At 61.1% G+C, this 91,442-nt stretch carries 94 protein-coding genes; 39 read left to right on the top strand and 55 right to left on the bottom strand.

Annotation, left to right across the window (positions count from 1 at the left end):
- Positions 1-225: 225 nt before the first annotated feature.
- On the bottom strand, positions 226-1,131 hold the full coding sequence (locus tag FIV09_RS19690; RefSeq protein ID WP_152453326.1) for a recombinase family protein: 906 nt from the start codon (positions 1,129-1,131) through the stop codon (positions 226-228).
- A gap of 226 nt (positions 1,132-1,357) precedes the next feature.
- On the opposite strand from FIV09_RS19690, the gene FIV09_RS19685 reads away from it, so the two are divergent.
- Positions 1,358-2,425, top strand: coding sequence for a hypothetical protein (locus FIV09_RS19685; RefSeq protein WP_050532597.1), 1,068 nt, complete (start codon positions 1,358-1,360; stop codon positions 2,423-2,425).
- 202 nt (positions 2,426-2,627) lie between these two features.
- Positions 2,628-3,293 carry a L,D-transpeptidase gene (locus FIV09_RS19680; protein ID WP_005613343.1) on the top strand — a complete coding sequence of 222 codons (666 nt, stop codon included), beginning with the start codon at positions 2,628-2,630 and terminating at the stop codon, positions 3,291-3,293.
- 39 nt (positions 3,294-3,332) lie between these two features.
- On the opposite strand, the gene FIV09_RS19675 is transcribed toward FIV09_RS19680, so the two are convergent.
- Positions 3,333-3,602 (bottom strand): hypothetical protein, encoded by a 270-nt coding sequence (locus FIV09_RS19675; RefSeq protein WP_005613342.1) that lies wholly within the window; start codon positions 3,600-3,602, stop codon positions 3,333-3,335.
- 379 nt (positions 3,603-3,981) lie between these two features.
- On the opposite strand from FIV09_RS19675, the gene FIV09_RS19670 reads away from it, so the two are divergent.
- Complete coding sequence (locus FIV09_RS19670; protein WP_050532596.1) at positions 3,982-6,168, top strand: cation-translocating P-type ATPase; 2,187 nt, start codon at positions 3,982-3,984, stop codon at positions 6,166-6,168.
- A 66-nt stretch (positions 6,169-6,234) separates the two neighbouring features.
- Positions 6,235-6,744 (top strand): murein L,D-transpeptidase family protein, encoded by a 510-nt coding sequence (locus tag FIV09_RS19665; protein ID WP_371417790.1) that lies wholly within the window; start codon positions 6,235-6,237, stop codon positions 6,742-6,744.
- 3 nt (positions 6,745-6,747) lie between these two features.
- Here FIV09_RS19665 and phnE read toward each other — a convergent pair whose 3' ends face one another.
- The 4 genes from phnE to FIV09_RS19645 are packed head-to-tail and all read right to left on the bottom strand — an operon-like array spanning position 6,748 to position 11,037.
- Positions 6,748-7,506, bottom strand: coding sequence for a phosphonate ABC transporter, permease protein PhnE (gene phnE / locus FIV09_RS19660; RefSeq protein WP_152453314.1), 759 nt, complete (start codon positions 7,504-7,506; stop codon positions 6,748-6,750).
- Positions 7,506-8,288, bottom strand: coding sequence for a phosphonate ABC transporter ATP-binding protein (locus FIV09_RS19655; protein WP_152453312.1), 783 nt, complete (start codon positions 8,286-8,288; stop codon positions 7,506-7,508). Before FIV09_RS19655 ends, phnE begins: the two co-directional genes overlap by 1 nt.
- A complete protein-coding gene (locus tag FIV09_RS19650) occupies positions 8,285-9,160 on the bottom strand; it encodes a phosphate/phosphite/phosphonate ABC transporter substrate-binding protein (RefSeq protein ID WP_152453310.1) in 876 nt (291 codons plus the stop codon). Before FIV09_RS19650 ends, FIV09_RS19655 begins: the two co-directional genes overlap by 4 nt.
- Entirely contained in the window at positions 9,160-11,037 is a 1,878-nt protein-coding gene (locus FIV09_RS19645) for a cytochrome c peroxidase (RefSeq protein WP_152453308.1), read from the bottom strand. Before FIV09_RS19645 ends, FIV09_RS19650 begins: the two co-directional genes overlap by 1 nt.
- Before the next feature lie 97 nt (positions 11,038-11,134).
- On the opposite strand from FIV09_RS19645, the gene mntR reads away from it, so the two are divergent.
- Positions 11,135-11,593, top strand: a complete 459-nt coding sequence (gene mntR, locus FIV09_RS19640; RefSeq protein WP_152453306.1) for a manganese-binding transcriptional regulator MntR — start codon at positions 11,135-11,137, stop codon at positions 11,591-11,593.
- A gap of 261 nt (positions 11,594-11,854) precedes the next feature.
- Here mntR and lnt read toward each other — a convergent pair whose 3' ends face one another.
- The 10 genes from lnt to FIV09_RS19590 are packed head-to-tail and all read right to left on the bottom strand — an operon-like array spanning position 11,855 to position 19,307.
- On the bottom strand, positions 11,855-13,426 hold the full coding sequence (lnt, locus tag FIV09_RS19635) for an apolipoprotein N-acyltransferase (RefSeq protein WP_152453304.1): 1,572 nt from the start codon (positions 13,424-13,426) through the stop codon (positions 11,855-11,857).
- Complete coding sequence (gene lspA / locus FIV09_RS19630; protein ID WP_048535494.1) at positions 13,423-13,896, bottom strand: signal peptidase II; 474 nt, start codon at positions 13,894-13,896, stop codon at positions 13,423-13,425. Before lspA ends, lnt begins: the two co-directional genes overlap by 4 nt.
- A 4-nt stretch (positions 13,897-13,900) precedes the next feature.
- Positions 13,901-14,683 (bottom strand): ZIP family metal transporter, encoded by a 783-nt coding sequence (locus FIV09_RS19625; RefSeq protein WP_152453302.1) that lies wholly within the window; start codon positions 14,681-14,683, stop codon positions 13,901-13,903.
- 22 nt (positions 14,684-14,705) lie between these two features.
- Positions 14,706-15,164 carry a DUF411 domain-containing protein gene (locus FIV09_RS19620; protein WP_050532589.1) on the bottom strand — a complete coding sequence of 153 codons (459 nt, stop codon included), beginning with the start codon at positions 15,162-15,164 and terminating at the stop codon, positions 14,706-14,708.
- Between the two features lie 3 nt (positions 15,165-15,167).
- The gene (locus tag FIV09_RS19615; RefSeq protein WP_152453299.1) at positions 15,168-16,541 is read right to left on the bottom strand and encodes a M23 family metallopeptidase; all 1,374 of its coding nucleotides are present in this window, start codon (positions 16,539-16,541) and stop codon (positions 15,168-15,170) included.
- Positions 16,538-17,164 carry an SCO family protein gene (locus FIV09_RS19610; protein ID WP_152453297.1) on the bottom strand — a complete coding sequence of 209 codons (627 nt, stop codon included), beginning with the start codon at positions 17,162-17,164 and terminating at the stop codon, positions 16,538-16,540. The genes FIV09_RS19615 and FIV09_RS19610 overlap by 4 nt, the downstream gene beginning before the upstream one ends.
- Positions 17,164-17,634: a copper chaperone PCu(A)C gene (locus tag FIV09_RS19605; RefSeq protein WP_005647556.1), complete on the bottom strand. Its 471-nt coding sequence runs from the start codon at positions 17,632-17,634 to the stop codon at positions 17,164-17,166. Before FIV09_RS19605 ends, FIV09_RS19610 begins: the two co-directional genes overlap by 1 nt.
- A gap of 22 nt (positions 17,635-17,656) precedes the next feature.
- Complete coding sequence (locus FIV09_RS19600; RefSeq protein ID WP_050532586.1) at positions 17,657-18,316, bottom strand: thioredoxin domain-containing protein; 660 nt, start codon at positions 18,314-18,316, stop codon at positions 17,657-17,659.
- Complete coding sequence (locus FIV09_RS19595) at positions 18,313-18,735, bottom strand: disulfide bond formation protein B (RefSeq protein ID WP_046002647.1); 423 nt, start codon at positions 18,733-18,735, stop codon at positions 18,313-18,315. The genes FIV09_RS19600 and FIV09_RS19595 overlap by 4 nt, the downstream gene beginning before the upstream one ends.
- A 5-nt stretch (positions 18,736-18,740) precedes the next feature.
- A complete protein-coding gene (locus tag FIV09_RS19590; RefSeq protein ID WP_040643209.1) occupies positions 18,741-19,307 on the bottom strand; it encodes an SCO family protein in 567 nt (188 codons plus the stop codon).
- Between the two features lie 213 nt (positions 19,308-19,520).
- Here FIV09_RS19590 and FIV09_RS19585 point away from each other — a divergent pair, with 213 nt between their 5' ends.
- The 6 genes from FIV09_RS19585 to FIV09_RS19560 all read left to right on the top strand — a co-directional run bounded on the left by FIV09_RS19585 (position 19,521) and on the right by FIV09_RS19560 (position 23,829).
- Positions 19,521-19,949, top strand: a complete 429-nt coding sequence (locus FIV09_RS19585) for a helix-turn-helix domain-containing protein (protein WP_007803476.1) — start codon at positions 19,521-19,523, stop codon at positions 19,947-19,949.
- A gap of 82 nt (positions 19,950-20,031) precedes the next feature.
- Positions 20,032-20,652: a cation transporter gene (locus FIV09_RS19580; RefSeq protein WP_152453295.1), complete on the top strand. Its 621-nt coding sequence runs from the start codon at positions 20,032-20,034 to the stop codon at positions 20,650-20,652.
- 69 nt (positions 20,653-20,721) lie between these two features.
- Entirely contained in the window at positions 20,722-21,492 is a 771-nt protein-coding gene (locus FIV09_RS19575; protein ID WP_005645237.1) for a transglutaminase family protein, read from the top strand.
- On the top strand, positions 21,482-22,447 hold the full coding sequence (locus FIV09_RS19570) for a cation diffusion facilitator family transporter (protein ID WP_007803480.1): 966 nt from the start codon (positions 21,482-21,484) through the stop codon (positions 22,445-22,447). Before FIV09_RS19575 ends, FIV09_RS19570 begins: the two co-directional genes overlap by 11 nt.
- On the top strand, positions 22,419-22,781 hold the full coding sequence (locus FIV09_RS19565) for an STAS/SEC14 domain-containing protein (RefSeq protein ID WP_152453293.1): 363 nt from the start codon (positions 22,419-22,421) through the stop codon (positions 22,779-22,781). The genes FIV09_RS19570 and FIV09_RS19565 overlap by 29 nt, the downstream gene beginning before the upstream one ends.
- A gap of 301 nt (positions 22,782-23,082) precedes the next feature.
- Positions 23,083-23,829 carry a hypothetical protein gene (locus FIV09_RS19560; RefSeq protein WP_254702478.1) on the top strand — a complete coding sequence of 249 codons (747 nt, stop codon included), beginning with the start codon at positions 23,083-23,085 and terminating at the stop codon, positions 23,827-23,829.
- A 118-nt stretch (positions 23,830-23,947) separates the two neighbouring features.
- Here FIV09_RS19560 and FIV09_RS19555 read toward each other — a convergent pair whose 3' ends face one another.
- From FIV09_RS19555 to FIV09_RS19545, 3 genes are all read right to left on the bottom strand, one after another.
- Complete coding sequence (locus tag FIV09_RS19555) at positions 23,948-24,175, bottom strand: hypothetical protein (protein WP_152453324.1); 228 nt, start codon at positions 24,173-24,175, stop codon at positions 23,948-23,950.
- Between the two features lie 164 nt (positions 24,176-24,339).
- Entirely contained in the window at positions 24,340-24,597 is a 258-nt protein-coding gene (locus FIV09_RS19550) for a helix-turn-helix domain-containing protein (protein WP_152453289.1), read from the bottom strand.
- A gap of 124 nt (positions 24,598-24,721) precedes the next feature.
- Positions 24,722-24,982, bottom strand: a complete 261-nt coding sequence (locus tag FIV09_RS19545) for a hypothetical protein (RefSeq protein ID WP_152453287.1) — start codon at positions 24,980-24,982, stop codon at positions 24,722-24,724.
- 203 nt (positions 24,983-25,185) lie between these two features.
- Here FIV09_RS19545 and FIV09_RS19540 point away from each other — a divergent pair, with 203 nt between their 5' ends.
- The 15 genes from FIV09_RS19540 (at position 25,186) to FIV09_RS19475 (ending at position 36,851) form a co-directional block, all read left to right on the top strand.
- Complete coding sequence (locus FIV09_RS19540; protein WP_152453285.1) at positions 25,186-25,539, top strand: hypothetical protein; 354 nt, start codon at positions 25,186-25,188, stop codon at positions 25,537-25,539.
- A gap of 43 nt (positions 25,540-25,582) precedes the next feature.
- Positions 25,583-26,197: a lytic transglycosylase domain-containing protein gene (locus FIV09_RS19535; protein WP_152453283.1), complete on the top strand. Its 615-nt coding sequence runs from the start codon at positions 25,583-25,585 to the stop codon at positions 26,195-26,197.
- Between the two features lie 107 nt (positions 26,198-26,304).
- Positions 26,305-26,589, top strand: coding sequence for a TrbC/VirB2 family protein (locus tag FIV09_RS19530; protein WP_027246639.1), 285 nt, complete (start codon positions 26,305-26,307; stop codon positions 26,587-26,589).
- Positions 26,582-26,860, top strand: a complete 279-nt coding sequence (locus FIV09_RS19525; RefSeq protein ID WP_152453281.1) for a type IV secretion system protein VirB3 — start codon at positions 26,582-26,584, stop codon at positions 26,858-26,860. Before FIV09_RS19530 ends, FIV09_RS19525 begins: the two co-directional genes overlap by 8 nt.
- Positions 26,850-29,213, top strand: a complete 2,364-nt coding sequence (locus FIV09_RS19520) for a type IV secretion system protein B4 (RefSeq protein ID WP_152453279.1) — start codon at positions 26,850-26,852, stop codon at positions 29,211-29,213. The genes FIV09_RS19525 and FIV09_RS19520 overlap by 11 nt, the downstream gene beginning before the upstream one ends.
- Positions 29,210-29,377 carry a hypothetical protein gene (locus tag FIV09_RS20505; RefSeq protein WP_172975806.1) on the top strand — a complete coding sequence of 56 codons (168 nt, stop codon included), beginning with the start codon at positions 29,210-29,212 and terminating at the stop codon, positions 29,375-29,377. The genes FIV09_RS19520 and FIV09_RS20505 overlap by 4 nt, the downstream gene beginning before the upstream one ends.
- Before the next feature lie 55 nt (positions 29,378-29,432).
- The gene (locus FIV09_RS19515; RefSeq protein WP_152453277.1) at positions 29,433-30,521 is read left to right on the top strand and encodes a lytic transglycosylase domain-containing protein; all 1,089 of its coding nucleotides are present in this window, start codon (positions 29,433-29,435) and stop codon (positions 30,519-30,521) included.
- Complete coding sequence (locus tag FIV09_RS19510) at positions 30,521-31,330, top strand: type IV secretion system protein (protein WP_152453322.1); 810 nt, start codon at positions 30,521-30,523, stop codon at positions 31,328-31,330. The genes FIV09_RS19515 and FIV09_RS19510 overlap by 1 nt, the downstream gene beginning before the upstream one ends.
- A gap of 16 nt (positions 31,331-31,346) precedes the next feature.
- Positions 31,347-32,000 carry a virB8 family protein gene (locus FIV09_RS19505; protein ID WP_152453275.1) on the top strand — a complete coding sequence of 218 codons (654 nt, stop codon included), beginning with the start codon at positions 31,347-31,349 and terminating at the stop codon, positions 31,998-32,000.
- A gap of 101 nt (positions 32,001-32,101) precedes the next feature.
- Positions 32,102-32,797 carry a TrbG/VirB9 family P-type conjugative transfer protein gene (locus FIV09_RS19500; protein WP_152453273.1) on the top strand — a complete coding sequence of 232 codons (696 nt, stop codon included), beginning with the start codon at positions 32,102-32,104 and terminating at the stop codon, positions 32,795-32,797.
- Complete coding sequence (locus FIV09_RS19495; protein WP_152453271.1) at positions 32,794-34,170, top strand: TrbI/VirB10 family protein; 1,377 nt, start codon at positions 32,794-32,796, stop codon at positions 34,168-34,170. The genes FIV09_RS19500 and FIV09_RS19495 overlap by 4 nt, the downstream gene beginning before the upstream one ends.
- Before the next feature lie 4 nt (positions 34,171-34,174).
- A complete protein-coding gene (locus tag FIV09_RS19490; protein WP_152453269.1) occupies positions 34,175-35,161 on the top strand; it encodes an ATPase, T2SS/T4P/T4SS family in 987 nt (328 codons plus the stop codon).
- Positions 35,158-35,352, top strand: coding sequence for a DUF4177 domain-containing protein (locus tag FIV09_RS19485; RefSeq protein WP_152453267.1), 195 nt, complete (start codon positions 35,158-35,160; stop codon positions 35,350-35,352). The genes FIV09_RS19490 and FIV09_RS19485 overlap by 4 nt, the downstream gene beginning before the upstream one ends.
- Complete coding sequence (locus FIV09_RS19480) at positions 35,349-35,762, top strand: hypothetical protein (protein ID WP_152453265.1); 414 nt, start codon at positions 35,349-35,351, stop codon at positions 35,760-35,762. Before FIV09_RS19485 ends, FIV09_RS19480 begins: the two co-directional genes overlap by 4 nt.
- A gap of 12 nt (positions 35,763-35,774) precedes the next feature.
- Positions 35,775-36,851, top strand: a complete 1,077-nt coding sequence (locus FIV09_RS19475; RefSeq protein WP_152453263.1) for a type IV secretion system protein — start codon at positions 35,775-35,777, stop codon at positions 36,849-36,851.
- A gap of 336 nt (positions 36,852-37,187) precedes the next feature.
- On the opposite strand, the gene pcaF is transcribed toward FIV09_RS19475, so the two are convergent.
- From pcaF to FIV09_RS19460, 3 genes are read right to left on the bottom strand one after another with little or no spacing between them, the layout of a single operon-like run.
- Complete coding sequence (gene pcaF, locus FIV09_RS19470) at positions 37,188-38,381, bottom strand: 3-oxoadipyl-CoA thiolase (RefSeq protein ID WP_152453261.1); 1,194 nt, start codon at positions 38,379-38,381, stop codon at positions 37,188-37,190.
- Entirely contained in the window at positions 38,378-39,067 is a 690-nt protein-coding gene (locus FIV09_RS19465; protein WP_152453259.1) for a 3-oxoacid CoA-transferase subunit B, read from the bottom strand. Before FIV09_RS19465 ends, pcaF begins: the two co-directional genes overlap by 4 nt.
- The gene (locus tag FIV09_RS19460) at positions 39,064-39,771 is read right to left on the bottom strand and encodes a 3-oxoacid CoA-transferase subunit A (protein WP_152453257.1); all 708 of its coding nucleotides are present in this window, start codon (positions 39,769-39,771) and stop codon (positions 39,064-39,066) included. Before FIV09_RS19460 ends, FIV09_RS19465 begins: the two co-directional genes overlap by 4 nt.
- A 103-nt stretch (positions 39,772-39,874) precedes the next feature.
- Between FIV09_RS19460 and FIV09_RS19455 the strand changes: the two genes are divergently transcribed.
- Positions 39,875-40,636, top strand: coding sequence for an IclR family transcriptional regulator (locus FIV09_RS19455; RefSeq protein ID WP_152453255.1), 762 nt, complete (start codon positions 39,875-39,877; stop codon positions 40,634-40,636).
- Between the two features lie 214 nt (positions 40,637-40,850).
- On the opposite strand, the gene FIV09_RS19450 is transcribed toward FIV09_RS19455, so the two are convergent.
- From FIV09_RS19450 to FIV09_RS19435, 4 genes are all read right to left on the bottom strand, one after another.
- Positions 40,851-42,098, bottom strand: a complete 1,248-nt coding sequence (locus tag FIV09_RS19450; protein ID WP_254702476.1) for a benzoate/H(+) symporter BenE family transporter — start codon at positions 42,096-42,098, stop codon at positions 40,851-40,853.
- Complete coding sequence (locus FIV09_RS19445) at positions 42,079-42,267, bottom strand: hypothetical protein (RefSeq protein WP_152453253.1); 189 nt, start codon at positions 42,265-42,267, stop codon at positions 42,079-42,081. Before FIV09_RS19445 ends, FIV09_RS19450 begins: the two co-directional genes overlap by 20 nt.
- 187 nt (positions 42,268-42,454) lie before the next feature.
- On the bottom strand, positions 42,455-43,294 hold the full coding sequence (locus FIV09_RS19440) for an alpha/beta fold hydrolase (protein WP_152453251.1): 840 nt from the start codon (positions 43,292-43,294) through the stop codon (positions 42,455-42,457).
- Positions 43,291-43,833, bottom strand: a complete 543-nt coding sequence (locus FIV09_RS19435; protein WP_371417788.1) for a hypothetical protein — start codon at positions 43,831-43,833, stop codon at positions 43,291-43,293. The genes FIV09_RS19440 and FIV09_RS19435 overlap by 4 nt, the downstream gene beginning before the upstream one ends.
- Positions 43,834-43,914: 81 nt before the next feature.
- Between FIV09_RS19435 and FIV09_RS19430 the strand changes: the two genes are divergently transcribed.
- Both FIV09_RS19430 and FIV09_RS19425 read left to right on the top strand, forming a co-directional pair.
- On the top strand, positions 43,915-44,790 hold the full coding sequence (locus tag FIV09_RS19430; RefSeq protein WP_152453250.1) for a dioxygenase: 876 nt from the start codon (positions 43,915-43,917) through the stop codon (positions 44,788-44,790).
- Between the two features lie 102 nt (positions 44,791-44,892).
- Positions 44,893-45,783 carry a LysR family transcriptional regulator gene (locus tag FIV09_RS19425; RefSeq protein WP_152453247.1) on the top strand — a complete coding sequence of 297 codons (891 nt, stop codon included), beginning with the start codon at positions 44,893-44,895 and terminating at the stop codon, positions 45,781-45,783.
- 38 nt (positions 45,784-45,821) lie between these two features.
- Here FIV09_RS19425 and FIV09_RS19420 read toward each other — a convergent pair whose 3' ends face one another.
- The 11 genes from FIV09_RS19420 to FIV09_RS19370 all read right to left on the bottom strand — a co-directional run bounded on the left by FIV09_RS19420 (position 45,822) and on the right by FIV09_RS19370 (position 56,160).
- Positions 45,822-46,514 (bottom strand): ABC transporter ATP-binding protein, encoded by a 693-nt coding sequence (locus tag FIV09_RS19420; RefSeq protein ID WP_152453245.1) that lies wholly within the window; start codon positions 46,512-46,514, stop codon positions 45,822-45,824.
- On the bottom strand, positions 46,507-47,250 hold the full coding sequence (locus FIV09_RS19415) for an ABC transporter ATP-binding protein (RefSeq protein ID WP_152453243.1): 744 nt from the start codon (positions 47,248-47,250) through the stop codon (positions 46,507-46,509). Before FIV09_RS19415 ends, FIV09_RS19420 begins: the two co-directional genes overlap by 8 nt.
- Positions 47,243-48,250: a branched-chain amino acid ABC transporter permease gene (locus FIV09_RS19410; protein ID WP_152453241.1), complete on the bottom strand. Its 1,008-nt coding sequence runs from the start codon at positions 48,248-48,250 to the stop codon at positions 47,243-47,245. The genes FIV09_RS19415 and FIV09_RS19410 overlap by 8 nt, the downstream gene beginning before the upstream one ends.
- A 3-nt stretch (positions 48,251-48,253) precedes the next feature.
- Positions 48,254-49,126: a branched-chain amino acid ABC transporter permease gene (locus FIV09_RS19405; RefSeq protein ID WP_152453239.1), complete on the bottom strand. Its 873-nt coding sequence runs from the start codon at positions 49,124-49,126 to the stop codon at positions 48,254-48,256.
- A gap of 65 nt (positions 49,127-49,191) precedes the next feature.
- Positions 49,192-50,379, bottom strand: coding sequence for an ABC transporter substrate-binding protein (locus tag FIV09_RS19400; RefSeq protein WP_152453237.1), 1,188 nt, complete (start codon positions 50,377-50,379; stop codon positions 49,192-49,194).
- Between the two features lie 37 nt (positions 50,380-50,416).
- Positions 50,417-51,190 carry a benzoate diol dehydrogenase BenD gene (gene benD / locus FIV09_RS19395; protein ID WP_152453235.1) on the bottom strand — a complete coding sequence of 258 codons (774 nt, stop codon included), beginning with the start codon at positions 51,188-51,190 and terminating at the stop codon, positions 50,417-50,419.
- A 1-nt stretch (position 51,191) separates the two neighbouring features.
- Entirely contained in the window at positions 51,192-52,214 is a 1,023-nt protein-coding gene (gene benC, locus FIV09_RS19390; protein ID WP_152453233.1) for a benzoate 1,2-dioxygenase electron transfer component BenC, read from the bottom strand.
- A 70-nt stretch (positions 52,215-52,284) separates the two neighbouring features.
- Positions 52,285-52,821, bottom strand: a complete 537-nt coding sequence (gene benB, locus FIV09_RS19385; RefSeq protein ID WP_152453231.1) for a benzoate 1,2-dioxygenase small subunit — start codon at positions 52,819-52,821, stop codon at positions 52,285-52,287.
- A 5-nt stretch (positions 52,822-52,826) separates the two neighbouring features.
- Entirely contained in the window at positions 52,827-54,212 is a 1,386-nt protein-coding gene (locus FIV09_RS19380; protein WP_152453229.1) for a Rieske 2Fe-2S domain-containing protein, read from the bottom strand.
- Between the two features lie 29 nt (positions 54,213-54,241).
- Entirely contained in the window at positions 54,242-55,393 is a 1,152-nt protein-coding gene (locus FIV09_RS19375; protein WP_152453227.1) for a muconate cycloisomerase family protein, read from the bottom strand.
- Between the two features lie 365 nt (positions 55,394-55,758).
- Positions 55,759-56,160, bottom strand: coding sequence for a helix-turn-helix domain-containing protein (locus FIV09_RS19370; protein WP_152453225.1), 402 nt, complete (start codon positions 56,158-56,160; stop codon positions 55,759-55,761).
- On the opposite strand from FIV09_RS19370, the gene FIV09_RS19365 reads away from it, so the two are divergent.
- The 3 genes from FIV09_RS19365 to FIV09_RS19355 all read left to right on the top strand — a co-directional run bounded on the left by FIV09_RS19365 (position 56,082) and on the right by FIV09_RS19355 (position 59,267).
- Positions 56,082-56,993 (top strand): NAD(P)/FAD-dependent oxidoreductase, encoded by a 912-nt coding sequence (locus FIV09_RS19365; protein WP_371417789.1) that lies wholly within the window; start codon positions 56,082-56,084, stop codon positions 56,991-56,993. The two genes, FIV09_RS19370 and FIV09_RS19365, sit on opposite strands and share 79 nt — an antisense overlap.
- Positions 56,994-57,173: 180 nt before the next feature.
- On the top strand, positions 57,174-58,061 hold the full coding sequence (locus FIV09_RS19360) for a site-specific integrase (RefSeq protein WP_152453221.1): 888 nt from the start codon (positions 57,174-57,176) through the stop codon (positions 58,059-58,061).
- 12 nt (positions 58,062-58,073) lie between these two features.
- Positions 58,074-59,267: an IS91 family transposase gene (locus FIV09_RS19355; RefSeq protein WP_152453219.1), complete on the top strand. Its 1,194-nt coding sequence runs from the start codon at positions 58,074-58,076 to the stop codon at positions 59,265-59,267.
- A 411-nt stretch (positions 59,268-59,678) separates the two neighbouring features.
- On the opposite strand, the gene FIV09_RS19350 is transcribed toward FIV09_RS19355, so the two are convergent.
- The 5 genes from FIV09_RS19350 to FIV09_RS19330 form a co-directional block, all read right to left on the bottom strand.
- Positions 59,679-61,679: a type IV secretory system conjugative DNA transfer family protein gene (locus tag FIV09_RS19350; protein ID WP_152453217.1), complete on the bottom strand. Its 2,001-nt coding sequence runs from the start codon at positions 61,677-61,679 to the stop codon at positions 59,679-59,681.
- An 8-nt stretch (positions 61,680-61,687) separates the two neighbouring features.
- Positions 61,688-64,021: a relaxase/mobilization nuclease domain-containing protein gene (locus FIV09_RS19345; protein WP_152453215.1), complete on the bottom strand. Its 2,334-nt coding sequence runs from the start codon at positions 64,019-64,021 to the stop codon at positions 61,688-61,690.
- The gene (locus tag FIV09_RS19340) at positions 64,008-64,601 is read right to left on the bottom strand and encodes a helix-turn-helix domain-containing protein (protein ID WP_152453213.1); all 594 of its coding nucleotides are present in this window, start codon (positions 64,599-64,601) and stop codon (positions 64,008-64,010) included. Before FIV09_RS19340 ends, FIV09_RS19345 begins: the two co-directional genes overlap by 14 nt.
- Positions 64,602-65,163: 562 nt before the next feature.
- Positions 65,164-65,370, bottom strand: coding sequence for a hypothetical protein (locus tag FIV09_RS19335; protein WP_007120662.1), 207 nt, complete (start codon positions 65,368-65,370; stop codon positions 65,164-65,166).
- Between the two features lie 530 nt (positions 65,371-65,900).
- The gene (locus tag FIV09_RS19330; RefSeq protein ID WP_152453211.1) at positions 65,901-66,830 is read right to left on the bottom strand and encodes a DUF2493 domain-containing protein; all 930 of its coding nucleotides are present in this window, start codon (positions 66,828-66,830) and stop codon (positions 65,901-65,903) included.
- A gap of 795 nt (positions 66,831-67,625) precedes the next feature.
- Between FIV09_RS19330 and FIV09_RS19325 the strand changes: the two genes are divergently transcribed.
- The 6 genes from FIV09_RS19325 to qatD all read left to right on the top strand — a co-directional run bounded on the left by FIV09_RS19325 (position 67,626) and on the right by qatD (position 74,772).
- The gene (locus FIV09_RS19325; RefSeq protein ID WP_152453209.1) at positions 67,626-68,852 is read left to right on the top strand and encodes an ATP-binding protein; all 1,227 of its coding nucleotides are present in this window, start codon (positions 67,626-67,628) and stop codon (positions 68,850-68,852) included.
- Complete coding sequence (locus FIV09_RS19320; protein ID WP_152453207.1) at positions 68,849-69,754, top strand: restriction endonuclease; 906 nt, start codon at positions 68,849-68,851, stop codon at positions 69,752-69,754. Before FIV09_RS19325 ends, FIV09_RS19320 begins: the two co-directional genes overlap by 4 nt.
- Positions 69,755-69,895: 141 nt before the next feature.
- Entirely contained in the window at positions 69,896-71,824 is a 1,929-nt protein-coding gene (gene qatA / locus FIV09_RS19315) for a Qat anti-phage system ATPase QatA (protein WP_172975805.1), read from the top strand.
- Positions 71,824-72,696, top strand: coding sequence for a Qat anti-phage system associated protein QatB (gene qatB, locus FIV09_RS19310; protein ID WP_152453203.1), 873 nt, complete (start codon positions 71,824-71,826; stop codon positions 72,694-72,696). The genes qatA and qatB overlap by 1 nt, the downstream gene beginning before the upstream one ends.
- A complete protein-coding gene (qatC, locus tag FIV09_RS19305; RefSeq protein ID WP_152453202.1) occupies positions 72,693-74,033 on the top strand; it encodes a Qat anti-phage system QueC-like protein QatC in 1,341 nt (446 codons plus the stop codon). Before qatB ends, qatC begins: the two co-directional genes overlap by 4 nt.
- Positions 74,026-74,772 carry a Qat anti-phage system TatD family nuclease QatD gene (qatD, locus tag FIV09_RS19300; protein WP_152453200.1) on the top strand — a complete coding sequence of 249 codons (747 nt, stop codon included), beginning with the start codon at positions 74,026-74,028 and terminating at the stop codon, positions 74,770-74,772. The genes qatC and qatD overlap by 8 nt, the downstream gene beginning before the upstream one ends.
- Positions 74,773-74,890: 118 nt before the next feature.
- On the opposite strand, the gene FIV09_RS19295 is transcribed toward qatD, so the two are convergent.
- The 10 genes from FIV09_RS19295 to FIV09_RS19250 all read right to left on the bottom strand — a co-directional run bounded on the left by FIV09_RS19295 (position 74,891) and on the right by FIV09_RS19250 (position 86,191).
- A complete protein-coding gene (locus FIV09_RS19295) occupies positions 74,891-75,619 on the bottom strand; it encodes a DUF736 family protein (protein ID WP_152453198.1) in 729 nt (242 codons plus the stop codon).
- Between the two features lie 125 nt (positions 75,620-75,744).
- The gene (locus FIV09_RS19290) at positions 75,745-76,050 is read right to left on the bottom strand and encodes a hypothetical protein (protein ID WP_152453196.1); all 306 of its coding nucleotides are present in this window, start codon (positions 76,048-76,050) and stop codon (positions 75,745-75,747) included.
- A gap of 17 nt (positions 76,051-76,067) precedes the next feature.
- Positions 76,068-80,342, bottom strand: coding sequence for a strawberry notch family protein (locus FIV09_RS19285; protein WP_152453194.1), 4,275 nt, complete (start codon positions 80,340-80,342; stop codon positions 76,068-76,070).
- A 112-nt stretch (positions 80,343-80,454) separates the two neighbouring features.
- Positions 80,455-81,111 (bottom strand): hypothetical protein, encoded by a 657-nt coding sequence (locus tag FIV09_RS19280; RefSeq protein ID WP_152453192.1) that lies wholly within the window; start codon positions 81,109-81,111, stop codon positions 80,455-80,457.
- Entirely contained in the window at positions 81,111-81,803 is a 693-nt protein-coding gene (locus FIV09_RS19275) for a regulator (RefSeq protein ID WP_152453190.1), read from the bottom strand. Before FIV09_RS19275 ends, FIV09_RS19280 begins: the two co-directional genes overlap by 1 nt.
- A 74-nt stretch (positions 81,804-81,877) precedes the next feature.
- A complete protein-coding gene (locus tag FIV09_RS19270) occupies positions 81,878-83,860 on the bottom strand; it encodes a ParB/RepB/Spo0J family partition protein (protein WP_152453188.1) in 1,983 nt (660 codons plus the stop codon).
- Positions 83,861-84,016: 156 nt separating this feature from the next.
- Entirely contained in the window at positions 84,017-84,406 is a 390-nt protein-coding gene (locus FIV09_RS19265) for a DUF3768 domain-containing protein (RefSeq protein ID WP_152453186.1), read from the bottom strand.
- 87 nt (positions 84,407-84,493) lie between these two features.
- Entirely contained in the window at positions 84,494-84,703 is a 210-nt protein-coding gene (locus FIV09_RS19260) for a DUF6330 family protein (protein WP_133358547.1), read from the bottom strand.
- A gap of 23 nt (positions 84,704-84,726) precedes the next feature.
- Positions 84,727-85,665 carry an ArdC family protein gene (locus FIV09_RS19255; protein ID WP_152453185.1) on the bottom strand — a complete coding sequence of 313 codons (939 nt, stop codon included), beginning with the start codon at positions 85,663-85,665 and terminating at the stop codon, positions 84,727-84,729.
- 40 nt (positions 85,666-85,705) lie between these two features.
- Entirely contained in the window at positions 85,706-86,191 is a 486-nt protein-coding gene (locus FIV09_RS19250; RefSeq protein ID WP_152453183.1) for a hypothetical protein, read from the bottom strand.
- Between the two features lie 301 nt (positions 86,192-86,492).
- Here FIV09_RS19250 and FIV09_RS19245 point away from each other — a divergent pair, with 301 nt between their 5' ends.
- Positions 86,493-87,695 carry a Fic family protein gene (locus FIV09_RS19245; RefSeq protein ID WP_152453181.1) on the top strand — a complete coding sequence of 401 codons (1,203 nt, stop codon included), beginning with the start codon at positions 86,493-86,495 and terminating at the stop codon, positions 87,693-87,695.
- Positions 87,696-87,828: 133 nt separating this feature from the next.
- Here the strand turns inward: FIV09_RS19245 and repC are convergent, their stop codons facing one another.
- From repC to repA, 3 genes are all read right to left on the bottom strand, one after another.
- Positions 87,829-89,064, bottom strand: coding sequence for a plasmid replication protein RepC (repC, locus tag FIV09_RS19240; RefSeq protein ID WP_152453179.1), 1,236 nt, complete (start codon positions 89,062-89,064; stop codon positions 87,829-87,831).
- Between the two features lie 177 nt (positions 89,065-89,241).
- Positions 89,242-90,258, bottom strand: coding sequence for a plasmid partitioning protein RepB (repB, locus tag FIV09_RS19235; protein WP_152453176.1), 1,017 nt, complete (start codon positions 90,256-90,258; stop codon positions 89,242-89,244).
- The gene (repA, locus tag FIV09_RS19230) at positions 90,255-91,442 is read right to left on the bottom strand and encodes a plasmid partitioning protein RepA (protein WP_036563057.1); all 1,188 of its coding nucleotides are present in this window, start codon (positions 91,440-91,442) and stop codon (positions 90,255-90,257) included. Before repA ends, repB begins: the two co-directional genes overlap by 4 nt.

The raw sequence follows: 91,442 nt of genomic DNA, 5'->3' as shown, positions 1-91,442 counted from the left end.
CTGCCCTCTCGCTTCCGAGACATCGCGTCTTTGGCGTGTTCACGGAAATTGACGTTTTTTGCCTCGTTTCCGTGACTATTGGCGCAAGAGTCGGATTCGCGCAAGGTTTTTCCACATCTAGTGGGCGAGCACAGCTGAAACACAAGTATGTTCGGCCTGTGGCCTTCGCGTACAATGCGGCAACGTACCGGATGAGAATCCGCTGCGGAGCGGCGATCACGTCAACTACTTGCTCATCGCATTGTCATTTTCTAGCAACGCAAGTTGTTCAGCCCGCTCCAGCAGCATCTTCACAGAGGACGGTTGCCATTTGGCCCGTCCACGCGGTGTGCGTTCGCGCATTGATTCCAGCCGGTCACAGATCGCCTGGAGCGTGATGTTGGGGTCCGCACCCTTAATGGCCGCCACGATGGCAGGCAGGCGGTCATCGGTTTCGCGACGTCCGGCGCGGCCAAGCACTGCATCTGGTAGAAACCCGTCTCTGACATAGGCCTTCACGGCACGGAGCAGTCGGCTTTGTGTCCAATGGCGATCTGGGGGCAGGGGGCCATTGATGATCCGCAGCACGTCTTCCCAAGCCATATCGGGGCGCAAACGGCGCACATGGGGCACCCAATCCTGTGCTGTCTCGTTCAAGCGCTCCATGTAGCCGTCCTGTCGCGCCAGCCGCACCTTGCGCAGCGCGGCGGGGTCTTTGACGCGAAGTCCAGGATTGCCGCCTACGCGCCCTTTGGCCCGCGCAGAAGCAAGCCCGGCCTTGGTGCGTTCGCGGATCAGAGCGCGTTCGAACTCGGCCGCGGCGCCCAGAACCTGCAGCGTAAACTTGCCCTGTGGTGAGGATGTGTCGATCGGGTCTTGGAGCGAGCGAAAGAAAGCCCCCTTGGCCTCGAGACGTTCGATCACCTCCAATAAGTGCGACAGAGACCGCGCAAGCCGGTCGATCCGCACAACGACCAGCGTGTCGCCGCTCTGGACACGTTCGAGCACGCGTGCCAGCACCGGGCGCGCGCGATTGCCGCCCGAGGCGTGCTCTTCAAAGATCTCGACGCAACCCGCAGTTTGCAGGGCCTCAGACTGGGGCAGGGGGGTCTGATCCTCTGTGGAAACACGGGCGTAGCCTATCAGGGGCATGAAATCGGGCCGTTTGCAATTTAAGATATCGCTACTAAACGACCGTTTGTAAACGGATGCAAGGATGCTCTCTGTGGCCTGGTTCAGCGGAAAGCCCTTGGTTTCCATAGGCTGAGCGCGATGTGAGAGCCCTCGCCGACCATCGCCCGCGCGTACCATATAAAGAGCGTGGTCGCACTCTGACAAAACCCTTTAGTAAAGTGCAAAATTCTAGTATTTTGCACATATGAAGCCTCAAGCGCCTACATTACATGATGATTTTGATGCTCTCTTCCTCGACGCTGAAGAGGTGGGACAGTCGTCAGAGGAGGATCTTTGGTTCCTGCCCGGTCCGATGGAAGAAGAGCCGGATTATCTGCCACCCGGACCACGGACCGAACCGCGTGAAACCGAGGTCCTTGATGACTGGCGGAAAGCAGAGGCGGGCCTCGCCGCGCGTCTTGCCAGTGTAGCTGGTCGCGTCGGCGCGCTGCACGACCGCCTGAAGCGCGGCCCCGAAGGATGGCGACACAGGCTTGCACTGATCGAGGCAGCTGACCTCAGCTGGTTTGTGGGTGATCGTATCGGCCCGGATCGCCTTGCTCTTTGGATATCCATGCGCCTATCAGGCGTTCAGGAGGACACCGCAGCACTCGCGCGTGTCGGATGGGCAGTTCGCCGTTTGAGCGGCGGGCCGGGGCCCGAGGTGGACCTTTCCGCCTTTCTCGACCGCCGCGACCCCGAGAACCTTGGTGATGATGCCGAACCTTTCATGAATCGTGCGAGCGGGTGGCTGGATCTGATGGCGAGAGCTGTCGATCTGCATCCGATCAGCCGCGCCTGCATGGGCTTCCACCTCTGGAACCTCGCGGGTCTCGGACAGCACGGAGACGGGATGGAGGCGGCAGTCACAGCCGCAAGGATTGCGGCCGGTGCGGGAAGGGGGGCGGTCTTTGTACCTCTGGCCATGGGCGGATCAGGGGGGCTGCGCGCTGGCGGCCCACCCGCTGACCGTCTGTCGCGTTGGCTCGATGGGATGATGATAGCATCCCTGAGCGCGATGCGGCACCTAGACGACATAGAGGCATGGGCTATGCGCGCAGACACCGAAATGGCGCCGCTCTCGGGCAAGACGCCACCTGCTCTTCGCGCTGTACTGATCGAGTGGCCACTCGTCTCTGCACCGATGACCGAGATCTTGACTGGCGCCAGCCGCGCCGCTGTTCAACGTAACCTTAGCTGGTTGGAAGCGCGGGGTCTGATCCGTGAGGTGACCGGGCAGGGGCGCTATCGGATGTGGCGCGCAACGATATAGTAGAGAAGCCTTTTCAGATTTAGCCCTTTGCTGACCCAGTTGGCGCGTGAACGTCTAGCATTGAAATCGCTATTCTATTCTCTGCTTCTCGCGGTTAAGTGAAAATTTAACCCTTGAACCTCTAGTGGCTAGACGTTTTAGCATGAAAGAAATTGATCTGACAGATCCAGCACCAAATTAGAAACTGCGCGGAGCACGATACATGCTGACAAGACGACACTTCATCCAGACGACTGCCGCATTGTTCTCGGCGTCTATCTCGAGTCCGCTCCTCGCTGACACCTGGCCCACTGAAGCGGAAAAGGCGGCTTGGGATGCACAGATTACACCGCCGGGCTATAACCCAGCCACATCAAACCCGTGGGGCCTGCACCCGCGCTTTCTGCCGCAGCGGGTTATAACTAAAGATGGTCTTGTGGCCGGTGACATCCATGTCGATGCTGTCGCGCGCTATCTTTACCATATCGAGGAAGGCGGCACGGCGATGCGCTATGGCGTAGCGATTGCTCGTGGCAAACTTTATGAGCCAGGCGTCTACACGATCAAGCGCAAGGTCAGGTGGCCGCATTGGCAGCCAACACAGAACATGATTGACCGCGACCCGGAGCTCTACGCCGACATCGCTGACGGTATGGAACCCGGACCTGAGAACGCGCTCGGGTCACGGGCGCTTTATCTCTATGTCGGGGACCGAGACACCTATCTGCGCATCCACGGTACACCACAGCCGCGAAGCATCGGCGGCCGAGCCAGTTCCGGTTGCGTCCGGATGGTCATGGCGCACATAAACGATCTGTATCCGAATGTGGAGATTGGCTCGACGGCGTTCCTATATTCGGCCGAGGACAGCGTGACTCCGCAGAGTTGACCCAAGCCGCGCCGTCAATCCGACGCTTGGACGCGTCAATCAGGATTGGCGCGCGACGCAGATGGGATTGCCGCCTGCCGATCGCAACGGGACCAAGGTCGTTTCCACCGGCCCACTATGGGCATACCAATAGCAATTATCTTCGGGACGTAGCCGTGCCGTGATGAGATCCTGGTCGGGTGCAGCGAGGGCTGCGACAGATTCTGGAACATTTCCGATCCTGAATGGATCGTTGTCTTCCTTAGAAGGCACCGCGCAGCCAGCCAGGGCCAATGTTGCAACCATGATCACCGCATATTTTTGAAGCATATCTATCTCACTCTTTGGCAGGTCAGCCGCGTCCTCAGACTTAGCGGCGCGTTTCAAGGTTCCGCAGGTCTGTGTCCTTATTTGACCAAGTTTCTGTTTTTGCTCTTGAAGCTCTAGTTACTGTAGGGGCTATCTCAATGTGGAATGAACGAATCCCGAGGTCAATCCCATGTCTTCCAATGGCCACCGCCACGACCACAAGCACAGCTCTGACTGCAGTCACGATCATGGTGATGATCACAAACATGCGAGCGTAGTTCCCCACTCTCATGGAAAAGGTGCTGCGTGCTGCGGTGCTGGAGCCAACACGGGACCGGCACAATCCATCCCCTCGAATGGGCGAAGTTTTCAAGTTTCCGGTCTAGATTGTGCCGAAGAGGTGGCAATCCTGAATAGGGTGGTCGGTCCAAAAGTCGGCGGGACTGAGCATCTGGCGTTCGATGTCATCAATGGTCGGATGACGATTCTGGATACCGCAGTCGGAATTTCGGACAACGAGGTTTCGCAACTGGTCGCGAGTACCGGCATGAGCACAAAACCGTGGGACGCCGACAACGCAGCAGAGGATCAGGCCGCGCATCTGGCACGTCAGAAGCGCTTTACCTCGTTGAGCGGCGGCTTCTGGGCGGCGGGATTCCTTTTTCACATTGTCGAGACCGGCATGGGCGGCGCGCTCGGGCTCTTTGCGGGGCATGGCGAGGTGCCTATGCCTATGGCGGAAGCAGGGATCTTCGCCGTCGCGATCCTCTTTGGGGTCTGGCTGGTTGCGCCCAAGGCATGGTCTTCGGCGCGGCGACTTTCGCCAGACATGAACCTACTGATGGTGGTGGCCGTTGCAGGAGCCATCGGGCTCGGCGAATTCTTCGAGGCCGCGACGGTCGCGTTTTTCTTCTCTTTGTCGCTCTATCTTGAGAGCTGGAGTGTCGGTCGCGCACGCAACGCGGTTTCATCTCTCCTCGACCTCGCGCCGCCTACGGCTCGGGTTCTTTACGACGACGGATCGGAAGCCGACGTTCCGGCCGCTGCCGTGGCAGTCAATGCAAGGTTTATCGTGCGCGGCGGCGACCGGATCCCTCTCGACGGTGAAGTCGTGGACGGGGCAGGGGCCGTCGATCAGGCTCCTATTACCGGCGAAAGCGCACTGGTGCCCAAGGAGCCCGGCGACGAGGTCTATGCCGGCACTATCAACGGCGAGGGCACACTGACGGTGCGGGCGACCAAAGCCGCCTCGGACACGGTGCTGGCGAAAATCATTCGCATGGTGGGCGATGCCCATGCCCGCCGCGCGCCGGTCGAACAGTGGGTGGCCAAGTTCGCGCGCATCTACACACCCATCGTGATGGCTTTGGCGATCGCCATCGCGCTGGTGCCGCCACTGCTGCTCGGCGGCGCCTGGGACTACTGGTTCTACAATGCTCTGGTCCTTCTGGTCATCGCATGTCCTTGCGCGCTGGTCATTTCTACGCCGGTCTCCATCGTGGCAGCGCTGACCGCGTCGGCACGGGCGGGGGTGCTCATCAAGGGCGGCGCCTATGTCGAGGCGCCGGGGCGGACCACGGCACTGGCGATGGACAAGACCGGGACGATCACCATGGGCGAGCCTGAGGTGGCGGCGGTTCACCCACTGGTCGGCGTTTCCGCACGCGATCTCATGGCGCTGGCAGCAAGCCTGGAGGCGCGGTCTTCACACCCGCTGGCACGCGCCATCCTCTCGCGCGCCGAAGCCGATGGTGTTTCCGTGTCTGCCGCAGAGGACACCCGTACCGTGCCCGGGCGCGGTCTGGAAGGACGCGCCGACGGGCGCGCTATCTGGCTCGGCTCGGATCGCTTCGCCGAAGAGAAGGGGTTCGGCAATGCCATTCCGGCGGATCTGCGGGATCGGATCGAAGGGGCAGGGAGCACCCTCGTTGCCGTGGGTGACGAGACCGGCGTGACCGGCGTACTGGAGCTTCGCGACCGCATCCGCCCAGATGCAAAGGGGATCGTTGCGCGTCTGCATGCGCAGGGTGTGAAGACCATCGTGATGTTGACGGGCGACAACGAACGCACCGCGCGCGCGGTGGCAGCCGAAGTCGGCATCGACGAGGTGCGCGCCGAACTTTTGCCAGAAGACAAGGTGACGGCCATTGAGGAACTCGTCGAAAGCCACGACATGGTGGCGATGATCGGCGACGGTGTGAATGACGCACCGGCCATGGCGCGGGCGCATTATGCCATCGCCATGGGCGCTGTCGGATCGGATGCCGCGATCGAGACGGCCGACATCGCGCTGATGACCGACGACATCGGCAAGGTACCCTGGCTTATCGGCCATTCGCGCCGTGCCATGACGATCATCCACCAGAATATCGGCATATCGCTGGCGACCAAGGCGCTGTTCGTCGGGCTGACCGCGTTCGGTATGGCCTCAATGTGGGGCGCCATTGCTGCGGATGTAGGCGTGTCTCTGCTGGTGGTCGCCAACGCACTTCGGCTCCTGAACGGCCATCAGGTTGAGGCCGGGCCTTCAGGCGGAGAACCGGTGGGCGAGCAGATGGCGAAAGGAGCACTGGCGCACGGTCATTGATCCGGCGGTTTCGGTAGAGTAACGTCTGACATCAACCAGACCTCGCAAAAGGGGCGTCGAGCAGTGATGAATACCAGAATTCCACGGCGGGTCTTGCTGTTGGGCGGATTGGCCACCTTCCTGTCTGGCTGTGCCAGCAAGTTCCGGTCCTACAACGGACCCGAAGTGACCCGGCTGCGTATATACAAGGCGCAGCGGCTGCTGGTTCTTGACGGAACGGATGATGTCTTGCGGACCTATCCCATCGGATTGGGCTTCGCGCCCGAAGGCCACAAGCAGTTCGAAGGAGACGGCCGCACGCCGGAGGGCTCCTATCTGATTGACCGGCGCAACCCGGACAGCCTCTTCCACCTCTCCATCGGCATTTCATATCCCAACGAAGCCGACATCGCGTTTGCGGAGGCGCAAGGAAAATCGCCGGGCGGCGACATCTTCATCCACGGGGGGCCGCGCAAGGGGATCGACCCGATGAACAAACGCGACTGGACCGCAGGCTGCATCTCCGTCACGGACCGGCAAATCGAGGATATCTACGCCATGGTCAGGGACGGAACCCCCATCGACATCTATGCCTGATAGTCAGGCAAAACGACGGCGCAGCGCAACGTTGATGGCTTCGATGGCGATGACCATGACGACGACGGCAATCGTGACGCTGGCCGCCTTATCATACTGGAAAGAGCGCACGTAGGTCTGGATGTAAAAGCCGATCCCGCCCGCGCCGACAATGCCGAGGATCAGCGACTCGCGCAGGTTCAACTCGAACCGGAAAATCGTGTCGCGGGCGACGACCGGCGCCATCTGCGGCCAGATCGCGTATCTGAGCCGCACGAGCGGCCCGGCGCCCGCGCTTTCCAGTGCGGCGATCGGCGCGCGGGACACGCCGTCGATCGCCTCGGCATAGAACTTGGCGAGCATCCCCGTTGCATGAAAGGCGACCGCGATGATGCCGGGCAGCGGCCCGAGCCCGACAGCGCCCACCATGAGCATGGCCACGAGGATAAGCGGAATCGCCCGGATGAAGGCAAGCAGCGTTCGGATCGGCCGAAACACCGCAGGCGATACCATCGTCTCAGACGCGAGAATGCCGAGGGGAACGGACAGGATCACAGCACCGAGGGTGCCGAGGATCGCGATCCTCAGCGTTTCCGCGCTGCCCTTCCTGATCTCGGCCATCACCGTCGGGTCAGGCGGAAACATCCGACCGAGGAAATCGGCAATGCGCGGGCCGGCCGACATGAGACGCGACAACTCGACATCGGTCGTGGCGAAGGACCACAGGATCGCGGCTGCGATCAGACCGCTCGTCGCAAAGCCGCCAAACCCGCGGAACGCCATCAGGACACCGCCCTGAGGCCGATACCGGGGATTGGCTCTACCTCCCGATAGAGCTCCGCCGTCGCATCATCGTTCAACTCGGAGGTCGGTACATCGAACACGATCCGCCCGTCCCGCATGCCGATGATGCGCTGCGCGAAACGCCGCGCCAGGTCGGGCTGGTGCGACGAAAACAGCGCCGTCGCGCCGCGCGCTTGCGCCGCCCCGGTCAACAGCGCCAGGATCTCACCTGCACGCGCGGGGTCGAGGTTGCTTACCGGTTCATCGGCCAGAATAAGCCGTGGTTCCTGCGCCAGACACCGCGCGATGGCGACGCGCTGCCGCTGCCCGCCGCTGAGGCTGTCGACCCTGCGTTCGGCAAGATCGGAAATGCCGCAATCGGCAAGTGCCGTGCGCGCAATCTCCAGATCGTGCTTGGTCGGTGACCCCATCAGGGCGCGCAGGGGAGACATGCGCCCCAGGCGGCCATTCAGGACGTTACGCAGAACCGTGGAGCGTTCGACCAATGCAAACTCCTGAAACACGAAACCGGTATCCGAACGGCGCGCGCTCGGCGGCGGACGGTCGGGATCGAGCGGCGCACCCAGAACCGATACCCGCCCGCTCCAGCCTTGGAGCCTGCCGTCGAGCAGTGCCAGCAGGGTCGTCTTGCCCGCCCCGGACGGGCCGAGCAAAGCGACGCTCTCGCCCGCCGAAACCCGAAACGAGACCCGCTCCAGCGCCGGGAGGTCCGCGCCCGTATGGGCAAAACTCAGGTCGTCTATTTCGATAGCTGTGCTCATCGCAACAACCCGTATCGCCTTGCCATATCGCGTACGCCGTCATAGGCGGCGGGGTCGGCCCTGACGTAGCCATCTGGTCCGTAAAGATAGCGCAGCTTGTTGCGGTGCTCCGGCTCGTTGAGCCGCAGCATTGCGTCGACAAAACGGTCCCGCAGAGCGGCATCGAGCCCCGGGCGAGCGATCACCAAATGGCTCGGGATCGGCGCGCTTTCCGCGATCCAGGTTACCTCTGCCTGTTGCTGCGGCGTCAGAAGCAGGTCGGCATACTGGCTGGCGCCTGCGGCATCGACCAAGCCTTCCGCCATCGCCTGCATCGCCTGCTGGTAGCCGCCCGCGAAGAAGACGCGGCCGAAGAATGCTTCCGCCTGTCCGGGGCCCTCGACCAGCCCGGCCTCAACGAATTCGGCGAGCGGGTAGAGATAGCCCGATTCCGAGATCGGATCCGCGAATGCGATGTCGCGTCCGCGCAGGTCTGCGAGCGCGCCGATGCCGCTGTCACGCCGCACGAAGATGCGGCCCGTATAACTCGGCGCGTCGCGGTAGACCTCGGACAGGAGCGGCACGGCACCGATCTCGGCCTCGGCCAGAACGAAGGGCAGGGCGCCCATGAAGGAGATATCCGCGTCACCATTGCGCAGTGCTTCGACCGCCGCTGCATGGTCGATGGTAACGAACCCCTCGACGGGGACGCCGATCTCACTGGCCAGCCAGCCGGTGATGGCCTCGATGTCCCCCAGAAGCTTGTCGGGGTTCTCCTGCGGGATGAAGGCAAGCCGCAGTGCATCGTCCTGCGCGGCGAGAGGTGTCGCCAGCGACACCGCGCCCGCGCCGACCAAGGTCAGTATCGTTCTACGGGTCAGATGGACCGGCATCAGAATGCCCTCTCTTCGATTGCGTCGGCTTCAGACTTGAACGCGGTCCAGCTTGCTTCGGCGGCCTTCCAGTCATCGGCACGGACGGCGGCGCCGACCGCGGCCAGACGTTCGGCCAGCGCATAGACCTCGGGCCGGGCGGGGAGGTTCGACATGGTACTGGCGTCCGCCGAGAGGTCCGCAGCCACGGTGTCGGTCAGCAGCAGGATATGCTCCGCGTCCCGCCGCGGCAGTAGCGTATCGATTGTCGAGGCGAAGGTCGTCAGTTCGGCGAATGCCAGCCGGAAAGCGGTGTTCTCGGTGTCGAAGGCTTCATAGGGCTCGTCTGCCGCGCCAACGGTCTCGAGATAGGCGGTCAGGTCGGCGCGGTCTTCCTCGGTAAGCCCAAGCGATTTCGTCTCGTCGAACCAGTCCACGACGGCGGCCAGCGTCGGCAATGAACCGTCGTGGAAATAGGGGGCGGTATAGGCCGTGCCGAGCAGCGTGGGCGTGTCCAGCGCACCGGCGCGGGCCCCCTCGTAGCCCGGCGCGACTGAGCCGATGTCGTGGGCCTGCCGGTCGAGGAAGTTCGCGTCTGGCACGTGGCAACTGGCGCAGGACCGATCGCCGAGCCCGGCGAAAGGCGTATTGAAGATCTCCTCGCCGCGCCGGGCGGCCTCTTGGGTCGTGTCGGTCAGACGGCCATCAGTCGTCAGCATGGAATTCGGCAGGAAGTCGAATTCGAGCATGTAGGCGACGAGAGCGTCCAGCATGAAGGGCGTCGGTTCCTTCCCGCCGAACTCGTTGACGACCACGTTGCGGGTAAAATCGCGCAAGGAGGCGAAGCGGCCATCGCGGCCGTAGGGACCGGTAAAACGCAAGCCGCGCAGGCTGGGAATGTCGAGCGGGTCGTCGCGCCTGTCATTGAAGATCGGGTTGAAAAAGGCGCCGTCCACGTCGATCGCGCCCGGTTGGTGGCTGGCGCCGGGGATGAAGAGCCGCTGGTTGACGTCCGAGCGGTTGTGACAGGTCGAGCAGGCGATCCCGAGATCCTGCGCCGGGCTTCCAAAGAGTTGCGCGCTGTCGAACAGCATGTCGCCGTAGGCAACAAGCGGCAGATCGGTCTCGTCGATGCCCTGTTCCTCGAAGTTGAGCACGAGCAGCGGCAGCGGGTCCTGATCGAAGATGTCGGACCCAGGCGGCAGGCTTGGCGGTACCTCGATGGCCTTTCCGCTGAGCACAGCTGTTTCCGGCAGGGCGCTCAGCGTCCGGCGCGGAGCGAAACTGTCCAGGAGGTAGTTCTCCGCAAGATAGCCGGAGATGACTGCACGGGCGGCTTCCATCGTGTCGCGATCCGCAGATGTGGCGCCAGCGCCGAGAACACCAGCGGAACCTGTGCTGCTGTTGAGTTCCAGCCAGGCGAGGCCGATGCGTCTTGCAGCTTCGGGATCGGCCGCCGCGATACCATCCTCAAACGCACGGTAGAGTTCGCGTGCCGTCTGCACCGCCAGCTGTGCTGTCGCCGATTCTTCGGCCGCGAGAGCACGGTCCAAATTCTCCTCAATCCTGAGCGCTACAAGCCGCGTCGCCTCGGCGAAGACCGCCTGCAGGTCTTCGCGCATTATAGCGTCCAGGAGACCGTCGGGCTCGATATCGCTTTTGCGGTCCAGCCACGCCAGCGCCCCGACAGAGAATTCCGAACCCCGGTAGGGTTCCGTCCAGGCGGTCTCGATGTCGTCCCAGGGCAGAGGCTCGAGATTTCCAAGAAAGAGCGTCAGACGGTAGGCCGCTGCCTCGGGAAGCCAAGGCGCCTCCTTGGCCGGCGTCGCGGCGACAGGTCCGGACAGGAGGAGCGCACTTGCGAGTGTGGCGAGCAGCACTCTCATAATATTTCGCATCACCACGGCCTCCAAAGTACAAAGTTAGACATGGCTAACTTATCTACCCGAAGCAAACAAGTTGTCAATCCCGCTGTTTCGCTGCAAAGTCCCGAGTATGACAAAGCTACAATCACAAGGGCGTGAGCCATTCGAAGCGGTCGACCGGGCTCCCGAGGCGCAGGCCGATGGCTTTGCGACCGTGCGTCAGGCACATGAAAGCGAGATGGCGGAGGATTACGTCGAACTGATCGCGGAACTGATCGAGACGCGCGGGGAGGCCAGACCGGTCGAGATCGCCGAGCGGCTTGGCGTGAAGCCGCCGACCGTGACCAAGAACATCTCGCGGCTCAAGGCTGCCGGTCTGGTCCGGCGGGAGCCATACCGCGCGATATTCCTCACCTATGCCGGGCAGGACCTCGCGGAGATCTGCCGACGCCGCCACAGGGTCGTCGTCGCCTTTCTTCTGAGCCTGGGAATCGACAAAGAGACCGCGGAACGCGATGCGGAAGGGATCGAGCATCACGTCAGCGGGACGACATTGGAGGCGTTCGAGCGACGGCTCAATCAGAAATGAGCTCGCCTAGATGCACATTCGCGCGATTCTCTATCGGGACCTCGAGCTATCGGGTCTTCAAGCCGCTGACACGTTTGCGCAATTTCGAAGCTCGCTAGCCGAGAACCCGCGACAGCACGATGGTTGCAAACAGGGCGACAAGTCCGAAGGCGATCGCAGACGCTACCGCATATTGGAGGATATCCAGGTGATTCCCCCTCCTCCGTCGTGCCAGATAGCCACCCCAGATCGCGCCTCCGATAGCGCTCACGATCACAAGCATCAGGATACCTCCGTTCCAAAATGCCGCGCATCGGGATCTCGTCCGAGCAAACTGGCCAGCCAGCCGAAGACCCAGCACCCAAAAACAAGAACCAACAAGGTCCAGTCGCCGAACCGCGCATAGGGCGTTGGAGTACGCGCGCCCGGCAGGCCGGCATCAATGGTGCCTGTTTCCCCGGTATCAAGACGCGCGACGACATTTCCATTGGCGTCGATGATCGCGGATATCCCGGTGTTGGCCGCCCGGACCACGGGAAGCCCCTCCTCGACCGCGCGCATCCGCGCGGAGGCGAGGTGCTGCTCGGGTCCGATGCTGGTTCCGAACCAGGCATCATTTGTGGCGTTGAATATCCAGTCGGGGCGGAAAAGGTCATCGACCACGTGGCCCGGAAAGATGATCTCGTAACAGATCGCCACCGTGACCAGAGGCGCGCCAGGGATCGCCAGCGTGCGCGGCCCTGGTCCCGGCGTGAAATCGCCCAACCCTTCCGTCAGTCGTTCGATGGGCAGCCAGCCTCTCAGCGGCACATATTCGCCAAACGGAACGAGATGATGTTTTGCATATCCCGTCAGAATCTCACTGGTGCCATCGTATGCCTGAACCGTGTTGAAATATCTGGTTCCCCCATCGCCCTCCACTCGGTCAGGCGCACCTGTCAGTAGGATCCTGCCGTCTGGCAAAGCTGCAGATATCCGCGCGCGTGCCGCAGCATCTTCGTCCAGAAAGCCGGGGAAGGCCGTTTCCGGCCAAAGCAGCACATCGAAACGTCCGGGTTGCGCGGACAAGCCCAGGTATTTTTCCAAGGTTCGCTGGCGGCTGCCCGGTACCCACTTCTCGACTTGTGGCACATTGCCTTGGACGATGCGCAAAGCAACGTCTGTCGGCGGCACGTCCTGCCCTGACCGAAGCGCACCGCCAATCCAGAAACCCGTCGCAGCAACGGCGAAGAGCACGAGAACAGGCGCGCGTCTCTTTGGCGCCGCCACAGTCAACACACCTGGCAATATGCCGATGAAGACCGTGAGAAAGCCCAAACCGTAGCTGCCGACCCAGGCGGCGGGTTGGCGCAGGGCGGCATAATCGACAAGGGCATAAGCGGCAAGGTTCCAGGGAAACCCCGTCAGGACATGACCCCGCAGCCATTCCGTGGCCACCCAGCAGGTTGCAAACAGAAGGCCCGCCGCAATGCCGCCGAAAGCTCGGCGCTGCATGATGGCGGCAAAAAGCATCGCCGCCATGCCCGGGAAGATGGCAAGTCCGGCGGACAGACCCGCGACCGCCGGAATCGCCAGTGCGCCGAAACGTTCGGCATCGACGTAAAAGCTCTCGGCGATCCAGGAAATTCCAATCCCGAATTGGCCCAGTCCGAAAGCCCAACCGACAAGGAAAGCGCGCGAGGTTGAGATGTTCCGGAGAACGATAAAGAGCACTGAGAAGGCGACAGGGACCGCCATGAGCCAAGAAAACGGCGGAAGGGTCAAAACCGTCAATCCGCCGGCAGCAAGGGCAAGACCCATGCGCTGGAACAGGTTCGGGTCCTCACTAACGATCTGCGGCAAACCCGGCTTCATGAATCGGTCTGAAGTCGAGCGCCAACCCACGGCGCAATGAGCAGCAGCATCACGCCGCCAACCACAAAAACATCGGCCATGTTGAAGGCAGGCCAGTGCGCCGTCCCGATGTAGAAATCGAGGAAATCCGTCACCGCACGATAGCGCAGGCGGTCCAGAATATTGCCGAGAGCACCGCCGATGATCGCACCATAGGCAATGGCCTCGACCCGGCTGCTGGAACGGATCAGCATAGCCGCCAACCAGACGCAGATGCCAAGTGCCAATACGACAAGGCTCCACCACGGCGCACCGCCGAGAAGCCCGAAGGTCACCCCGTCATTGCGCAGGTAGATGAGATTGAAGCCGGGAAAGACCGATACGCCGGAACTAAGAACAGTCGCATTGGAAACAACGATTGCCTTCGTTGCCTGATCGACAAGAAAGGCGATCAGAGCGGCAAGCAGACCGACGAAGAGGCAAGATCTCATCCGCTTATCCCAGCCAGACGTCGAGGAACAACATGATCACAAGACCAACCGCGAGGCCGAGCGTCGCCCTGTTCTGATGTCCGGACCGGTGGGTTTCCGGAATGATCTCGTGGCTGATGACATAGAGCATCGCCCCTGCTGCGAAGGCGAGACCCCAAGGCAGCAGCGGTTGCGAGATGCCGATGATACCCGCGCCGATGAGCCCGCCGACGGGCTCGACGAGACCGGTCAGGGCGGCGATGCCCCAGGCGCGAAACCTGGAATAGCCCTCGCCGAGCAACGAAACCGCCACCGCCAGACCTTCGGGGGCATTCTGTAATCCAATACCGATCGCAAGTGGCAACCCGCTCGACAAACCGTCAGCCCCGAACCCGACGCCGACGGCAAGCCCTTCGGGAAAATTGTGGATAGTGATCGCGATGATGAAAAGCCAGACGCGCCGCAGCGATGCGGCGTCGGGACCTTCCCGCCCCGTCTTGAAATGTTCATGCGGCAGCCGTTCGTTCATCAGAGCGACCGCGCCCATGCCAAGCAGGATCGCAACACATACGATGGCCGCCGGGAGAGCACCGTTGTCGAACTGTCCTTCAGCTGCGTCGAGAGCCGGGATGATCAGCGAGAAGAACGAAGCCGCGAGCATGACACCCGCCGCGAAGCCAAGCAGCAGATCGCGCGTGGCCCGGGACGGGATGCGCCCAAAAAGAACGGGGACCGCCCCGACCGCGGTCAGCGATCCGGCGGCCAGGCTTCCAAGAAAGCCAAGCGCTATGGGGGAGAGGGGTTCCAATTGTTAAGGTTCTGCCGCGAGTTCAGTCAGGAGCCGAGTAGCTGGTGTAGACCTCGGTCGATCCGTCTTCGTGGATCAGGAAGACATCGTAAGCCTCCCGGTCGTCCTCCGGTCCCATGCCGGGCGACCCGTAGGGCATTCCCGGCACCGCCAGGCCTACCGCGTCTGGCCGGTCCTCCAGCAGGCGTTGGATGTCAGCCGCCGGCACGTGGCCCTCGATCACATAGCCGTCGACCAGAGCAGTATGGCAGGACACCATGCGCTGCGGCACGCCATTGTCGAGTTTGAAGCGCACAAGAGATCCTCCGAACATGTCCTCGCCCATCGGCGCGAAGCCATTCTCCTCGAGGTGCTTCATCCAGGACAGGCAACAGCCGCAGCCGTTTGTCTTCCGGACGTCGATCTGAATCGTCTCTGCGACGGCCTGCGCCGCGGGAAGCAAGGCAAATGCGATGGCAAGGGCGGGAGTAAATCGTTTCATGGATCAAAGCCTTTCGGTTGTCGTCTGTGCAAATTCGCTGGCGAGCCTCTCAGCAAGAAGTGAACGCGCCTCACGCAGTCGCTCAAGCGCGGCCGTGTCGTCCGCTTCACGCTCGGCCGCCTCTGCCAATCGGTCGTCAGAGAGAGGGTCGGTTGGGCGACCGTCCACCAGCACTTCGTAATGTAGGTTGGGGCCTGTCGCGGTACCCGTCGCACCGACCCGCCCGATCATATCTCCGGCCATCACGCGTTGCCCTTGTGTGAGCCCGTCCGGTACGGCGCTCAGATGCGCATAGCGCGTCAGGGTGTCGGAGCCATGAGCGATCTCGACGACCCGGCCATACCCACCGCGTCGGCCGATGAAGCGAACGCGGCCCGGCGCCGTCGCCTGTACCGGCGTGCCGCGCGCCGCCGCGAAGTCGACCCCTGTGTGCATCCGTACATTGCCGTAGACCGGATGGGTGCGGCGCCCGAACACAGAACTCAGCCGTGCACCTTCGACCGGTTGCGCAAACACGCGCAGGACTTCTCCGTCGACATAGATCGTCGCTTGGCCGCTGCCGTCGTTCGGCCAGACGATCTCGTAGACCGAGCCATCGATATCCAGTGCGGCAAAGGCAAGCTCGGGCTGACCAATCCTCTTGTTCCCGTCTCGGGCCTCGCGCCAAAGGAGGCGCATCGTCTCGCCACCCGCAAGATCACGACGGAAATCCACGGTGCCGCCCAGCATCTGCGCCAGGTCCACCGCAAAACGGGCGGGGATGTCTGCCGTGTCTAGGGCGGCGAAAATCGAGCTCTCGATCACCGCCTCGCCAGCGAAAGTCACCAATTCGGGATCCGGCTCCAACACGCGGGCGGCAAGCTGTTCGCCGAAGACCGCCTCTATCCGGACACCGTCATCGACGGCTAGTTCTACACGACGCGGGTTGTCGTCCGTTGTGGAAACCACGGTAATGATGTGACCCGGACGCAGACGGCGCAGATCGTATTCCGCGCCAATCGCCAAGGCGATTTCGGCGCGATCCGAAGCATCCAGCCCCGCATCGGAAAGGACCGCATCAAGCGTCTCGCCCGACGCAATCTCGCGCGACCAGGTGACCAGCTGGGGCTCGATAGATGGCAAGGAGGTATCAGCGGGGGAAACGGTCAGGAGGGGCCGGGGTCTGAACTCGAATGCGATATCTGCCTGGGCGAGTGTAGGGCGGACCGAATTGGTTTCGGTAATCCGAGGCGGCGCAAGCGGATCGGGAGTCCAGAGGGTCGCTTCAGCAATCGCAGGGGGCACCGGTTCTTTGGACAGAACGCCAGAGATGGCGATGGCGGTCACCGAAAATGCGCCTGCGACCGCAACGGCCGCCAAGACAGTTCTTATCTTCATGTTGCCCCCTCTACGTCTTCTGTCAGTGCGCGCCGGATCTTCGGCACCGCGAATTCTCTTGGCTCGTGATAGTCGATCATGGTGACGAGCTCACCCTCGGCATCGAACAGGAATACGCTTGCCGTATGGTTCATCGTATAGCCGCCGCCCTCAGTCGGGACGCGCTCAAATGAGGCACGAAACCCTTCTGCAGCGCGGGCAATCTGGTCTTCCGGCCCCGTCCAACCACGAATGACCGGATGAAAATAGCCGACATATTCGGCCATGGCCTCGACCGTGTCCCGCTCCGGGTCGACCGTGATGAAGACCACGTTCATCTCTGATGCTTCGTCGCCCAGTTCCTCAAGCCAGCCGGAAATATCCGATAGGGTCGTCGGGCAGACGTCCGGGCAGTAGGTGAACCCGAAAAACACCATTGTCGGACGACCGATCAGGTTGCCAGGCCCTACCTCATTTTCCTCGTGGTCGGTCAGCCGGAACTCCATCGCCGATAGGGGCAGGGGCCGCTGCCCTTTTGGTTCAGGCGCACCGGGCCCGTCCACCCGCCACCAGCCCACGAAGAGCGTCAGGCCAAGAACGCCGGCACCGGCTGCGCCGTATAGAAGGACCTGCCGACGTTGCATCAGCCCTCCGGTCCACGCGCGGCGATTCCGAGGATTGGGACCTCGACCGTCACCTTGCCGCCATCCGAGAAGGTCAGTGTCAGCGGGAAATTCTCGCCTTCGGTCATCGGCTCTTGCAGCTTCATGAGCATGGCGTGCAACCCGCCCGGCTCCAATGCCACGCTTTGGCCGGGCTCAATCGTGATCTCGCCTGCAGGTGCCATGGAACTGACGCCAACGGAGTTGGTTTTCGACTCATGGATCTCGGGCATCATTGCCAGCGGTGTCGCAAGTCCGGTCAGCGTAACGGCGTCTTCACCCGTGTTGCGCACGGTCATATAGGCGGCACCTGGCCTGTTGACGCCGATCGAGGCGCGGGACCACGCATTCTCGACCACGACATCCTCCGAACCGGCCAGTGCGGGGGCCGACAGCCCTGCAACCGTCAAAAGCACGGCCAATGCATTGGTATATCTCAACTTCTTCACCACTCGTTTCTCCTGCCTCCGCAAATCAGCTTTGGCTTGCCGCAACTTCCACTGCCACCAGCCTCCGCAATTCGGCCTCACCGAACGGATCGAGAGGCTTGCCGTTCACGAAGAACGTGGGCGTTTGGCGGACCCCGACTGTCTCGACATCGGCGCGGTCCTGGTTGAGCACCGCCACAACACCGGGGGCCAGCATCTGTGTCCGGGCAGCTTCGACATCCAGACCTCCGCTTGCTGCAATCTCAAGGATCAATCCGGGTGCCGGGGTCCCGTGAGACGCCCATCTGGGCTGCTCTCGCAAGACTGCCTCGAGCACAGGTTCAAACACGTCCTGCATGCGCGCCGCCTCGAGCACACGGATCGCTTCTACCGACGCCTCGCCGTGAAAAGGCGTATAGCGGATTACAACGCGCACCGCGTCTCCGTGCTCCGCCATGATATCCTCGACGACCGGATAGAAAGCGCGGCATGCCTCGCAGGCCGGGTCGAAGAATTCAACGATGGTTACGGGCGCATCCTCGGGCCCGAGGATCGGGGAATAGGGTCGGATCAGCGCGTTGGCCATTTCAGGGTCGATGGGATCGGACGCGGCAATCGGGTCGGGGCGGGTGGCATACCAGGCGGCCCCGCCGAAACCGGCGACCCCGAGCGCGAGAACGGACAGGATGAGGCCGCGTCGTTTCATTCTTGTGCTTCCTTCAGTGAGAGAGCCGACAGCAGCCCGATCACCACGAAGGCGACGAGCGCCATCAGAGGAATCGGAATGCCGAAGACCAGTTGATTGTCGTCAGTACAGGATGGGCCTGTCGCCGTGCAGGGCTGGATGCGTTCGGGGATCAGCTCGACATAGAGGCCGAGGTGCCAGAGCGCTATGGCGGCGCCCCCGATTGCCAGCGCGATCCCGTAGCGACCCACGCGCCGATCCTGCCACCACAGCCCGAGCCCGAGGACGATGGCCAAGGGAAACATGAAGGCACGCTGAAACCAGCAAAGCACGCAAGGTGTCTGCCCCAGAACCTCGCCGATGAAGAGCACTGCAAGCGACGCGGTGAGCGCGATGATCCAGGCCAGCCCGAGGGCCGTCTCTCCGGAAAGTCGGGTCATGACGATCAGATCCTCTCTCTCAGATCGGCGAGGATCTCTTCGGCGGGCGTGCCGTAGGGCCAGGAGTCCGCGAAGCCTGCTTGCGTGTCGAAAAGGAAAAGATGCGACGTGTGACCCATCGTGTATCCGCCCGGCGCAGTCGCCTGCTCGATCCGTTCATAGAATATCGGAAAAGTTTCGGATGTCGCGGCGATCTGCTCCGGTGTACCGGTAAGCCCGATGATCCCTGCGTCGAACATGGGCACGTACTCCGCTAAAGCCGTCGGCGTATCTCGCTCGGGATCGATCGTTATGAAAATCGGCTGAACCACTGCCGCCTCATCGCCCAGGCCCTCCATCACGGCCGCGACTTCGGACAGTGTTGTCGGACAGACGTCAGGGCAATTGGTGAAGCCAAAGAAGACCAGCATCCAGCGCCCTGCGAAATCTTCGTCCGTTTGGACAATGCCGCGATGATCGGTCAGTTCGAAATCAGCAAGAAACGGTGGTTCATTCTCGGCTCGGGCAAGGTCGGCACGGTAGTCGGACCATAGCAACAGCCAGATGAAAACGAACGCCGCCGCGCCCGCCAACACCCACAATACCTTCTGAAGACCTGAAAGCCTCACGCCGCTCCGCCCGAACTTGATTCTATATTTTGTGTGCGTTTACATCCTCTAGCTACTGTAGGTTCAAGCGTGATTGTCACCGATCGGCCAACAATCACCTATCTGTGAAACTCAGGTGAAGCTTGTGATGCGCACCGCATAAAGCTACACCCACTGTAGGTAATGTGGGGAGCGGAAATGCTGACGATTGGGACTCTGGCGAAGAAGACCGGAACAAAAGTGCAGACCATCCGGTATTACGAGCAGATCGGACTTATGCCTGAGCCCGGCAGGACCGAGGGGGGCCAACGACGCTATGGCGACGCCGAACTCGACCGCTTGTCATTCGTCCGGCACGCTCGGCAACTGGGCTTCTCGTTGGACGCGATCCGTGAGCTCCTCGATCTCAGCGATCATCCGGGAAAGTCCTGTGCAGAGGCGGATGCAATCGCCCGTCGGCAACTCAAACAGGTCGAGCAACGATTGGCGCGGCTCGAGGCGCTGCGGACGGAATTGAAGCGGATGGTGCATGAGTGCAGCGGCGGACAGACTTCTGATTGCCGTGTGCTCGAGGTACTGCGCGACCATTCCGAATGCCTGACCGACCATGAAGAGATCGGCGCCTGAGCAATTTCGACGACCTTTGATCGGAACGCAAAAAGCCCGGTGTTAGTTACTCATTGGCAATTCACTAATTTGGATACCCGGCATGGCGGAGCAGAGAAACGCAACGGAAAGACGCACACTCTGGATCGTGCTGGGTCTTAACATCGGGCTGGCAATCGCTTTCTTCGCCTCGGGCGCATTCGGCGATTCAAGCGCGCTTATCGCCAATGGCCTCGACAATCTGTCGGACAGTTTCGTCTACGCGATCAGCCTCTTCGCGCTGTCCCGCTCCGCCAGGTGGAAGCGCGGAGCGGCGAACGTTTCGGGCGGCCTGCTGATCCTCTTCGCCCTTGGAATCCTGTATGACGCCTGGCGCCGCTACGTCGGCGGATCGGATCCTCTTGGCACGATCATGATTGTCATGGCGCTGGTAGCGGCGGCCATCAACGCACTTTGCGTCTGGCTGTTGGCACGGCTTCGCGATCCGGACGTGAACATCCGAGCGGCGAATACGTTCAGCTGGAACGACTTCGCGGCCAATCTCGGAATCGTCGTCGCAGGCGGGCTCGTAGCCTGGCTCGGAACGAATTGGCCGGACCTTGTCGTGGGCGTGATTGTCGCCGGCATCGCGGCCTGGGGTGGCGTCGGAATCCTGAGAGACGCGCATGGTGAACACCACAAGGCGGTGCACAATGACGATCAGGTAACCAAGGACTCGGCCTGAAATCGGGGCTTGAAGCTACAGTGACTGTAGCAACTACATATTCTCGTGAACGATTCGAGGAGATATCCCGTGAACCCCGCCGACCCTCATTTGGCCAAAACCCGGCTGCTGGATTTTGACGCGACCTCAATTGCAAAACTGATCGAGGAGCGCGGCTGGGCAGACCTTCCCAGCGACGACCGAATTGGGGCCATCTACGATTTCGTCAGGAACGAGATTACCTTCGGCTACAACCGCGCCGACGACATTCCGGCGTCCGAGGTCCTCGCAGATGGCCACGGGCAGTGCAACACCAAGGGCACGCTCCTCATGGCCCTGCTGCGTGGCGTGGGAGTTCGCTGCCGACTGCACGGGTTCACAATCCACAAGGCGCTTCAGAGAGGCGTCGTTCCGGAACTCGTCTATCCCCTCGCGCCGTCCGAAATCCTCCACTCCTGGGTAGAGGTGGACTTGGGCGACGGATGGGTCAATCTTGAAGGCTTCATCCTGGACGCGCCTTTCCTGCAGACGCTGCAGCAGAAATTCCGCGAGACGGATAGTCTGTGCGGCTACGGGGTTGGAACGGAGTGTCTGAGCGCCCCGCCTGTCACTTGGTCCGGCAATGATACCTACATCCAGAAAACCGGTATTGTTCGCGATCTTGGAACCTTCAACGCACCCGACGATTTTTACTCAAAGCACCGCCAGAACTTCGGATTTGTGCGCGACTTGCTCTATCGCCACGTCATCCGTCACTGGATGAATGCCAGGGTTCGCCGCATCCGCCGCGGAATCTTGCCGCCGGTCCCCGGATTCGATCGGCCGAACCACCGCCATGAGGAGACGAACCGTGCCGCATGATCACGGCCACGCCCACATCGATCCTCAATCCGGTGATCGTCGCGTCTCCATCGCCATCTGGGCCAACGGCCTCCTGACGGTCGCGCAGATCGTCGGCGGGATCCTTTCCGGCAGCCTCGCGCTGATCGCGGATGCCCTCCACAATTTCTCGGACATGGCGTCGCTGGTGATCGCCTTCTTCGCGCGTAAGATCGCTCGCCGCCCGGCGGACAAGCGCATGACCTTCGGCTATGGGCGGGTAGAAATCGTCGCAGCGCTCATCAACTACACGACACTTATCCTGATCGGCTTCTACCTGATCTACGAGGGTGGCATGCGCATGATCGACCCACCAGAGGTACAGGGCTGGACGGTGGTGATCCTGGGCGGTGTGGCACTGGTCGTCGACACGTTGACGGCGCTGCTCACCTATTCGATGCAGAAAGGCAGCGTGAACATCCGTGCGCTCTTCCTGCACAACCTATCGGACGCTTTGGCCTCCGTGGCGGTCATCATCGGCGGCTCGCTCATCCTCCTCTACAACATGCGGTGGGTCGACCCGGCGATCACCATCGGCATCGCTCTCTACATCCTCTACCTCGCATTTACCGAGATCGGCGGTCCGATTCGGACGCTGATGCTCGGCAGTCCACCGGACATCGATAATGAAACCGTCGTTCAGGCGATGCGGGGTGTGGATGGTGTCGCGGACGTTCATCACGTGCATCTGTGGCAGATGCAGGAGCACGAGGCGGCTCTGGACTGCCACGTCGTGCTGACAGCGGACGGCTGGGGTCAAATCGAAAAGATCAAGGCCGCGATCAAGGACCGGCTGAAGGACGATTTCAGCATCGGTCATTCGAGTCTGGAATTTGAGCACGAAGACCGCGCACACGAAAACGCTGACCTTTACGGTCACGGCAAACCGGAAAAAGAGGAGGAAAACCATGTTCACCGAGACACTGACAGCTCATGACGACACGATTGGCCTCGCCTGCGAGGGCAAGCTCAGCGAAAGCGACCTGAAACGGATGCACGCCCTGCTTCATGAGCGCCTGCAAGAGACAAGTAAGCCCGGCCTGGTTCTCGATCTCACGAGGTTCGAAGGCTACGATGGGCCGTCCGCTCTGCTCGAAGATCTGAAAATCGACACAGCCCATAGGAATGACTTCCGCCGCGTCGCTGTGGTGGGCGAAGGGGCTTTGATGGAGTGGGGCGCCAAGTTCGCCGATGTGTTGACCAAGGCCGAACTTCGCCAGTTCGACCCCTCGGGAACGGATGCGGCAATCGCTTGGGCAAGTGAAAGGTAGGGGAGCTTTCAATCAGATGCCTTCGCAGAAGGCAGCATCTGTTCGAAACCATAAACAGAAGAACTACAGCAGTTGCGAGGCCCAAGAGCAATCCGAATTTTCTAAACATAGTCGCTCCTTTCGCAAAGGAGTAACTTCAGTACGTTGGCACTGCCCTTGCCGGAGCACTACCAAATCGTAATGTTTTAGCGGCTCAGGGCGCCAGTTGGTTAACATAAACTTCATTATCCGACTTTATACTTAGTGTTGCGATAGTATATTTTCGTATGTATGGTGAGCCCTGTTACAGAGGGTCCTCAGCATGCGTCAACTAATCAAGAAGCTCCTCCCCTCGGTCGCGGTCGCTTTGACTGTGACAAGTTCTTCGCTGCCGATCCCCGCCCGTGCGCAGACATACCCGATCGATTGCGCGATCCTCTTGTGCCTGTCTGGCGGCTGGCCCGCTTCCGTGCCCTGCTCCGGAGCTCGAGCCGAATTCATCCGACGAATTACCCCTTGGCCGGTGGAAGCTCCTCTTCAAATCTGGCGCTGTCCAATGGGCGCATCCTTTAAGACCGCTCCAGCAGCAAACAGTGCCGACCGCATCTTTGAAGTGTTCTTCCAGAACAACAGCACTGAACCGCGACAATCATTTCCAGTGCACGATATCGCTGACCCAATTGCGGCTCCTGGGCGGATACCAGAAGCCCCAGATTACCTTGTTCACGCCGATCAGGCCCTCCGGCTCGTTCAAGATCGGGCGGACATCGATATCAGTGGACCTGAGTTCAACTTCGTACGATCCATCCGCGTCTTTGATGTCCGGTATGCGCGACAGCATGAATCCGGACGTGACGGCGACTGCAATCGTAGCGCCACAGTGGTTCAAGGCTCCTATGGCACGCAAGGTGACTTCGCCTGGCAGAGGTCTTCCATAGCCGCCCTACCAGCCGAGCATGCCGGTCTCGAACGATGGGGCCAGAATTGCCCCGTCATCTATAATCGATCCGTCTTCGTCGATTGGCGCGACTACGAGGGCAACTACGGCTTTGAGCAGTTGAACTACTGACCTGCCACCGCAAAGGCTTGCCACGAAACTCGGCTTCTTTGACTTGTACGACGGCACCGCGTACCCGTCGCGATCCACAAGCAAATTGGCATTTCGGCAAGCACTACAGGCTCTTTCCTCACCCGTCCTCGTCTCTTCCGATCCGCGTGAGCGCATCGAAGTCGATTTCCTGCTTCTGTTTCTCAGTCAGGTCTGGCCGGGTATCTGATACCGGCTTGGGCCCATGGACGTCCCACATCACCGCATGCGCGCCTGTTGTCCAGCGATACACCCAACCAACCACGCTGCGCCCATCGGTCCCGATCAGATTTGCGATCGCGACGCCTTCACCTTTATCATCGTTCACTTTTTGCTGACTTCCTGCACTTTGGCGCTGAACTTGCGGCATGGCTTCAAACGGCGCTGGTTTGCGCCGCTGCCGCATGCGGTGGATGTTGGCTTACTGCTCTTTCTTGAGAGAGCTGATCCCAGATTGGGATGTCAAAGACAGGACATAGATATTTCAATGGGTTAAATTTTGTGGTCGGGCTCCGTGGCGGCTTGGACAATCGACAAGACTTCATTTTTATCAAAGCCAATGACCCTCGCCAGAACTGTAAACTCCACGACGTCGATACGACGCTCGCCGCTTTCGAGACGCGCCACAAACGACTGGTGGCGCTTGAGCTTCGCCGCCAACTGCTGCTGGCTGAGACCCGCATTCTGACGAGCATCAACCAACGCACGGACGAGCGCCAATTGGCCATTTGTTCTGATTGTTTTCGCCACGCGTCACACACTTTTTGTGACGTCGCTAGCGGATGAAATCTGTTATCTAAAAAGTAGATATTTGAGAGTGTTATAGGCGTCTGGTTTCCAAGGGATGCAAGTCTGATGCATGCCCAGAGGCCCATCAATCCCCCACCAGTTCGAGAAACCGATCGTAGTCCTGACTGACCTCACGGGCTTCTTCGAAAGCACGCGCACGCTCTTGCTCGAGGCAGCGGAAGAAGTTCTGAATGTCTGTGATGTAGACCTCAAAGTCCCGCCGTATGATGTCAGCATAGTCCCGGGCCGCTTGCGAATCGCTTGGGACAAAAGGCCGGACCGGGGCGAGACAGAATTCTGCGTGGGTTGCAGCCGGAACGAGCAAAAACATTGCTACAGACTGCATGCCCACCCATCGGCTCAACCGCAGGTTTCTGTAACCCCTATTTTCCTTGATAGACGCCAATGGCCGTGCCTAGAGTTTGAGTAACCGGGATACAGCCGTATCTTCCGCAATATATCTTGCGGTTAAAAATATACTATCGTAACTCTGGGCTTCAAGTGGGAATGCCCGGGTGTTGCGCATTTAAAGAAAGCGTGAGCCGGGCCATGAACTGGGACATCGAAGCACCAAATGTGGTTACGGAAGCACGTTTCCGCGAACTCTTGGAAAGTGGCTACAGCGCTGAGATCCTGTGCCAGGAGTCGGCACACAAGAAGGGCCCCAGCTATTATGGGGTTTGGATCATGCGCGTTGTCTCTGACGAGGGCGTGGAAAAACTCCTCGTCACGGCCCGAACCCGGACGACCTATAACGACATCAAGATCCGGGAGTTCAAAACTATCACAGGCGTGGTGTCCTTCCTCATCGGGATCGGCTTCTCTCATGCCGATGTGCCGCTCGAGGAAGGCCAGCGGACGACGCACAAGCTGGTTGCGACCGACACGGGCGGCAGCAAGTAGTCTCTTTCTCTTCTGGTTCCTGACTGGTCCCGCCACTGCGCAGATGGTGCTGGTCATGGAGAGCGATGGCTCTCTGACACCGTCCCGCTCTCAGAACAGCTTTGCCCGGAATTACAATGACGGCATCGGCCAGAGGTCCGCTGCTGATGAGCTGGCGATCCTCGGCGAGACTGGCCTTGGGCCAGACGAAATCCAGATGGCAGCCCTCTCGCGGCCCGCTCCCCTGCCCCGCGCCGATGTTCTTACAGCTATAGAAGCCACCGCCCTTCGCTATGCCGGGCATCGAGCGTTGCGCCGCGCAGACCTCTCAGTCCGAGACTGGCTGACCCTCTATCGCGCCAATATCGAGGTCGAGAGCGCCTACCGGCAGGATGCTGTCTCAAGCGCGGGCGCCATCGGCCTCGGTCAATTGATGCCGGCGACAGCACGCGATCTCGGTGTCGACCCGCGTGATCCGCTGCAGAACCTCGACGGTTCCGCTCGCTACCTCGCAATTATGCTGGAGACGTTCGGTGATCCGCGTCTTGCCCTCGCAGCCTACAACGCCGGACCCGACGCTGTGCGCCAATACGCCGGCATACCCCCTTACCGAGAAACCCAGACCCACGTGGCCCGTGTCATGGCCGTCGTGGCCCGATTGGAAGGATCAAATTCATGATGTCCCAACCTTTTTGGAAACCACTCCTCAAAATACTTATCGCCAATGTCACGAGAGCGCGTAGCGCGGCAGTGCATTGGCGATCCCACTTTTTCCAAACAAGTTGGATTTCAAACCTCTTTGTCGCCTCTCTGGCGCTCTTCCTGCTCATTGCCGAACCCGCCCTTGCGCAAAGTATCGATCTCTCGCCGATCCAAAGCCTGTTGCAGGGCATTGTCGATGCGCTGACCGGTCCGCTTGGCGTTGTCATCGCGACGCTGGCCGTGCTGGGCGTCTTCCTGAGCTGGTTCTTCAACATCATCGACCTGCGCCAAGCCCTCTGGGTGCTTGTCGGCATCGCCGGTGTTGCCGCCGCCCCCACGATCGTTGCCGCGGTCTTTGCCGGTGGCTGAGCGCGCGCCCCTCTTTCTGGGTCTCGTGCGCCCGCCCAAGCTTCTGGGCCTGCCCATCATGTACGCGATGGTCTGGCTTTTCGGCTCGGTGCTCTTATTCGTCTGGGTCCAGCACATCGCGGTACTGGGCGTGGCCGCCCTGCTCTACCCCGTGCTTTGGAAGGCCGCCGATTTGGACCCTCGTTTCATCGACGTGATGATGACGGCCCTGCAGGAGACACCGCCCACGCGGAACCGCTCCATCCATGGCGGGGACAGCTATGCCCCGTGAAGCTGCGCTCGATCCCCGCACGATGACGCCGGAGTGGTATGCGCGCGAGACCCGCCTCGCGCATATGCTGCCTTACGTCAGCCTGGTCGATGACCGCACCGTGCGCACGCGCGTGAACGAGCTTTTCCAGTGTATCCGTCTCGACGGGATCAACAGCTACACGACAGACGATGCCTATCTCGACAAGGTGACGGCGCTCTTCGCCCGGATCATCGCGCAGCTCGGGCCGGAGTTCAGTTACTATGTCCACAAGGTCTCGAAAGCGATTGCGCCGAACCTCGAGCCCGTGCGTGAGGACAGTTTTGCTGGAGAAGTTGACCGTCTCTGGCGCGCGAAACTCGAAACCAGCGGCCTGCGCGACAAGACCCTGACCCTCACGGTGATCCATCGCCCGCCTCCGAAAAGCGTCCTGCCGTTCCTGAACCGCAGCGCGCCGGATCGCCTCAAGGAAGCAACCAAGAAGCGCCTGTGGCGTCTCGGCGAGGCCGTGAGTATGTTCCTGTCGGGCCTGACGGAGCTGCATCCGCGCGTGCTAACAGCCAAAAGCGGCGAGTTGATCGGCTTTCTGGGCGCGCTCAACACGGGCCAGGAACTGCCGCTCTATCCGGCAAACACCTACGGCTTCCTGTCCTTCAACATTGCCAATACCCGGGTGACGTTTCACGGAGATCACTTCGAGCTCTCCGAAGGCGTCGTGGGACATCGCTACGGCAAAAGTTTCACCATCGGGGAATACTCCGAGGCCACCTCCTGCACCATGTTCGACATGCTGAACCTGCCTGTCGACATGATCGTCACGCACTCCTTCACGCCGATCAATTCGAACCTCATGGCGGGTCGCATCAAACGGCAAAAGCGCCAGATGCAGGCTTCTCAGGACGCGGCCCTGTCGCTCATGGAAGCGCTCGACATTGCTGCCGATGATCTCGAGGCCAAGCGCCAGAGCTTTGGCGAGCACCATATGGTCGTGACCATCTTCTGCGATACGCTGGACGAGTTGCAGACGCTGAGCGCCGAGATCGTCAATGCCGCCGCCGCCGAGGGCGTGAAGATGATCGGCGAGCGCGTGGCCGCCAAGGCCCATTACCTCAGCCAGCATCCGGGCAACCAGCCGAAACGCGTCCGTGCCAGTGCGATCACCAATCGCAACTTCGCGGATTTTGCGGCGTTTCACCGGACGCAGCTTGGCAAGTCTGCTCAGAAAACCCCTTGGGGCAAGGTCATCACCTATCTGCCCACGCCCGAGCAGAGCGCCTACCGGTTTTCTTATCATGAGCAAGGAAGCCCCGACAAAGAACCCACCAGCGGGCATACCCTGATCATGGGGCGGCCCGGCTCGGGCAAATCGGTCCTTTCCGCCTTCCTTATGACGCAAGCCCGTCGAGCAGGGGCGCGAATTTTCGTCTTCGACTACCGTCTCGGTATGGAGATGGCGGTCCGCGCCAATGGCGGGCGCTACGCGTCTTTGAAAGCCGGACAACCCAGCGGCCTAAACCCGCTCTGGACTGAGGTCGACGCGCGCGGCACCGCATGGCTCTCGGACTGGCTTGCCACCTTGCTCTACCGCGCCGACAAGCCGCTCACGCCGGCGCAAACAAATCGCATTCAGGAGGTCGTACGCCAGAATGCGCAGGCCACGAACCCAGCCTTGCGGAACTGGCGCGACTTCGCATCTCTTTTTGTGTCCACCGATGATGGCGGCGATCTGCACCAGCGCCTGCTCGAGTGGACCGAAGAGGGCCGCTACGGCTGGATCTTCGGGCAGACGCTGGAAGACACCTTCTCGCTGAAGGGCGATGTTGTCGGCTTCGATCTCACCGGCATTCTCGACAGCGAGGCCGAGAAGGAGCGCATGGCCGTCCTCTCCTACCTCTTCCGCCGGGTCGAGCGCGAGATCGAAGACCGCCGCCCCACCATCATCGTGATCGACGAGGCCTGGAAAGCCCTCGACAACGCGTATTTCGCCGAGCGGCTATCGAACTGGCTGGTGACCGCGCGCAAGCAGAACACCGTCGCGGTGATGATGACGCAATACGCCAGTCAGCTCGAGCGCACGCGGACCGGCAAGACCATCGTCGAGGCGGTGCCGACGCAGATCCTGCTCCCGAACATCCGCGCCCATGCCGCCGACTACGCGATGCTGAACCTCTATGAGAAGGAACTCGACGTGCTTCTCAACACCGGCAGCGACAGCCGCCTTGCTCTCATCTGCGACGACCAGGGATCCATCGTCGTCGATGCCGATCTGAGCGCCCTCGGGCCCAATCTCACCATCCTAGGCGGCATGGAAAAAGGCGAAGCGCTCGTCGGCGCCGATTACCGCGACCGCCCTGATTTCTGGAGGCTTTCATGATCCGTATTGTTTTAGCTGTGACGACGCTCGGTGCGCTGGTCTCCTGCGCCCAGTACCAGGAGCCGCAGGCCAATTGTTTCACCTTCCTGGCCTCGACGGCACCCACAGCACCTGATTGCAGCTTCACGCCTCTAAATGCGCCGGAGGGCGACATTGAAGTCTAGGCTGCCTCATATCCTGGCGCTTTGCCTGCTGCCCGGTCTCGCCTTATCTCAAGGCGTGCCGACCAGTGACAGCGGGCTGACCGCGCGTGACATCGTTGAGACTGGCGATCGCGAGGCTGACTTGGCCATTCAGGCCGACAAACTGTCCGTCCGCGAGCTCATTGCCGAGATCGAACGCGAACAATTGGAAACCCTGCAACGCATCCTCGATGCCCAAACCAGCTTTGGCGGTCAGGGCCTGGCGGCAATGGTCTCGGGCCTGGAAAGCCGCAGCGGCGATCCGGACCGCTCTGTCGAGGCGGTCTATGGCACGGGTGAGATCGATCCAAATCCCGGGGGCGCACAGATGTTCGGTGATGCGGCAGAAAACATCGAGCAGCTCATCATCCGCGTCGCGCAGGAGACGAGCGGGTTTGCGGGCGTGGGCCGCGCGGGTCTCTCCCCGGTCCAATGGCGCGCCCTCCTGCAGGCTCTCATCTGGCAGGAAAGCCGGTTTACCATCGGCGCGCGCTCGCCGGTCGGCGCCTTTGGCCTCACCCAGATTATGCCCGGTACGGCCAGCGATCTCGGCATCAACCCGGAATATTACGACAGCCCCTACCTGCAGGTGCATGGCGGCGCGCGCTATCTCGCCACCCAACTCAACACCTTCGATGGCAACATCATCAACGCGCTCGCGGCCTATAATGCCGGCCCCGGCCGGGTCTTTGAATATGGCGGTGTCCCGCCCTTTGCCGAGACCCAGCACTACGTCCAGGTCATTCCTGAACGCTACAATCTCTATCTGAGCCGCATCGGTGGGATCGAAGCGCTCGGCACGATCGATCCGGCGCTTCTAGCTAATGCGAACCTCTCAATCACCGGGCACGGCGCGGCCTTCTATGCCAGCAACTCGCCCGCCGCGATCCGACAGTCCGCCCTGCGCATAGCGGATATCGTCGAGCGGATTTCCGAAATGGAAGATGTGCAGGAGAGCGTCGCACTCAACACCTATGCCCGCGCCGAACTCGTGCGCCTCGTCGCGGCGCGCATCCGGCTTCAGGCGGCGCGCACCCGCGTCCTGAGCGCAGAAGAATTGGCGCAGGCCAGCGCCCGCATGGCCGAGGGCGCATTCATGGATTTTACTATCAGGGAGATTGAATGATGGGACGGATGTTTCTGAGAACAGCTTTGGCCACGGCACTTGGGATTGGCCTGCATCTCGGCACGCTATCCCCTGCTCTGGCGCAAGGCGTACCCGTCGTCGATACCCAGAACATCGCGCAAAACATCCAGCAGCTCCGGCAGATGATCGAAGACGAGATCCTGCAGAACGAGCAGCTGACGCAGCTCCGTGAACAGCTTGCGACACTCACGGAACAACTTGGCGAATTGCAAAAAACCTATGAAGCCCTCACCCGCCTCGCCGAACTGCCGGAAATCATCCGCACGGAGATGGAAGATGAATTGAACGGTCTTCTCGACCAGGAGTTCGGGGACATCCTTGCCACGATTGAGGCCATCAAAACGGGTGACTTCTCCGGCCTCTCTGGCTCCGGCGCGGGCGAGATCGAAACCCAGATGGACCGGGTGCTGGCCGATCTCGGATTTGACGACAACACCCTCTCGGAAATGGCCACCAGCGGAAATCCCGGGGCCAACCGCGTGGCGACGCAGGCCACCACCGGTGCCCTTGTGTCGGCCGCGGCCCAGAACAGCTATGAGGACGCGGGCCAATCGCTGGAACGCGTCGACCGCCTCGTCGGTCTCATCGACGACATGGACGAACTCAAGGAAAGCGTCGATCTTAATACCCGCGTCACAGCGGAACTGGCCATCGCGCTCGTCGCCATGTGGCAGCTCGAAGCCGTGCAGACCGTGGGCGATGGCACCGGCGGCGTCATCGATGCCGCCACCATCGCCGAGGAGCAGCGCTTCATGGATTTTACGCTGCCTGACCTCAGCGCGGACTAATTTCGAGGTGTGACGCGTGGTGAGTGAACAAGAAGTCATCGAAGAAGAGCTGGTCTATGGCGCGTTGCGCCGTGAACGGTTCTGGCAACGCCTTGGGCTCGTCGGGCTGATCTTCGGCATCCTCGGGTGCCTGAGCGCCGCGGCTGTCGCAATCCTCGATGTCGACCCCCCGCCCGTTGTTGTCCCCTATGATCCCGCCACCGGCTTTGCACTCCCCGAAGCCTCGGTGGGCGCCTCCTCGGTGACCGCCAACCAGGCGATCATCGAGGCGGAAGTCTTCCGCTATGTGACCGACCGGGAGGTCTATAACCAGCTCGACAATGACCTGCGCATCCGAAGTGTCCTGCGCCGCTCGGACGGGGCTGCAGAGAGCGGGCTGCGCCAGATCTGGAACAGCGCCAACGAGAATTACCCGCCGACGGTCTATGGCCCCAATGCGCGGCTCGACGTGGAAATCCTCAGCATCAACCGGATCGGAACCAACCGCGCGACGGTCCGCCTGCGCAAGCGCCTGACGTCCATTAACGGCACCCAGACCGGCCTCTTCACTGCGACGCTACTCTTCGAGTTCCGCCCGGAGACCCGTCGCTCCATCGATGAGGTCTGGACCAATCCATTCGGCTTCACGGTCCTCGAATATTCCATCCGCTCCGACAGATTGGAGAATTAATGCGTTTCCGGAATTCAAATCAAAATACTCTGTCGCCAATGTCCCGAGAGCGCGCAGCGCGGCAGGGTATTGGCGACACTCCTCGTTCCGGAAACGCATGTTTGTTGTTCACAAGATCGCTTGTTTTTGTCATTGCCCTGTTGCCCGGCCTTGCCTCCGCCGAAGCAATTCCGCGTGGCGGTCCCAACGACAGCCGGGTTCGCTTGGCCACCTACCAGGAGGGTCAGGTCTACCGTCTCAGCGTCTCGCTCACCCATGTCACCACTGTCGAATTTGGAGAGGGTGAAAGCATCCGCTCGATCATCGCAGGCGACACGGAGGGCTTCGAGATCGACGGCGTTCCGGGCGGGCAGGCCTTCGCGATCAAGCCCGTCGCACGCGGCGTGCATACCAATGTGACGGTCTATACAAACCGGCGGAGCTATTACTTCAACGTCCAAGAGACCCGCAGCCCGACCTTTTACGTGGTGCAGTTCCGCTACCCCGAGAACAATACACGTCCGACGCGTGCCATCGCGGCCCAAGCCCCGAACTACAATTACGGTGCCAGCGCGCGGACCGAGTTCACCCCGACCCGTGTTTGGGATGACGGGACGTTTACGTATTTCGAATTTCCGCGGAACGCGCCGGTGCCGGCGATCTTCCGCTACACGAATGGCCGCGAACGGACAGTCAACACGCAAGCCACCGAAGACGGCGTTATCCGGGTCTCGGGCGTGAACAGGCAATGGGTGCTGCGGATAGGGGAAGAGGCGGTCTGTATCGAGGCCACGCCACCTGCGGGGGTGGGATCATGAGCGACACCGGAAACGCGGACCTCGAGAAACGTCTCGCCGCCCTCGAGCAGGGCAAGGGCACAGGTTCCCCCCCTGCCCCACGGCGCTCGCCGCTGCTCGCTTTGGTCGTCGTCCTCGTGATCGGCGCGGGCGGTGCGTTGCTCTATCTCATGTCCCAACCTGAGGAAGAGGAGGCCCTGCCCACGGCAACGCCGGATGTCTTCCAGAACGAAGGCGACGGCTTTGGCGCCATCGAAACCCTACCTCCACCCGAGCCCGAAGTGGTTTTGGTCGCACCCGAGCCGGTGGAACCCAATGCCGAGCTTCTCGCCCAGATCACCGCCCTGCAGGCCCAGATCGAGGAGTTGCGCAACGCTCCTGAACCGGTCGTCGAGGAAGACACCGCCGCCGAAGCCATTGATGCACTGACAGCGCAGATCGCCGCCCTGCAGTCCGCCTCGGAAGCCGCACAGCAACAGTTTCGCGATGAGCTCACGGCCCGCGATCGCGAGCTTGAACAACTCCGCATGGATCTGGAACTGGCCCAACTCGAGGCCAACCGCCCCGTCCCCGCACCCATCGGTCCCACCGAGGACGAGTTGCGCGCGCGAGAAGAAGAACGGCTGCGCCGCGAGGAGGAAGCAAGACGGCTCGCGGAACTTGAGCGCCGCGCGGCCGAAGAGCGTGCGTTTCAGGAGCGCCGGATCGCCTCGCCCACCATCGCCTTTGGCGGCACATCAGGCGCGAATGAAACGGCACTGACCGAGCGCACCTTTGGCGAGGTGACGGATTTCGTGCTGAACGGCGCGCTGCCAACGTCCGTGACGCAGGCTGAGGTCATCGCCAACCCCTCCAACACCATCATCCAGGGCACGATGATCCAGGCCGTCATGGAAACCGCCCTCTACAGCTCCCTGCCCGGTCAGACCCGGGCCGTTGTTTCCGAAGACGTGTTCAGTTTCGATGGCAGCCGTCTCCTGATCCCGCGTGGGTCCCGCCTCATCGGGCGCTATCGCTCTGGCGTCGATATCGCGCAACGCCGGGTCACCATCGCTTGGGACCGGATCATCCTGCCCGCGGGCCAAACCGTCCAGATCAGCTCCTTCGGCGGTGATGAACTTGGCCGTTCGGGTGTCACCGGTTTCGTGGACACGCGCTTTGATGAGCGCTTTGGCTCGGCAGCGCTGATTTCGCTGATCTCCGCCGCGCCAAGCGCCGCCGCTGCCAATGTGCAAGATGAGACCACAGCGGATGTGCTCGAAGACGTGGGCGATGATCTGGCCGATGCCACAGACAGCGTGATCGGCGATTATCTCTCGATCGGTCCGGTCATCTATGTCGACCAGGGGGCCCGCGTCACAGTGATGGTCGACCGCGACCTGGAGATATTCTGAGCCCATGTCGCTGAGTTATCTCCAGACCTCTCTCGACCGGATCGATGCCGCCGCCCGCGACGATGTCATCGAGATCTGCATCAATCCCGACGGCACCTGCTGGGGAGAATTTCAGGGCGATCACTTCATGCGCGCGCTGGACCAGAGGCTGACGGGCGTTCAGGTCAGGGACCTCGGCAACCAGATCGCCTCATCGGCCAATACCACCATGAGCAAGGACCGCCCCATCGTCTCGGTCTCGATCACCTACAAGGGGCGCCCGATCCGCGCACAGGTCATCACCCCGCCCGCCGTGCTCTCGGCCATGTCGATCAGCCTGCGGTTCTTCTCAAGCCTGCCACTCGAGGGCATCGCACTCGATTTCCTCTACGGCACGGAACGCAAGCTCGAAGACCTGCGCGTCGAAAAGAAGCGCGCCTTGCGCGCCGTGGTGACCGCGGGTTTGATCGATGATGCGCTTGCATTCTGCGTCGAGAACAAACTCAACATGATCGTCTCAGGTGGCACCTCCACCGGCAAAACCGTGGCCGCGCGCAAGATCCTCTCGCACGTTCCGGCCGAGGAACGCATCGTCACCATTGAGGAAGCCGCCGAGCTTCTGCCGACCCAGCCCAATGCCGTGACCCTCATCGCCAATCGTGACGCCGAATTCCAATCCGCCGATGTGCTTCTCACCGCCACGCTGCGCATGCGCCCCGACCGGATCATCCTGGGCGAGGTGCGCGGCAAGGAGGCCATGACCTTTCTGGAAGCCATCAACACCGGCCATGGCGGGTCCATGACCACGCTGCATGCCGAAACCCCGCAACTCGCCGTGCAGCGGCTCGCGATCGCGGCACTCAAGACCGAAATCCCGATGACCTATGCCGACATGATCCAGTACATCGAGAACTCCATCGACGTGATCATCCAGGCCGGCCGACATGACGGCAAACGCGGCATCACAGAATTCTACCTCCCCGGCGCAACTGAGATTGGAACTTCTCCATGAAGACATTTGAATATGACATCCTGTCCTTTCCCATGACCCGCAAAAGCAGCCTTGCCGATATGCAGACCTGCCTGAATGAAAAGGGCTCTGACGGTTGGGAGGTCGTGTCGATCAGCTCTTCGGAGTTCGCCAATGTGGGACATACGGTCTTCCTGAAGCGTGAAACCACACCCGCTGGAGCCACGGCATGAGGCAGGCGGGCTATCCCCTCGCACTGACAGCGTTAGTCCTGGGCCTGACGGCCGCTCCCACTTTCGCCGAGCGCAATCTCGTGCCGACCCTCGAGCGCAGTTTCACCGTCTGTCCGGACCGGCCCGCTGAGCCCGTCCGGATGCAGGAGATCCCCCTGCGCCAAGCCTATCAGCGCGTATTGATTCAAGACATCTACCGCGCCCAGAATCTCGAGCGCATCGTCGAGACCGGCAGCTGCGACTGCGCGACCCGGTTCCCCTCTTGGGACGCGGCCGAGGCCGTGTTTCGGGAGAGCTACGCGAGCGACGAACGATGGGAAATGCTGCAAGCCTCGGACGGCTACAACCGCCGCGCCAACGCCGCCCGTCTCGAGGCCAAAGCGATCTGCGAAGCTGCGGGCAACTGGTGAGGCACAACCCCAATGAGCGTCGTCACCTATTTCGTTGAAACCTCACAGGGCTATCTCGACACCGCCGCTGAAACCCAGTTCGGATCTGTCGCGGCGACGGTTGGCACGCTGCTGGTGTTGGGCACAACGCTAGTGGTGATCCTCGTCTTCCTGAACATGATCTACCAGTACAAGGCGATGGACGGGCGCACGGCTTTTTGGCTCGCAGTCAAGATCGGGCTTATCGGGATATTTGCGACCAATTGGGTTCAGTTCAACGCGCTGTCCTCCGCCATCCTGGCCGGGATCGACAGCATCGCCGGCGCGCTGGTTGCTTCCGTTGGTGGTGGAACTCCCGGCCCTTCTGGCACTTTCGCCGAAGAGTTTGACCGGCTAATCGCGGAATTAGGGGACTATCTCAACGCCGCTGGGTCCGAGCTGAACTGGATGGCAGGGGCCATGCTCGACATTGTCGGGGTCCTCTTGCTCTCGATCCTCGGCGGGCTGGCCGCCTTCATCCTCGTGGCATCCCGCCTGATGATCGCACTTCTGATTGGGATCGCGCCGGTGATGATTTTCCTGACCCTCTTCGAAGTGACCAAAGATTATTTCACGCGCTGGCTGTCGGCGCTGGTTTCCTTTGCGCTCTATCCCATCGTCGTGGCCGGCGTGTTTGCCACGATCACCGGAGTTTCTTCCGCTCTGATCGGTGAGCTTGGCGACCCGGAAGGGGCTTCAAACATAGGCGCGCTCATCCCCTTCTTCATGATGGTCCTCATGGCCAAGGGCTTCATCATTGCCACGCCCTTCATCGTCCGCGCGATCTCCGGAAACATCATGATGCCCGCCCTCTCTGGTGGGCTCGGCGGCGGCTACAGCTTCACCCGCGCCGCCATGGGCAGCCAGCAAGCCTACAACCGCTATTTGATCGGCGGGGCAAGTGGCGCAGAATACGCCGCCCTCAGGGCGCGGCAGTTCTTCGGCGTGCAGCAGATGCCCGTGAGACAAGGCATGGGGCAGACGGGTTCCGCAGTAGGAACAGGATCCGCTGACTCGGGGTCAAAAATGCTGGCGCAGCTGGCGAGACTGGGTCGACTTGGACGACGGTGACGGCCCAGTGCAGTCAATCGTGCGTGGTGCGGCGAAGGTCAGCTTCAAGCCGGTTTCTGTGTGAAACCTCTGCGGGTGCGGTAAGCGAAAACTACAAGGTACAGCACCACCGAAACCTCGGCCAGGACGTCCAAGACCGTGGCGAGCCCGGTGCCCGAGTTTATACTCAACAAGCTTTTCGTCACAGCAACCGCAAGCTCGCAGAAGTTCGATTTGTCGATCGATACGCAGGGTGCCTCGATCTTGTGGTGACGCGCAGCGCCCAAGCTGAGTCACAGGCCAGCGCGACGACGCGATAGGCTTGGATCAATATGAGCACCACTATGAGTTCAAGCATCATACCCGCTCAAGAGCGATGGCAATGCCTTGTCCAACGCCAATACACATGGTCGACAAGCTCTTTTCACCCGACTTCAGGTCCAGCATGGCGGTCCCCGTAATACGCACGCCAGACATTCCCAGCGGATGGCCAAGGGCGATGGCCCCACCATTGGGGTTCACCCGCGGGTCATCATCCGCGACCCCAAGATCGCGAAGCGTAGCAAGGCCCTGCGATGCGAAGGCTTCATTGAGCTCGATTACCGAGAAGGCATCTTCTCTGAGATCCAACCGTTGCATTAGTTTCTTCGAGGCCGGGGCCGGGCCGAAGCCCATAATGCGTGGGGCGACGCCTGCCGTCGCACCGCCGAGCACGCGGGCGACCGGCGTCAGCCCATGCGCCTTTGCCGCGGCCTCAGACGCCAAGATCAACGCTGCGGCCCCGTCATTTACGCCCGAGGCATTGCCCGCGGTCACGCTGCCGCCTTCGCGGAAGGGCGCTGGTAGTGCACCCAGCTTCTCGAGTGTGGTCTGGCGTGGATGCTCGTCAGTATCGATAACGAGAGGATCGCGCTTGCGTTGCGGGATGGTAATCGGCGTGATCTCTTTCGCGAGGCGACCCGTGGCAATTGCGCGGGCTGCCTTTTCCTGCGAACGCAGCGCAAATGCGTCCTGGTCAGCCCGCGAGATGTCAAAATCCTCGGCCACGTTCTCGGCGGTCTCCGGCATCGAGTCTACGCCGTATTGCGCTTTCATCATCGGGTTCACGAAGCGCCAGCCTATGGTCGTGTCATAAACTGCATTGGCCCGCGAAAAGGCGCTTTCGGCCTTGGGCATCACGAAAGGCGCGCGCGACATGCTTTCGACGCCTCCGGCAATGGCCAAGTCGATTTCGCCTGCTCGAATGGCGCGCGCGGCGGTTATCACAGCATCCATGCCCGAGCCACAAAGCCGGTTCATCGTTGTGCCCGGCACTTCGACGGGAAGTCCCGCGAGTAGTGCGGACATGCGCGCCACGTTGCGGTTGTCTTCACCCGCCTGGTTGGCGCAACCATAGAAAACCTCGTCCACGCGCGCCCAGTCGATATCGTTTCGCGCCATCAGCGCCTTGATCGGGATCGCGCCGAGATCGTCAGTGCGCACCGAAGACAGCGCACCGCCGAAACGGCCAATCGGGGTGCGGATGTAGTCACAGATAAATACGTCGGTCATGCCAGTTCCTCCGGGCAGATCAGGTCGGCCACGTTGCCGTCGACATGCAGCGTCGCGCCGGTAACGGATTGCAGCGCCTCGAATGAGAGCCCGGGCACCTTCTCGCGCAGAACGAAGCGTCGATCCACGACATCGACGATCGCAAGCGAGGTGTATATCCGGGTGACGCATCCGACCCCGGTGAGCGGCAGGCTGCAGGCCTCGACAAGCTTGGGCGCACCCTTCTTGGTGACGTGGTCGGTCAGCACCGCCACGCGCTTTGCGCTTTGGACAAGGTCCATCGCACCGCCCACGGCCGGCACGCCGCCTTTGCCGGTCGACCAATTGGCCAAATCGCCGGTCTGGGCGATCTCGTAGGCCCCGAGGATCGCCACGTCGAGATGCCCGCCGCGGACCATCGCAAAACTGTCGGCATGGTGGAAGAAGGCGGTCCCGGGCTTCAAGGTAATGGCCTTTTTCCCTGCATTGATTAGGTCCCAATCCTCATCGCCAGGGTCAGGGGCCTTGCCAAAATCGAGAACCCCGTTTTCGGTGTGAAAGACTGCTTGCCGGCCTTCGGGCTGGAAACGAGCGACCATTTCGGGAAAGCCGATGCCGAGGTTCACGTAGGCACCGTCCTCAATGTCCTGAGCGGCGCGCCATGCGATCTGGGCGTTGGAGAGCTTTTGAGCGGAGATATCGGTCATGGGTACACGGCCTCTTCGCGGTTGAGCACTTCTTCTTGCGCGGGGTTCGCCACCTCGATCACCTGATCAACGAAGATACCCGGGGTGACCACGTGTTCGGGATCAATTCCGCCCAGGGGGGTAATCTTGGTGACCTGCGCAATTGTAGTTGTCGCGGCCATCGCCATGATCGGATTGAAGTTCCGCGCCGCCATCCGGTAGGTCAGGTTGCCGTGCGGGTCGCCGAGTTCGGCCTTTATAAGCGCGAAATCTGCCTTTAACCAATTTTCGCGTATATAGGGCCGACCCTCAAAGGTCTCGGTGTGTTTGCCCTCAGCAATCTGGGTGCCGTAGCCGGTTGGCGTATAGAAGGCTGGTATCCCAGCTCCGCCGGCGCGGATCCTTTCGGCCAGAGTGCCCTGAGGAACGATCTCCAGTGCGATCTTACCTGCCAGGTAGCGTTCGGTGAACACCGTGGGATCTGCCGAGCGCGGAAACGAGCAAATGAGCTTGTCGACCCGCCCCTGCTCGATAAGCGCGGCAAGGCCGACATGACCGTTGCCAGCGTTATTGTTCACAACTGTCAGATGCTTGGCCCCATGATCGATCAGGGCGTGGATCAGCTCGATTGGCGCACCGGAGCCGCCGAAGCCGCCGATCATGACCGTAGCACCGTCCCGGATAGCGGATACAGCCTCGATCGGTGTCGGGATAGTTTTGTCCATAGCGTCGCCTCCTTACCGAGGGCTCTACGAAGGCTCAGGACGGACATCCAGAAAAAATGTTCACATCTTGATCTTTGTTCAAATTGCGTACACACATGTGCGCATGGCGAACACTCCGACAGATTTCATCGCCTCGCTTGCTAAGGGGTTGCGGGTGATCGAGTGCTTCGGGGCCGAGACGCCCCGGCTCTCCATCACCGACGTGGCCGCGCGAACAGGCCTCGACAGGGCCACTGCACGGCGCTGCCTGCTGACGCTGCATAAAGAAGGCTATGCCGAATATGACGGAAAGTTCTTCACGGTAACGCCCCGGATACTGCGGCTCGGCATGGCGGCCCTCGCAACGCTGCCGTTGCCGCAGCTCGCGCAGCCCTGGCTCGATCAGCTATCCGAACAGATCGGGCAGTCCACGTCGCTGTCGATCCTTGACGAAACGGACATCGTTTACCTCGCGCGGGCCGCGCAACGCCGGGTAATGTCCGTAGGGTTGATGCCAGGCTCGCGTTTGCCGGCGCATTGCACATCGATGGGACGGGTCCTGCTGGCGGCGCTGCCCGAAGAAGCGGCGCGAGCGCTTCTCGACCGATCCGATTTGTCACCACGTACGGCCTTCAGCCTGACCGACCCGGAAGAGATTATGGCCGAGCTGGCTCGCGTGCGCGCGCAGGGCTATTGCCTGATCGATCAGGAGGTCGAGATTGGTCTGCGCTCTATCGCGGTGCCCTTGACCGACATCCGGGGCCGCGTCGTGGCGGCGCTGAACACCGGCGTCGCGGCAACGCAAGATTCTGTCGTAACACTGGTCGAGAAGTACCTCCCCGCGATGCAGCGGACGCAAAGCGGGATTGGACGAGTTCTTTCATGAGGTCAAAGCACGCACATCCGGTGCTGCCATTTCCTGCGATAAATCATCGAAGCAAAGCGACGCAATTATTCCGGACCTGATACGGTGGAAGATCAAATCCTCAAATCACATCTTGAGCGTAAACCAACGGGGTCGTTTGGATAAATGTCGGAGCAAGTTCTCTCACCAAGGACAGACATCGCGCCTCACCGACTTCAGATATACACTTCTCTGCCTATTTTCGGCCTTTGGACGAAGAAGACGGCCTCATGGCATCGAATGCACGTTCGATCTGTACAGCGAGCAAACCGGCAATGAGCCCCCAGAATGCGGCACCAATGCCAAGTAATGACACGCCCGAGGCGGTCACCACGAAGGTCAAGAGACCGGCCTGCCGGTTTCCCGCATCGGCGAGCATATCGCCCATACCCTTAGCGATGGCCCCTAAAAGTGCGAGCCCGGCGAGAAGCGCGATCAATTCGGTCGGCAACCCGCGCAGAAGCGCGACGATGCTTCCCGCACAGACAGCACCAATGATGAAAAACGCCCCTGACGCCACACCGGCCACATAGCGGCGTTCACGGTCAGCATGGCTTTCCTCGCTCGCCCCAAGCGCCATCGTGATGGAGGCGAGCGCTACGGTGATCCCACCGAAAAGCGCGACGGGTAGGGAAAGAAGACTGGCCGTCGTCAGTATGGGACGCGCGGGAGCCGCGAAGCCGTTCACCTTGAGTATCGCCATCCCGGCCAAGAACTGGCCGGTCAGGGTCGTGACCACGAGTGGCAGCGCGAAGCTGAGCGTCGCATCGAGGGAAAAGCTGGGCCAGATCGCGATCAGCTCGGGCATGGTCAGCGAAAGGCCAGGCGACGTGTCAGTCCGGGTCAATGCCATATAGAGAAGGGACCCGGCCAGAAGCCAGATCATCGCATAGCGCGGGGTGGTCCGCGACAGAACGAGAAACGCCAATAGCAGCACCGCAACGAGGATCGGGGCTGTCTCGAACCCCAGGAAAGCCTGCGATCCGAACTGAAACAGGATACCCGCCATCATGCCCGCAGCGACGCCTGCCGGCACCAAACGTACAAGCCTGTCGAACGCCCCGGTGACGCCAATAATCAGGATGGCGAGCGCGGATATGATATAGGCACCGATGATGTCCGAATATCCGAGACTGGGTCCGACAGTCACCAAAAGTACGTTGCCCGGCGCAGACCACGCAACAAGGACAGGGATACGCATCCACATGCTTAGGATCAGGCTTGCCGCACCTGCACCCGCAAAAATCGCCGCGACCCATGACGAAAAGAGGCCGGGATCCACGTCCATCGCTACCGCCGCTTGCAGATAGATAAGCAACGGACCCGCGATGGAGATCAGAACAGCGAGAAACCCCGCCGCTACGGCGGTCAAAGAGGCATCCCGTAGGATCCCGCGGAGATGCGCAATCGGTTGTGCGATGACATTAGCCATGTACCAATCCAAGATCCGTTCCAGCCTCGCTGGGCGTGGCCACGCGGAGCCCGCGCCCAGAGCTAAAAATTGCATTCGTGATTTTGAGCGGCTCGTCAATTCTGATCAGCACTACGCGATTGTCCGCCTTGGCGCGCAAGGAACCAGTCGTGGCAATGCACATGTTGTCGAGCGCGGTCATATCAATCCGCTTCGGACCTTTGCCGCATTTGGTCGGTCGCCTCTGTCCGTTCAGCGGCGACAATTTCCGCCGGAGTCATGAATATTTGCCGCGGATCCATAGCTTTAGCTTGGCGCGTGCAGCCGGGGCACGGATTGGACGCATTCTTGCACATGATCTTTCCTCCTCCGTAAGTCTGCGGACCGGATCAGCCCGCCATCTGGTTGAGCGCCTCCAGGAAAAAGGGCCGGAAGCCCTCGGGATGTTCGCTCATCGGAAAATGGCCAAGCTCCTCCATGACGGCCAATGTCGCACCGGGGATCGCATCGGCGGTCCGCTTCGCGTCCTCTGGCGTGCAGGTCAGATCGTAGGCACCGACGATGATGTGGACCGGTGTCTTGGTGGTATCGATCTGAGACAAACGGCCGATCAGGCTGTCGTCTCGGGTGTAGAAGCTCAGATCTCCACGGAAAACGCCCGGTCCGGATTGCATGAACATCCAAAGCGTATTCCACCGTTCCTCGGTAGGCGCATAGGGCGAGATATTGGCCGAGACCAGCGCGGCCCCCATTTCCCCTCCGTGGGCGTCGGGGCGATGGAACCAATCGATATCGTACCAAGCGGGTTGGAAGTCAGACGCCTCGATAGCGATGAACCCAGAGAAACGGTCAGGGTGGAGTGCCGCGAGTTGGAGCGCGATCCGGCCGCCCATCGAGCATCCGGCGAGCAAGGGTCGATCGAGGCCGAGGCCGTCCACTACGGCCAGGATCGTCTCGATATAGGCCTCTGTTGTGAGCATGTATTCTTCAGTCTCGAAGCCCGCCGGGGGAAGCGACTTTGAATGCCAGGGCATGTCAAAGGCGATAAGCTGGTGGTTCGCGGTGACCTCGGCATCGTTCATCAGATGGCGCCACTGCGCAGTGTGCGCACCTGCCGTATGTAGGCAGAGAACCGGGCGACCCGATCCAGCCTCCTCGAAATAGATCCGCAGCGGACGGCCGCCGACCTCGATGTTCAGGTAGCGTCCGGTGATGGGTTCGATGCTCATGCCCGACCCTCCCGCGGCAGCGCGAGCACATCCTTCAAGAAGCGCAGGTTTTTCACGAGCGTCAGGATATCACCGAGAATTTGAGCACGGCCGATTTTCACCAGCCCGAAGATGTCGTGAAAGCCGGGCTCGGGGCGCGGTTGCCAAAAGCGCGCCAGCGCATCGGCATCGGTAGTGACGGCAAAGCAGTAGGGAATTTTCTTCGACGGGCCGGTCAGGATCTCGGAAATGCGCCCCTTGTCAAAGACGAGGTAATATTCCTCGTCATCGATCTTCAACAGTACGGTTTCCGAGAACAGGCGGCCCAGTCGCACGATATGGGCCCGCTCCTCGAGCCTCGCCTGCATCGCTTTCATTTCTTCGCGCATGTCGCCTCTCTGTTTGTAAGTCGGGCTTACTGTGCGAAGCGCGGCGCAGCGTTCCAATGCTGTCAGGGGTATCCACTGATACTCTCGCTGATCCGGGAACACGGCATGGTCGCGGACAAAGGGCCGAGACCCATGCCGCGGCAGCGTTTTGCCGCTGAGGTATTGCTCCATACCGTGCGCGACATTGGAGGACGTCCTTTGCGCGGCAATTATGGGCGTGAGTTTGCGACCATCACCCAAGGGAGGACCGAAATGGCCAAAGTAACTCTCGACAATCTCACCGATGTCGTCATCGAAGCACTGGGTAAGAACGGTGATATCACCGACCGCCAGCGCGAAATCATGACATCGCTGATTTCGCACCTGCACGGCTTCTGTAAAGATGTGAACCTGCAGCATCACGAATTCATCGAGGCATGCCAGTATCTTGCACGCGCGGGAGCCGTTTGCGACGGCGGGCGTCAGGAGTTCATCCTTCTGGGCGACATTCTGGGTGTCGAGGTCTTGGTTGACATGCTGTCGAACCCTGTCACCGGGAACGAGAGCGAGAGCACCGTGCTTGGCCCGTTCTACCGCGAGAACCCGCCTGTCCTGCCGAAGGGCGCTTCGACTGTTCTCAAAGAATATCCCGACCAGGAGACGGTGTATTTCGAGGGCTACGTACGCGATACGGATGGCACTCCCTTGGCGGGCGTGACGATCGACGTTTGGGAAGATGCCCCGAACGGCCTTTACGAAAACCACGACCCCGACCAGCCCGATTACAACCTGCGCGGCCGGTTCGAAACCGACGAAAACGGGCACTATGCCTTCCGCGCCCTGCGCCCGGTCGACTACCCGATCCCCGACAACGAAACCGCAGGTGAGCTTCTGCGCTTCATGGGGCATCATCCGATGCGCCCTGGTCACATGCACTTCATCCTGTCCAAGGATGGCTTCCGTCCGCTCATCAGCCAGATCTACGACGGCTCGTCTGATTACCTTGAGAATGACAGCGTGTTCGCAGTGAAGGACAGCCTTGTGGGGCAGTTCCGCAAGGCTGGTTCTGACCTCGACACTGATCTGCATGTCGAGTTCGATTTCACACTCAAGGCCGAAGAGGCCACGGCGCGTGTAGCCGCAGAATAATCGCTTTCCTCCCCAGAAGACCCAACTGAAAGCCTCCTCGCGGAGGCTTTCTTTTTGGGTGGATATCTGTCCTTACTGCTACCCGGGGAAGAGGCGTTCGAAATGAACCTGAAGCAGCTGACGTACTTCATTGCGGTCGCAGAAGAATTGCATTTTGGCCGGGCAGCGGAACGGCTCGACATGGCACAGCCGCCGCTATCTCGCGCAATCAAGCAACTCGAGGAAGAGCTTGGCGCCATTCTATTCAATCGCGGCCGCAGCACCATCACTCTGACACAGGCGGGTGAACGGCTACTGGAACGAGGCCGTTCCATCCTGTCGCAGCTCGATGACACCCGCCTGGAAATCAAGCGCCTGGGCCAAGGCGCGGAGGGCCGCTTGCGGATCGGGTTCGTGGGCTCCGCGACCTACGGCATTCTGCCCAACATCATTCGCTCCTATCGCCAGGGCTATCCGGAGGTAAATCTCAGCCTTATCCCCATGAATAACGCGCAGCTGCAGCGCGCGCTGGTCTCGCGCGAACTCGACGTGGCTTTCGGTCGGCCCGCATTGCAAGATCCCGAATTCATCACGAAAGAGTTGCTGGAGGAGAAGCTGATACTGGTGCTCCCTGAGATCGTCGATACCGGCGGGCGCACCGTCGCCCGCCTGGAACGGCTGGCGACGCACAACTTGATCCTCTACCCGGAATATCCTCGACCCAGCTACGCCGACTTCGTGTTGGAAGCCTGCGAGAAGGCCGGATTTCCAGTGCCTAATCGCGTGTGGTGCATGGATCTTCAGACGGCGCTTAGCCTTGTTTCAGTCGGTGAAGGTGTCTGCATAGTTCCCGAACCCGTGCAATATGCACCGCGGAAGGGCCTAAAGTTCCTCAAAATCGAGCCGGAAATTGCCCGCACCGCCCTATCGCTGAATTACCGCTACGACGAACAAGGGGTGCATGTGCAGAACTTCGTCCGCATTGCTCAGAAGGTCGCCCGGAAGATGTTATAGGCCAGTTAGCCAAGGGTAGGCAAATCGGGCCGCTGCCATCATACACCGAGCCAGCGGTGCTGCGCTTCGATATCGGCCCGGATTTCAGCAGGGCTGCCGGTCCAGACGATCTGTCCTTTCGATACGATGGCTACGTCATCTGCCAGCGAAGTCGCGAAGCCGAAATTTTGCTCGACCAGAACCATGGATAGGCCGCCGCGCTTCAGCTCCATCAGCTTGTCGTGAATTTGCTGGACGATGACCGGGGCAAGCCCTTCAGTTGGCTCGTCGAGGATTAGCAGGCGCGGGTTCATCAATAGCGCACGTGCAATTGCCAGCATCTGCTGCTCACCGCCCGATAGCTGTGTCCCGCCATTCGACATGCGCTCACCCAGACGTGGGAAAAGCTCGACCACACGCTCGATCGTCCAGTCCGATCCCTCGAAGCGCTTCGCGGCAAGGTCGAGATTTTCGCGTACTGTCAGGGACGGGAAGATGTCGCGGGTCTCCGGCACATATCCAATCCCGGCTTTCGCGACCTCGTAGGGTTTGCCCGGAAGCGTGGCACCGTCGAAGGAGATGGCGCCCGAGCGTGTCGGCAACAGTCCCATTACGGTCTTCAGTGTTGTGCTCTTGCCAGCACCATTTCGCCCAAGAACGGCCAGGACGCGGCCAGCCTTGGCGGTGACGGACAGGTCGTAGAGCACCTGCGTCTCCCCATAGCCCGATGAGACATTCGTGAGTTCAAGCATCTTCCCAGCTCCCCAGATAAATGTCGCGCAGCAATTCGGAGCCGCGTGCAGCGTCGGGCGTTCCGTCGAAAACCACTTCGCCGTAGTTCAAAACGGTGATCGTGTCGGCCACCTCGAAGGCGAGATCCATGTCGTGCTCGATGATGAGCATGGTGAGATCGCGCGGAAGGTCCGCCAGAAGTTCATGGAAGGCGTGTGACATTTCCGGACCGACGCCCGATGTTGGCTCGTCCATGAGCAGGACCTTGGGCCGTGTCGCCAACGCGACGCCCACTTCGAGCTGTCGGCGTACGCCGTAAGACACCTCGTTCACGCGGGCACCGAGGTAAGGTGTAAGCTTGACCTGCTCGGCCACCTCGTCGACCACGGCGCGCACCTCGGGCCGGGTCAGGCTGTCGCCCCAGAGCCGCGTCGCGTTCCTTGTATGAACAGCAGCAGCAAGCCCCAGGTTCTCGGCGATGGTCAGACCATCGAACAGGGTGTTCTTCTGGTAGCTCCGGGATAGCCCGCGCCGGGCTCGCTGGTGAACCGACAGGTCAGTCACTTCCTCGCCGGCGAGAAAGATTTGGCCCGTGTCTGGCGTGATCTCTCCAACCAGTTGGTTGAACAGGGTCGTTTTGCCGGCACCGTTCGGCCCAAGCAGAACACGACGTTCACCTTGTGCCAGCTTAAGATCAACAGACTTGGTGACGTGGATCGCACCGAAGCTTTTATCGAGGCCACGTGTCTCAAGCATTGTTCGTCTCCGTTGCCGTGTTGCTCTGCGCGTTGGAAGTCTTTTCGGACTTGGCTTCGGAACGTGCGCTCAGTCGCGCCTCGATGAAGCCGAAAATCCCATTGGCCCGGCTCATGACCACGGCAATCAGGATCAAACCGGTGACGAGGTGCCAGTACGGCGTGTACTCCGAGATATTGTGCTTCAGCAGAACGAAGGCTGCAGCGCCAACCAACGGGCCAACAAGTGTTCCAAGGCCGCCGAGGATCACAACGACAAGCGCCTCGCCTGACACAGTCCAATTGAGCAGACTTGGTGAGATATAAAGAATGTGCTGCGCAGAAATCGCTCCCGCGAGTCCCGCGATCAGGCCGGAAAGGCCGAACACATCTGCCTTGACCCGCCACGTCACCAAACCGAGCGCGCGCATGCGCTGTTCAGATTGCATGACGCCCACGAGGCTGCGGCCAAGCCCAGAGCGCAGAATGGAGACTGCGAACAAGTAGCACAGGATCAACGCGCCAAGCGCAAAGAGCGCGAATGTGCGGCTGTCCATCATGTCGAGCCCGACCGGCGACAGATCGAGACGTGGAATACCGCCCAACCCGTCATCGCCGCCGAAGATCGGTGTTTCGAAGATGTAGGAGTAGGCCATCTGACCGAAAGCGAGCGTCGCCATGATGAAGTAGATGCCGTGGGTCCGGGCGCAGACCGCACCGATAATCCAGGCCAGAAGCCCGGTAATGCCCACCGAGGCCACCATGGCCACGGGCGCGGCTACACCCGCTTTGACTGCCAGCATGGCATAAGCGTAGGCACCAACGCCCAGAAGAGCTCCGTGGCACAATGACACCATGCCGCCGAAACCCGCCACGATATCGATAGCGATCACAAGCATGGCAAGTACGAGGATCTCGATCAGGATCTCGAGGCCGAAGTACCCAGCCGCAAATGCGGCATAGAGCGCACAGGCCAAAAGCACCACGAGAGTACCGTAACGAAGGGGCGTGTGATGGAACATGGTTCAGGCTCCCTTGGCCGGGAAAAGGCCCGCGGGCTTCGTGATCAGCACCAGCGCCAGCAGGGCGTATATGAGGACGGAGGAGATCTGCGGTGCCAAGACAGCGCCGAACGTTTGTACGAAACCGAAAATCAGCGATCCTGCGATGGCCCCCTGCAACGATCCGAGCCCGCCTATTACGATAACGATGAGCGTCGGAATAAGGATATCGAGCCCCATGCCCGGGGTAACCGACAGAAGCGGCGCGGCTACGGCTCCCGCCAAACCCGCCAGGGCACAGCCTACGCAGAAGACCGCAAAAAACAGTTTCTCGACATTGATGCCAAGGCAGGCGGCCATGTCGTCATTATCGACACCAGCACGGATCATCGCACCGATCTGTGTTCGTCCGAGTATGACAGCCAGTGCTGCGAAGACCACTCCGCCCAGAAAGATCACGAAGAGACGATAGGCCGGATAATCAACACCAAGCAGCGAAATGCGGCCAGACAGCAGGGCCGGCGTCTCGATCCCGACAGCGATATCTCCCCAGATGATTCGGGTCAGATCCCAAAGTGCGAAGATCAGACCGAAGGTCACAAGGACCTGTGCCATAGGGCCGGATTTCCGCATCCGCTGAATAAGGCCCCAGTAGAGCAAAATACCGAACAAAGCGACCGCCACGGGTGCGGCGAAGAAGCCGACCCAATACCCGGCCATGCCCGCGAATGTCGCGGCCACATAGGCTCCGAGCGCATAAAGCGCACCGTGGGCCAGGTTGACGAAATGCATCAGTCCGAAGATCACCGTCAATCCGACGGAGAGCAGGAACAGAAGCATCGACAGCTGAAGGGCGTTCAGCGTCTGCAATATCCAGAATCCGGGATCGCCCGACATGGATCTTTTCCTCCGTTGAAGTAGGCGGCCGCGCCTTTTCGCGCGGCCGGTCTGGTAAGTGGCGATCAGTTGATCGGCTTCATCTCGCAGCCATTCGGGGGCATCTGCTCGGCGTCAAGCTGTGCAATGATGCGCTGGGTCAGCCCCTCACCACCTTCTGCCTCAACAGTCTCATAGACGTAGATCGGCTGGATGATGTTGTTGGTCGCGGGATCGATTGACAAGGCACCGCGCGGGCCATCGAAGCTAACCTTCGATAGTGCTGCTGCAATTTCCGAACGCGTGGTTGCGCCGGTTTTCACTGCCTCAATGATGGCGCGAGCCGAGTCGTACCCGTGCACCGCGAATTCCGACGGCTGACGCCCAGTCTTTTCCTGGAAGGCCGTCACGAAGGCATCGTTTTCTGCATTTTCGATGGTCGGAACATAATGCAGCGCAGCAATCACGCCCACCGCGGCGGGGCCTTCGGCATTCACGTAAAGCGGCGAAGTCAAGAAACCGGCACCGTAGAGCGGCATTTCCGCCTTCAGGCCGAAGCTGTCATATTGCTTGACGAAAGAGATCGCCTCGCCCCCGGCATAGAAGACATAGACCGCATCTGCACCGGACGATTTCGCCTCGGTCAGGTAGGGACCGAAGTCGGTGGTCTGCTGGAAAGGCGTGTATTGCGAGCCAACGACCTCGCCGCCTGCCTCGGTAAAGCCGGCGGTGAAGGCCTCGATCATCTGCCGCCCGGCGGCATAATCGGGCGCAAGGGTATAGACGGTCTCGATCCCCTGACCGGCCATCCATTCGCCCATCGGGCGATTGATCTGGCCATTCGCAAAGCTGAGGCGCGTGATATAGGGCGAGCAGCCCGCGCCGGTTGCGTCGTCATTGCCTGCATTGGCGACAATCAGCGGGACTTCCATTTGCGCCACGATGTCCGAGACGGCACCGAGGACTGCGGAGGATACGATGCCGACCATGACATCGACATCATCCTGAAGCACGAGTTTGCGCGCTTTGGCCAGACCAACCGGCGGTTTAACCTCGGTGTCTTCGATATGGAGGTTGAACGTCTGCTCGACCTCGTCACCGTAGGCTGCGAGACCAAGTTCAAAGCCGGCCTGTATATCGTTGCCGAGCGCTGCGTAGACGCCCGAATATGGCAGCAGTAGGCCGACATCGATCTGATCTTGGGCCTGTGCGCTCTGGGCGGTTAAACCCGCAGCCAATACAGCGGCCGAAAAGGTTAGTGTGGTATGTTTCATGTTGTCCTCCCTTGGGTGAAAAGCTGGCGATGACCGCTCAGCCGAGATCGCCGCCGCCTACGGGTAGAGTGACGCCGGTGAGGTAAGAAGCCTCGTCTGAGGCCAGGAAAAGGATTGGGGCAGCCTGTTCATCGAGCGTGCTGTACCGCTTGAGAAACGAAGACTGGACCGTCTGGTCGATGATCGCCTGGTACCAGTCCTCGCGCTGCGCTTCCCCCTTATCGGGAATGCGGGACGTGATGCGCGGAGGTGCTTCAGTCCCGCCAGGGGCGGTAGCGACAACGCGAATGCCGCGTTCGGCCACTTCCCAGGCAAGGTTCTGGGTCAGCGCGTTGACGCCGCCCTTCGCCGCGCCATAGGGAACACGATTCAATCCCCGCGTCGCGATCGAGCTGACATTTACTATGACACCCTTCCCCGCTTCGAGCATTGGCGCGAGAGCAAGGTGGCAGCAGTAGAGCGTCGGCATGAGCGACCGGCTGATCTCTGCGTCGATCTGTTTGGGATCATAGTGTTCGTACGGTTTGGCCCAGATGGTGCCGCCGACGTTGTTCACGAGTATGTCGATACGCCCCCAAAGCGAGATCGCCTTGTCGATCGCTTTCTTGCAGCCTGAATAGGTCTCCAGGTTTGCGGCCACCGCATGGGCTGTCCCACCGGCCGCCTTGATCGCCTTTACGACGTCATTGCGCGCCTGAGCACGGTCGACGATCAGTACCTCGGCACCCTCGGCGGCGGCACGTTCCGCAACGCGTCTGCCAATGCCTTGCGCGGCACCGGTCACCACCATTGTCTTTCCGGAGAACCGCATCTCAGGCAGCCTCGGCTTTGGACTCGGACGGGTTGAACTTCTCGTAGAAGAACTGCGCGGGCTCAGTTCCAAGCGTTTTAAAGTGCTTGCTCACGGCATCGACCATGGGCGGTGGGCCACAGAGATAGACATCGACGTCACCGTCGTTCATGTCCTTTTCCGAGAGGTGATCTGTGACATAGCCCTTCAGGGCGTGCTCTTCGTCTTCTGCTGCCAGGATCGTCACAACAGTGACGGTTCCGATTTTCTCAGCCAATTGCTCGACCCGCTCCAACTCCACGAGGTCCGCTGCTCTGGTCACCGCGTAGTAGAGCGTGATGGGCTGGTCTGTACCCTCTTCGGCCACTTTCTCGAGCATCGACAGGAATGGCGCGAGGCCGGTGCCGCCTGCCAGCCAAAGCTGCGGGCGTTTCATTTCGCGAAGGTAAAAGATACCCATCGGACCGGTCAGCTCGACCTTGTCGCCGGCAGAAGCGCGCTCCGCGAGGTAGGACGACATTACGCCGCCTTCCAGATTGCGGATGAGAAAGGTCGCTTCGTCCGTGCCGGGCTTCGACGAGAAGGAATAGGATCTCGTCTCTTCGGTACCGGGCACCGAGACGTTGACATATTGTCCGGGAAGAAAACCCAGGGGTTTTTCAAGCTTCACACGGAGATTGAAAGAAGTCTCAGACAGCTTTTCCGCTGCGATGACCTCGCCTGCGGTCTGCTGCGCGCCGGTCTTGCATGCTTCGGACGACGCCATAACGTTGAAAACGGCATCCGATGACACGGTGGTCTGGCAAAGGAGCGCGTAGCCTTCCTGCTCCTCCTCCTCGGTCATTGCTTCGTCCTCGAGATAGAACTCCATCTCGTAGTCCCCGGCACCTACCTTGCACTTGCAGGTACCGCAGACGCCGTCCCGACAGTCCATCGGCAGGTTTATCTTGTGACGGAAGGCGGCGTCGGTGACCTTCTCGGCGTCGTCACAGGAAATGACGCGAGACACGCCATCCTCGAAATTCAGAACCACTTGGTAGGTCATGACATACTCCTCCCTTGCGCCCGCGCGCATTCGCGCGCGGGGTGGTTTCGGTCCTCCCGGAGATCCGGGATTAGATGTGGTAGATGTCGATCACGTGGTGAATGTGATCGTTCTTGAGAACGACCTTCTTGTCAGAGATCAGCGGTCGCTCACCGGAGATGTCGATCGCGTAGAACGACGTCCCCCAATGCGTGTCGGTGTCGCCGTAGCGGAACGACTTTGTCACCCAGTTGAACCGCACCCGGATCTCCTTGCCGTCATCCGACAGTACCTCGATGTTCGAGATATTGTGGTTGGTGCGCGGCTCGGGCAGCGAAGTCGCCGACGACCTGTCGGTCTTGATACGGAAAACGCGGTCCTCGATCCCGGACTTGTCCGGATAGTAGATCAGCGACATCTCGTTTTGCGGATCTTCGGTCAGGGTGTCGAAATCGTCCCATGCCGGCATCCAGAACTCGCAATCCTGGTGATAGAACTCCAGCCAGGCGTCCCAATCCCGGTCGTCGAGGCAGCGGGCCTCGGCGTAGAGGAACATGGCGATCTGGTCGTAGGTCAAGCTCTTCGGCACGACGGCTTCGACAGTCTTGGTGAGAGTCTGAACATTCATTGCTTTTACTCCGCTGCCATGGGTTTAGCTGCGAGCTTCTCGCGCTCGGCCCGGACGGCGTCGAGCATCCGCTCGGCCCAGTGTCCGTGCTGGACAACGAAGAGCCCTTCGTCTTCCTGCTTCGGACCCGACATGAGGGGCGTGATGCCAAGCTCTTCCGCGGTATCGTCAGGCCCGTCGATCCAGTGGGTCGCACCACGGTTGAGATCGTTCCACGGCGCGACCGCCGCTGCGGCGTAGCCGCGCTGGGTCGCACGGAATTCCTCGGTGTCGTCCGGGGTCGCCATGCCCGAAGCGTTGAAGAAATCCTCGTACTGACGGATCCGGCGCGACCGGGCTTCCTGGCTCTCGCCCTTGGGCGCGATGCAGTAGATCGTGACTTCGGTCTTGTCGACGTCGATGGGCCGGAACATGCGGATCTGAGAGCTGAACTGGTCCATCAGGAACACGTTCGGGTAGATGCAGAGGTTACGGAGCGACTGCACCATCCAACGCGCACGGGTCTCGCCATGCTTTTCCTTGTATTCGTCCCAGCGCATGTAGGCGGGTCGGTTCGAGGCGTCGGCCCAGATATTCCACAGCAGGATGTGCCCGTGGTTGAAGGCATAAAAACCACCGCGCTGCTGGTCCCACTTGGAAGCGTCATTCGCCTTGATCTTGTCCTCGCGGCCTTCCTGGCCGCGACGGGACGTGGTTTGCACGTAGTTCCAGTGCACCGAGGAGACGTGGTAGCCGTCAGCGCCGTTCTCGGCCTGCAGCTTCCAGTTGCCGTCAAAGGTGTAGGTGGACGAACCGCGCAGCACCTCAACGCCTTCATCGGACTGGTCAACGATCAGATCGATGAGCTTGGTCGTCTCGCCCAGATACTCCTCGATCTCCGGCACGTCGTGGTTCAGCGATCCCCAGAGAAAGCCCCGGTAGTTGCCCAGCTTCACGCGGCGCAGGTCGTGGCTTCCGTCCTTGTTAAAGTCTTCCGGATAGCCGGCATCCTTGGGGTTCTTTACCTTCAGCAGACGCCCGTCATTCGAGAACGTCCAGCCGTGGAACGGGCAGGTGAATGTCTTGGTGTTGTTGCGCTTGAAGCGGCACAACATGGCACCGCGATGCGTGCAGGAATTCACCAGGCAGTGCAGCTCGCCGTTCTTGTCACGCGTAATCACGACCGGAACGCGTCCGAGATGCGCGGTGAAGTAGTCGCCGGGATTGGGGATCTGGCTTTCATGCGCCATGAAGACCCAATTGCCCTCGAAGATGTGCTTCATCTCGAGCTCAAAAAGCTCGCTATCGGTGAACATATCGCGGCGTGCGCGATAGATCCCGTTGTGATCGCCCTCTTCGACGATGCCTTCCAGCCGCTTCTCCAGGCTGGCCAAGTTGGCTTCAGTAAACATGTGGTTTCTCCTCCTGGTTCGGATGTGTTTCAGGTCTGGGCGCTCACAGCGTGAACACTGCTGCTTCGGTCCCGGCTAAACTGGGTCACGGCTTCCGGATCGGGCTCGGCACCAAGGCCAAGCCCGTCGGGCAGATGCACGTTGAAGTCGCGATATTCGATCGGGCGCGCGAGAATCTCATGGCGTAGAAGCAGAGGTCCGAAGAGCTCCGTCCCCCATTCGAGCACGGGCACAGTCGAAAACAATTGAAGCGCAGCCGCGGTGCCGATGCCCGCTTCGAGCATCGTGCCCGCATACAGGCCAATCCCCGACGCTTGACCGATGGCTATTACCTCATTGCCCCGCTTCAAACCGCCGGATTGCGCTATCTTGACTGCGAAAACATCAGCCGACCGATTCGCCGCCACCTTCATCGCCGACACCGGCCCCTGTAGCGCCTCATCGGCCATGACCGCGATCTCGTAGGCGTCGGTCAGCGACCTCAACTGAGCGATGTGGCCTGCGCCAACGGGTTGCTCGACCAAGTCGACACCGATCTCCTGCAGACCGCGCAGACCCCAGCGTGCGTCGGCCAGCGACCACGCTTGATTGACGTCAACACGGATCGAGGCTTGATCGCCGACCGCATCACAGATCGCAGCGACGTGGGCGACATCCTCCCGCACCGGGCGCTTGCCGATCTTCAGCTTGAAGATGTTATGGCGCTTGGCGCCGATCATCTCGTGCGCCTCGCTGATATCGGTCTCGGCATTGCCAGAGGCGAGGGTCCAGGCCACCGGCATGGCGGTCCGAACAGGTCCGCCGAACAGCTTTGCAATTGATACGCCGAGCCGCTTGGCCAGGCCGTCCCACAGCGCAGTCTCGACAGCACACCGGGCGATTGGATTACCCTTCACCCCGCGGTCAATCATATCGATCAGAACATTGATCTGGTCACCGTCCCGACCCAAAATCAGAGGCGTAATGTAGGTATCAATCGCAGTCTTGATGCTTTCAGGGCTCTCAGCGCCATAGCTCATGCCGCCGATCGATGTCCCTTCGCCGTAGCCAACCGATCCATCCGCGAACTTGACGCGGACGAGCACGATAGACTGCAGCATCATCGTTGTCATCGACAGGACATGTCCCCGAATAGTGGGGATATCCAGGATCGTCGTTTCGATGCGGTCGATTTTTGTCACTTCGAGCTTCCATCCATGCGTCTATTTGCACGGGGGATGGTCGATCTCGGGCGGCTCAAAGTCCAATACCCGTTTGGTCTGGTGTAATACCCGGCTTCGTTTAATCGAACCTGTGAAGCCGGATCGGCCTCCCGACGACAAAGCTCCATTCGCGCTCTCCGGAGCTTTGCGTTCGGTATCTTCGATACGATCCAGGATTTCGTTACAAGGCAGCCCTGCTCTTGGAAGAGACCCCTTCTGGGGCAGATCATCCTGAACAGCCGACCTCATTCGCCAAAACAGCGAAAAGGGTAAAAAGCATATCGCTTTTGTGTATCACCACCGACGCGCTCGCAGCGTCACGCAGCTCACGCTGGCGCTTTATTTTAATTATTTAGCCCTGAAATCCGGAAGCGCTGCTTTGACGGCGTCACTCCGGACGCGCGCCTGTAGTGCTGCGCGAAATGGTTCGTGCTGCCGTAGCCACAGGAGAGCGCAACCTCGAGTACCGACATGTCAGTCTGAAGAAGCAGGCGCTGTGCGCGGTCCATTCGCAACTTGCGATAATATGTGTGCGGTGGATGGCCGAGGTGATTGGTGAAAAGGCGCTCGAGTTGACGCCTGGAGACACCGACTTCGGACGCGAGCTCGGCCGTGCGCATCGGCGTCTCGAGCGTCTCACGCATAAGCCGGACGGCTGCGTTCAGCTTTGTGTTGCGTCGCGCGAAGGTCGACTGCACCGAAATCGTCTGCTGCGCGGAGCTGTCCCGAATGGAATTGTAGACCATCTGGTCGGCAACTGGCCGGTAGTCGGCATTACCGCTCTGTCGTTTTCACACCCGGCACGGTGATGCTGCAACCGGCAGGCGATATGCGGGAGTTTGCCAAGGGCCTCGCGGCTGAGGTCGACATCCACGAAAACGCGCCGGTCACAGCCCTGGTCCGCACGGGATCAGACTGGCGAGTGCAGACCAGGCAAGGCGCGGTGACCACATCACGAGTGATCCTTGCGACCAACGGCCATCTCGAGAGCTTCGGCTTAGCCAAAGGGCGGCTCATGCAGCTCTTTCTTTACGCCTCTATGACGCCTGAGCTGGATGATGATATGCAGGCCCGCTTGGGCGGCGCCGTCAGATGGGGCATCACGCCATCAAATCCGATGGGCACTACCGTACGCCGTATCGACACGCCGCAGGGCGGTAACCGCATCATCACGCGGACCTTCGCAACGCTGCGTTCAGGCATGCAGGCAAGCGCCACCGATCTTGCCCGGGCGATCCGCATCCAGCGCGAAAAGTTCGACCAGCGCTTTCCGCAACTCGCTGGGATGACCCCGGAATACCAATGGGCCGGTCATCTTTGTCTTTCGCTCAACGGCGTGTCCGTTATGCAGGAGCCCAAGCCGGGGCTCTTTTCCGCGTGTGTTCAGAACGGGCTCGGCAAGACGCGCGGGACACTCACGGGCATGGGTGCCGCTGAACTGGCTTGCGCGGAAGAGAGTGACATCACCCGACACTTCACCGCTGCTGCACCGCCGACGCGCTTGCCGCCAAAACCGATCCGAGACATCGGGGGCAATATTGTGATCCGCTGGAAGGAGCGGATGGCTTCTGAGGAGTGAGCTTTGCGTAGCTGTCGTCTCTTCCCACTTACAGATCGCATTACGCCCAAGGACGAAGCCGCTCCGCGGCATTGGCGCATTTGGCTGATGGAGTGAGCCGCCCATAGCGGCGCGCATTATGCGATCTGACCGACCTGGCTGACGATTGGGACCTTCTCAATCATCAGACAGGAGGTTCCCATGACAGAGGAGAGAGTAAGCCCGCTTCGTCAGCGGATGATCGAAGACATGCGTATCCGCGGGATGGGCGATAAGGCACAGAAGTCGCACATCCGGGCGATCAAGGATTTCGCGGCCTTTCTCGGACGATCACCCGACACGGCGACGCCGGAAGATCTGCGCGCCTATCAGCTGCACATGACGGATAGCGGGGTCACGCCGTCGACGTTCAACGTGCGGATCGTGGCACTGCGGTTCTTCTTCGGCATGACCTGCAGGCGGGAGGAGATGAAGCGTTACATGCAATTCCGCACCGAACCGCGGAAACTGCCGATCGTGTTCAGCGTTGAGGAGGTGTCCGACATCTTGATGGCGGCGCCCGGGCCCGGCCTGAAGTATCGGGCTGCGCTCAGCATCTCGTATGGTGCGGGGCTCCGTGCCGCCGAGGTCTGCAATCTCAAGATCGGCGACATCGACAGCGACCGGATGCTGATCCATGTCGAGCAGGGCAAGGGGCGGAAGGACCGCAAGGTCATGCTGTCCCCGGGCTTGCTGAACCTGCTGCGTGACTGGTGGCGAGAGGCTCACCCCGAGGGCTGGCTGTTCCCGGGCAAGCCGAAGATCAATCCGATCTCGCCTCGGCAGCTGAACCGGGCTTTCACCTCGGCCAAGCACATGGCCGGGATCAGCAAGCCGGCGACGCTGCACACGCTCAGGCACAGCTTTGCGACGCACCTGCTCGAGGCCAACACAGATGTGCGGGTGATCCAGGTCCTGCTTGGCCACGCCAAGCTCACGACAACGGCGCAGTACACGCATGTCGCGACCAAGACGATCCGTGACACCGTCAGCCCCTACGAGATGCTGGCCAAGCTGCAGGATCAGACGGTGAAGCGAAGTCTGGAATGACCGGGCGCCGGGGTGCCCCGGCCAAGGCTGGAGATCGCTGACATCCTTCGCGCTCATGGCCCTGCGTGGCGGCAGGCCAATGCGGGACGCGTCAGCCTCTCCCAGCTCAAGGTGATGTCAGCCATCGAAGCCTGCCGGACCGAGGCTCTCGGCGGGCATGTGGCCGGGTGTGCCAAGTGTGGCCACCACCATATCGCCTACAATTCCTGCAAGAACCGCCATTGCCCGAAGTGCCAGGGGCCGGCGGCGCGCGACTGGATGGCCGCGCGCGCCGAGGACCTGTTGCCCGTGGAGTATTTCCACGTGGTCTTCACCCTGCCAGCCGAGATCGCGCAAATCGCTTTCTGGAACAAGAAGGCGGTGTATGGCCTGCTTTTCAAGGCGTCCGCAGAGACGTTGATGACCATCGCCGCCGATCCCAAGCGCCTCGGCGCCCGGGTCGGCATGACCAGCGTTCTACACACTTGGGGATCGGCGCTGACGCATCACCCCCACATCCACATGATCGTACCCGGCGGAGGCCTGTCGCCGGACGGCACCCGCTGGGTCGCCAGCAAGCCCGGGTTCTTCCTGCACGTGCGGGTGCAGTCGCGCCTGTTTCGGCGCCTGTTCCTCGACGGGTTGCAGGCGCTGCATCGCGCCGGGGACCTGGCCTTCCATGGCGAGCTCGAACGGCTGGCACAGGCAGATGCCTACGCCGCCTGGCTCGCGCCATTCCGCAAGGTCGAATGGGTTGTCTACGCCAAGCCACCGTTCGGCGGCCCCGAGGCGGTGCTGGCGTACCTGAGCCGATACACCCACCGCGTCGCGATCTCGAACCATCGCCTGATCAGCGCCGACACCCAGACTGTCGCGTTTCGATGGAAGGATTACCGCATCAAGTCCGGTGACAGGCAGAAGGTCATGCGCCTGTCGACGCCGGAGTTCATCCGTCGCTTCCTGATGCATGTCCTCCCCGACGGTTTCCACCGCATCCGGCACTACGGCTTGCTGGCCAGCGCGACACGCAAGGCCACCATCACCCGTATCCGCGACCTGCTCGGGCAGCGGCCGACCGAACTGGAAGCACATGAACCAGCTGAGCCGGCCCCGCTCACCCTGCGCGAGCCGTGCCCGTGCTGCGGTGGCCCGATGCGCATCATCGAGATATTCCGCCGCGGCCAGAAACCAATGTCGCGCGCACCGCCACGGGAGCAGGCCGCATGACGAACCGCCCGTCACTGTCACGAACATCGCTCCGGCTCTCACACCCGTTCCCGACCGGCTCAGTCTTGCCTTACGCAGTGCCGCGCCCGCGAACCACCGGTGAAATACGCCATAAGAGACCGAATATCATCGCCAGCGCAGATCAGGGCGCCCTTGGAGACGGTCGACATCCTCCGAGACGTCAGCCATGCTCCAGCGTCGCTGGAAACCTCAGCTCACTTTCCCCATAGACAGCGCCCGGCCACCGCGGCTTCCACCTTGGGAGGATTTCCAACGCGGGCCGACGACGCGCAAACCGGCACCGTTGCACCACGGCCCGCATCGAAAATCCTTCACCAAACCGGCCGTTGGTGCATGTCGCAGCGAAGGTCAGCTCCCCGCCCCGCCTAGCAGAAAATCATGCCCAACACGCTATCGAGCAAGCAGCTTTTCGACATCACCCTCCTGCAGCATCGCTTCCATATCGTCCAAGCCATCAACGGCAGAGCGCATCTGCGCCTCATTATCCACCCCCATTGTCTCGGCATCCGCAACCTGGCTGCCAAAATCCATCTCCATCTGTCGCTGTTCCTCAGAGATAACAGCTTGAACGACGGGCGCGGTCTTCTTTGGGGCGACCTCGGTTTGCCCTGACGATTGGCCATCAGCAGCCTGGCGTGCGGCCTCAACGTCGGCCTCGGATCCGCCTGGCCCGTCCAGTGGCGGTGTCATCGGCATGGCGCGCATGCTCAGCGGCAGCGTGCCTTGCGATCCCCCTCCCTCAGGCTTCGGAAACGGCAACTCGCCCGTCTGCGCCGCGTGGATCGCCTTGAACAGCCGATCGTCAAAATACTGGATCCGTTTGGCCCGCACCGGCATTTGCGCGTCGATGACCATGACGATCTCGTCGAGCGGCAGGCGGCGCGCCTCGTCTTCAGGGAGCAAGGAGCTTTCTTCGGTCCGGGTCGACTGGCTGCGCCCTTCAAAAGGGTTCTTGCCGATCGACTGGGAGCGCGTGACCACGGTCTTCGTGGTCTTGCCGACCGCCTTGCTCAACTCCTCGACGGTCTTTTCATCCGAGGGCGTCAGATAGAGTTTCACGCCCGCGTTGCCCTGCAGCGCACGGCGGGTATTCTCTCCATAGATTTCATCGAGGGCGGGGATGGTTTGGGTGACAACGGCCAGATGGCCACGGTAGGTGCGCAGGGTCTCGATGCTTTCGACCACGATCGGCATTTTGCCCAAGCGGTTGAACTCATCGAGCATGATCATCACGGGCCATGGCTCATCCGGCCCGGGATCCTTCTCCTGCATGGCGGAGAGGAGATCAGAGAAGAAGAGCCGGATCAGCGGCGCGAGGGGCTTCACCATCAACGGCTGAACCACGAGATAGACCGAGAAGGGCTTCTTGCGGATCGTGCGGAAATCAAAGTCCGACGCAGCCGTTGCCTCGTCTATGGCCGGGTTCTGCCATTGATCGAGCCCCGAGGTCATCAGGAGCGAAACGTAAGAGGTCAGCGTATCGTTGTTGGTCGACGCGAGCCGCGTGAAGATCAGCTTGGCGGCCCTGTTGTCGACCTCGTGGCCCCGCGCGAAATACTCCTTCTGCTTGTTCCCGCCCGAGGCCGCGATGCGGTAGATCTCGCCCAGGGTCGGGCGCTTGCGCTGGAAGGCCAGCAGGCCTGCCGCCACGAAGAGATCGATCCCGCCTTTGAGGAGGCCCTGCACCCGGTCATTGTCGCTCTGCAGGAAGAGCGTCGCCAGAAGCTGCAATTCCATCTGCTGGCGCGCGGGGTCTTTCAGTTGATAGATGCGCAGGAGCGGGTTGTAGCGATGCGTGCGCTTGCCCTCCCAATCGGTGGGGGCAAAGCGATAGACCTTGTCGCCCTGGGCGGCGCGGTGCCGGGCCGTGGCCTCGAAACACTCGCCCTTCACATCGAGAGTCACGGCAGAGCCCTGCCAGGTCAGCAGGTTCGGAATGACAAAGCCCGTGGTCTTGCCGCGGCCCGTGGGCGCCACGATCAGCGCATGCGGGAAGACCTTGGAGCAAATGTATTTTGCGCGGGAGCCGGGCGTCCCAAGCTTGCCGAGGATGAACCCAGTCCCAGGCGCCCCGAAAAACCCGTTGGCCTTCATCTCGCGGGCAGACTGCCAATGGGTCTGTCCAAAGCGTGTGAGGGCCGATCCCGAAAGAGCAAGGCTCAGCATCATGCCAGCGGCGGCAAAGCTGCCGACGATCAGGTGGATGAGCTGGGCATCTTCGGGGCGGCGATCGCGGATCGCCAGATAGTTCTGCGCGATATAGGCAAAGTCGATCTCGGCCCCGAAGCCGAGATCCTGGTAGGTCAGCACCGCCGAGGCGATGGTATAGCCCATGGCGGCGGTCACCAGCGTCACCAACAGGACGCCTGTGGCGATACGCGCTTTTCCCATGGCGGCGCTCAATGGACCTGGCCCCGCTCGGTTTCGCCATCCACATCGCCAATGCGGTGTTTTTCATACTCGGCGTCGGCGAGATCATCGACCACCTGGCGCAAGGCCTCCGTGTTGGCCGTCGCGGCATCCGATTGCAGATAGACCTTGGCGACATAGAGCCGGTCGAGGCGGTCCTCGAGAACCTTGTCCAACGCATCGGCATCGCCGGATGTGAGCCGCTCAAGTTGACGGTCATCAAGCACCCGCGCGATCTCGGTTCGGAAAGCATCCCGCTCCGCCTCCGTCTCGAAGGGCGCGGACAACTCCCCCGCCCGCTCATGGTCCAAGACACGCGCAATCTCGTCTGCGAGGCGGCCGGTACGGTTAGACTGCGGCGCAGTTTCATCGCCGGTGGCTAGACGTTCGTCACGCGTGCCAGACCCAAGCCCCTCGCGCATCTCGGTTTCGCGGCGAACCTGATTGATGGCCTCAGTGTCCCGGATCTCCACAACGGCGGCATAGGTCGCGCCGAGCCCACGGGCGAGGTGGGACGGCATGTCCGGATAGCGCACGCGCAAATCATCCGCGACAGCATCCGCAACGGACGTGCGAATGTCGCGCGCCTCCATGATCCGGTCGACCTCGCGGGTGATCCCGCTGGCGCGGGCCACATCGGTGATGGTCTCCCGATAGGGTTCAGACCGGTCGATCACATCGGTTGGGCGTGCGAGCAGCTCCGGGTGCGCCTCGAGATACGCGCGCTGCTCCGTCTCGATCCGGCGCTCCGCCCTTGAGACAACCTCCCAGTCCCGGTCCTCGATCTGCTGCGCGGTTAGGCCGTCTGCGCGCATCTCCTGTCGGATTGTCCCTTCCATCGCCCGGACCGCGTCCCGGTGATAATGGAACCGTTCGCTGACCGGTTCCGCTTCCACGACGCCATCCCGGCGCAGCACGTTTTCCCGCTCCAACAGCGTACCAAGTTCGACATGGACATCGTTGAGAATGTCGCGCGCCTGTTCCAGATCGGCGCGGCGTTCGAGGTTCAGATCGCGTGCCTCGGCCACCTTGGAGAGATCATCGGCGATCCATTGATGCTCGAGCGCTGCATTTGAGGCGCCCGTCTCGATCCGGGCCACCACTTCCGATGTGCTGATCCCCGTACCCCGCAGGGCCGCGTCGATCCGTGAGCGCAGGCGCGGCTCGGCGAGGCGTTCGAGATGGCTCTCTTGGATGTTTGCCTCTGAGTAGACCCCGCCCTCCGACGGCGCCTCAGACAGCGTGGATGATCGCAAACCGAGCGGCTGCATGTGTTGGACCTGTGTCTGGATCTCGATGAGGCGTTTTTCCAACGCGGGACGTTCCGCGTCAGACTTCTCGGCGATCATGCCCTGCACCCGCGCGAGCTTTTCCGCATAGAGGCTTCTCAAATCCTCAAAGCTTTGATCCTCGGCCATATACACATCTCCTGTTCGGTCCACCTGCCCGCCATGCGCCAGCACCTCGCCCGCGCGAAAGAGGGCTCCGGCAATATCCTCGCGGGCCTCACGCGAAGCCTCCGCGGCAAGCGAGTGGTAGACGGTTCTGGTATTGGCAATCTCCGCGAGCGTCCGGTTCAGATCGGCCCCCACACGTTCCCGCTCGCGGGGCGCGCGACCCTCTTCTTTCGCCGCATAAACCTCGCGGGTAGGGGCTGGGTAATGCACAACCCCGCGATCCACCCGCCGCGTGGCCTCCAGCCGTACACCATACTTTTCCGCCTCCTCGACCATGGCAAGGCGGAAATCGTCATAGTTGAAGCGATGGTTGCGCCCGAGGAAAAAGAACTCGCCTTCTTGCGAGCGGCGGTTCAGCACCAGATGCGCATGCGGGTGATCGCGGTCTTCATGCACCGCGATGATGTAGTCGAAATGCCCCGCGTCACTCTGGAAGAACCGCTCGGCCACATCCGTCGCGATGTCACGCACATCCTCGCCCCGCGTGCCGATGGGGAAGGACATGAGCATATGCGTGGTCTGTCCGAGCTTGGGCTTGAAGCCCGCATCCCACCGCTTGGCAAAGCGCTCGGTCAGGTCCTTGATGTCACCGGCCTCGAGCTTCGCCTTGCCGTCCAGAAACCCGCTCGAGTCGACGATATGGGTGGACTTGGTGGTGAGGTAATCGAGCTGGTTTGCGAGCTGTGATTTGGTATGCGTACCCCCGCCCCGGATCGCCTTGAAGACCGCCGGACGGTGCCCGGCTGCCGCGCGCATGAGCTGTTTCTGCTTGGCGACATGTAGCCCCTGCATCGAGCCCCGGATCCGGCTCCAGCCATCCCGGAAAACCTCCCCGGTAACTGCGTCAACCGCATCATTCAGCCGCATGCGCAAACTCCCTCAGCGCGGCCGTGGCCTGCAGCTGCATCGCGTCCCGACGGCGGCGCAGAAGCAGATCGATCTCGTCCGCGGAATCCAGAATGAACCGCGCCAGCCCGCGCATCTGCGCGAGGCGCAATTCGGTGAACTCGGCACTCGTGCCCCCCACGGCCCCCTGCCCCCGCCGGTTGGCCTGCGTCATCTGCTTGGCGATCTGCGCGACCCCATTGCCAACCTCGTGCAACGAGGCGCGGTAGCGCGCCATCTCTGCCGCCATCTGCGCGTCCGGAACAAACACCCCACCCGCCGCCTGAATGAGCCGCCGCAGCCCCTCGGCCCGGCTCTCGATCCCAGCGGCGGCCAGCACTTCATCGAGCGCCGCCAGCTCCGCAGCCGTGACCTTCACACTGACTGCTGAGACCGGGATCGCAGCATCCGTCTGGCGCTCGGCATCGGCTTTCAACACGTAGCGCACGGCGCGCGATGTAACACCGAACCGCGCAGCCAGCTCGGACGTCGACACACCCTCCGCGGCCTCGCGGACGATCTGCATCTTCTCGATCTCTGTCAGGCGTTTTGTTCGGGACATGCGGAAGAAAGACCCCCTATTTCCTGCCACCTTCCACCAAGGCTGCCCCCACCTTACGTTAATATACTCTCCTGTCAATTATATACTTACGTCGCATTCAGTCTCAGGCAGCCTTGGTGTCCGCTTCCCCCGCGGCCCGCAGGGACGCGGGCCTGCCCCCTCGCCAACAAGAACCCCACCTGTCCAATGGGTCCCCTTCCCCAGCACCGCCCGAGGGTCTGGCCGAACGCCAAGTGTTCGGACGGAACCGCGGGCGGGCGCAAACCCCTCCGACAGGGTGGACAGGCAGGGTCAAGGAGGGCCAGATTCGGCTCCGCCAAATCTCTGCCGCAAAAACCGGGAGGCCCTGGCCGATAGGTTTTTGTGGATGGCCCCCTTGAGGCTGACTGTCCGGTCTGTCGCAGCCTGATCATTCCGGGCGGAGTGCGTCCGTTGAACGCGCAGCGACCGTCACCAAGAGGAGGTCGCTGTCGGCGATCACCCACGCCGGTGACGGCATCCCTGGAACAGGGATCGGGCCGCCCCAAAATCGTCCTGGGGCGGCCCATCCTCGTCAGAGGATTTAGTCCTGGGGATCTTTCGCGCTCGGTGGGAACATCACCAGCTCCGAGACCGCGACGGGAAAGTCGAGCTTGAGGCTGAAGAACTCCGAGCCGTCCCCGTTGCGGGTGTTGCGGAACATCGCACCCACGCGCTGAAAACGGGTGCGCTCCTGGCCATCGGTGTCGGTGAACTTGACGGGAACGGTGGCGACGTAGTGGTTGGTCATTTGGGTTACTCCTTGTTGCGATGGGGATCTGCCAGCACGGGGGCAAGAGGCCCGGTCGCAAGTGCAAATGCGGAGGGTCCGCGGCTCCGCCGTGGAAGCCGTATTTGTGCTTGCCGAAGCGTGAGCTGAGGGCACGATTGGGCCGAACCCGTGCGATCCACATCTATGAGCAAAAAGGAGTGATCCGGATGACCCCTGCCATCACGCCGACGCCACCATCCGCGTCCCGCCAAGCCTGGCCGGGGAGCAGACGAAGCGCGCCTGCGTGGATGCCATGTTCCGAAACACCACCCGAGGGTTGTGCAGGTCTTCAGCCTCAAGTGCGACGTCTCGACCCCTCACGTCTTGCGCTGCTGACGATGTGCGATGTGCGCACCATCCCCAGCCGATACCGATGCGGATGGGACGCACTCTGAGAGACCGGGTAGAGGGATGACGGTGCTGGACGCCGTGACCTACCGATCAAGTGTGACCGATCGCACGCGCCATGAGACATGACGAAAGGGCCGCCCGAAGGCGACCCTCTATGTTCACGTCTCCGCGGTCTTCTTTGCCGGGCCCGCAACCCGCATGACCGTCAGGCCTTTCGCTTCCGCCTTTTGCCCGAGGTTCAGCGCCACCCCGTTGCCGCCGAAGAGAACAACCCCAGTCGCGGCGAACTTGTCGTCCAACATCTCGTCGTTGCACTTGAACGGTGCCGCCCTCCCATGCGCGGACCAGCGCGGATCGAAGCGCGCCTGCGCGACACCTCGTGCGCGCGCCCACCGGGCTGCAATCATCTCAGCCCCGTGCTTGCCACCTTTGTGGCAGAGGAAGATCTCCTGGTTGCGGTTCTGCTTGATCCGTTCGCGAACCTTGTCGAGCGTGTCGAAGATCACATCGACATCGGTCCAGTCGGTGGCGCCCGAGACGATCAGGGGCACCCCCTCGACTTTCGACTTCTCAGCGGTCTCACGGTCGTGCTGTTCGAGCAGCTGCCGGGCCTCGAAGACCGCCCCGGTCTCTTGCGCCCGGACACTCGCCCGCGACCCGGCTGCCGGGATGAAGGCGTGGCCCGTTTCGATCTCGTAGCATTCCGCCGCAGCCTCGCTCATCACCTCGATGGCGCTGACGATCTCGCGCAGCTGCAAAAAGCGCGCCTGCGCTTCTTCGAGCGCGGTCTCGGCGATCTCCGATCCGTCGTGGGATTTTGCCAGCGCGCCGATCTTGTCGGCGGTGCGGTCGACCTCCTTGCTGAGTGCCACCTTGCGGCGCTGCAGGATCGTGGCGAGCCCATGGGCCAGCGGTTCGATTTCCGCTTCGAGGCCGGTCCCGCGCAGCTGCCCGAGCAAAGCCTCGAAGCTCTCGCGGATGATGTGGTCGGTCAGGATGTGATCCTCGGGGATCGGCAGCTGCGCGTCCTTCTCGGTTAGTCCGTAAAGTTCGATAGTCTCATAGGTGTTAGCGGTGTCGTAAGCCATGTCTGGTCTCCAGTATTCGGTTGTGGAGCCACCACGTGAGTGTGGGGGCATGGCCGAATGCCTGGTTTCCGAATCTGCCCGGGTCAGGGACGGCGCAGCCGCCGGCTTGCCGGGCGCAAAAGTTTTCCGCGCGCAGCACCCGACACACGCGCACCCTCACGCACGGGGCCGCCCCACGCCACTGGCCCCTACCTCGCCGAAAAGTTTTGCGATCCTTGACGCGGGCTGATTTGGGGGCCATCCGGAGGATATGCTTCCACGCTCATGTGTGTGTGTTTTGACGGTAGGTTTGCCCGACACGAGCAGGCAAACGGCCCGACCGGACGCGGGAGACGGATGAAGCGGCGGGATCGTTTTGCCCCGCAAAACAGACCAGAGCGCAATCCGGCGGAGCGGCCAGGGAGAGACGTGCTCGCGAGGCGGGCAAACCGGGATGCCGGGTGCAGCGCCGCGGTGAGGCCGCATGGCCGAATGCGCGACGGACCGAAGGGCCGTTCTCCCCTGCGACACGCGAAGCCGAGCTGGGGAGGCCGTGAGGCTGGTTGCTAAGCAGAGGATCAGGTGCTCGCGCTTCCTACTAGAGATCGCACGGCACGACGGAGGTGATTTACTCGAAGTCTCGCAGAACCGGCGAACAGTGTTCCAAAGAAGGCAGGATTGTCGCCAACACGTTAGGCTCGCGAGCTCGAGGTTGTGGGCTTTCATTCAGTCGGATCTCAACTTTCAATTGGTCGGTAGTTGACTTTCAATTGGTCGGAGACGTACTTTCAATCGGTCAAAAGGAGTCGCACGGCGATGTACCCAAGATTTGCCAAGGCTAGAGTGGAAGAGGCGCTGTCCGACACCCGCGTGGTCCTCATCTCGGGGCCGCGTCAATCCGGTAAAACGACACTTGCAACCGAAATCGCGTCGGACAAGACACCCTTTCTGACACTGGACGATGCCAACGTATTGCGGTCGGCGATCGATGATCCGGTCGGTTTCGTCCGCGGATTGGACCGCGCAGTAATCGATGAAATCCAACGCGCACCCGACCTTCTACTCGCCATTAAGAACTTGGTCGATGACGACAAGACACCGGGGAGGTTCCTCCTGACAGGTTCGGCCAATCTCATGACCATTCCCAAAGTGGCGGATTCCCTTGCCGGCCGAATGGAGGTCGTTCGATTGTTGCCACTCTCGCAAGCAGAAATCATTGGGACGAAATCGGGGTTCATTGATCGGGCCTTTGCGCGGGAGATGCCGACGGCAGACCACATGATTGTCGGTGACGACCTCGTTGAAAACGTCCTCTCCGGAGGGTATCCAGAAGCGCTCGGTCGAGTGCGATGGGCGCGAAAGCAGGATTGGTATCACGGGTATCTTGATGCGATCGTCCAGCGCGACGTCCGAGACGTGGCCCAGATCGAACAACTTGCCATCATGCCGAAACTGATGTCGGTGCTTGCCGAGCACTCAGGACAGCTAGTCAATTATACTGGCATCGGTGCCAGCATCGACCTCAATCATGTCACCACACAAAAGTATGTGAGTGTTTTCGAGAGCCTCTATCTCGTTCACACCCTGCAGCCCTGGTTCACGAACCGTCTAAAACGCCTGACCAAGTCGCCCAAGCTCCATTTTTTCGATGCGGGCCTCTTGGCAGCAATGCGGGATATTTCGCCAGATGTAGTCCGAAAAGACAAAACGAGCTTTGGCGCGATCCTAGAGACGTTCGTGTTCGGTGAGTTGCGGAAGATCGCGACGTGGAGCGAACAGAGGTGCACATTCTCGCATTTCCGAGACAAGGACAAGAACGAGGTCGACATCGTATTGGAGAACCGACGAGGTGAGGTCGTCGGGATCGAGGTGAAGTCGTCCGCCACCGTTTCGGCAAGTGATTTTTCGGGAATGCGAAAACTAGCGGACGCCTGCGGCAAGAAATTCGCCCAAGGCATGATACTCTACGACCATGACCGGGTCGTACCGTTCGGCGAAAACATGTTCGCTGCTCCGCTCTCATGCCTGTGGGGTCGCTCATGAATCTCGTCGAGGAACAATGCGTCGAGGATCTCGCGGACCTTCTCTACAACTTCTTGCCTGGGAGCGGAAACTCCCGGACCGCATTCCCATTGGCAGCAGCACAAGTCCAATGCGAGGACTTGTGGACCGGAGGGAGCAAGCGTCCGGCCATTGTTCAAATGTTGTCGTCAACCCTTAATCAACGGCGACACAAGCTCAGCGCGTTGATGTTGGCGATCGTCCGGCAATCGATGACTTGGCGCAGAGGTAAAGGCGAGCCGCTAACCCGCGCGGAAGTAGATCGTCTGAACGCGCTCCTATTGCGTCTGTCGATAAAGGTGCCCGAACTAAACGATCCCACGTTTCTTGAATCACTGGCGGGAGCCCAAACCGAGCCGGAGGCGACTCCGGAACCAAAGAAGGCCACGCTTTCGGACGAGTTAGCGCACACGCTATCGGCGCGCCTGATCGGCCTGTTTGAACACCCGCCTCAGCGGCGCGGCTTTGAATATGAGCGCTTTCTAACCGAACTTTTCGCCGCGTATGGTCTGACGCCGCGAGCGCCTTTCAAACTGACAGGCGAACAGATAGACGGAAGCTTCAAGTTGCACGGCGAAACATACCTCGTGGAAGCCAAATGGCAGGCTGGCCGCACGGGACAATCCGATCTGCTAACCTTTTCGGGAAAGGTCTCAGGCAAGGCGACTTGGGCGCGCGGGCTTTTCATCAGTAATTCGGGCTTCTCCGAAGACGGCCTCAAGGCTTTCGGGACGGGTAGACGCACAAATATAATCTGTGCTGATGGGTTGGATCTGCATCAGGTCGTTCACAACCGCCTCTCTTTGATCGACGTGCTTGACGAAAAGCTGCGACGCGCCGCTGAAACCAACCAAGCATTTGTTCCGGTTCGAGACTTGTTATGACGAGAACCGAACAAGGAAAGAAGACCAATAGATCGGGCAAGCCTGCCGGTTTACGACTAATCACTCGGCCAGCGACGAGGCGGCAAAGCTGCGCGCAATCGACAATTATTGAAACCTCGAAATCCTACGGAAATGACTTTCATGATTATTCCAGATAACGAGACCGCCATCGACATGATCTACTCGGAAGCCGTCTCCGCGACGGTCGCGAAGGTGATCAGAGACTCTGGGAACGAACCTCTCACGGTCGGCGTCCATGGGGACTGGGGTGCTGGAAAATCGAGCGTGTTGCTCATGCTGGAGGACGCGTTTTCGGAGGACGATCGCACATCCGTCGTCCGGTTCAACGGCTGGCTGTTCCAGGGCCTCGAAGACGCAAAGACCGTCATCATCGAAACGATCGTAGAGCAATTGCTGAGGGATCGGGCGTTCACCACCAAGCTGAAAGACGCATCCAAAAAACTGCTTAAGCGCGTCGATCTCATGAAAGTCGCGTCCAAGGCGGGTGGCCTCGCCCTGACCGGACTTACCGGCATCCCATCCCCGGACATGCTCGGCGGACTCATGGAACAGGGGAAGAAGCTTTTGGCCGGTGGCGAAGAACTGACGGTTGGCGATATGACAGGGTACGTCAAGGATGTCACAGATTGTCTTAACGACCCTGAAGCCGAAACCTTGCCTGCCCATATTCATGCCTTCAGGGAGGAATTCGAGGAACTGCTCGCGGCCGCGGACATTGATCGCCTCGTCGTTGTTGTTGACGATCTGGACAGATGCCTTCCCGCCACGGCGATCGAGACACTTGAGGCGATACGGCTCTTCCTGTTCGTTCCCGGCGCGGCCTTTGTCATCGCCGCCGACGAGGGAATGATCGAATACGCCGTGAGGTCCCATTTCCCGGACTTGCCGCTATCATCGGGCCCGTCGACCTATGCCCGGAACTACCTCGAAAAGCTTATTCAGGTGCCGTTCCGACTACCGCCACTGGGATACGTCGAGACCAAAATCTATCTCACGCTTCTCGTCGCCGGTAGCTCGCTCGACACCGGTTCGGCCCCCTTCGACACATTGCTCGACCTGGGTCGCGAAGCGCTCAGACGTCCCTGGGACGGGAACGGGCTGAGCCGCGGTGTGATCGAAGAGCGTCTCGGTGCGGTCTCGGCGGAACTGGAGAATGCGCTCATTCTCGCCGATCAACTCGCGCTGCCGCTCGCTGAAGGCGCTCAAGGCAACCCGAGGCAGATCAAGAGATTTTTGAACACGCTCAATCTCCGTCTCGCGATCGCGGACGCGCGCGGGATCGGTGACGATGTGAACCCCGCGGTCCTCGCCAAGCTGATGCTCGCTGAACGTTTCAAGGCCGATTTCTTCGAACGCCTCGAGGCCGAGGCCGCTGTTAGCGGTTCTTCCATAACCGTTGCGACACTCGAGCAGACGCTGCGCAAAGATGATGAAGAGCCCGAAAAATCCAAAAAACCGGCCACCGCCAAGGGCCGGGCTCAAACGGAGAGACTCCCGGAGGACGACCTTCTTGCGAGCGAATGGGTCAGACGATGGGCTCTGGTGGCACCCGCGCTCGCGAACGAGGATCTGCGTCCGTATTTGTTCGTGTCCCGAGATCGCAAGGCGCTATTCACCGCAGGATCCAATCTCGCTCTGAAAGAGGACTGGATCGAGAAGCTTTGCGGCAGTACCCTAGGCGCGCGCGCAGCGGCAGTAGAAATCGCCAAGCTCACGCCCGGAGAGATCGAGCAGATCTTTGACGTGGTGGCCGCAAGGATCAGGGCTGCAACAGATCTGAAGAAGCGGCCTGGTGGCATCGAAGGCCTTGCGGAGCTTTGCAAAATATCCGCCAATCTCCAGACCCCTACGGTTCGCCTTCTCGCGGACCTGCCAAGCGGTCAGTTAGGGCCATGGGCAGCCACGGGCTGGGACAAGATCTTCACCGGAGCGGAAGCCAAACGAGAGTTTGCCAAACTCAAAGAGGGCTGGGCCAAACTTGATGAGAACAAGCCGCTCCAGCTCGCTGCGGGCGGTGGACGACTTGGCCGTGGGAAGGAAAAAGGGTAATGGGGACTTCGAACTCATACGGTGGACCCGCGTCCGGCCTCGTTCCGGATTGGGTCGACGACGTCGATCCGGGCATGGGCGGTGGCGATGAAGGGTCAGATCAGGCCGGAAGCGATAGTTCTGAGACCGAAAAACCGACCCCTGGTGAGGGCGACGAGCTGAGCGCAGCGCAGACGCCGCCCAACGTGGAAACTCCCGGCGGCAATTTCACCTATCCACGCGGCCAATTCACCCGTTTTACGAACGGTGGCGGTAGCAAGTCGCTCGGACGGGCACTGAAAGGCTACGTCAGCGCTGCGGGGGGCGGTGCCGGGGCAGCACGCCGAATGCCTCACTCCACTCGGGTGGCGTCAGGTGTCGCCGGGCTCGCAAGCGCCGTCGCGAACGAAGGTGCCGAGGCGGCGCTCGCGCGATTTGATCTTCAAGACCTTGCGGGTCGGCCGGCCGCGGAGGTCCTCGAAGCCGTCGCGGAGGTAATCTGTCCCGATGGTGGGACGATCGATGAATCGATCGCCCGTGACGCGATGCTCGAAGCGATCGCAGAGGTCGCGGAAGATGATCCAGGCGCATTCGATGAGCTTTCTCGCGATCAACTCGATGAATTCCTGTGTGATGTGATCACCCGGAGCGTGGTTACCAAGGTCCTGAACGAGATCGGCACGAACGCGTTGCACGGATCCGCATCCGACGCCGACTTCCGGGAGGCTGAGCGGATCACACGCGATTTTACGCAGGGACGGGTCAGGGACGCGCTTGGTAACCGGTTCGATGTCGGATCCCAACCGACACAATCCGAAATCGATAGAAGCATTTCCGAGGTTTATGCCGATACCTTCGACATGCTCGGAGCCGTCCTGGAGACCATGCAATGAGACGAAACATCTTCGTTCGTTTGGGGCGCGCCGACATCGTACCTCCAGAGGGTGCAACTGACATCACTATCGATATGGTCGACAATTTTGGGGATCTCGACAGGGGACTGGGTCAGCTGCTGGACCGGCTCTTCAAGCTGGGCGCGACACCGAGCGAGGCCGCAGTCGACCTCATGATCATGGCGACCGCGGTGTACGCCGCCGACACCGGCGTCTCGCGGGAGCGGTACGCCGATGACGGATGGACGCGCATGATCGATCTCAGCGTTCCCGTGGCAGAGCCCGAGCTCTGGCGACGCCAGCACGACCATCTGTCCCGAATGCTGCAATTCTTGACGGGCGATCATTGGAGTTTCACGTTCCGTCACCGGCCGGACGAATTCCAGTCCTTCACGAAACAACCCGAAGAGATGGACCTCACAGACTTCACGCAAGTGAGCCTGTTCTCGGGCGGATTGGACAGTCTCATCGGCGCGATCGATCTCCTCGCCTCGGGGCAACGACCGCTCCTGGTCAGCCATTATTGGGACGGTGAGGCGTCCAGCGCGCAGCGCCAGCTGCTCGAGGTATTGAAGGAACGCCATGCGGACGCGTTCGAATCCGTCCGGGCCTATATCGGCTTCCGAAAGTCGGACTTTGCCAAAGCTGGGAGCGACAACAACCAGAGGGCCCGCTCCTTCCTCTTCTACAGCCTCGCCGTGGTTGCGGCCGATGCCGTCGCCTCCACGGACAAGGTGCTCATCCCCGAAAACGGATTAATCGCGCTGAATGTACCTATGGACGCCCATAGGCTCGGATCACTTAGCACACGGACGGCCCATCCGCATTTCATCCGATTAATGTCAGAACTGGTCAAAGTTCTGGGCATCGACGTGACGCTGGAAAACCCCTATCGATTCAAGACGAAGGGAGAGATGGCCAGAGAATGCAAAGATCGCGACCTTCTGGCCGAGTTGGCCCCGGCCTCGATGTCTTGTTCGCACCCTGCACAGGTCCGTTTCGAGAGCGCGCCGCCCCAGCATTGCGGGCGTTGTGTTCCTTGCCTGATCCGTCGCGCATCACTCGCTGCAGGGCTGGATGAAGCGGACACCACGCAATATTTTCTTGATGACCTGAAGAAAGAAATTTTGGACTCGAAATCAGCCGACGGAAAGAACATCAGGTCCTTCATGTTTGCCGCCGAGAATTTGCGACAAAACCCCGGCCGTGCGCGGTTTCTCGTGCAAAAACCTGGCCCTCTTAACCATGACGATCTGGACGCTTACGTGGACGTCTATCGGCGTGGGATGGACGAGGTGTCGGAGATCCTAAAGGGCGTAAGGGCGAAGCATGTGTGATGAGAGTCGACCCGGTCCTGTCGACTTTCATTGTCACCTCGACCTGTATCAAAACATGGAGGCTGAGTACACTCGTTGCGAGGCCGCGCGATGCCTGACCCTGGCAGTGACGACGACACCCAAGGCTTTTGCCCGAAACGCTGAGATGGCCCGTACCAGGCGCTTTGTGCATGCAGCCCTTGGAATGCACCCGCAGCTTGTCGCGCAACGAGCATCGGAGCTATCTCAGTTCGAAGAACTCGCTCCCTCGACCAGGTATATCGGCGAGGTCGGCCTGGATGCAGGTCGCCGGTTCTATCCTTCATTCGAACGCCAGAAATTGGTGTTCGAACGCGTGATGGCGCTCTGTGCAAGGCTCGGCGAGAAGGTAATCAGCATTCACAGTGTTCGAACCGCTAAACAGGTGCTTGATGTCATCGAGAAAACGGGGGCGCATCGCACATGTGTTCCTGTTTTGCACTGGTTCAACGCTTCGGGGGCGGAGATCAGACGCGCTTTGGAACTAGGCTGCTATTTTTCGGTCAACGAACAGATGCTGCTGGCTCCACGGGGACGGAACTTGCTTGAAACGACCCCTATAGAACGACTTCTCACCGAAACGGATGCCCCGTTTCAATCTGATAAGGCTCCAGGCGACGTGCACGGGGCCATTCGGTTGATTGCCAAAGAACATAACTTGGACGATTCAGCGATCGAGGCCAGAATTAGGCGGACGGCCACGGAACTGTTGGCGGAATAAGCACACATCTCACGACGGTCATGTGTCGGGCTGCCCACAAACATACCGACGAAGACAAAGGGGAACCGTGTAACCACGGCTCCCCTTGCTGCTCGGTTGTTCAGGCCTCTTGCTGTAGTCAGGCGACCAGCGACAGCCCCGCGCCTGCGTCCTGCAGCTGCTCACCGCTGTCGATGAACGGGATGATCGAGAAGGTCTGCCCACCGCGCTGCTCTTCGTTCTGCACTGCGTTTACGCGCAGGTCGCCATCGGGCGTGTTGATCAGCAGCGACAGGTAGTCATTGCCCGTGCGGCTGCTTTTCGCCATCCAGGCCGAACCGAAGCGGATCGGCGTGCCCCGAGGCGAGCTGACCTCGATCCGGTAGTCGGGGTGGGTCTCCTCAGTCTTGTAGCTGTTCTCGATCAGCATGAACTCCAGATCGAACATCATATTGGCGATGTAGCCGGTGAAGGCGTTGTCAGCGTCCATGGCGGTGAGCTCGCCCGAGATCGAGCCGGATTTCATCAGGCCGTTCGAGACCAGCGGGATGATCTCGAATTCGCCGCTCTGGGCCGCGCGCGCTTCTTTCGTCTGCACCGCGTTGACGCGGAACGGGCCGAGGCCGACATCGATCTGCATCGAGATGTAGGGGTTGCCGCTGATATTGCCGGTTTCGTTCCAGGCCGTGCCGATGCGGACCTTGCGGCCCGACTTGTTGATTGCTGTCACGTCGTAATCCGGGCTGCGTGCGGACATCTTGGCCCGTGCCTCAAGCTGGATGGCGATGTCAAAGCGTGACGAGTGGATCATGCCGGTGTACTCGGCGGCTGCGGTCTCGTCGTTGCGGGTGAGGGTTCCTGCGAACATGGGATAGTTCCTTCTTGGATTGGCCAGTGCCTGACGTTCTTGCCAGCGCAACCGGGATTGCTTTTTCGACCCCTCCTGGGATCACAAATCAGAAAGCTCGCTTTCCTTTCTTCCCAACCTTCAGTTCAGCGCTGCCTCCTGAGTGGTTGTGCCACTTCCCCGCCGTGTACGACGCCCCTCCCCTGCCCGTCTGGCCTCAGATGGCTGTCTTGGCTCTTCTCGTCGCCCTCCTCCGATTCCGCGATGAAGAACTCTGCCTCATCCCCGTTCAGCCGCAGCTCGCTCCGGTCGGTCAGCCCGATGGTGTTACCGTTCGGCTCAAACGTAATCAGGTATTGGCCGAGGCTGTCCTTGTGCACGCGGTAGCCGGTGTTGGCCCAGTGCACGGTCTGATTTGCATCGATGGCGGCTTTGATCTCTTCGAGTGTCATGATCGTCCCCTCGCCTATTATGCTGCCACTGAAGTTACGTCCCGCGTGGCGTCTGGGCCGGTTCCAACAATCCGGGAGAGGATGCACAATGTATCGACCCCGTCCCCATGCGGCAGGAACACCCGCAGCTGGAAGGCGATGATCTCGGTGAAACACCCCATGGACTTGAGACCCTCGATCATGCCCCGATCCGCACCAGAGAGCTCGAGGCGCATCTCGCCTGCAACCCGGCGACGGGTCAGCGTGAGACCCCGGCCCAGATCGACCGGCGCGGTGGTGGTGCCGAGAGCGGCAGTCAGCATCTCTTGCGGCGTTTGCGGGTTGGAGACAAGGAAGCGGGCGCGGAGCGTGGCCGCCCCTTCTTCGCTCAACGTGCGCCCGATCATGGCCGTCGCCCCGTCAGGCGTGACCCTGTAGATGCGTTCATTCGTGGTCGGAATGTCCTTCCAGATCGGCAACAGCAGCCCGGTCAGCAGGTAGAGCTTGGTCGTGGTGGTTTTCGGCAGGGACGCAGCCTCTTCATCCCAAAGCCGTACGAACTCGGGCTTGCCGATCTCTTCCCAGGCCGAGGACTCGAACCGCGTTTCCTCCAGATAGCTCGACCCGTTGGGCCGCACGGCCTTGCGCATGAGTGTGACGATATCTTCGTCATACATCTGCATGGGCCGCGCCGAGATGAGCGCCGCGCGGCCAGACGCGCGGTTGACCATGGGGAGCTTGTCGGGATTGCGCGACAGGGCGTCATCCGCCGACAGCACATGGACTGGGTCGGTGACCTCGAGCCCGATGATCCGCGTCACCGCGCCGGATTTCGGGCAGGTCCAGAGGTCTTCGGTGGAAACCTGTTCGATCCTTTCGCCGCGCAGGGTTTCCACGCCGAGATCGAGCGTGCCCGCCGCGCGCGCCCGCTCAGTCTGATCAGCGATCCGGCGCATGAACTCGGCAAAGAGCGAGTTCTGCATGTGGATGGGCAGCGCCAACACCCGATTCAGAAACCGCTGGATCGGGGGAAGCTCTTCGAGCAGCACACCGCCCTTGTCGATCAGCCGCAGCGCGGTCCAGTCGGTGAAGCGCTCGTAGCTCATCGCCTCGGCCCGCCCGGCAGCAAGATCGGCGAAATACCCACGCAAAGCCGCCCGCGCGATCGGGCTTTCGAGATTGTCCTCCTCGCGGAACATGCCTTGCGAGCCGGTCTCGCGCTGGCCCTTCGTCAAGGCCCCCAGCTGGTCGAGGCGTTTGGCAATCGTCGAGGTGAAGCGTTTATCGCCATGCACATCGGAGGTGCAGACCCGGAAGAAGGGCGCGCTGACCTGGGCCGAGCGATGCGTGCGGCCGAGCCCCTGGATGGCCGCATCCGCACGCCAGCCGGGCTCCAGCAGATAGTGCCGCCGCCGCTTCTGGTTCTTCGCCGTTTGCGCCGCATGGTAGGACCGGCCCGTACCGCCCGCATCGGAGAAGATCAGGATTTCCTTTTCGCCGTCCATGAAGGCTTGGGTCTCCGACGAATTACTGCTGGCGCTGCGCTTCTCGATGAAGAGATGACCATCCTCGGCCTTGAGGGGCCGGATGGACCGCCCCGTGACTTCAGCGACGGCCTCGTCGCCAAAGGCCCAGAGGATCTGATCGAGCGCCGAGGGGATCGGCGCCAGCGTAATCAACTCCATCATGGCCGCGTCACGCAAAGCGAGCGCTTCGCGCGAGACGACCAGCGCGCCGGCCTCATCCCGCAAGGGTTCCGCGACCATGTTGCCGTCGATCTCCACGAGCTTTTGCGCGTTGATCGGAAAGGCTTGTTCGAGGTAGCCCAGAACATAGTCGCGCGGCGTCAAGGCCCCCTCGACGAGCTCGTCGTCGGGGTCCATCGTTTCAAGCCGGCGTTTCAGCAGGCTCTCACCTGTCGAGACCACCTGGATGACGCAAGCGTGGCCCGCTGCCAGGTCGTCCGCGATGGCGCGGATGATGGTCGGGGCTTTCATGCCCATAAGGAGGTGGTTGAAGAAGCGCTGCTTGGTGCTTTCAAACCGGGACTTGGCCGAGGCGCGTGCGGCCGAGGCATTGGTCTCCCCCGAGGCATCGTTGACGCCAGTCGCGGTCAGTGCCGCCTCGAGATTGTGGTGGATCGTCCGAAACGCACCTGCATAGGCGTCGTAGATCTCGATCTGAGCCGGGGTCAGCGCGTGTTCGAGCACATCATATTCCACGCCATCGAAGCTGAGGGCGCGGGCCGTGTAGAGACCGAGCGTCTTGAGATCGCGTGCGACCACCTCCATGGCGGCGACACCACCCGCCTCCATTGCCGAGACGAAACTCTCGCGGCTCGGGAAGGGGTATTCGGGTCCCTGCCCCCAGAGCCCGAGACGTGCGGCATAGGCGAGGTTGTGCACGCTCGTGGCTCCCGTTGCTGAAACGTAGAAGACGCGTGCACGGGGTGCTGCCAATTGCAGCCGGAGGCCGGCAAGACCCTGCTGGGAGGGTTTGCCCCCCCTGCCCTGCTCGGACCCTGCGGCGTTCTGCATGGCATGGGCTTCATCGAAAGCGAGGACGCATTCGAAGTCTTCACCCATCCAGTCGAGGATCTGGCTCAGCCGCGTGGTGCCGCATTTGCCGGCCGAGCGCAGCGTGGCGTAGGTGACGAAGAGGATACCGTCGCCCATGGGGATGGGCTGGTCCGGTTTCCATTTGGAGAGCGGCTGAATGTCGGCGGGCGAGCCTCCAAGATCGGTCAAGTCGCGGATCGCGTCCTCGATGAGCGTGGCGGATTTGGAGACCCAGATCGCCTTCCTGCGCCCGGCCAGCCAGTTCACGAGGATGAGCCCCGCGCATTCGCGCCCCTTGCCGCAGCCGGTGCCGTCGCCGAGGAAATAGCCGAGGCGATAGGCCTGTGCCTCCGGGTCATCGTCGGCGCGCGTCAGTTTGGTTTGGTCCTCGTCGATGGTGAAGCGCCCCGGGAGGTCACGCCCGTGGGCATCATTGGCCATGATGATGGTCTCGAGTTGCGCCTCGGAGAGATGTCCCTCCTCGATCAGCTTGGCGGGCAGGCGCAATTCCGCACTGGCCGCGCCAGAGGGCACGGGCGGCGCCACGGAAGCCATGGCGATGCTTTCGACCAAGGGCGTGGGATGTTCCTGCGCGCCTGCGATCTCGATCCGCTGTGGGCGGTAGCGCGCATAGATGTCCGAGACGGGCCTGTTGTCGCGCGGGGTCTGAAAGCTTGTGAAGCTGAGCGGGCGGACGGCATTCGCTTGGGGTTTGGTGACGGCGAAAGGCGCACCGGCGGTCTTCCGCGGGGCAGATGAGGGAACAGTCGGCCGCCCGCAAGGGATCGCCGCCGCCTGTTGTACGGGGCGCGCCTCGGGCCGGGTTGCGGCCACGGCGTCGACAAAAGGAAGGGCTTCATCCAGGTGCTGAACCGTGGCGCGGATCATCTCGCCGTCTTTCTGCACCTTGTCGAAGACCATGAGCTGGGTTTCGACCGAGGTGCCGAGCTTGCGGTAGACCTGCCCCGGCATCGTCAACACCAATCGCGGCGTCATGAGACCGCAGGCGCGTGACCAATGCGCAGCATCGCGTTCGGGCGCGAACCCCTGCGGCATGATCGCCACCATCCGCCCACCGGGTGCTAGGCGCTTGGCAGCGGCGATGAGATGTTTGGCGGCGATGTGCTTGTCGCGGGAGCGATCGACCGAGGAGGCGAAGGGCGGGTTCATCACCACGACGTCGGGCAGAACCAGCGTCTGTAGCAGATCGTCAATATGCTCCCCGTCATGGCCCGTCACCTCGCCGCCGAAGACCGCGCGCAGGAGGCTCTGGCGAAAGGGGTCGATCTCGTTGAGCAGTAACGTGGCACCGGCCCTGGCAGCGAACGCGGCCAGGGCACCGGTGCCGGCGGATGGTTCGAGCACAGTCTCGCCCTTGCGGACCGCAGCCGCCCGCAAGACCAGCGCCGCAAATGGCAGTGGCGTGGAAAACTGCTGCAGCCGGATCTGCTGTTCCGACCGGCGGGTTTCCGTCAGGAGCCGGGACGCGAGGAGTTTCGCAGCGGCAATGTCACCTGCCGCGCCGTCCCCACGCAGCAGCACTCGGATGGCAGCGGCCTGCATCACGTCATAGGCCATGCGCCAGTCCCAGGCGCCCCCGGCATCGCTGCCATGAAACGCCTCGCGCATCATGCGCGCGAGCGCTGAGCTGCGTAGGGGCTGGTGGTCGATCTCCGCGCCGACTTGCGCCAGCGCAGAGGCGAGATGACCGTCGGAGGTTGAGAGAGCCGGGCTTGCCGGTTTGGGCTGGGTCATGGGGATTTCCTTTGGATCAGGGTCTGAGTTCCAAAGGACAAAAAGCCTGCTCTACACCTTTTGGGCGCGGAGCAGGCAGTCATGGACCGCACGTGAATAGCGGTCCTATCGCTCAGTTCCCCCGCCCCGCCATAAACTCGGCGAGCACCGGACTGGCTTCACTCTTCGCTGAGCTGAGCAGTTCCGAGCCCACAAGCGAGGCCCTTGAGAGCCGCATGAGCCCGCCGGTTTCCTCGATGCGGTAGCAGCGGCGTTTTTGCCGCCCGCGCCTGTAGTGGGTCGCGGTGACGATCTGGCATGTGCTGCCATCGGTGAGTGTCACAGGGGTGGCGAGCCTGATCTTGTCGCCTTCCTCATAGTCCGGGATCGACGCCCAATCCCGGCAGCGCTGGCGCCAGCCATGGGCGTAGCTGCCTTCGTCTTTCAGGTTGGAGAGAAGCTCGATCAGCCCAAGGGGCGCGCGCGACTCGTTCGGGCCAGCACTTTCCTCCATATCCTTGTAGCCCCAGCAGCCGTCATCGTATCGGGTGAGGAAGACCGCTCCGAAAGTGATGGAGCCATCCGGATCGGTGACATAGGTCGCGTCCTCGACAGGGGTGCCGTCGCGATAGGTAACCCTAGCCGCTGCATACCAGGTGGAGCCAACCTTACAGGCCTTGACCAGTTCGGTTTTGCGCGTGTCGCCTTCGAAGGTACAAAGCCGGGCAATCTCCGCTTTCTCGTCCGCGTAGGTTTTGACGCGGCGATCGGTGTAGAAGAGCCAACCCATTACGCCGCCCTCCGGTCATCGATTTCCATTAGCGCATCGAGCGGCACGCGATAGGGCTGCATGGCGTCGAAATCCTCGCAGCGTTTGTGGGAATGAGTTGAAGCACCAATACCCTGCCGCGCTGCGCGCTCTCGGGACATTGGTGCTGCATCATCATCTTCGTATTCCCAAAACGCCGAATTGCCACAGTTCTGCACGATCGCGAAGGTGTCGCAGGCATCCTTGAGGATGACCCGGAAGGTACCGCCGAGGCCTGAGGGCACCTCGTAGGTCCCGCCGATCAGATAGTCCGAGGCCCGGCGCACGAAGACGCGGATGCTGTGGCCATCGGTGGCGAGCCGGATCGCCCCCTGCCCCCGGTCGATCAGCACCTGCACATCGTCGAGAATGTCGGTGTAGAACTGGCCGGTCAGATCGCGAAACGCCATGCGGCGCTGCGCCATCCAGTCGGTGTCGCGAAACGGGTTCATGCCGTCGGCAAAGGCGAAGGACGGATCGGCCTGCTCGGTCGTGACGATGCGGGTGGTTGTGCCGTCGATGCCGTTCGAGCGCAGATGCACGCCGTAGCCGACGATGAGGATCAGGGCCGGCCTGTCCACGGGCCCGTTCCAGTTGGGCAGGAAGGTTTTGCAGGCGCGCGCATGGGCGATCTGCGCTGCGACAGCGGAGGCAGAGAACTTGAGAATAGCCATGGGGATGTCTTTCCGTTGGGTATGAGAAGATAGACCCGCGCAGGCGAAAGGGCTTGCGCGGGTCGCGTGAGGACTCAGGCCGCTTGCGCGATCTCGCTGTCAGGCTCCGGGGTTTCCGCAGTGGTCTCCGCCTCATCAACGGCGACACCGTTGGTCTGCATCATCGGCGGGCACCAGGCGGCCACAGCAGCGCGCTGCGCGTCGGTGAGGGTGGCGAAGGGTTCGGCGAAGAGCTTGTCGCAGAAGGCGACGATCTCCTTCTTGCTTGACGAGGCCAACGTTACCGCCTCCTGAGCGAGGCCCAGATCCTCGCCGAGGATTTTCAGGAGCCAAGCCTTCTTGAAGCGGTTGAAGAGCGCCGCGTTCGGCGTCCAATGCGCGCGAATGTCGGGCATGATCTCGATCTCGAACTCATGCATCAGGCTGTCACGCTGCCGGTCCCGCGCGAAACAGGACTGCGTCGTGCTGGCGGTCGCATAGGCCACGAGCTTGGCCTTCTCGCCGGCGTCCAGCGCGCGAAACGCCGCGAACTGATCGGCAGGGGACCGGGTGGCATCGAGCCACGACAGGTCCAGCGCATCATGCGCCGCCGCCACCTGCTCAAGCGAAGTCTCGTTGATCTCGTCCATTTTGGCATGGCTGCGGTATTCCTTGCGGGCCTCGAACTTGATCGCCTGCGTGACGCTCATGCCGCTGCCCAGAACGTCGCTCACCAGCTTGAAGAGCGCCAGATCGAGCGTGGCCTCGGGATGCAGCGCCATCGCCGCCCCGAGCGCCATGGCCCGCTCGGTCTTGAGGTCCTCTGCCAGCGAGGCCGGATAGGTGATTTCGCCAGCGTCGGGGGCCTCCTCTCCGGTGGTGTTAGTCGAGGAACTGGGCGCGCCCTCTTCTTTCACGATGTCCTCGGGGCGGACGAGGCCGATATGGAGCGTTACCTGCCCGTTCGACCAGGACGCGATCACACCGGCGCGGGCGAGATCCTCGGCGCTGTAGGCCTCCTGCAGATCGCGGGCTTCCACTTCCAGAGCGTCCACCCGGTCGTAGAGCGCATTGTACGCGTCGTCTTCGAGCCCCTCATCCTCCATCTCGAGCTGCAGTTTCTCAAGCTCGGCGGTGATCTCGTCGATGCGCTTCTGGGCGGTCTCATCCGGCTCGATCGGGCCGGGATAGACCCGGCCGTAGTCGGCCATGGTCGCGTAATCATACCGGACCATCGCATCGGCCCAGGCAAAGCCCAGTTTTGCGCGGGCCTGCTCAGCGACAGCCCCGAGTTTCTCGAGCAGGATGGTCTCGACCAGCGCCGCATCCTCCAACACGGAATGCTCTTCCAGCAGATCGGCTGCGATCGCTCCGCCGCGGGCCTCATAGTCCTCACGCACGAAGGCCCCGATATCGTCACTGACCTGCACCCCACGGGATTTGAGCGCCTGGCGGACCGTATAGGCCTGCAGGTAGCTGTCTTCCTTGGTGAGCGCCTCGAAGACCTCATTCTGCACCTCCTGGCTCGGGTGCTCAGCGAAAGCCTTCATCGTGTCGAGCGTGATCGTCTTGGCCCGGGCCGCGGCCCGGATGTCGGGGTGGATCAGCCCGTAGCGCAACCGGCCTTTCACGGCGGCAACGGTCGTGCCGAAAGTCTTTGCGATGGTCTCAGGCGTCTGGCCGTCGATCTCCATCATCCGCGCGAAGGCCTCGAACTCGTCGATTGCGTTCATCGGCGCCTGGGTGATGTTCTCGGCGAGCGACAGGGCTGTGGTGACATCGCAATCGTCCGGCACAAGGCGGCAGTCGATCTTGGTCTTCGCCGTGAAGCCTTTCGCGGCCTTGTCCGCGACCAGTTCCTTCAGGGCGGCATGGCGGCGACCGCCTGCGAGCACGGCATATTTGCCGTCGATCTTCTGGACCAGGAGCGGCTGCAGGAGGCCCAGTACAGCGATGCTGGCTTTCAAATGGGCGATGTTCTCGGGGTGGTAGGTTTCCGGCGAGTTGCTGCGCACGTTGGCGGGATGGGCGACAAGGTCGCCGATGGCGACGGAGACGGGTTTGAGGCTTGTGGTCATGGGGTTTCCTTTTCGGTGGGTTTGGAGCGGCCCGCGCCTTCACGCGCGTGACCAATCCCCGGCTTCGGGGATCAAAAGGACAAAAGGCCCACTCTCCCTTTGAGGGGTCAGTGGGCCTTCATTGCCTGAGATGTCGGGGAGGAGTCCCCTGCCCTTCTACCAGTCGCGCGCCATCATGATGGTCAGCTCGCGCATGGTGGTCGTGGGGTTGTCCGGGGTCTCGGCCCCGTAGCGAAAGTCGGAATCCGCTTCATACAGATCGATTTTCCAGAACACGGTCTCGCCGCGGACCGTGACCGACCCGAAATCATGCCAGCCTTCCGGGTCATTCTCCGGCTCGAAGGTGTCGAATTCCCCGGTGGCTTTCACCGCCTCGGCCATGAAGCCGTCACCGGCCTCCATGAGCGAGCGGGTGACATGCATCCGGCCCTGGATTGGCTGCGCGGGCGGCACGCCGAGGCACGCGAGCTTGCGAAACGCGTCGTTCTGCGCTGCGATCACACTCGGATCCGGACAGTCTGTCTGTGGCTGTGCAGTGATGGTCATGGGGCTCTCCTTTGCGAAGTTGAAACACCACTCCCAAAGCCCGCTTTTTCTTTTCCGCCTGGCGGCAGGACCAAAGGAGAAGGTGCCCTACCCGAACAGCCCCTTGGGTCGGTAATTCGGGTTGGGGATGGTTTCGACCCAGCCGCCCTGTTCCTTGATGGTCTCGAGCGCTGCCGAGAGTGGATAGGCGCCCTCGGACGCGCTCCACCAATAGGCACCGTGCTTGAAGGTGATGATCTTGCGGTGGCCATCTTCAAAGCAGGCCACCCGCAGGGTCTTGGGTTCCTTGCGTGACATGGGCGTCTCCGTTCTGTCTGTGGTCAGGCGGCCTCGGCGCTCTGCCCTGCCCTGCCCGCCTCCGATCTGGCGATCAGATAGTCGCAGGCCCGCTGCGCATCGGCGGTGTGCTTGAAGATCGCACCCTTGTCCGACCGAAGAACGCGCAACCAGTTGTGCAGGTATGCGGCATTCATCTCGAGCGTATGGGCCGTGAAGCCGAGCGTCTGACCCAGGAACACGGAGGCCAGCTCGGCCACGATCTCCTCGCGCGCGTAAGAGGTATTGCCGAACTTCGAGAGCCCGAAATCGCGGTTCAGCCGATGCGGGGCTTTCGTGGCATGGGCCAGCTCATGCGCCCAAACCCCGTAGAAATTGCGCGGATCGTGGAACCGAGTGATCGACGGCATGTAGACCTTGTCCACGGGTGGCAGATAGTACGCTTCCGTGCCAGTGAAGACGGTCGTGATGTCGATGGCATCGAAAAACGCCTGCATGTGCGGGATGGGCTCGGACGCCGGATGCTCGGGCACGGGCTCCGGGTCAGGGTAGAAGCTGTCGGGCAAGCCCTCGATCTGGCAGGCATTGAAGACGCGGTAGGATTTCTGGAAGCGGAAGATGCGGGCCTCCTCAGAGCGATCATCCCTCTCCCCGTGGTCATCCTCGCCGCCGGCGTCTTTCCGGCTTTGGCCGTAATAGACGACGACAGAGGACTTCTCGCCCTTGCGCACCTTCGCGTCCAACGCATTGGCCTGCGGCAGCGTCATCCAGAAGGGCGAGCTATGGCCCGCCATGACGGTGCGCATGGTCAGCAGGAAGTTGTTGACCCCTTGGTAGGGCTCACCGCCCACGCGCAGGGGGCGAGAGCTGCCACCTGCGGTCCAGGGCTTGCGCCACGGCAGCACGCCGCGTTCGATGATGCGGATGATTTCGTTCGTGATGACCTCGGAGGCATCAAATTTGGGCGTGCGGGATCGGGCCATGGCTGGCCTCCTTTCGAGTGTTGGTGAGAGGGAATGGTGATCAGGCTGACTGACGGGGCCGTGGATTGTTGGTGATCCGCGCGCCGAGCTTTTCGACCATGTCGATGTAGGTGGTCAGCGAGACAGCCCGGCCAGGACCGCAAGGGTCAGGGTCGACCGATCCGTCTCGTGTCACACGAGGCAGGTTCGCGAAGGCGATGCCATCGGTGACGGGTCGGATATCGATGAACGGCGTGCCTCGTGCGACCGCTAGAGCGGCCAAGGGAAAGCGCTCGATCGGCGCGAAGGTCGACACGGTGGTCCAACCGAGATGGAGGAATGTCCCACCCTCCCCGCAGATCACATGCGCGTTTGGCAATGACGCCGCCTGCCTGAGATAGCCGAGATCGCGGAGAACGGCTTTCCGCTCGAGCTTCCGTGCCAGCCCTGTCTGACCGGCTCGGCGCAGCTCTCTATGCCGCCACCAAGAGGCAGCGGTCGCGCGCAACACGCGCAAGACACCTGTTTGCATGGGAATGCCCTTCATCCGGAAAAACAGACCGGAACCCGGCCCGGACCCATCTGAGGGACCCCAAAGGCCCTCATCCGTCAGTCACAAAACCCGAAGGACACTTTCACTTTTCCCGGGTACGGACCCTGTCCTTTTCAATAGCCAACGGGTGCTCACCAAACGGCTCAATACCGGGCCGTGTCCAGAAACCCTTGATTTGGAACAGCAAATTCAGATCGGCAGGCAAGATCGGCAACGCATATCGGCAAAACCTTGCCTCTAAACCCAAAATGTGTATATTTTTCAATTGCTTTGCAAACATAGAAGATCGGCAAAAATGCTGGAAACACCCGCCAGAATCGAACCCTGCTTCTTCGAGGAGCATATTCCTACAGAATTGGCAGACCTTTCGGTCGACATCCAGAGGGAAGCCACCAAGCTGGGACAAGGGTTGCATCCTGACAGCGCAGCCGAGCTTGCCGATCTCGTCCGCGTGATGAACTGCTACTACTCCAACCTGATCGAAGGACACAACACACGCCCCCGCGACATCGAAAGGGCGCTGGCTGGCGCCGAGCTTGAAGAGGAAACCCGTCCCCTCGCCCTTGAGGCTCGGGCGCACGTCATCGTTCAACGGGCCATCGACGAGATGCATCGCAAGGGCACCCTGCCCCGCCCCACATCTGTCGAATTCCTGACTTGGGTCCATAAGAGCTTCTACGACGAGATGCCTGACGAGTTTCGGGTCATCGAACATCCCGACGGCACACAAGAGCCCATCGTTCCGGGACGCATGCGCCAAGATGACGATCGGGAAGTTGCGGTCGGGCGCCACCTACCTCCTTCATCGTCGCGCGTTGCGGCGTTCATGGATCATTTTGACAAACGGTTTCAAATTGCAGCGCGGTCTTCGAGCGGACGGATCATCGCGATCGCGTCGGCACATCACCGGCTGAACTACATCCACCCTTTCCCGGACGGCAACGGGCGCGTCAGCAGGCTGATGTCTCATGCTATGGCCCTCACTGCCGGGATCGGCGGCCAAGGGCTCTGGTCCGTATCGCGTGGGCTGGCCCGCGGGCTGACGGATCGGGGCGAGTACAAACGGATGATGGATCTCGCGGATAGTCCCCGAAGAGGAGATCGGGACGGGCGCGGCAATCTTTCAGAGGCGGCATTGAAAACGTTCAGCGAATGGTTCCTGAAAGTGACGCTCGACCAGATCACGTTCTCTGCAAAGCTGTTCGACCTCGGCGGACTGGACCAGCGCTATCGTCGTCTTGTTGCGGATACCATCGATGACAAACGCGCACCCGAATTGATTTCGGCCGTTCTTCGGCATGGTGCTTTGGATCGGGGCGATGCCCAGGTCGTGCTCAAGACTTCCGAGCGCACGGCACGCAATACGCTCCGCCAACTCACCGCCGCCGGATACCTGACCTCTGCGTCTCCGAAGACGCCGGTGCGGTTGGCTTTCCCATTGGACTACCGGGAACGTCTTTTCCCTAACCTGTTTGGCGATGGTGACCTGCCTGAGTGACGGGTAAGGAAGACATACTGCTATCGGCTGGATCGCCAGCTGTTCGGACTCTGGCCATGCAGGGAGAAAGTTCACAGCTGTGAACTTGGCGGACAAGGAAGAAACATCAGCCCGGTTCACAACTGTGAACTCCTCATGCAGCATCCCGACGCATCAGCGCCATGATCATCGGCCCGCAAGAGAATTCCCCGATAGCCGCCTTGGCTGACAAGGATCTCAAATACCCACCCGGGGATCGGATATCCCCGAACCGTTCAAGCATCGCAACAACGACGACAGACGCTTCTTCGGGACCCATGTAGCGTTTGGCCTCATCCCAAGCGGACGGAGAGATTCCCATCATGGGCCTGACGATATCAGCGACCCTGACCAAGTCGTGCCAATGGCGCACAGGCTGTTCAACATATGATTTGAATTCCTGGCAAGATGCGAGAACAAGTCCAAGAGGGATATTCGGCATGAGTTGGTCTTCAGGTTCTTGGGGGGGGTCTCCTTCATCCTCACGACGATCTACACGTACTCCAGCGTCTGCTCGTTCAAGCGCATTGCCCGGATCCCGCGCTTTTTCTAAGCGAGGTTCAAGATCATAAAGGTCTTTATTTGAATTCTGATAGTGCTGCTCAGAAACAGCATCATTGGTGCTCATATTTTCTGTATTGCCATCCCCAAGAAGGTCTCGCGCCTGGTCCAAAGCCGCACTCAAAGCTTTTTCGATCTGCTTGAGATCCGCTATCTCGAGCTTTCTACGAAGATCTCGGGCCGTCAGGACGGCAAGGTCGGAGAATTGATCCCAAAGGCCCAAATCCGGGCGCAGCGAGCTGCCGTACTCTGCCAGACCTGCCAAGTCGCGCCGCATTAGGCTTACGGTGGCGCGAAGGCGCTTGTAACGTTCCTCTGCAGCCCGAACGGCTTCGGCGGCCTCGCAGACCTCCTGAAAGCGCAACACGAGCGGCGAGAGATCGAACCCGAACGCAACCTTTTCGTCCCCATAGCGGCGCGCATAGCGCTTGCCGTTGGGGCTGTCGCGGCGGACGACAAAACCGGTCTGTACGAGGTTGGAGAGGTGCCGCCGCATTGTGGAGCAGGGCATGCCGTTCAAGCGCTCGCAAATCGCCTTGTTGGACGGATGTACGATCAACTCGCTGTCATTCCCTCCGAGGATCGTCGCTTGGTGAAAACTGACCAGTGCCTGAAGCACTGTCAGATCCCGATCGGACAAGCCGAACGCGACTCGAGCGGCAGCGAGCTCCCTCAAGACCTCCCACTTGTTAGCGCCGGTCGGGGGCAGGTCTTCCTGGATCGCTGCCTGATGTTTCAGGATGGCAGCATCTATCGTTCGCCGGAACGGCGTTACAGGCGTGTAGTCCATTTTATCATTCACGAAGACAAAAATATCCAGGTCCGCGAATCACTTTGGACTTGCGGAAAACGGCTCCGGACACTACCTTGAAGGTGCTAGAAACAAGTTAGGGTCTCGTGGAGTGGTCGCTTTGCGGGACCTTTTCTTTTGCCTTTTCGTGCCTCCTTCGTTGGTTTCTGCTCTTCCTCAGTCTTCCGAACGCTGCTTCCAACGCTCGTGAAGTTCTTCAATCATGTCATGTACTTGCGTCTCAAACCAATCGGCGAAATCTCCGCCGACCAACTCGACCGAAAGGCCCTTGGTGGTGCGTTTCACCGTGCCGCCACGCTTGCCACCGATCTTCAACGGAACGCTGGAGGGCCGGGCAGGGGAGGGGGGCTTGGCTGGCTTGACCGCCTTCGTCACGAGCTTGGTCACCGCTTCGAACGCCTCGACGGACGGGTCATCGGCGGGTCTGGCGTTATCCACAACCACGGAGCCCCCGGCCCTAACGTGTGCTTCTTTCGCGATCCGGATCAGGTCCTCCCGGTCCAGACCATTCTCGTCGATGGCCCGACCAAGGGATTCCCACCGGGGCCGGCCAATGCCATGCGCGGCACCGATGGCGCGCACCAGATCCGGCCCGACCATATCCACGATCGCGATCGCCATGGATATGGAAGACTTCGTGACGGTAAGAATTTCTGCAACCTGAGATTGATTTCCAAAGCCGGAAGACACAAGTTCCTGCGCGAACAGGGCCTTTTCAATAAAGGACAAATCACGCCGAGCCATGTTCTCGGAAATCTGGGCACGTAGGGCGCTGTCGTCGTCCAGGTTGGCGACCAGCGCACGTACCTTGGTGACCTTGTCTGACTGACGGATCGCCTCCAGCCGCCTGCGCCCATAGACTAGGAGGTATCGGTCGGCATCGCCTGGCGCACGGCGCACGAGGATCGGGACGGTCTGACCGTTCGCCTCGATCGCATCGCGCAGGTCCAGCACATCGGCCGGGTCGAGCCTGTCAGCCATGCGCCCGTCCTCGATGCTCGCCGGGTCCAGTTCCCAGACGTGATGGGCATCTACCGCGTCGCGGGCGGAGCGAAGGGCGCGGTTCGAGGTCATCATCGGTGTCACTGCATTAGCCTGCGGGGCAGGGGAGGGCGCCCCGGCTGCCGCGAGACTGTCCAGCATGGACATGCGCTTCTTCTTGCCGCTGGTCATGTGCGCCCCCAGGTTTTCTGGATCAGCTCGGCGATCTCGTCATTCAGCGTGTTCAGGCTCTCGATCGCGCGGTCATAGGTGGAACGGGTGAACGCACTGCGTTCCACTTCGTAGAGCGTCTGCTTGGTCAGGCCAGCATCGGAGATTGCAGTGGACTTCAACATAGGCGAATTCAGAACGGCTTCCCCGTACATCGTTCGCAGGAATGCCACGATCCGGTTCTGCGGTGCGTCCTGCGGCTCGTAGCGGGTCAATACGTAGCGCATCCAGTCATGAGACATGTCGGCGCCGCTTTCCGCGATCACGTCCATAAGGTCGGCGGTCATGCGCAGGAATTGCGACATGGACATCACATCGAGCATTTCGGGGTGAATCGTCACCAATACACCGGTCGCCGCGGAAAGTGCGGACATCGTCAGGAACCCCAGCTGCGGTGGGCAGTCGATGACAACGACGTCGTAGTCCTCATCCACCTGAGCCAGCGCTTCCTTCACGCGGAAGAAGAACAACCCGGCATTGCCCTGCGCCAAGGCACGAGGGGTATCGTGCTCAAACTCCATCAGTTCGAGATTACCGGGGATGAGGTCGAGATTGGGGATATAGGTCTTGCGAATGACTTGCCGGATTGGCTCCGGGTCTTCATAGCGGATCGCATCGTAGAGCGTTCCGCCATTTTCGAGGTCCAATTCCGGCTGAACGCCGTGCAGCGCGGTGAAAGAAGCTTGTGGGTCAAGATCAATGCCCAGCACACGATATCCGCGCAGGGCAAGCCGTTGGGCGAGATGGGCAGAGGTTGTTGTTTTTCCGGAGCCGCCCTTGAAATTCATCACGCCGATGACCTGAAGATGATCACCTTCTCGTCGTCCGGGAACGTAATCGCCCGGCTTTCGAGCGGTTTTTTCAAGGAGCACACGCAGCGCCTGGATATCCTGCGCCGAGTAAAGACGACGGTTGCCGGCGGTCAGCTCGGGAGAAGGCCCTTTGCCATCTAGGTTGAGTTTGCGAAGGTAGGAGTCGTTGACGCCGAGCAGCGCCGCAGCCTCACCAGAGGTGAATTTGCGCATGGTCTTCTCGGCATCGGGTGGAAACAAGCTCTCACGTTGCGAATGCAACTGGTTGGCCAGCCATTCCGAATGCTGGCGGATCACCGCGTTGAGATCCTCATGAACAAAGGTATTATCCAT

Origin of the sequence: Roseivivax sp. THAF197b, assembly GCF_009363255.1 — a bacterium.
Taxonomy (GTDB): domain Bacteria; phylum Pseudomonadota; class Alphaproteobacteria; order Rhodobacterales; family Rhodobacteraceae; genus Roseivivax.
Note: the sequence above shows the minus strand (reverse complement) of the source record. Positions and strands in the feature narration are given on the sequence as shown.

Coding starts and splice junctions, on each gene's coding strand:
- benD (WP_152453235.1), bottom strand. CDS start 51,190: ATGCGGTTCTCCGGAAAGACAATGGTGGTGACCGGTGCCGCGCAAGGC.
- FIV09_RS19615 (WP_152453299.1), bottom strand. CDS start 16,541: ATGAAGATAAGAACTGTCTTGGCGGCCGTTGCGGTCGCAGGCGCATTT.
- FIV09_RS19490 (WP_152453269.1), top strand. CDS start 34,175: ATGTCGCTGAGTTATCTCCAGACCTCTCTCGACCGGATCGATGCCGCC.
- FIV09_RS19585 (WP_007803476.1), top strand. CDS start 19,521: ATGCTGACGATTGGGACTCTGGCGAAGAAGACCGGAACAAAAGTGCAG.
- FIV09_RS19565 (WP_152453293.1), top strand. CDS start 22,419: ATGTTCACCGAGACACTGACAGCTCATGACGACACGATTGGCCTCGCC.
- FIV09_RS19645 (WP_152453308.1), bottom strand. CDS start 11,037: ATGCGAAATATTATGAGAGTGCTGCTCGCCACACTCGCAAGTGCGCTC.
- FIV09_RS19380 (WP_152453229.1), bottom strand. CDS start 54,212: ATGTTTACTGAAGCCAACTTGGCCAGCCTGGAGAAGCGGCTGGAAGGC.
- benC (WP_152453233.1), bottom strand. CDS start 52,214: ATGACCTACCAAGTGGTTCTGAATTTCGAGGATGGCGTGTCTCGCGTC.
- FIV09_RS19675 (WP_005613342.1), bottom strand. CDS start 3,602: ATGCTTCAAAAATATGCGGTGATCATGGTTGCAACATTGGCCCTGGCT.
- FIV09_RS19520 (WP_152453279.1), top strand. CDS start 26,850: ATGCCCCGTGAAGCTGCGCTCGATCCCCGCACGATGACGCCGGAGTGG.
- repC (WP_152453179.1), bottom strand. CDS start 89,064: ATGGACTACACGCCTGTAACGCCGTTCCGGCGAACGATAGATGCTGCC.
- FIV09_RS19650 (WP_152453310.1), bottom strand. CDS start 9,160: ATGCCGGTCCATCTGACCCGTAGAACGATACTGACCTTGGTCGGCGCG.
- FIV09_RS19685 (WP_050532597.1), top strand. CDS start 1,358: ATGAAGCCTCAAGCGCCTACATTACATGATGATTTTGATGCTCTCTTC.
- FIV09_RS19655 (WP_152453312.1), bottom strand. CDS start 8,288: ATGAGCACAGCTATCGAAATAGACGACCTGAGTTTTGCCCATACGGGC.
- FIV09_RS19265 (WP_152453186.1), bottom strand. CDS start 84,406: ATGACCATCACTGCACAGCCACAGACAGACTGTCCGGATCCGAGTGTG.
- FIV09_RS19350 (WP_152453217.1), bottom strand. CDS start 61,679: ATGGGAAAAGCGCGTATCGCCACAGGCGTCCTGTTGGTGACGCTGGTG.
- repA (WP_036563057.1), bottom strand. CDS start 91,442: ATGGATAATACCTTTGTTCATGAGGATCTCAACGCGGTGATCCGCCAG.
- FIV09_RS19595 (WP_046002647.1), bottom strand. CDS start 18,735: ATGACCCGACTTTCCGGAGAGACGGCCCTCGGGCTGGCCTGGATCATC.
- FIV09_RS19665 (WP_371417790.1), top strand. CDS start 6,235: ATGAATACCAGAATTCCACGGCGGGTCTTGCTGTTGGGCGGATTGGCC.
- FIV09_RS19255 (WP_152453185.1), bottom strand. CDS start 85,665: ATGGCCCGATCCCGCACGCCCAAATTTGATGCCTCCGAGGTCATCACG.
- FIV09_RS19335 (WP_007120662.1), bottom strand. CDS start 65,370: ATGACCAACCACTACGTCGCCACCGTTCCCGTCAAGTTCACCGACACC.
- FIV09_RS19460 (WP_152453257.1), bottom strand. CDS start 39,771: ATGGACAAAACTATCCCGACACCGATCGAGGCTGTATCCGCTATCCGG.
- FIV09_RS19440 (WP_152453251.1), bottom strand. CDS start 43,294: ATGAGCATCGAACCCATCACCGGACGCTACCTGAACATCGAGGTCGGC.
- FIV09_RS19280 (WP_152453192.1), bottom strand. CDS start 81,111: ATGGGTTGGCTCTTCTACACCGATCGCCGCGTCAAAACCTACGCGGAC.
- FIV09_RS19415 (WP_152453243.1), bottom strand. CDS start 47,250: ATGCTTGAGACACGTGGCCTCGATAAAAGCTTCGGTGCGATCCACGTC.
- lspA (WP_048535494.1), bottom strand. CDS start 13,896: ATGAGATCTTGCCTCTTCGTCGGTCTGCTTGCCGCTCTGATCGCCTTT.
- FIV09_RS19430 (WP_152453250.1), top strand. CDS start 43,915: ATGGCCAAAGTAACTCTCGACAATCTCACCGATGTCGTCATCGAAGCA.
- FIV09_RS19475 (WP_152453263.1), top strand. CDS start 35,775: ATGAGCGTCGTCACCTATTTCGTTGAAACCTCACAGGGCTATCTCGAC.
- FIV09_RS19600 (WP_050532586.1), bottom strand. CDS start 18,316: ATGAAACGACGCGGCCTCATCCTGTCCGTTCTCGCGCTCGGGGTCGCC.
- FIV09_RS19325 (WP_152453209.1), top strand. CDS start 67,626: ATGTACCCAAGATTTGCCAAGGCTAGAGTGGAAGAGGCGCTGTCCGAC.
- FIV09_RS19610 (WP_152453297.1), bottom strand. CDS start 17,164: ATGCAACGTCGGCAGGTCCTTCTATACGGCGCAGCCGGTGCCGGCGTT.
- FIV09_RS19285 (WP_152453194.1), bottom strand. CDS start 80,342: ATGACCCAGCCCAAACCGGCAAGCCCGGCTCTCTCAACCTCCGACGGT.
- qatD (WP_152453200.1), top strand. CDS start 74,026: ATGTGTGATGAGAGTCGACCCGGTCCTGTCGACTTTCATTGTCACCTC.
- FIV09_RS19465 (WP_152453259.1), bottom strand. CDS start 39,067: ATGACCGATATCTCCGCTCAAAAGCTCTCCAACGCCCAGATCGCATGG.
- FIV09_RS19250 (WP_152453183.1), bottom strand. CDS start 86,191: ATGAAGGGCATTCCCATGCAAACAGGTGTCTTGCGCGTGTTGCGCGCG.
- qatB (WP_152453203.1), top strand. CDS start 71,824: ATGGGGACTTCGAACTCATACGGTGGACCCGCGTCCGGCCTCGTTCCG.
- FIV09_RS19480 (WP_152453265.1), top strand. CDS start 35,349: ATGAGGCAGGCGGGCTATCCCCTCGCACTGACAGCGTTAGTCCTGGGC.
- FIV09_RS19245 (WP_152453181.1), top strand. CDS start 86,493: ATGCTGGAAACACCCGCCAGAATCGAACCCTGCTTCTTCGAGGAGCAT.
- FIV09_RS19290 (WP_152453196.1), bottom strand. CDS start 76,050: ATGACACTCGAAGAGATCAAAGCCGCCATCGATGCAAATCAGACCGTG.
- FIV09_RS19295 (WP_152453198.1), bottom strand. CDS start 75,619: ATGTTCGCAGGAACCCTCACCCGCAACGACGAGACCGCAGCCGCCGAG.
- FIV09_RS19400 (WP_152453237.1), bottom strand. CDS start 50,379: ATGAAACATACCACACTAACCTTTTCGGCCGCTGTATTGGCTGCGGGT.
- FIV09_RS19545 (WP_152453287.1), bottom strand. CDS start 24,982: ATGCAGTCTGTAGCAATGTTTTTGCTCGTTCCGGCTGCAACCCACGCA.
- FIV09_RS19540 (WP_152453285.1), top strand. CDS start 25,186: ATGAACTGGGACATCGAAGCACCAAATGTGGTTACGGAAGCACGTTTC.
- FIV09_RS19340 (WP_152453213.1), bottom strand. CDS start 64,601: ATGTCCCGAACAAAACGCCTGACAGAGATCGAGAAGATGCAGATCGTC.
- FIV09_RS19680 (WP_005613343.1), top strand. CDS start 2,628: ATGCTGACAAGACGACACTTCATCCAGACGACTGCCGCATTGTTCTCG.
- FIV09_RS19435 (WP_371417788.1), bottom strand. CDS start 43,833: ATGGAGCAATACCTCAGCGGCAAAACGCTGCCGCGGCATGGGTCTCGG.
- FIV09_RS19455 (WP_152453255.1), top strand. CDS start 39,875: ATGGCGAACACTCCGACAGATTTCATCGCCTCGCTTGCTAAGGGGTTG.
- pcaF (WP_152453261.1), bottom strand. CDS start 38,381: ATGACCGACGTATTTATCTGTGACTACATCCGCACCCCGATTGGCCGT.
- benB (WP_152453231.1), bottom strand. CDS start 52,821: ATGAATGTTCAGACTCTCACCAAGACTGTCGAAGCCGTCGTGCCGAAG.
- FIV09_RS19495 (WP_152453271.1), top strand. CDS start 32,794: ATGAGCGACACCGGAAACGCGGACCTCGAGAAACGTCTCGCCGCCCTC.
- FIV09_RS20505 (WP_172975806.1), top strand. CDS start 29,210: ATGATCCGTATTGTTTTAGCTGTGACGACGCTCGGTGCGCTGGTCTCC.
- FIV09_RS19260 (WP_133358547.1), bottom strand. CDS start 84,703: ATGTCACGCAAGGAACCCAAGACCCTGCGGGTGGCCTGCTTTGAAGAT.
- FIV09_RS19420 (WP_152453245.1), bottom strand. CDS start 46,514: ATGCTTGAACTCACGAATGTCTCATCGGGCTATGGGGAGACGCAGGTG.
- lnt (WP_152453304.1), bottom strand. CDS start 13,426: ATGAAGCCGGGTTTGCCGCAGATCGTTAGTGAGGACCCGAACCTGTTC.
- FIV09_RS19620 (WP_050532589.1), bottom strand. CDS start 15,164: ATGAAACGATTTACTCCCGCCCTTGCCATCGCATTTGCCTTGCTTCCC.
- FIV09_RS19445 (WP_152453253.1), bottom strand. CDS start 42,267: ATGACCGCGCTCGACAACATGTGCATTGCCACGACTGGTTCCTTGCGC.
- FIV09_RS19560 (WP_254702478.1), top strand. CDS start 23,083: ATGCGTCAACTAATCAAGAAGCTCCTCCCCTCGGTCGCGGTCGCTTTG.
- FIV09_RS19405 (WP_152453239.1), bottom strand. CDS start 49,126: ATGTCGGGCGATCCCGGATTCTGGATATTGCAGACGCTGAACGCCCTT.
- mntR (WP_152453306.1), top strand. CDS start 11,135: ATGACAAAGCTACAATCACAAGGGCGTGAGCCATTCGAAGCGGTCGAC.
- FIV09_RS19275 (WP_152453190.1), bottom strand. CDS start 81,803: ATGGCTATTCTCAAGTTCTCTGCCTCCGCTGTCGCAGCGCAGATCGCC.
- FIV09_RS19270 (WP_152453188.1), bottom strand. CDS start 83,860: ATGACCACAAGCCTCAAACCCGTCTCCGTCGCCATCGGCGACCTTGTC.
- FIV09_RS19425 (WP_152453247.1), top strand. CDS start 44,893: ATGAACCTGAAGCAGCTGACGTACTTCATTGCGGTCGCAGAAGAATTG.
- FIV09_RS19360 (WP_152453221.1), top strand. CDS start 57,174: ATGACAGAGGAGAGAGTAAGCCCGCTTCGTCAGCGGATGATCGAAGAC.
- qatA (WP_172975805.1), top strand. CDS start 69,896: ATGATTATTCCAGATAACGAGACCGCCATCGACATGATCTACTCGGAA.
- FIV09_RS19320 (WP_152453207.1), top strand. CDS start 68,849: ATGAATCTCGTCGAGGAACAATGCGTCGAGGATCTCGCGGACCTTCTC.
- phnE (WP_152453314.1), bottom strand. CDS start 7,506: ATGGCGTTCCGCGGGTTTGGCGGCTTTGCGACGAGCGGTCTGATCGCA.
- FIV09_RS19410 (WP_152453241.1), bottom strand. CDS start 48,250: ATGTTCCATCACACGCCCCTTCGTTACGGTACTCTCGTGGTGCTTTTG.
- FIV09_RS19485 (WP_152453267.1), top strand. CDS start 35,158: ATGAAGACATTTGAATATGACATCCTGTCCTTTCCCATGACCCGCAAA.
- FIV09_RS19370 (WP_152453225.1), bottom strand. CDS start 56,160: ATGGTCTACAATTCCATTCGGGACAGCTCCGCGCAGCAGACGATTTCG.
- FIV09_RS19580 (WP_152453295.1), top strand. CDS start 20,032: ATGGCGGAGCAGAGAAACGCAACGGAAAGACGCACACTCTGGATCGTG.
- FIV09_RS19690 (WP_152453326.1), bottom strand. CDS start 1,131: ATGCCCCTGATAGGCTACGCCCGTGTTTCCACAGAGGATCAGACCCCC.
- qatC (WP_152453202.1), top strand. CDS start 72,693: ATGAGACGAAACATCTTCGTTCGTTTGGGGCGCGCCGACATCGTACCT.
- FIV09_RS19330 (WP_152453211.1), bottom strand. CDS start 66,830: ATGGCTTACGACACCGCTAACACCTATGAGACTATCGAACTTTACGGA.
- repB (WP_152453176.1), bottom strand. CDS start 90,258: ATGACCAGCGGCAAGAAGAAGCGCATGTCCATGCTGGACAGTCTCGCG.
- FIV09_RS19535 (WP_152453283.1), top strand. CDS start 25,583: ATGGTGCTGGTCATGGAGAGCGATGGCTCTCTGACACCGTCCCGCTCT.
- FIV09_RS19345 (WP_152453215.1), bottom strand. CDS start 64,021: ATGCGGCTGAATGATGCGGTTGACGCAGTTACCGGGGAGGTTTTCCGG.
- FIV09_RS19510 (WP_152453322.1), top strand. CDS start 30,521: ATGGGACGGATGTTTCTGAGAACAGCTTTGGCCACGGCACTTGGGATT.